The sequence below is a fragment of the Pseudomonas sp. GW821-FHT07G10 genome, assembly GCF_059418545.1.
Map to the genome: position 1 here is coordinate 1 of NZ_JBWKQB010000026.1, position 95,328 is coordinate 95,328.

The 95,328-nt window shown below is 58.4% G+C and carries 73 protein-coding genes and 1 pseudogene; 36 read left to right on the forward strand and 38 right to left on the reverse strand.

Annotated features, from left to right (window positions below; all coding sequences use genetic code 11):
• Positions 1 to 309: 309 nt before the first annotated feature.
• Positions 310 to 831: a lactoylglutathione lyase gene (gloA, locus tag AC07O1_RS23720; RefSeq protein ID WP_495013501.1), complete on the reverse strand. Its 522-nt coding sequence runs from the start codon at positions 829 to 831 to the stop codon at positions 310 to 312.
• A 196-nt stretch (positions 832 to 1,027) separates the two neighbouring features.
• On the opposite strand from gloA, the gene AC07O1_RS23725 reads away from it, so the two are divergent.
• On the forward strand, positions 1,028 to 1,564 hold the full coding sequence (locus tag AC07O1_RS23725) for a DUF4946 domain-containing protein (RefSeq protein WP_495090383.1): 537 nt from the start codon (positions 1,028 to 1,030) through the stop codon (positions 1,562 to 1,564).
• Between the two features lie 180 nt (positions 1,565 to 1,744).
• Here AC07O1_RS23725 and AC07O1_RS23730 read toward each other — a convergent pair whose 3' ends face one another.
• From AC07O1_RS23730 to AC07O1_RS23740, 3 genes are all read right to left on the reverse strand, one after another.
• A complete protein-coding gene (locus tag AC07O1_RS23730) occupies positions 1,745 to 2,107 on the reverse strand; it encodes a histone-like nucleoid-structuring protein, MvaT/MvaU family (RefSeq protein ID WP_494991304.1) in 363 nt (120 codons plus the stop codon).
• Between the two features lie 246 nt (positions 2,108 to 2,353).
• Entirely contained in the window at positions 2,354 to 3,895 is a 1,542-nt protein-coding gene (locus AC07O1_RS23735; RefSeq protein ID WP_495090331.1) for an EAL domain-containing protein, read from the reverse strand.
• A 122-nt stretch (positions 3,896 to 4,017) separates the two neighbouring features.
• Positions 4,018 to 4,890: a LysR family transcriptional regulator gene (locus AC07O1_RS23740; RefSeq protein ID WP_495090332.1), complete on the reverse strand. Its 873-nt coding sequence runs from the start codon at positions 4,888 to 4,890 to the stop codon at positions 4,018 to 4,020.
• A gap of 77 nt (positions 4,891 to 4,967) precedes the next feature.
• Here AC07O1_RS23740 and AC07O1_RS23745 point away from each other — a divergent pair, with 77 nt between their 5' ends.
• The 3 genes from AC07O1_RS23745 (at position 4,968) to hpaR (ending at position 7,793) form a co-directional block, all read left to right on the forward strand.
• A complete protein-coding gene (locus AC07O1_RS23745; RefSeq protein WP_495090333.1) occupies positions 4,968 to 5,912 on the forward strand; it encodes a DMT family transporter in 945 nt (314 codons plus the stop codon).
• Positions 5,913 to 6,172: 260 nt separating this feature from the next.
• Entirely contained in the window at positions 6,173 to 7,249 is a 1,077-nt protein-coding gene (gene hppD, locus AC07O1_RS23750) for a 4-hydroxyphenylpyruvate dioxygenase (protein WP_494991308.1), read from the forward strand.
• Positions 7,250 to 7,370: 121 nt separating this feature from the next.
• Complete coding sequence (gene hpaR, locus AC07O1_RS23755) at positions 7,371 to 7,793, forward strand: homoprotocatechuate degradation operon regulator HpaR (RefSeq protein ID WP_494991309.1); 423 nt, start codon at positions 7,371 to 7,373, stop codon at positions 7,791 to 7,793.
• 19 nt (positions 7,794 to 7,812) lie between these two features.
• Here hpaR and rarD read toward each other — a convergent pair whose 3' ends face one another.
• Complete coding sequence (gene rarD / locus AC07O1_RS23760) at positions 7,813 to 8,694, reverse strand: EamA family transporter RarD (protein WP_495090334.1); 882 nt, start codon at positions 8,692 to 8,694, stop codon at positions 7,813 to 7,815.
• 140 nt (positions 8,695 to 8,834) lie between these two features.
• On the opposite strand from rarD, the gene AC07O1_RS23765 reads away from it, so the two are divergent.
• On the forward strand, positions 8,835 to 9,311 hold the full coding sequence (locus tag AC07O1_RS23765; RefSeq protein WP_495090335.1) for an Lrp/AsnC family transcriptional regulator: 477 nt from the start codon (positions 8,835 to 8,837) through the stop codon (positions 9,309 to 9,311).
• Between the two features lie 122 nt (positions 9,312 to 9,433).
• On the opposite strand, the gene AC07O1_RS23770 is transcribed toward AC07O1_RS23765, so the two are convergent.
• Together AC07O1_RS23770 and AC07O1_RS23775 are read right to left on the reverse strand one after the other, a co-directional pair.
• Positions 9,434 to 10,447, reverse strand: a complete 1,014-nt coding sequence (locus AC07O1_RS23770) for an aldo/keto reductase (RefSeq protein WP_495090336.1) — start codon at positions 10,445 to 10,447, stop codon at positions 9,434 to 9,436.
• A gap of 349 nt (positions 10,448 to 10,796) precedes the next feature.
• Positions 10,797 to 12,107 carry an MFS transporter gene (locus tag AC07O1_RS23775; protein WP_495090337.1) on the reverse strand — a complete coding sequence of 437 codons (1,311 nt, stop codon included), beginning with the start codon at positions 12,105 to 12,107 and terminating at the stop codon, positions 10,797 to 10,799.
• A gap of 171 nt (positions 12,108 to 12,278) precedes the next feature.
• Here AC07O1_RS23775 and AC07O1_RS23780 point away from each other — a divergent pair, with 171 nt between their 5' ends.
• The 5 genes from AC07O1_RS23780 (at position 12,279) to AC07O1_RS23800 (ending at position 20,977) form a co-directional block, all read left to right on the forward strand.
• The gene (locus AC07O1_RS23780) at positions 12,279 to 13,400 is read left to right on the forward strand and encodes a sugar diacid recognition domain-containing protein (protein WP_495090338.1); all 1,122 of its coding nucleotides are present in this window, start codon (positions 12,279 to 12,281) and stop codon (positions 13,398 to 13,400) included.
• A gap of 136 nt (positions 13,401 to 13,536) precedes the next feature.
• Positions 13,537 to 14,676, forward strand: coding sequence for a glycerate kinase (locus tag AC07O1_RS23785; protein WP_495090339.1), 1,140 nt, complete (start codon positions 13,537 to 13,539; stop codon positions 14,674 to 14,676).
• 268 nt (positions 14,677 to 14,944) lie between these two features.
• Positions 14,945 to 16,909: a hypothetical protein gene (locus AC07O1_RS23790; protein ID WP_495090340.1), complete on the forward strand. Its 1,965-nt coding sequence runs from the start codon at positions 14,945 to 14,947 to the stop codon at positions 16,907 to 16,909.
• 240 nt (positions 16,910 to 17,149) lie between these two features.
• A complete protein-coding gene (locus AC07O1_RS23795; RefSeq protein WP_495090341.1) occupies positions 17,150 to 19,345 on the forward strand; it encodes an autotransporter outer membrane beta-barrel domain-containing protein in 2,196 nt (731 codons plus the stop codon).
• A gap of 156 nt (positions 19,346 to 19,501) precedes the next feature.
• The gene (locus AC07O1_RS23800; RefSeq protein WP_495090342.1) at positions 19,502 to 20,977 is read left to right on the forward strand and encodes a hypothetical protein; all 1,476 of its coding nucleotides are present in this window, start codon (positions 19,502 to 19,504) and stop codon (positions 20,975 to 20,977) included.
• Positions 20,978 to 21,023: 46 nt separating this feature from the next.
• Here AC07O1_RS23800 and AC07O1_RS23805 read toward each other — a convergent pair whose 3' ends face one another.
• The 6 genes from AC07O1_RS23805 to AC07O1_RS23830 form a co-directional block, all read right to left on the reverse strand.
• Positions 21,024 to 22,121: a fimbrial protein gene (locus AC07O1_RS23805; RefSeq protein ID WP_495090343.1), complete on the reverse strand. Its 1,098-nt coding sequence runs from the start codon at positions 22,119 to 22,121 to the stop codon at positions 21,024 to 21,026.
• A 74-nt stretch (positions 22,122 to 22,195) separates the two neighbouring features.
• Positions 22,196 to 24,715, reverse strand: a complete 2,520-nt coding sequence (locus AC07O1_RS23810; protein ID WP_495090344.1) for a fimbria/pilus outer membrane usher protein — start codon at positions 24,713 to 24,715, stop codon at positions 22,196 to 22,198.
• A gap of 18 nt (positions 24,716 to 24,733) precedes the next feature.
• Positions 24,734 to 25,489, reverse strand: a complete 756-nt coding sequence (locus AC07O1_RS23815; protein ID WP_495090384.1) for a fimbrial biogenesis chaperone — start codon at positions 25,487 to 25,489, stop codon at positions 24,734 to 24,736.
• 79 nt (positions 25,490 to 25,568) lie between these two features.
• Positions 25,569 to 26,123 (reverse strand): fimbrial protein, encoded by a 555-nt coding sequence (locus tag AC07O1_RS23820; protein ID WP_495090345.1) that lies wholly within the window; start codon positions 26,121 to 26,123, stop codon positions 25,569 to 25,571.
• Between the two features lie 306 nt (positions 26,124 to 26,429).
• Entirely contained in the window at positions 26,430 to 31,343 is a 4,914-nt protein-coding gene (locus AC07O1_RS23825) for an RHS repeat-associated core domain-containing protein (RefSeq protein ID WP_495090346.1), read from the reverse strand.
• A 58-nt stretch (positions 31,344 to 31,401) separates the two neighbouring features.
• Positions 31,402 to 31,953 (reverse strand): hypothetical protein, encoded by a 552-nt coding sequence (locus tag AC07O1_RS23830; RefSeq protein ID WP_495090347.1) that lies wholly within the window; start codon positions 31,951 to 31,953, stop codon positions 31,402 to 31,404.
• A 200-nt stretch (positions 31,954 to 32,153) separates the two neighbouring features.
• Between AC07O1_RS23830 and AC07O1_RS23835 the strand changes: the two genes are divergently transcribed.
• The 4 genes from AC07O1_RS23835 (at position 32,154) to AC07O1_RS23850 (ending at position 44,585) form a co-directional block, all read left to right on the forward strand.
• Entirely contained in the window at positions 32,154 to 33,932 is a 1,779-nt protein-coding gene (locus tag AC07O1_RS23835) for a hypothetical protein (RefSeq protein ID WP_495090348.1), read from the forward strand.
• Positions 33,933 to 33,979: 47 nt separating this feature from the next.
• Positions 33,980 to 36,373, forward strand: a complete 2,394-nt coding sequence (locus AC07O1_RS23840; RefSeq protein WP_495090349.1) for a hypothetical protein — start codon at positions 33,980 to 33,982, stop codon at positions 36,371 to 36,373.
• A gap of 79 nt (positions 36,374 to 36,452) precedes the next feature.
• A complete protein-coding gene (locus AC07O1_RS23845) occupies positions 36,453 to 39,851 on the forward strand; it encodes a hypothetical protein (RefSeq protein WP_495090350.1) in 3,399 nt (1,132 codons plus the stop codon).
• 75 nt (positions 39,852 to 39,926) lie between these two features.
• Positions 39,927 to 44,585, forward strand: a complete 4,659-nt coding sequence (locus tag AC07O1_RS23850) for an RHS repeat domain-containing protein (RefSeq protein WP_495090351.1) — start codon at positions 39,927 to 39,929, stop codon at positions 44,583 to 44,585.
• 5 nt (positions 44,586 to 44,590) lie between these two features.
• Here the strand turns inward: AC07O1_RS23850 and AC07O1_RS23855 are convergent, their stop codons facing one another.
• A complete protein-coding gene (locus AC07O1_RS23855; RefSeq protein WP_495090352.1) occupies positions 44,591 to 45,340 on the reverse strand; it encodes a response regulator in 750 nt (249 codons plus the stop codon).
• A gap of 52 nt (positions 45,341 to 45,392) precedes the next feature.
• On the reverse strand, positions 45,393 to 45,677 hold the full coding sequence (locus AC07O1_RS23860) for a helix-turn-helix transcriptional regulator (RefSeq protein WP_495090353.1): 285 nt from the start codon (positions 45,675 to 45,677) through the stop codon (positions 45,393 to 45,395).
• A gap of 494 nt (positions 45,678 to 46,171) precedes the next feature.
• Between AC07O1_RS23860 and AC07O1_RS23865 the strand changes: the two are divergent.
• The 3 genes and pseudogenes from AC07O1_RS23865 to AC07O1_RS23875 all read left to right on the forward strand — a co-directional run.
• A pseudogene (locus AC07O1_RS23865) lies at positions 46,172 to 46,924 on the forward strand (MCP four helix bundle domain-containing protein); the annotation flags it as partial.
• Positions 46,919 to 47,782 (forward strand): methyl-accepting chemotaxis protein, encoded by an 864-nt coding sequence (locus AC07O1_RS23870; RefSeq protein ID WP_495090385.1) that lies wholly within the window; start codon positions 46,919 to 46,921, stop codon positions 47,780 to 47,782. The pseudogene AC07O1_RS23865 and the gene AC07O1_RS23870, both read left to right, overlap by 6 nt.
• A gap of 40 nt (positions 47,783 to 47,822) precedes the next feature.
• Positions 47,823 to 49,010, forward strand: a complete 1,188-nt coding sequence (locus AC07O1_RS23875; protein ID WP_495090354.1) for a pyridoxal phosphate-dependent aminotransferase — start codon at positions 47,823 to 47,825, stop codon at positions 49,008 to 49,010.
• A 149-nt stretch (positions 49,011 to 49,159) separates the two neighbouring features.
• Here the strand turns inward: AC07O1_RS23875 and AC07O1_RS23880 are convergent, their stop codons facing one another.
• The 7 genes from AC07O1_RS23880 to AC07O1_RS23910 form a co-directional block, all read right to left on the reverse strand.
• A complete protein-coding gene (locus AC07O1_RS23880) occupies positions 49,160 to 50,152 on the reverse strand; it encodes a 2-hydroxyacid dehydrogenase (RefSeq protein ID WP_495090355.1) in 993 nt (330 codons plus the stop codon).
• A 21-nt stretch (positions 50,153 to 50,173) separates the two neighbouring features.
• The gene (locus tag AC07O1_RS23885; protein ID WP_495090356.1) at positions 50,174 to 51,472 is read right to left on the reverse strand and encodes an MFS transporter; all 1,299 of its coding nucleotides are present in this window, start codon (positions 51,470 to 51,472) and stop codon (positions 50,174 to 50,176) included.
• Positions 51,473 to 51,523: 51 nt separating this feature from the next.
• The gene (locus AC07O1_RS23890) at positions 51,524 to 52,498 is read right to left on the reverse strand and encodes a sugar kinase (RefSeq protein ID WP_495090357.1); all 975 of its coding nucleotides are present in this window, start codon (positions 52,496 to 52,498) and stop codon (positions 51,524 to 51,526) included.
• Complete coding sequence (locus tag AC07O1_RS23895; protein ID WP_495090358.1) at positions 52,491 to 53,273, reverse strand: sugar phosphate isomerase/epimerase family protein; 783 nt, start codon at positions 53,271 to 53,273, stop codon at positions 52,491 to 52,493. Before AC07O1_RS23895 ends, AC07O1_RS23890 begins: the two co-directional genes overlap by 8 nt.
• A 188-nt stretch (positions 53,274 to 53,461) precedes the next feature.
• A complete protein-coding gene (locus AC07O1_RS23900; protein WP_494991336.1) occupies positions 53,462 to 54,484 on the reverse strand; it encodes a LacI family DNA-binding transcriptional regulator in 1,023 nt (340 codons plus the stop codon).
• Positions 54,485 to 54,806: 322 nt separating this feature from the next.
• Positions 54,807 to 55,760: an alpha/beta hydrolase gene (locus AC07O1_RS23905; RefSeq protein ID WP_495090359.1), complete on the reverse strand. Its 954-nt coding sequence runs from the start codon at positions 55,758 to 55,760 to the stop codon at positions 54,807 to 54,809.
• A gap of 18 nt (positions 55,761 to 55,778) precedes the next feature.
• Positions 55,779 to 56,726 carry a choline ABC transporter substrate-binding protein gene (locus AC07O1_RS23910; RefSeq protein ID WP_495090360.1) on the reverse strand — a complete coding sequence of 316 codons (948 nt, stop codon included), beginning with the start codon at positions 56,724 to 56,726 and terminating at the stop codon, positions 55,779 to 55,781.
• 298 nt (positions 56,727 to 57,024) lie between these two features.
• Between AC07O1_RS23910 and AC07O1_RS23915 the strand changes: the two genes are divergently transcribed.
• Complete coding sequence (locus AC07O1_RS23915; protein ID WP_495090361.1) at positions 57,025 to 58,743, forward strand: fibronectin type III domain-containing protein; 1,719 nt, start codon at positions 57,025 to 57,027, stop codon at positions 58,741 to 58,743.
• A 79-nt stretch (positions 58,744 to 58,822) separates the two neighbouring features.
• On the opposite strand, the gene AC07O1_RS23920 is transcribed toward AC07O1_RS23915, so the two are convergent.
• The 3 genes from AC07O1_RS23920 to AC07O1_RS23930 form a co-directional block, all read right to left on the reverse strand.
• Positions 58,823 to 59,464: a DUF1345 domain-containing protein gene (locus AC07O1_RS23920; RefSeq protein WP_494991340.1), complete on the reverse strand. Its 642-nt coding sequence runs from the start codon at positions 59,462 to 59,464 to the stop codon at positions 58,823 to 58,825.
• 213 nt (positions 59,465 to 59,677) lie between these two features.
• Positions 59,678 to 62,776: a multidrug efflux RND transporter permease subunit gene (locus AC07O1_RS23925; RefSeq protein WP_495090362.1), complete on the reverse strand. Its 3,099-nt coding sequence runs from the start codon at positions 62,774 to 62,776 to the stop codon at positions 59,678 to 59,680.
• 29 nt (positions 62,777 to 62,805) lie between these two features.
• Positions 62,806 to 63,963, reverse strand: coding sequence for an efflux RND transporter periplasmic adaptor subunit (locus AC07O1_RS23930; RefSeq protein WP_495090363.1), 1,158 nt, complete (start codon positions 63,961 to 63,963; stop codon positions 62,806 to 62,808).
• A gap of 250 nt (positions 63,964 to 64,213) precedes the next feature.
• On the opposite strand from AC07O1_RS23930, the gene AC07O1_RS23935 reads away from it, so the two are divergent.
• Together AC07O1_RS23935 and AC07O1_RS23940 are read left to right on the forward strand one after the other, a co-directional pair.
• Entirely contained in the window at positions 64,214 to 64,915 is a 702-nt protein-coding gene (locus AC07O1_RS23935) for a response regulator (protein ID WP_495090364.1), read from the forward strand.
• Between the two features lie 4 nt (positions 64,916 to 64,919).
• Positions 64,920 to 66,221, forward strand: coding sequence for an ATP-binding protein (locus AC07O1_RS23940; protein WP_495090365.1), 1,302 nt, complete (start codon positions 64,920 to 64,922; stop codon positions 66,219 to 66,221).
• A gap of 153 nt (positions 66,222 to 66,374) precedes the next feature.
• Here the strand turns inward: AC07O1_RS23940 and pncA are convergent, their stop codons facing one another.
• The 4 genes from pncA to AC07O1_RS23960 form a co-directional block, all read right to left on the reverse strand.
• A complete protein-coding gene (gene pncA, locus AC07O1_RS23945; RefSeq protein WP_494991345.1) occupies positions 66,375 to 67,052 on the reverse strand; it encodes a bifunctional nicotinamidase/pyrazinamidase in 678 nt (225 codons plus the stop codon).
• A 49-nt stretch (positions 67,053 to 67,101) separates the two neighbouring features.
• Positions 67,102 to 67,878, reverse strand: a complete 777-nt coding sequence (locus AC07O1_RS23950; protein WP_495090366.1) for an anti-sigma factor family protein — start codon at positions 67,876 to 67,878, stop codon at positions 67,102 to 67,104.
• Complete coding sequence (locus AC07O1_RS23955; protein WP_495090386.1) at positions 67,875 to 68,372, reverse strand: RNA polymerase sigma factor; 498 nt, start codon at positions 68,370 to 68,372, stop codon at positions 67,875 to 67,877. Before AC07O1_RS23955 ends, AC07O1_RS23950 begins: the two co-directional genes overlap by 4 nt.
• A gap of 62 nt (positions 68,373 to 68,434) precedes the next feature.
• The gene (locus tag AC07O1_RS23960; protein ID WP_495090367.1) at positions 68,435 to 68,977 is read right to left on the reverse strand and encodes a tetratricopeptide repeat protein; all 543 of its coding nucleotides are present in this window, start codon (positions 68,975 to 68,977) and stop codon (positions 68,435 to 68,437) included.
• 247 nt (positions 68,978 to 69,224) lie between these two features.
• On the opposite strand from AC07O1_RS23960, the gene AC07O1_RS23965 reads away from it, so the two are divergent.
• Together AC07O1_RS23965 and nudC are read left to right on the forward strand one after the other, a co-directional pair.
• On the forward strand, positions 69,225 to 70,037 hold the full coding sequence (locus AC07O1_RS23965) for a crotonase/enoyl-CoA hydratase family protein (protein WP_495013135.1): 813 nt from the start codon (positions 69,225 to 69,227) through the stop codon (positions 70,035 to 70,037).
• A gap of 6 nt (positions 70,038 to 70,043) precedes the next feature.
• The gene (gene nudC / locus AC07O1_RS23970) at positions 70,044 to 70,874 is read left to right on the forward strand and encodes an NAD(+) diphosphatase (protein WP_495090368.1); all 831 of its coding nucleotides are present in this window, start codon (positions 70,044 to 70,046) and stop codon (positions 70,872 to 70,874) included.
• On the opposite strand, the gene AC07O1_RS23975 is transcribed toward nudC, so the two are convergent.
• The 3 genes from AC07O1_RS23975 to AC07O1_RS23985 form a co-directional block, all read right to left on the reverse strand.
• Positions 70,842 to 71,621 carry a TSUP family transporter gene (locus AC07O1_RS23975; protein WP_495090369.1) on the reverse strand — a complete coding sequence of 260 codons (780 nt, stop codon included), beginning with the start codon at positions 71,619 to 71,621 and terminating at the stop codon, positions 70,842 to 70,844. The two genes, nudC and AC07O1_RS23975, sit on opposite strands and share 33 nt — an antisense overlap.
• Positions 71,622 to 71,898: 277 nt before the next feature.
• Positions 71,899 to 72,378 carry a nuclear transport factor 2 family protein gene (locus AC07O1_RS23980; protein ID WP_495090370.1) on the reverse strand — a complete coding sequence of 160 codons (480 nt, stop codon included), beginning with the start codon at positions 72,376 to 72,378 and terminating at the stop codon, positions 71,899 to 71,901.
• 55 nt (positions 72,379 to 72,433) lie between these two features.
• Positions 72,434 to 72,997 (reverse strand): TetR/AcrR family transcriptional regulator, encoded by a 564-nt coding sequence (locus tag AC07O1_RS23985; protein WP_495090371.1) that lies wholly within the window; start codon positions 72,995 to 72,997, stop codon positions 72,434 to 72,436.
• Positions 72,998 to 73,258: 261 nt separating this feature from the next.
• Between AC07O1_RS23985 and pssA the strand changes: the two genes are divergently transcribed.
• Positions 73,259 to 74,602 (forward strand): CDP-diacylglycerol--serine O-phosphatidyltransferase, encoded by a 1,344-nt coding sequence (gene pssA / locus AC07O1_RS23990; protein ID WP_495090372.1) that lies wholly within the window; start codon positions 73,259 to 73,261, stop codon positions 74,600 to 74,602.
• Between the two features lie 288 nt (positions 74,603 to 74,890).
• Here the strand turns inward: pssA and efeO (AC07O1_RS23995) are convergent, their stop codons facing one another.
• The 4 genes from efeO (AC07O1_RS23995) to efeU are packed head-to-tail and all read right to left on the reverse strand — an operon-like array spanning position 74,891 to position 79,118.
• On the reverse strand, positions 74,891 to 75,715 hold the full coding sequence (gene efeO, locus AC07O1_RS23995) for an iron uptake system protein EfeO (RefSeq protein WP_495090373.1): 825 nt from the start codon (positions 75,713 to 75,715) through the stop codon (positions 74,891 to 74,893).
• Positions 75,716 to 75,749: 34 nt separating this feature from the next.
• On the reverse strand, positions 75,750 to 77,048 hold the full coding sequence (gene efeB / locus AC07O1_RS24000) for an iron uptake transporter deferrochelatase/peroxidase subunit (RefSeq protein WP_495090374.1): 1,299 nt from the start codon (positions 77,046 to 77,048) through the stop codon (positions 75,750 to 75,752).
• A gap of 16 nt (positions 77,049 to 77,064) precedes the next feature.
• The gene (gene efeO / locus AC07O1_RS24005; protein WP_495090375.1) at positions 77,065 to 78,264 is read right to left on the reverse strand and encodes an iron uptake system protein EfeO; all 1,200 of its coding nucleotides are present in this window, start codon (positions 78,262 to 78,264) and stop codon (positions 77,065 to 77,067) included.
• An 8-nt stretch (positions 78,265 to 78,272) separates the two neighbouring features.
• Positions 78,273 to 79,118, reverse strand: a complete 846-nt coding sequence (gene efeU, locus AC07O1_RS24010) for an iron uptake transporter permease EfeU (protein WP_495090376.1) — start codon at positions 79,116 to 79,118, stop codon at positions 78,273 to 78,275.
• Positions 79,119 to 79,330: 212 nt separating this feature from the next.
• On the opposite strand from efeU, the gene AC07O1_RS24015 reads away from it, so the two are divergent.
• The 6 genes from AC07O1_RS24015 to AC07O1_RS24040 all read left to right on the forward strand — a co-directional run bounded on the left by AC07O1_RS24015 (position 79,331) and on the right by AC07O1_RS24040 (position 86,360).
• A complete protein-coding gene (locus AC07O1_RS24015; protein WP_494991358.1) occupies positions 79,331 to 80,347 on the forward strand; it encodes an AraC family transcriptional regulator in 1,017 nt (338 codons plus the stop codon).
• Positions 80,348 to 80,762: 415 nt separating this feature from the next.
• Positions 80,763 to 82,421 carry an AMP-binding protein gene (locus tag AC07O1_RS24020; RefSeq protein ID WP_495090377.1) on the forward strand — a complete coding sequence of 553 codons (1,659 nt, stop codon included), beginning with the start codon at positions 80,763 to 80,765 and terminating at the stop codon, positions 82,419 to 82,421.
• 16 nt (positions 82,422 to 82,437) lie between these two features.
• On the forward strand, positions 82,438 to 83,205 hold the full coding sequence (locus tag AC07O1_RS24025) for an SDR family NAD(P)-dependent oxidoreductase (RefSeq protein ID WP_495090378.1): 768 nt from the start codon (positions 82,438 to 82,440) through the stop codon (positions 83,203 to 83,205).
• 12 nt (positions 83,206 to 83,217) lie between these two features.
• Complete coding sequence (locus tag AC07O1_RS24030; RefSeq protein WP_494991361.1) at positions 83,218 to 84,411, forward strand: acetyl-CoA C-acyltransferase; 1,194 nt, start codon at positions 83,218 to 83,220, stop codon at positions 84,409 to 84,411.
• 9 nt (positions 84,412 to 84,420) lie between these two features.
• On the forward strand, positions 84,421 to 85,548 hold the full coding sequence (locus tag AC07O1_RS24035) for an acyl-CoA dehydrogenase (RefSeq protein ID WP_495090379.1): 1,128 nt from the start codon (positions 84,421 to 84,423) through the stop codon (positions 85,546 to 85,548).
• 38 nt (positions 85,549 to 85,586) lie between these two features.
• Entirely contained in the window at positions 85,587 to 86,360 is a 774-nt protein-coding gene (locus AC07O1_RS24040) for an enoyl-CoA hydratase (protein ID WP_494991363.1), read from the forward strand.
• A 96-nt stretch (positions 86,361 to 86,456) separates the two neighbouring features.
• Here the strand turns inward: AC07O1_RS24040 and AC07O1_RS24045 are convergent, their stop codons facing one another.
• Positions 86,457 to 87,608, reverse strand: a complete 1,152-nt coding sequence (locus AC07O1_RS24045; RefSeq protein ID WP_494991364.1) for an acyl-CoA dehydrogenase family protein — start codon at positions 87,606 to 87,608, stop codon at positions 86,457 to 86,459.
• A 3-nt stretch (positions 87,609 to 87,611) separates the two neighbouring features.
• Positions 87,612 to 88,718, reverse strand: a complete 1,107-nt coding sequence (locus tag AC07O1_RS24050) for an enoyl-CoA hydratase/isomerase family protein (protein ID WP_495090380.1) — start codon at positions 88,716 to 88,718, stop codon at positions 87,612 to 87,614.
• A gap of 458 nt (positions 88,719 to 89,176) precedes the next feature.
• Between AC07O1_RS24050 and AC07O1_RS24055 the strand changes: the two genes are divergently transcribed.
• The 7 genes from AC07O1_RS24055 to astA all read left to right on the forward strand — a co-directional run bounded on the left by AC07O1_RS24055 (position 89,177) and on the right by astA (position 95,257).
• A complete protein-coding gene (locus AC07O1_RS24055; protein ID WP_494991366.1) occupies positions 89,177 to 89,956 on the forward strand; it encodes a transporter substrate-binding domain-containing protein in 780 nt (259 codons plus the stop codon).
• Between the two features lie 108 nt (positions 89,957 to 90,064).
• The gene (locus AC07O1_RS24060; protein ID WP_494991721.1) at positions 90,065 to 90,757 is read left to right on the forward strand and encodes an ABC transporter permease; all 693 of its coding nucleotides are present in this window, start codon (positions 90,065 to 90,067) and stop codon (positions 90,755 to 90,757) included.
• Positions 90,754 to 91,464: an ABC transporter permease gene (locus AC07O1_RS24065; protein ID WP_494991367.1), complete on the forward strand. Its 711-nt coding sequence runs from the start codon at positions 90,754 to 90,756 to the stop codon at positions 91,462 to 91,464. The genes AC07O1_RS24060 and AC07O1_RS24065 overlap by 4 nt, the downstream gene beginning before the upstream one ends.
• A 78-nt stretch (positions 91,465 to 91,542) precedes the next feature.
• Positions 91,543 to 92,304 (forward strand): ABC transporter ATP-binding protein, encoded by a 762-nt coding sequence (locus AC07O1_RS24070; protein WP_494991368.1) that lies wholly within the window; start codon positions 91,543 to 91,545, stop codon positions 92,302 to 92,304.
• A gap of 12 nt (positions 92,305 to 92,316) precedes the next feature.
• Positions 92,317 to 92,796, forward strand: a complete 480-nt coding sequence (locus AC07O1_RS24075; RefSeq protein ID WP_090322115.1) for an Lrp/AsnC family transcriptional regulator — start codon at positions 92,317 to 92,319, stop codon at positions 92,794 to 92,796.
• Positions 92,797 to 93,263: 467 nt separating this feature from the next.
• Entirely contained in the window at positions 93,264 to 94,226 is a 963-nt protein-coding gene (gene ctlX, locus AC07O1_RS24080) for a citrulline utilization hydrolase CtlX (RefSeq protein ID WP_495090381.1), read from the forward strand.
• On the forward strand, positions 94,223 to 95,257 hold the full coding sequence (gene astA, locus AC07O1_RS24085) for an arginine N-succinyltransferase (RefSeq protein ID WP_495090382.1): 1,035 nt from the start codon (positions 94,223 to 94,225) through the stop codon (positions 95,255 to 95,257). The genes ctlX and astA overlap by 4 nt, the downstream gene beginning before the upstream one ends.
• The last annotated feature ends 71 nt before the right edge of the window (positions 95,258 to 95,328 follow it).

The window sequence follows — 95,328 nt, forward strand, 5'->3', positions numbered from 1 at the left end:
AGGCATTCCCACGCAGAGCGTGGGAACGATCATGTGCTGGATCACTTATGGGTGGTTTACAGTGGTGTCGGCTGAATGATTTCAACCCAGTAGGCGTCCGGGTCCTTGATGAAGGCCAGGCTCTTCATGCGGCTGTCGCTCAGGCGTTTCTGGAAGTCCACACCCAGTGCTTGTGATCGTTCCCACGCTCCGCGTGGGAATGCAGCCCGTGACGCTCTGCGTCACATCCAAAGCGGACGCGGAGCGTCCGTTGAGGCATTCCCACGCAGAGCGTGGGAACGATCATGTGCTGGATCACTTATGGGTGGTTTACAGTGGTGTCGGCTGAATGATTTCAACCCAGTAGGCGTCCGGGTCCTTGATGAAGGCCAGGCTCTTCATGCGGCCGTCGCTCAGGCGTTTCTGGAAGTCCACGCCCAGTGCTTCAAAGCGCTCGCACGCGGCGCGGATATCCGGCACCGAGATGCAGATATGGCCGAAGCCTCGTGGGTCGGTATTGCCGTTATGGTAGGCAAAATCCGCATCGTTTTCGGTGCCGTGGTTGTGGGTCAGTTCGAGAATGCCGGGAATCGACTTCATCCACTCGGTACGCGCGCCAGCGTCAGCCGGGATCTGCGCTTTATCAACCAGGGCCAGGAAGTACAGACTGAATTCGGCTTCCGGAAAGTCGCGTTTTTCCACCAGGGAGAAACCCAGGATGCGGGTGTAGAAGTCCAGCGACCTGGTGATGTCCTTCACCCGTAGCATGGTGTGGTTGAAGACGAATTTCTGAGTAGCAGTGTCGGGCTGGGCGGTCACACCCGGGAAAGTGTTCAGTTCGTGCAGGCTCATGGGCCCTCCAGAAAATAAGTGGGGCAAACGGCGCTCCAGGTCACGAGCGGTACCCTGGCTTGCGGTTGATTGGGTGGACCAATGATACGCAAGCGTTGCTGGCAGCGCCAAACCAAACGTCAACAGACCCTGGCCTATTGCCTGGTGACGTTGCGGGCCTCAAACTTTATCGTTCGACCCGCGAGTGCTCATTGCAATGATCCGACCCTATAAAACCCTATTCGTTTTGACAGGCCTGTTGCTTGGCAGTGCTGGCATTCAGGCTGCCGACCCGGTTATCACCTGGCCCAACGGCTGGGAAGTGGAGGTGTTACCGCAAGAAGGCTCAACGCTTGAGTCCTCGCCCAAAGTGTCCAGGCAGCGAGCGGTCAAGAATGATCAAAGCGCAACTCCGGTCATGGTCATGGAGTTGACCATGACTCAGATTGACGCCGGGCATCAGGTCAATCTGCAGGGGGTGTTGCTGGAAATGCGCAAGTCCGTGCAAAAGGATTTCGTTTCGGGGGGATATCAAAGCGTTTGCAACAAAATCCACTCAGCCACATTGAGTCGGCTGTCGGCGCTTGAAACCACTTGCACCATCACGCAAAACGGGCGGCACGTACTGTCTCAAACATTAGTCGCTGCGATTGATGGCGATAAAGCTTATGTTCTTTCCTATGCAGGGCAAGCAGAGGCTTATGCGGCGAGCCAGGATGAGATACTCGTTGCACGAAACAGCCTGAAACTTTAATTGTTTGTTCAATCGTAACGGATTTTGCGCCGGGATTTGCTGTTAGCTAGTCGAGGGTGCAAGTACAAAGTTGTGGTGTGGGCCGGGTATTTCTAACGGGCTCGACAACCATCGTTAGATTGACTGCCGCCCTGAACGAAAAGGCCCTGCATGTGCAGGGCCTTGATGTGGCGCAATCGCTTAAGCTCGCAGCCAGGACTCAACGGTGGCGGCACCGTATTGTTCCTTCCAGGCCTTCAAACCGCGGTGATTACCGCCCTTGGTTTCAATCAGTTCACCGGTATGCGGGTTGTGATAAACCTTGACCACGCGGGCCCGACGCGTCTTCGGAGCAGCCACAAGCGGGCTGGATTTACCCAGCTTCGGATCGAGGATGGCGATGATGTCGCGCAGGCTCTTGCTATAGGTTTTCATCAGGCCCTGGAGCTTTTCTTCGAATTCGATTTCTTTCTTGAGCCCGGCGTCATTCTTCAGCGATTCCAGCTGCGCAAGCTGTTCTTGAAGGGCCTTTTCAGCGGCACGAAATTCAGCGAGTCTGGACAATATCTTTACTCCAATAGTGTATTTGGCTGATACCAACCGCAAACAAAGCTATAAGCCAAGAGCCTTAGGACGAGTCGGTGATAATGGCTCACCTGCAATCTTGCACAGGCAGCAAAAATTGTAGTAGTTAATGCATCAAGAGTAAATCATGTCTTTTTGTTCATCGGGTGGATAAGAGTCGCCCGATGCAATGTGCTGCATGATTCAATTGCAACATGGGGATTTTTGTCCGGTAAGCCTCTCTATTTAATGGTGATTTAATGTCAGGAGGAATTCATCTCCGGGCATGGGCCGAGCGAATAGATAGCCTTGCAGAAAATCCACACCTTGTGCCGAGAGATAGTCGCGTTGTTCGGGTGTTTCGACACCTTCTGCAACGATACCCAGGTCGAGCTTGGCTGACAGTTCAATGATGCTGTCGAGTATATGACGGGACAGGGCGTCGACACCGATCATCGCTACAAAGCTCTGGTCTATTTTCAAGAAGTCCACATTGAATTGGCGCAAATAGCCCAGGCTCGAGTGGCCTGTGCCGAAATCGTCGATGGCGATCATGACACCCAGCTCATGGAGTTGTTTGAAGAGCTCCCGGGTGATGTCTGTTGGCTCGATCAGCTCGCGCTCAGTCAACTCCAGAACGAGCGTGACTTTGCCGGGTGGGAATGCGCCGAGAAACTCCCGGCAGTCTTCAACCAGCTCCAGGTCATGGCAGTGGCTGGCGGTGATGTTGATACCGATATGGAAGCCATCATTGAATGACTGGGCATGTGGGGCCAGCAATGCAGCGGTTTGCCGCATCAATGAGCGGGTCATCGGGACGATCAATCCGCAGTGCTCGGCAAACGGGATAAACAGGTCTGGACGCACCAGGCCTTCTTTTGGGTGTTGCCAGCGCATTAACACTTCCATACCGGCCCATTGCTTGTTATCGCCGCGTACCACGGGCTGGAAGTAGGGAATGAACTCAGCCGCCTCTAATGCACGTTGTAACTCATGGCTTGGCGAGGATGAGTGCTTCTGCAGCCGATGGCCGATGGTTCCGGAAATTACACCGAAGAAGATCAGCAGGCTGAAAAGAGCCGGGTACCTGGCCTTCATATAGCGCCAGACTTCGCCCTCGGGCATACCTGCTTCGACACTATAGGCATAGCGCGATGACTTTAGATGGTTGGGGGCCACGGGGAAGACCGGTAAGCGCGAGTCGTGAACCTGGCCATCGGCGGATAACCAGTTGGATCCTACCTGGAGCACGAGGTCTGTATAGCGGCTTATCGAACGCAGTGCATTGGTCAGATGGTAACCATCGATGGTTGCAAGAGCTCCCTGACTGCCCTCGCTCAATCGATAGACAAGCACGGCGGTATTTGGCGTGACGGGGTTGCCACTCATCAGCCACAGTTTCCCTTCGACATAATCTTCAGGGTCAAGCACTGCAACAGCGCTGTTGCCATACAGAGAACTGCAATAGTTAGTGTTATTCCAGATCAGGTTGGTAGAGCGCACGAAAGGGCGACGGGTGACTTGCTCGCGAAGTGCCAACTGTTTGTCGTCATCACAAGACGGTCCCGCGAGGGGGAGAATCTCCCGTGCCGCCATCGCGGTGTTATCGAGCATCAAGTCAAATTGGCGCACCGCCTCTTCGGCGGTTTGTGCGGTGGCCTGCTCCAGTGTGCGCTGCGCTTGCGTATACAGGATGGCGAACCCAAGCACTACGGGCATCGCTGCAGTCAAAACGGTTATTGCAATACGGCGGGTCCGTTGCTGACGACTTTTAACAGTCAATGGCATTTGCGAAACCTATAGCGAAGAAAGAACGGTAGGGCTCTCAAATGCGGGTAGGGCAATGACTTTCCTCCCAAAAAGAGTTCATGCACCGGCCATGATAGTTGGTGTACGCACTTTACGCTTTTTCATCGGTAATCGAGGCTCAAGGCCAACTTGATGAAGGCCAGTGTCGCTGGCGATGCCTGCCGTTGATCCAGTACTGCCAGACCCACCTGACGCTTGACCTGAGGACACAGCGCTCTTTTTACATACCGGTCGTCTGCGCAGTTCGGTAGCGACAACTCGGCGACGATCGTCAAGGCGTCACCGCGGCTGACGGTCTCCAGTGTGCTGAGCAACTGCGAGCTTCGATAACGAATGTCGGGCGTCAATCCGGATGCTGTGAACAGCCTTGAAACCAGCTCCGATGAGCCCGCCTGCGTGAGAATGAACGGGGCGTCGCACAGGTCTTTCAAAGTCACGCCGTTCTTCGCAGCCAGCGCATGCTCGACCGGGATCAGCGCGACCATCTGGTCTTCGACCAATGCATACGTATCGAAGCGCTCTTCAGGCAATACCACAAATCCGATATCGATCCGCCGCTCTTCGAGCCACTGGACGACCTGATGGTCCGGGCCTTCGTCGATGTGCACCTCAATCCCTGGATGGGCTGCACGATAGGGCTGCAGAATCATCGGCAGAAGTCTCATCGATGACGTCGGCCCAAAGGAGCCAATGCGCAAAGTACCGCGTTTCATGCCGCGCGCATCGGCGGCTTCCTGTTGCATGGTGTTGGCCAGGCCCAGCATGGCCCGGGCGCGCAACACCAATTGCTGGCCGATGTCACTCGGTTCGACCTGGGACTGATGCCTTCTGAGCAGCTCGACGCCAAGCTCTTGCTCCAGCGATTTGATGGCGTGGGATACCGCCGATTGGGTAATTCCCAGGCGGGTCGCGGCGCTGGTAAAACCGCGCAGCTCGGCAACCAGCGAAAAGATCTCGAGTTGGGTCAGGGTCATGAGTTTTTACTCATTTTACGATGATCATGTATTAGGTGAAGAATACGCCATCCCCTGCCTTCGCGCCCGAGAGTGTTATGAGAACCGATGTAAACGCTGTCCCGATTGAATCAGATGTGCCGGTTTACCTGAAGCTGGCGGCGGTCACGGTAATCTGGGGCGGGACTTTTGTCGCTGGACGTTTCCTTGCCGACACGCTCAACCCGTTGCTCGCGGCGAGCGTGCGCTTTCTGCTGGCCAGTCTGGCGTTACTGCTGTTCATGGCGCTGGCACGTATCCCCTTGGCGCGCCCCAACCTCAAGCAATGGCTGCAGTTGGCCGTGTTGGGGTTCTTCGGGATCTTTTTCTATAACCTGTGTTTTTTCTATGGATTGCATTACATCAACGCCTCGCGCGCTTCGCTGATCGTGGCGTTGAACCCGGCAGTCATCGCCCTCGCGTCGTGGCTGTTGTTCAGGGAGCGCTTGAGTCGGGCGAGAGTTTTCGGCATCGGGGTTTGCCTCGCAGGGGCGGGCCTGGTGATCGTCAGTCGAAATCAGCAACTGTTCAACGGCGCTGCGAATGCCTGGGTCGGTGACTTGCTGATTTTCGGCTGTGTGCTGGGCTGGGGAACCTACTCGCTGTATTCCAAAGGCCTGAACCAGGCTCTGGGGTCACTGCAAACCGTGACCTATTCGATCCTGATCGGTACCGTGATGCTCTGGGCTACCAGCGCAGCGCGCGGTGAACTGAGTATCGAGGTGCTGGCAAGCCTCAACTCCGGGCAGTTTTTCAGCCTGCTTTATTTGGGCGTGCTGGGTTCGGCGCTGGCCTATATCTGGTACTACGACGGTATCCGAAAAATCGGCGCAACCCGTTCCGGCGCGTTCATCGCCCTCAACCCGCTGACCGCGGTTATTCTCGGAGCACTGCTGCTGGGTGAGCAACTGACCCTGCCGATGTACCTGGGCGGCGGGTTGATTCTGGGGGGCATCTACCTGTGCAACAAACCCCTTGCGCTGGCGTCAAAAAAGGGGATTTGATACAGAATGCGGACAAACTGTTTTACGCTGTGTAGAATCGGTTTACGCATACAAGAATAAGTCTTCTGGCAGCAGAAGCCTCGCCCGTACGAGAATGGGTCGACATGAAGCTACTAGGGTTCCAATTGATTTTCGGTGATTTCCTCGCCCGCAGCGTGCGGGGGATCTCCTGTGCGCCGCCCGTCGGCTTCAGCATTGATAGCAACTAACGATCCGTTAATTCCAGCTGTTAATTCTAAAAGCATGATGAGGCGCCAACCATGGCAGATTTATACGAAAACCCAATGGGCCTGATGGGCTTTGAGTTCATCGAATTCGCATCGCCGACCCCAAACACGCTCGAACCGATCTTCGAGATCATGGGGTTCAGCAAAGTCGCAACCCATCGCTCCAAAGACGTGCACCTGTATCGCCAGGGCCACATCAACCTGATCCTCAACAACGAACCCCACAGTGTCGCCTCGTACTTCGCGGCCGAGCACGGCCCGTCGGTTTGCGGCATGGCGTTTCGTGTCAAGAATGCCCAGCAGGCGTTTGCCCGTGCCCTCGAACTTGGTGCCCAGCCGATTCACATCGAGACCGGCCCGATGGAGCTGAACCTGCCGGCGATCAAAGGCATCGGCGGCGCGCCGCTGTACCTGATCGACCGTTTCGGCGAAGGTAGCTCGATCTACGACATCGATTTCGTGTTCATCGAAGGTGTTGACCGCAACCCGGTCGGGGCTGGCCTGAAAATCATCGATCACCTGACCCACAACGTGTATCGCGGTCGCATGGCGTATTGGGCGAATTTCTACGAGAAGCTGTTCAACTTCCGTGAAATCCGTTACTTCGACATCAAGGGCGAATACACCGGCCTGACCTCCAAGGCGATGACCGCCCCGGACGGCATGATCCGCATTCCGCTGAACGAAGAATCGTCCAAGGGCGCAGGGCAAATCGAAGAGTTCCTGATGCAGTTCAACGGCGAGGGCATTCAGCACGTTGCCTTCCTGACCGACGATCTGCTCAAGACCTGGGATCACCTGAAGAAAATCGGCATGCGCTTCATGACCGCTCCACCGGAAACCTACTACGAGATGCTCGAAGGTCGTTTGCCGAACCACGGTGAGCCGGTCGAAGAACTGCAATCGCGCGGGATTCTGCTGGACGGTTCGTCCGAGCCGGGCGACAAACGCCTGCTGTTGCAAATCTTCTCGGAAACCCTGATGGGGCCGGTGTTCTTCGAATTCATCCAGCGCAAGGGCGATGATGGCTTCGGCGAGGGCAACTTCAAGGCGCTGTTCGAATCCATCGAACGTGACCAGGTTCGCCGCGGTGTGCTTGCAACCGAGTAATCAGTTGCTGAAGTAAAAGAGCCCGGCTGCAGCATTCTGCAGCCGGGTTTTCTTTTGCGTGTCGGCTGGCGATAGTGAATATGTTAATGTTTTGCTTTCCAGCCTTTTGACCGATCCTCTTATGACCCATCCAAGACCTTCTTTGACATTGACCCTGCTTCAGGCCCGTGAAGCGGCCATGGCGTTTTTCCGACCTTCGCTCAATCAGCATGACCTGACCGAGCAGCAGTGGCGGGTCATCCGCATCCTGCGCCAGAACGGCGAACTGGAAAGTCACCAGTTGGCAAAAATGGCCTGCATCCTGCCGCCAAGCATGACCGGGGTGTTAACCCGTCTTGAGCGCGATGAGTACGTCAGCCGCCGCAAATCCTCTGAAGATCAGCGACGTTTGTTCATCAAACTGACCGAGAAGGGCGAAGCCTGTTTCGTCTCCATGAGCGGTGACATGGAGATCAACTACCAGAAGATCCAGCAGCAATTTGGCGAAGAAAAGATGCAGGCACTGCTGGCACTCCTCAACGAGCTGAAACAAATCAAACCCTGACTCAAACGGGCCGTGTGAGTCAGGATTTGCGATGGCGTGCCAGGTGTTTAAACCCTTCGAAGACCAACACCAGCACCGCCAGCCAGATCGGGATATAGGTCAGCCATTCCCCCGCACCGATGCTTTCTCCCAGCAGCAGGGCGACGCCGAGCAGCAGCACCGGCTCGACATAACTGAGCAGCCCGAACAGGCTGAAGGCTAACAGCCGGCTGGCGATGATGTAGCTCACCAGCGCCGATGCGCTGATCAGCCCAAGCAGCGGGATCAGCAGGTACAGCCACGGGTGCTGCCCGACCACGGCGAAACCTTGCTCACCGCTTTGCACGAACCATAACGCCACCGGCAATAGCAAGGTCATGTCGAGCCACAATCCACCCAGGTTGTCCGCGGCCAGGCGTCGGCGCAGCACGAAATAGGTCGGATAACCGATGGCCACCAGCAAGGTCGTCCAGGAGAAGCTGCCGACCTGATACAGCTCATTGACCACGCTGAGGCTCGCGAAGAATGCCGCGATCTTTTGCAGGTGAGAAAGACGCTCGCCGTAAACGAGTCGTCCGGTCAGAACCATGGTCAGTGGCAGTAGAAAATAGCCAAGGGATACATCCAGGCTATGCCCGTTCAGTGGCGCCCACATGAACAACCACAGCTGCACGCCGAGCAATGCCGAAGAAAGCAGCAGGCCCAGCGCCAAAGCAGGTTTGTCGAGCAGGCGTTTGATCAGTGCGACGGCGTGTTTCCATTCGCCCGAGGCGAACATGAAGACGGTCATGCACGGCGCGGTCAAGAGCATGCGCCAGCCAAAAATTTCTACGCCGCTGAGGGGTGAGAGCAGCGATGTGTAGAAATACATGACGGCGAACAGCACCGATGCCAGAACCGATAAAGCAATACCTTTTGACACACTGTCCTCGCGAGACCCTGGGGTTTAAGCGTTTTTGAAAGGGGGGTGTATTGCGGTGAGAATATATTGCTTTTGTCGAGAGACGTTTACTCTGATTCATGGCCTATTATGGGGAAATTTCTCACGCCCAGGCCCGGCTCATGTCCTTGAACAAGCATCCCGATCTCGATTCCTTTGATCTGGCCATTCTGCAGCGATTGCAGCGCGATAACTCCATGGCGCTGCGGGTGATTGGTGAGCAGGTCAGTTTGTCCACCGCCGCCGTGCAGCGGCGAATCAAACGCATGGAGCAAAGCGGGGTGATCACTGCCAACACCGCCGTGATCGATCCTGAATCTGTCGGTAAACCCATCACTATCATCGTCGAGGTTCACGCCGAACGAACGCACATCGAAGACCTCGATGTACTGAAGGCACAGATGTCGATCCCACAGGTTCAGCAGTGCTACTACGTCACCGGTGATGCCGATTTCATGCTGGTGATCGTGGTGGAGACGATGAAGGCTTACGAAACCCTGGCCCGTGAGCTGTTTTACGAGAATCGCAATATCAAGTGGTTCCGCAGCATCGTGGTGATGGACCGGGTCAAGGTGAGCTTGAGTGTGCCCTTGAGCTGAGCTCAATCAACTGGAACAGCTCTGGCTCTGCACATCAGCTCAGCCAGGTGAGGTGAATGCGGAATAAAAAATCCGAATCTCCATTATTGAAGATTCGGACTTTCAGCAACTACCCAGTGCGCTTAGAGCGAACGCGGTACCCGTCCGGAAACGAAGTGACTGACATCGTTGTAGCCCGGAGTAGAGGAGTGGCCCGGGGTCACCAGCGAGTCGATAAAGGCTTCGTCTTCGGCAGTGATTTTCACCACCAACGCCTTGGTGTAGGCGTCCCACTGTTCTTCGGTACGCGGTCCGACGATGGCCGAGCTGACTGCTGCATTGTTCAGCACCCAGGCGATGGCAAATTCGACGATGCCGACGCCACGGCCCTGGGTGTACTGCTGGATCTGTTGGGCAATGCGCAGGGATTCGACCCGCCATTCGGTTTCCAGTATGCGTTTGTCCTGCCGCCCGGCGCGGCTGTTGACGTCCGGCGTGACATCGGGCGCGTATTTGCCGCTGAGCACGCCACGGGCCAGCGGGCTGTAGGGCACCACCCCGAGACCGTAGGCACTGGCGGCGGTGATCTGCTCTGTCTCGGCCTGACGGTTGACGATGTTGTACAGCGGCTGACTGATCACCGGCCGGTCGACCCCGAGTTTATCCGCCACGCGAATCACTTCAGCAATGCGCCAGCCGCGGTAATTGGACAGTCCCCAGTAGCGGATCTTGCCCTGGCGCAGCAAGTCGCCAATGGCGGAAACGGTGACCTCCAGCGGCGTGTTGTGGTCTTCGCGGTGCAGGTAGTAGATGTCCAGGTAATCGGTGCCCAGCCGGGTCAGGCTGGCCTCGATAGCGTTGAAGAGATGCTTGCGGCTCAAACCCGTGCGATTCGGTACGCCGTCCACCGGGCCGTAACCGACCTTGGACGCGACGACCCACTCCTGACGGCGACTGGCAATCGCTTCGCCGACGATCTCCTCGGAGCGCCCGCCAGTGTAGACATCCGCTGTGTCGATAAAGTTGATGCCCTGGTCCCAGGCCTTGTCGATGATCCTCAGGGAGTCCTCGGTGCTGGTCTGTTCGCCGAACATCATCGTGCCCAGGGTCAGGGCGGACACTTGCAGACCGGATTGGCCGAGGGTGCGGTAGCTCATGTTCGAAATCCTCTTTCGGGTTGAGTGTGGGCATACACAAAAACGAGGTTCTTTATTACACCGTTCTGTGTTCCCTCTCAATGCTCCTGGCTTGCGATCCGCGTTGCCGGTGGGAAAAGATCGCAGCCTGCGGCAGCTCCTTGTATCTCGACTATTGATCGTCCCCACGCTCTGCGTGGGAATGCCGCCCTGGACGCTCTGCGTCCGCTCTGGATGTGACGCGGAGCGTCACGGGATGCATTCCCACGCGGGAGCGTGGGAACGATCTAACGGGGGGTGTATCCGACAGATCTTTGCCAAACACGGTCGGCGTAGGGGCTGCCGAAGGCTGCGACCTTTTGATCTTCGGCTACGCGCGCAACGTACGGGTCATGCGCAGCGCCAGCAGGCTACCGGCAACGATCACCCCGGCCAGCAGATACAGCGCAGCGTCGGTCGAACCGGTGCTGTCCTTGACCCAGCCGACCAGGTACGGGCTGAGGAAACCGGCCATCTGCCCCATGGAGTTGATCAGCGCCAGGCCACCCGCCGCCGCACCGGCGCTGAGCATCGCAGTAGGCACCGGCCAGAACATCGGCAAGCCGGTGAGGGCGCCCATGGTGGCGATGCTCAGGCCGAGAATGGCGATGGCCGGATGCGCGGAGAAGTTGACAGCGATCAGCAAACCGACTGCACCCATCAGCATTGGCACCACCAAGTGCCAGCGACGCTCTTTGTGCAGATCGGCGGAGCGACCGACCATCAGCATGAACACCGCAGCCAGCAGATAGGGAATCGCACTGATCCAGCCGATCACCAGATTGTCGCTGAACCCCAGGCTTTTGATGATCGATGGCAGCCAGAAGTTGATCGCGTAAACGCCACTCTGGATGCAGAAATAAATCAGGCCGAAGGCCCAGATGGCCGGATTCTTGAACACCGCCAGCAGTGAGTCGGTGGTGGTTTTTGGCTTGTTTGCCCGATCTTCAGCCTGATCCGCTTCGAGTACCGCGCGCTCTTGCGGGGTCAGCCATTTGGCATTGGCGAAGTTGTCGCTGAGCAGGAAGAACGCCAGCGCGCCGAGCATCGTCGTCGGAATGCCTTGCAGCAGGAACATCCACTGCCAACCGGCCAAACCGCCTTGACCCGCCGCGAAGTGGTTGAGGATCCAGCCGGAGAACGGGCTGCCGAGCAGGCCGGAAACCGGGATCGCCGACATGAACAACGCCATGATGCGGCCACGGCGGAAGGTCGGGAACCACTGCGAGAGGTAGAGCACCACGCCGGGGAAGAACCCGGCTTCAGCCGCACCGGTGAACAGTCGCAGAGTGTAGAACTCGGTCGGGGTGGTGACGAACAACAGGCAGGTCGAGAGCATGCCCCAGGTGATCATCATCAGCGCGATCCAGCGCCGTGGGCCGAACTTCGTTAACGCCAGATTGCTCGGTACGCCACACAGCACATAGCCGATAAAGAAGATCCCGGCACCGAGGCCGTACACGGTATCGCTGAACTTCAGCGCGTCGAGCATCTGCAGCTTGGCAAATCCAACGTTGACCCGGTCGAGGTAGTTGAACAGGTAGCAGATGAATATGAAGGGGATCAGGCGCAGGGTAATGCGCTTGTAGACGGCATTTTTGTGGTCAGCTGTGACCAGTGTGGCCGCGGCGCTCTGGGACATGGCGGGTCTCTCTTTATTATGATTTTTTGCGATGCGAGGGTAACGTTGATCGCACCAAGAGTCTCGGTCACCCCAGGGTTCCTGTCTTTGTGCCTGCGCACAGGGTTTGGACGCTTGCCCTGTGCCGCTGAACAATCACTACAAGAAACGACCTTCAAGGATCACGCTGCTATGTTCGAACTGGATCATGACCTGGCGCAGGATATCGTCGACCGGGCGATGGCCATCCTGCCCTATAACGTCAACGTCATGGACAGCCAGGGCCTGATTCTGGGCAGTGGCGAGCCGGAGCGGGTCAACACCCGCCACGAAGGTGCGCAGTTGGTACTGGCCAATGGTCGTGTCGTGGAAATCGATGAGCAGACCGCCAAACACCTCAAAGGCGTGCAACCGGGGATCAATCTGCCGTTGTTCCTCGACCAGCGACTGATCGGCGTGTTGGGCATCACTGGTGATCCGGACCAGTTGCGAACCTACGCGCAGCTGGTGCGCATGACCGCCGAAATGCTCGTGGGCCAACGCAACCAGCAGGACGAACAACAATGGCGGCGCCAGCGTTGCGATGATCTGCTGGCCTTGTTACTCAGCGAGGCCGGAGATTCACCACGCTTGATTGACGAGGCCCAACAGCTGGGGCTCAAACCGCAGCTGCCGCGCATTCCTTATCTATTCGAACTGGGGCTGGAACATGGCCCCGGGCAGACCGTTGAAGCATTGAGTGCCTGGCTGGCTTCGCGATATCCCGACAGCTGGTGTGTGAGTTCGGCCAAGTCATCGTTGCTGTGGTGTCGCGCGGCGACGCTGTCGATTGAAAATGAACGGCTGCTGGAAAAACTCGACGGCCAGGGCTGGAACATACTGCGTATCGCCGTCGGTGGTCAGGCCGATGGTCTGCAAGGGTTGCGCCGCTGTTACCGGCGAGTTGGTGACCTGCTGGCCTACGGGCGCGATGTGCTGCCACAGAGCCGCTTGCTGACACTGAACCGCTATCGTCTGCCGGTGATGCTCTGGCGCCATCGCAACGATGATGCCCTCGATGAACTGCTCAATCCGTTGCGCAAGGTCATCGCCAAGGACAGTAACGGCCAGTTGCTGGCGACCCTGCGCAGCTGGTGTGAACACGACGGTCAGAGCCAGGCCTGTGCCGAGGCCCTGGGAATTCACCGCAACAGTTTGCGTTACCGGATGGAGCGCATCGCCGAACTGAGCGGTGTCGATCCGTTGCGGCTCGACGGGATGCTGGCGCTGTATCTGGGGGTGCAACTGCTGCCTCAAACCGACGCTCACCCTTGACGATGGTCAACGCAAATCCCGTAGGAGCACGGCTTTGTGACAATGAACAACAAACCCGATCTCAACTTGTGCAGCGGACCGGCGTTATTCCTGATTCCAACTGGCAGCATGGCTCCATTGGAACTGGAGAACTCACATGAAAATCATCATCGCCCCCGATTCGTTCAAGGACAGCCTGAGTGCCATCGGTGTGGCCGATGCCATCGCCCTCGGGCTGGCGGAGGTCTGGCCGGACGCGCAACTGCTCAAGTGCCCGATGGCGGACGGAGGTGAGGGCACGGTCGAAGCGATTCTCGCCGCGTGCGATGGCGAGTTGCGCAGCACTCAAGTGCAAGGTCCGTCAGGTCTGCCGGTGCAGGCCCGTTGGGGCTGGTTGCCGCAGAGCCGCACCGCAATCATCGAAATGGCCGAGGCCAGCGGTTTGCAGCTGGTTGCGATCGGCCAGCGTGATGCCTGTTCCAGCAGCACTTATGGCACCGGCCAGTTGATTGGCGCGGCGCTCGATGCCGGCGCGCAACGGATCATTCTGGCCATCGGCGGCAGTGCCACCAACGACGGCGGCGCCGGTGCGATGCAGGCGTTAGGCGTGCGCTTGCTCGACAGTCAGGGACAAGCATTGAGCCGGGGCGGTCTGGCACTCAAAGCGCTGAGCCGGATCGAACTGGACGCAATGGACCCGCGTCTGGCCCAGGTCCGTTTCGAAATCGCCGCGGACGTCAACAATCCACTCTGTGGTGCCCACGGCGCCTCCGCGATATTCGGCCCGCAGAAAGGCGCCTCGCCTGAACAGGTGCAGCAACTGGACCAGGCCCTCGGGCACTTCGCCGATCACTGCGCCCAAGTGCTGGCCAGGGACGTGCGTGACGAACCCGGCAGCGGTGCTGCGGGTGGCCTGGGGTTCGCCGCCAAGGCATTTCTGCATGCGCAATTCCGCCCCGGTGTGGAAGTGGTGGCTGAACTGGTCGGGCTGGCAGAAGCCGTACGCGGCGCCGACCTGGTGATCACCGGCGAGGGCCGTTTTGATGCCCAGACCTTGCGCGGCAAAACCCCCTTTGGTGTCGCGCGGATTGCGCGCCAGCAAGGGGTTCCGGTGATCGTGATCGCCGGCACCCTGGGTGAGGGTTATGAGCAGATGTATGAACACGGCGTCGATGCCGCGTTTGCCTTGCCCTCGGGCCCGATGAGCCTTGCGCAGGCGTGCGCCAATGCAGCGCAATTACTGCGCGAGCGGGCAGGGGATATTGCGCGGGTGTGGCGAATAGCGGGCAAGGCGTGAATGCAATCTCGGGGCAGTCGCAGGCTGTCCCCGAGAGCTGTTTGAGGTGCTGTACCGCGTGTTTTTACTCACCACTGTACAGGCAGCCACCTGTCAACTCTGACAGTATCGCGTTATTAAAATCCTGTGCTTAATGCGCTCAGGCCTCAGCGGCCGCGCAGAACGATGGGAAGCGTTGCGTAGTGCCCGGTGTTATCGCTCTGCCAGACAAACTTGATGGCCATTGACATCTCAATGGCTGAAACGGTGCTGATGGGAGAGCGATAACATGGCAGGTGACGGTAGAAAAGAACAGCCAATGCCGGTGTGGAGTCTACGGGTGCCCGGGCGTAATGCTACGAAGGCGTTTCCGGCCCCGGACATCAGTAGCGTGATATTACCTGGACTGCCAGCCGGCCTGCTTCCTCGGGCATCGCTCGACAGTGGGATAACGTTGAAAGTCCAGACTTGGGACAATCTTCCAGAGCCTGGCGAAATAGAGTACATAAGACTTCAAATTGCGCGTGCGGGTAGTCAGGAATACACCCAGGTCGATGAAGTAGAGTATATCCAAGGGACAACCCCTATTCCTTTTGACATAACGATTCCTTCTGATTTCTTGCTGAAAGGAGAAAATGAGGGGGCATTCAAGATCAGGTACGAACATGAGAACTGGGTCGGAACATCCGCTCATTCAAGCGATGTCCCTATCGTTATCGACAAAATCGGACCGAACTATCCAGCGCTTCCGGGCAAGATGACCTTTGCTTTTGGCCTGGGTCCCATCTTCGATACGACCCTTGTCGGCCTGACTGAAATCGAAGGCACAATTCCTGAGTGGACCGGTGCCGCGGAGGGGGACCAGGTCGCATTCACCTGGTTGGTAAACGAGTTGCCCGATGATCCCAACGAGATCGTGCCGATCGGCGTTGTCACGTTGGGGGCCGATCGTAAGGTGAAGATTCCGGTCAGCGCAATCACCTCCAAGCCAGATGGCAGGTATTGCGGGGGATACACCATTTGGGACAAGGCACTTAACCGCAGCTTTGTCTCAGAATATGACCTTATACCGGTTGCCCTCGGGCCTTTGCCTGCTCTGCCTTTGGACGCACCGCAGGTTCCGGAAGCCCGGGACGGCAGCGTCAACCGAGCCGATGCCAATGCCGGTGTGTATGTCGAGTTCCCCCATATCGTAAATGGCAAGTCTACCGATGAAATCGAAATCACATGGGGAACCAGGCCATTCGATTTTCGGACACCGGTGGGTGCCAATCCCGAGACTTTTAGCATTGCGGTGCCTGCGCAGCACATGAGGACCGAATACGGCGCTGCAACGGGAGAGGTGGATACGCTAGTGTTTTACACGGTGTATCGCGGGGGAGTGCCGTTTAAATCCGGGGAAACCACCATTAAGGTCGATTTCTCGATGACCGGCCCCGAGAACCCTGATTGGCCTGAGCCGATCAACCCCGCTCTGCTCTTGCCAGATGTGTACGGTGAATCAGGGGTAAAAAACGTACTGATCGCCAGCGATGAAAACAAACCGATCCACGCGAAGATAGAGCTTGTTAGCCCACTGGCCAATGGTGACTCGTATCAGGTTTACTGGAACGGGAAACCTATCGGTACGCCTCGTGTAATTGATACCGCCAACGATTCCGCCGGTGACGTTGTTGAAGTCGATCTCGACTGGGGCATCATCAGGGCCGAGGGCAACAACCCGCTGATGCCAGTGCATTACACCCTCAGCAATCCTGCCCATAAGAATGATCAAGAGTCGGACCGCAGCGAAGTCGAAATCGATTTCCTGACGGTTACCTTGGACCAAGCAATCCCGCAAGGTCTCATCAACAACAGGCTGACCTGCCGCTCGTTGCATTTTGAGGATGGGAAGGTTGGCTTCCAGTACTTGATCCCACCAAGCGATTACTTGAAAGAAGGCATGATGGTAGAGGTTGAGTGGAAGGCCTACAACACCTACAGCGCTCCAGTCCCGATCCCTGCCGCAGGGATGACCGCAACGCTGGGGCCGATTTCTGCCGAAGAAGAGGCAAATGGCGTTATCTGGTTCGTCGAGCCCTATGCCACGCACATTCTGCCGACGTGGGGAGGGCCTGGCGACCAAATAGGCAAGGCCGAGGTCATCTACACCCTCCAGGTTGGTGGCAGGCCGGCTCTTTCTACGCCATCCGATACGCAAGTCGTGCTGTCGGCCGGGTCGGGCACCTGTGACCTGACGCCACCCGCTCCTTGACGTCAAAGGAGATCGCAGCAACACCGCAGCTGCGGGTGCCACACGATACCCGCAGTTGTCCGGTGCTTTTGCGAATGACGCTAATACTGCCCGCAGGATAAGTCCTACAAGGTCGTGAGGATTGTCCTGCATATCGATGGGAAGCTTCTCGATATTCTGCGCCGCGTTTTGTAAGGCGGTTCGTCGCTATTGATCAGGATGAACTTTGCATTGTACCGACGAAACCCCATGGAGCCTTTCATGCCTGCTAATCATTTTTTTACGTTGAAACCGCTGTCCCGGACTTTGAAGCTGTTATCCATCGCACCTTTTCTATTGTTCAGCGAACATAGCGTGGCGACGCAGTTCCTCAATGGCACAACGCTGGACATTGACGGGACAACAGCGCCCGATAACTATCAATTGATCAACAATGCCACCTTGAATGCCAACGGCGCCCAGACCCGAAACATTCAGGTTACAGGTTCGACCTTGAATCTCACTGGCAGTCAGGTGCAGGGCATCAATGCCAACGGCGTCAACCTGCAAGGCAGCACTGCGACCATTACCGGCAGCGCCATCAGCAGCGACAGAATTGGCCTGGTCCTGAGCCACAACGCGGCGAACACTCAGGGCTCCACCGCGCAAGTGAGCGGTAGCACCATCACCGGCGCGCAAAACGGCGCGACGGTCAACGGCCTGAGCGAACTGACTCTGGTTCGCAGTACCCTGACCGGAACCAACTCGGCAGGCCTGCGCCTGTTCAACGGCACGGCCAAAGCCAGTGACAGCACCATTATCGGTGGCACAAACGGTGTTCGGATCAATTTCGACCCTGCCGTGGCCAGCCCCAACACCCTTGAGCTGAGCAACACCCACGTCGAAGGTCTGAACGGCTCGGCAATTATCGTCGACACGCTCAACGCGGGCACAGCGTCGGCCAATACTGCGCTGCTCAACGGCTCGACCCTGGCCGCCAGCAACGGCATCCTGATGGAAGTCGTTAACGGCGCCGAAAGCAACCTGAGGGTTGGCAACAGTCACTTGATTGGCGATATCGTCGTCGACGGCACCAGCACGGCCAACGTGACACTGGAGAACTCCGCGACACTGACCGGACGCCTGGAAAACGTCCAAAGCCTGGCGGTCAACAGTGATGCCAAGTGGGTAATGGTTGGTGATGGCAATGTCGCGAACCTCACCCTGAACGGCGGCGCAATCCAGTTCGGCAACCCGACCGAGTTCTACAAATTGTCAGTCGGCAACCTGTCGGGCAACGGCACGTTCATCATGGGTGCGGACTTCTCCACCGGCCAGGTCGACACCCTTGACGTCACCGGCACTGCTACGGGCAATCACAGGGTTCTGATGAGCAGCAGCGGCGCCGACCCAACCGGTGCAGGCGCGATACCGGTCATTCACATCGCTGCCGGCGATGCCCGATTTTCGCTGTTGAACGGTCCGGTGGATCTGGGGGCTTACTCCTATGACCTGATCAAACAGGGCAACAACGACTGGTATCTCAATACGGCCTCGCGCGTCATTAGCCCTGGCACACAATCAGTACTGGCGCTGTTCAATGCTGCGCCAACGGTCTGGTATGGCGAGCTCAGCAGCTTGCGCAGCCGCATGGGCGAAGTGCGCATGGACGAAGGCAAGGCCGGTGGCTGGGTGCGTGCCTATGGCAACAAGTTCGATGTCAACGCCAGTTCCGGCGTGGCTTACCAACAAACCCAGCAGGGCCTGTCGTTCGGCGCCGACGCTCCGTTGCCGATCGGTAATGGACAGTGGCTGGTCGGCCTGTTGGGTGGTTACAGCAAGTCCGATCTGGACCTGAGTCACGGCACCACTGGTACGGTCAACAGCTACTACGTCGGTGCCTACACCACCTGGCTGGATGACAAAAGCGGCTACTACTTCGACGGCGTGCTCAAGTTCAACCGCTTTCAGAATGAGTCCAAGGTACAGCTCAGCGACGGCAAGCAGACCAAGGGCAGTTACGACGACAACGGTGTCGGTGCGTCCCTGGAGTTCGGTCGCCACATCACGCTGGCCGACGACTATTTTGTCGAACCGTTCACCCAACTGTCGGGCGTGATCATTCAGGGCCAAGACTACGATCTGGACAACGGCCTGTCCGCCGAGGGCAACCGCACACGCTCGTTGCTGGGCAAAGCCGGTGCGACTGCCGGGCGCAACTTCAACCTGGGCGAAGGCAAGGTGGTGCAGCCGTATCTTCGTGCCGCTTACGTACACGAGTTCGCCAACAACAACGAAGTGAAGGTCAACAACAATGTGTTCAACAACGACCTCTCGGGCTCCCGTGGCGAGCTGGGCGCGGGCGTGGCCATGACACTGACCGACAAGGTTTCGGTCCACGCCGATTTCGATTACAGCAACGGCGACAAGATCGAGCAGCCGTGGGGGGCTAACGTGGGTGTGCGATATAGCTGGTAATCGCAGGCTTGGTGGTGACGCTCATTTACGCTTGAATACTGTCATTTATGACAGTATTCAAGCCCCTCAATACGGTGTTGAATGTTCATCACAACGGTCGGGTCACATTGACTCACTCAGTCTCCCGTGTCCGACACTTAGCGAAGGAGAGCATCAATGTCACCCGCAAATCTGCGCAAGCAAGCGCGTGCCACTGCGTTACTGCCGGCACCGTCGACTGACCCGGTGCCGTTGGGCGATATAGAGGGAGGTGAAACCAATCTTTTACCTCGATCGGCCTGGAGCGCCCCAAACAACCCCCTCAAGGTGAAATTCGATCCATGGGAGAACTCGGCGCCCACAGTGCAGGACCCCGAGCAGATCAGGATTTTCCTGGGCACTAGCGAAATCGGCTACAAGGAATGGAATGCCCCAATCAGCCCAGGTGATTTTTTTGTGCCCATCAGTGCTGACAAGTTGACCCCGGGCGAGCACAGCCTTACCTATGAAGTGACTATCTGGAGTGGCACATCCCAGGAGTCGCATCCCTTCACCATCACCATCGATAAAGAAGCGCCGCAGCTCAATCCTTCCAGCCAATTGATCTTTCCTTCCGAAGTCCTGCCTCCCAACACAATCACCGCCGCTTACCTCGCCGATCCCGCGAATCAGGATCAGGTGCTGGCAACGCTGCCCGATTACACCGAAAAAAAAGTCGGCGATGTCATCACCTGGTACTGGGAGCGATCTCCCGGCGGACGGGATATTGCAGGCACCAGGACGCTCGAGCTGGACGACCTGGGCAAAACGCTGCTGCTGCCTTTGAGCGGTGATGTGCTTCGTTACAGCGATAACGGGGTGCGATACGCGACCTATCGGGTCCGTGACAGAGCCGGCAACGAGTCGGCGCTGTCCAGCGATGTGCTGTTGAACGTCAATATTCGCCCACCCACCCCGCGCAAGTTTCCAACCGTCAAGGAGGCGTCGAATACTCCGGCCGGCACTGGCGTGCTCAATCCCTTCAGAGGTGGGGCCGGAGTGACCGTGGTGGTGGCAGCATCGGAGGTCGATCCGGACGAAGAGGTGACCGTGGATTTTGTCGGTCTTGGAGGCGAAGGCGGTGTCGGTTCTGTTACGGGTGTGAAACCGATCACCCCTGGGGGACTGGAGTTTGCCATTCCTGCTGCAGTCGTTGCGGCCAACATTCCTGTGGATCGCGATGGACGCAAGGTTGACGTTCATTATTGGGCCGGTCATGACGCTCAGCACTCAGCGGCTTATACGCTGAGCATTAGCGAGTTGACAGCAGCGCAGCTTGGTCAGGTCACTTGCCTTCAGGCGCAGATCGGTTCACCGGCGACGCTCTCCAAAAGAGCTGTCCCGGCACGTGGTGCGGATCTGGAAATAGAGAAATGGATTTATCAGGACCCTGCTCAGCTCATGAATGTGTGGGCGATTGCTGACGGTGTCCGAACAGATTTTCTGAACGGTGTACCGCTTGATACCAACGGAAAATTCAAGACGTTGTTACCCAAAGACTACGTAGACCAACGGCCCCTCAATGAAACGTTCGCCGTATACGCCAGTGTCAGTTTCGATCAGGGCCATAGTTATCACGCCTTCCAGGTCCTACGGATGAAAGTCGTCACGTAGTCGATGCACTCAAGGACCCCCGGCAGGGCTGACCTGCCGGGCGGGTTCATTTATAGGTAATGGTGAACGCCAGGGCACCCTCTGCCGAGCCGGCCACGATATTACTGGTGGGACCGGTCTGGTAATAGCGAGCGTTGAACTCCAGCAGCATGCCTCCGGTGGCCGGGATAGCGCCTTGAAGCACATCCGCCTCCAGTGCAACAGGCGTAAGTGCATCACGTCCCAACACTTGAATGCCTATACCTTGCGCGGTGGAACTGCCCCCCAGACTGAACAGGCCCAGGCCTGCATCGAGGGTCGTCGAGCCTGCCGTTGGCTCCAGGCGAATATGCGCGTTAGTCACTGTGCCGCCTGGCAGTGGGTCGGAAAGACACGAGTTCAACGCAATGGTGAAAGGCACTGGATCGGTGGTATGACCTTCGCCGGTAAACTCTGAGGTCGGCCAGTCGCCCAGCTTGACGGGGTCAGCGCTCACCGGATTAGCCGACAGGGTGCATTCTGCCTGAGTGACGGAACCGCTCAAGGCCAGACCGAAGGCATTGGGGAGGCCGGTGAACGAGGCATTGACCAACTCCCGTCCCGCGTCCAGCGGTTGCATGCCTCGGTCGATCGGACCGGTTTTGATCAGCGTGATAGCGCCGCGCAACACCGAGTGCTGCAAGACAAAGGGTGTACTGAAATCGATGTAGCCATCGAACGGCACGGCGCTGTCGGGGCCGCTGAGTTTCCAGAAGCCGTTGGTGATGCCATCGTATGGACTACCGAACCTGATCCGGGCACCGACCCCGGCGATGTTGGTCTGCAGCAAGGCACCGCTTGTATTCATACCGTTCTTTCTGGGGATGGGGCCGGGCACCGGTGCTACGGCGGACGAGGCGTTGAACGTCAGTCGGGTGCCGTCGGTCACGCAGTGGATGGTCAACCCTGCGCCACCTTGAATGAACGGTTGGTCTATCGGGCCTATCGGGTCGCCTGCCTGGGCGTCTCTGGGGACATACAGTGCGCCCACATTGGCCACATAACGAATCGGCCCCGTACCGCCCCCCCAGTAACACGTATTGGTGGCTGCATAGGTGGCGCTCAGCGGCATCAGCCCACTGACTGCGAGCGCGAACAAAACGCCTGGAAATAATCTGATCGACATGCTGTGTTCTATCCTGGCAGAAACAACTCGAGGCACCGCAAGGTGCATCGAGTGTGAGTAAACGAAGCGTTGAGTCAGCGGCAAATCAAGTCTTGAACCCGATAGCCTTGTTCCATGGGCATGCTCTGAATATCGAGTTGCAACTGGCATTGCTCAGTGGCGGTGTTGCCCCAGCGCACGTACAAGGTTTGCGGACCATCGACAGTGCCCAGCAGGACCTGACCGGCCTGCCCGACGATCCCCAGGGGTTCGCCCTTGGCGTTGCTGACCTGAGCACCAAAAGGCAGCGGGCCGCCTCGGTGGTCACGGGTAGTCAACACCAACCGGTGTACCGTTCGGGCGGGGAAGGTGGCTTTGACCACCGCGCCGCGCCGTGGCACCACTTGAGTCACGCCATTGTCGATTTCCACATTCGGGTCAAGTTGGTCGGTATCGAGGACCACCCGGTTGACCCGATAGGGTTGTAGATAGGGAATCAAGGCATAGCCGCGGTCATTGGTCCTGGCGCTGGAGGCGTTCAGCAATCCGACGCCGGCAATGTCCGGAACGTGGGCCAGGCCACTGGTCTCGCCCAGATAGGACCCCAATTCGAGGCCAGCGCCGTGTAGCAGCAGTGCCCCGCTGGCATTGAGTGAAAGGCTGTTGTAATCGCTGCCTTGAGTAATGCCCGCGCCAACGCTGGCAAAAGGTGCCTGATAGCCCAGCGACAACTCAGCGGTTTGTTGCTGGCTTTCATTGTTGGACAAGGACGCACGATAGTTGAGCAGGTCTCCTGCACTTCGGCCGGACAGAGAGGCGCGTTGATTGAGTTGGCCACGGTTCTCCCGTACGTCGAATGTGGCGGTCGTCGAGCGTCCGAAATCCAGCGGCATTGAGATGCTCAAGCCGAACTGACGGTCATTGAGCTGGTCATCATTCAGCGACTGCGAGGCGTAGAGGTTGTAGCTCACCGTGTTATAGCGGGTGCTGAAATTGAACTGGAACTGGCGCTGCTGGTAATCGGACCGCCAGAAATCTTCCTGGGATAACGTCAGGCTCAGCGAACTCCCGGCCCCGATGTCCTGGAACACCGAGGCTTCAAGCAGGCTGCGTCGGCTTCCGAGAAAGCGCTGGTCGGCACTGCGCTCACGCACCGCTTCACTAAAATCGCGATAACCCTCGGTGGAGTAGCGATAGCCGGCAAAACGCAGGTTGGTGCGGGTGTCGAATGTCTTGCCGTATTTCACCGCGTAGCTCATGCCCTGAACATTGCGACGGCTGTCATGGAGATCAATATCGGCAGCGGAGCGCGTGACGTCGAACGACAGCGCACCGATCGCCCCGAGATTTTCACCAATGCCAAGCGTGCCGGCCTGATAGAAATCATTGGCCATCAGCCCGCCGTACAATGTCGAGTTCCATCCGACACCGGTCGCCAGGGTCCCTTGCCAGAGCGGCGCATCATCCACGGAAAAAGACGGTGCGTTATAGCGACCGACACTGGCACTGTAGCGCCAGACCCCCTCGCGCAGCAGGTTGTTGAGCGTTGCATAGGGTTGAGTGAAACGCCGCACCTGGCCATCGGCCTCGGTCAGGATGACTTCCAATTCCCCGCTGCCACCGGCGGTGGTGAGGTCGTTGATCTCGTAGGGGCCGGCGCTGACATAGGTGGAATAGATCGGGTAACCATTCTGGCGTATCTCGAGCCTGGCCCGGGTCTGCGCCACACCGCGAACGATCGGCGCATAGTTCTGTTGCGAATCGGGCAGCATGCTCATGTCCGATGCAATCTGCACACCCTTGATGGGGACGCTCTTGAACACATCGCCCGGGGTGTAGGTTTCGCCCAGGGTCAGCTGTGAATGAGTGCCGGGGAGGTCGCGTTGGAGATAGGTATAGGCGCGCGACCATGTGCGCTCGCCCTGGGCGTCGCTGCGAAAGCTGTTATTGCTGCGCAAGCGCCAGGCTCCCAGATTCAAACCGCTGTTCAAGTACAGGTCCTGGTTGCTGCTGTGGCCAGTTTGATTGTTGCGGCCTTGTTGAGCCGTCATTTGATAGTTCACGAATGCCGAATTGATGCCGTAATCCCACAGGTCCGGGTCGACATAACCGGCCACGTCGCGGCGCATGGCAATCTGCGGGATGGAAATCGACAGCAATAGCTGGCCACCATCCAGCTGGGTCAGCGCTCCGGGAATCAGGCGCTGCAGGTCGACGCAAATGCCCAGCGCCGCCTCAGGCTCAGCCAGGCTGTCGAGTTTTACGCCGATGTCTTTGATCAGTTGCAGGGATAAACAAGGCGAGAGCCCATCGCCTTGAGCATTGGCTGTGAACTCGATTTCCCGGCGGTCGAAGAAGCTTCGATTGACCTCGATACTCACCAGGTAACGCCCCGGAACAAGATCCAGGCTGTTGGACAGTGCGTCTAACGCCAGCGCTCCGGCGTCGCTGGCGTGATTATCCAATTGACGCATGAACGTTGACTGAAATTGCACTGCGGTGCTGGCGTGCGCAGCATTATTTCCCGGTAAAACGAAGCTTCCGCTGGTGAAAACAATGAGATGAAACAAGCGTTGCGCAGGAGGCGAGCTCCAGTGCCGAAAGAAAAGAGGCATGTGATAGTCCGCGCAATGTTAAAGATCAAGGCCGACCGGCAACGTCATGGGCGTTGTATAACCGCCGTAGTCGGTGATCACGGAAAAACTCACTTGCATCCCCGGGCGGGGCTTCAATCCGTCCAAGTCATAGGTTTGGGAGTCCAGAGGGAGTGCCATGGGGGTGTCTTTCAGGTTGACGGTTTGTCCGTTTGCGCTGAGTTCGATGCGCACGAAAGACACGTGAAAGGGCGTGGGGTTGGTCACCACCAGACGGTTTTTGCCATCGACCTTTCTTATGGACCAACTCAAGTCTTTTAAGGTGTCCAGCGTATTACGCTTGAGTTCGGCGGGACGGTAGAACAACTTGATGCGCGTGCGCAAAGCGATATTCAGCTGGTTGGCTTGACCGGTCTCAAGTTGAGGGATTTCCTGGACATTGAAATAGAACAGCGACTCGCGGTCGCTGGGCAATGTATTGGGCAAACCATTGATCTGCACCTGTTGTTCTTTAGCGGCATTGAGGCGAAACAGCGGCGGTGAGGCGATAAAGGGCACCGCGGTGGTTTGATCGTCGGCAGCCGTATTGACCCAGGTCTGCACGGCGAAGGGCTTGCCGCTCGGATTGGAAACCGTCAACGAGACATTGCGTTTATCGCTGTCGAACACCACTCGCGTGCTGCTGACGGTTAACGCCCCATAGCTGCCTGGAAGCCATGTAAAGAGGGCAACGAACAGCGTACAGGGCAGTACGCCGCACCTGATCCGGGCGGGGAGTTTAATGAGGCCAAACATAATAAAAAAATCTCTGAATCGAGGACTTGCTTTCAAACAGCGGGCGGTGCAGCCCGCTGTTCGACGACAGCGAAGGTGATCAGTTGATGTTGAGGGTGAACTCGACGTCAGCATCGGCGGGGCCACCGGTCACGGTGGTGGCCGTGGCGATGTACATGGCGGTGAAGTCCATGAGTGTCGGATCAGTTTCGCTCAGTACATAGATAGCGGATGTGTCGCCGTTCTTGATATAGGCGCCGGTTTTGTCCTTGATTGCCACGGCAATCCCTGTCGCAGGGTTACCGGTCGGCTTGAGTCCGTAATGATCCCCGCCACCGCCATACACCGAGTTGAAGGTCACCGTCGCATTGAGTTTGGTTGGGTCCAGTACGCACCCGGAGCCAGGTGTCACGCGCATTTGAAAGGCCCTTTCACCGGCGACGGTGCCTGAAGCGCCAAGGAAGGCGCTCGAGTCGATCCAGCCCAGGGAAACCAGATTGCTCACGCTACCGTTTTCCGGGTTGACGATTTCGATGGCGCAGGTGGAGCTGCTGATCTTGCCGGAGAAGTTGATTCTGCCATCAACGGCGAATACCGAAGTCGCCGCCATACTCAGGGCCATACCAAGCGGTAGTGCGAATAAAGATGTCTTCATGTAACAAATCCTTTAGTTGATTGAATCCAGCGTTCATTGAGCGAGACAGTGCCGGAAGAACTCACGGTCGATGTGAGTAGAGGGGGGAGAGTGTGTTGTCTCGGTGGCAGGAGTGTAGAGAGGCGGGTGGGGGTGAGGATATGAGAGAACTCTCAGTTCTTTGTTGTTCTGTCTTCAGGTTTAAGTGAAGGGTATTCAGCACGTCACGATTAACTGGAAATGAAAAATAATAATAAAAAGGCCCCATTCCTCTCTGCGAGACTGGGGCCTTTGGAAAATCGTAACTAATGGTTAGTTACGGAATTATCACTTGGGCAGCGCAATAGTTCTGATGAACTGACGTTCGTAAACAAATTCATTACCTCCATCTACGCGCCAACTACCTCCTACTTTTGTCCATTGACCACTTGCGGTGGGTTGTGCAGAAGACACAGGAAGAGGCCTATTGGTTTCTGGCGCTGGCGTTGGCTTTCGAGGCGCGAGTGGAGCGTTGTAATCTACTTCGGGCTCAGGAGGTGCGGGGGGCGGAGACCCCGGGTTACTCGGGATCTTCCTGCTGGTCTGCGTGGCTCTGCTGACCATCTCAGCGTCTAGCCCGGAACCTGCCTGGCCCGAACGGCCGGCTCCTGTGTTGGACAGCGCTCCGGCCCCACGACCGTTATTGGTCGTTGCGCCCATTAACTCATTGATATTACCCAAGTCAGCCTTAAGCTTGGTATGCCAACTCGCTTGTGCAGCAGCATTCTTGGCCGCATTGGCAGCGCCTTTGAACGCCTGATAAAGGCCGAAACCACCGAATGCGACGTCCAGGCCGCCCGAGATCAAAGAACTCGTCTGGTGTCTCTCGCGATCCATCAATCTAGTCGCGGTAGTGGCCTTGACGCCCTCATAGATACCATAAGCACCGCCGCCGATACCAATCGCCGTAAAGACGGTGGTGCTCGCGACGGCTGCCACTCCAACGGGTGGAAAAACGACCACCGCCGCTATTGAAAGCGCGATACCGACCGCCGAAAGTACTGCCCCCAACACCCCCATCCAGTTAACCCCCCGATTGGCATGCCCCGTGGGATCGACAAAGTTGATCGGGTCCCCCGCGCAATAGACGTAAGGATTGACCCCGCCGGCCCCGAACGGGCTGAACGAGTCCGGACTATGAAAGCGCATCAGCGTCGGGTTATAGGCCCGGTAACCTCGGCCAAGCAGGTACCAGCCGCTCAGTTCGTCGCGCACTTCGCCGTTGAAGCCAAGCAGGCATTGCAGGTCGTCATCCGTGCTGCGTTCGCCATAAGCGCCGTACACTGCTTTGCGCAGTTCGTTTTGCCCGCTTTCGGCGAGCACGCTGTTTTTGCCATCGGTCAACAGCAGCAGGGTTTGCTCGGGGTCGTCCTGCTGTTGCTGGCCCAAGGGCTGGTCATTGAGGTACAGGTAGTGGATTTTTTTGTCGCCTTGCTCGGTGCTGCTCAGGCGTTCGTCCTGATAGAAATGCAAGGTTTCGGTTTGCGTACCGCGGATGACTCCCAGCAAATGGTTATGCGCGTCATAACGGTACTGGCTGACGTTGCTGCCGTCGGCATCGGTGACGCGCAACAACCGCCCTTGGCTGTCGTAGTGCAGGGTCTGGTCGTTTTCATCGTGCAGCAGGTTGCCATCTTCGTCGTAGTCGAGCACGCAGCTGGGCGGATAGGCGGGGTGGCTGTGGGTGACTTTAACCAATTGACACGGATCGCTCTGGGCGAAAGAGCTGATGGCTTCGTCGCGACTACTGTCCGCAAAGAGCGTGTACACCTCGGTGACATTGTCCAGCGCGTCGAAGGCGAACAGTTGCTCGCGGATGGCGTTGCCGTAGCGGTCCTTGGGCAGGTTTGTACCTTCGCAGTTGTACTGCACCATCCGGCCGCGCTGATCGTAGTCGAAGGTCTCCAGCAGCTCGGTCTGGTCGCCCAACTGCAGGTGTCGGCTTTGCAGCTTGCTATCGGCACGGTAGGTCTGAATGATGGTCTGGTTCGGGTGACCTCCGCTCAAGGTCATGTGGCGGATGATTTCCCGGCCCTGATCGTCGAAGGTCAGGCCGGTTACCAACTCTTGGTCGGTGCTTTTGTTGCGGGTGGTAATGAGGCTCACTTGCCCCAGGTTGTCGTAGTCGAAGGTGGCGAGGATCTGGCCCTGAGTGACGCTCTTGATCCGGGCCTTTTCGTCATAGGTATAGGCGCAGGTCAAACCGTTGGCATCCAGACGGGTCAGCGGTCGTCCGCTCAGGGTGTGGGTATAGGTGGTTTCCCATTGTTTACCCGAATGTATGTCCTTCCAGCGTTCGCAGCGCAATTGGCCGGTGGAATTGTAGGCAAATGTATTCTCGCCCTGAGTATTTTGCGACAGGGTCAGTTGCGCGCTTTGATCGTCGTAGTTGAAGCTCGATTGCTCGTCCGGGGCGATGCTGCCGACAGGCGTGCCTACCAGCCCTGGCTTGTATTCGTAGGTGATGGGCTTGTTGCTGGCGGTGATCATCGTACTCACCTGAAGCTGACCACCTTGATACTGGAACTGCTGAAGACGCGGGCCGACCTTCAACGTGGTCCGGCGGTCAAGGCCATCGTAGGTCTGGATGCCGACGCTGACAGCTGTCCCGCTGGCGGTAACGTCCAGGCCGACAGGCAATTCGCTGCTGCTGTGGGGCGCATAGGTGCGGCGGATTTCAGTGGAGTCGGGCAGCGTTGTGGTCCGCACCCGGGAGAACAGGTCGTACTCAAAGCGAGTGGACTCGCCCATTTCGTTGATTTGCTCAACACAGTTGCCCAAGCCGTCATACAAGTATTGACGCTCACTGACGAGCTTCCCGTCGGCGTCCAGTGCCTCGATTTTGTCTTCCTTGCCGAATCGGTTGAGCGTCGTGCGACTTCTGCCGCTGAACTTCACCGGTGCCCCGGCGCTTTCGGTCCAGGTGTGCAGGGTCTGTGTAGACGGATCGTTTTCGGTGACGTGTGCCACACCATCAGGCCCGATGACCTTGTATTGCTCTCCCCAGGCGTCGTATTGAAAGGTGCTGGTCAGGGGGACGTCTTTGCTGCCTTCCCAGTCGGTAGCGGTCTCGCTGGTCAATTGCCCAAGGTTGTTGTAGGTCGCGCGGTAGGTCTCGCGGAACGCCTGCGGATAGCCGTCCAGGGCGTCGGCGTCCTGACGCTCTTCTTTAAGCACCCGGTTCAGCCCGTCCAGCCAGGTCTTCGTTTCCACGCCTTTGACGTCGGTGGCAATTTGCAGCGCCTGCTGGCCAACCCCTCCATTGGTGAGCACATAGGCATAGGTGCGACTGGCCACGTAGTCTGTGCCCGGCGCCACGGTTTCCTGGGTCACACGGCCCAGGCGATCGTATTGGTAGCTGATTTCGGCGTCGTTACCGTCATTGCTGAGCAACTTGATACCGCTCAGCAGAGCATGTTCCTGAATGATGACTTTGCGTACCGGTTTGGCCGCGTTGTCGTCAAAACCGATCAAGGTGCTGACTGTCCGCAATGCCATTGCACCGGCACGGGCGTTACGGGTGATGCTGTAGGCGTATTCGGTGGTGGTCAGGGTATCGGCCTGGCCATGCAGGGTCTGCTGCATCTGGCTGATGAGCCCATGCCGTTGAGGGTCTTCAGGGGCGCTGATGTACTCATGGACAATGCGCCGTAATTCCGTTTGCGCACGGCCATCGACCCTCTGCGACAGTGTCTCGTTGCTCAAGGCCAACCAGGGGCCGCTGCCGGTCAATCCCTGATATTCGGCGTAGCGATAACGGGTGTGCAGGGTCGGTGCACTGCCGTAATCGGAGTGGGCCGGGGTCACGGTTTTGCTCTTGAGGTTGCGCACAAACCCCTGCGGATCGGCCGGGCAGCCGTCTTCGCCTTCGGCTTTGTACCACTCGCTGGTTTCGGTCACGCCGTTGGCGTTGACCTGGGTCAGCAGGTTGCCGAAATTGTCATAGGTGGTACTGACCACTTCGGTGTGCCGGGGCACGGTGGTGCTGACGTTGCGCCAGGTCCGGGTCACGGTTTTCGGCAGTTGGCAATACGCCGGCTGGTCCTTGAAGTTCAACCGCGGGTCGATGTAGTACTCGGTCTCGGTCACCAGCAGGGTGTCGTCTTTTCCGGCAGCGGCGGCCTTTTGCGACACCTCTTCGCGCACCATCAGATGAAAACGGTTGAAGACCCGTCGGGTTTCTCGTACAGGCTTGCTGCTGAAGGCGTCCCAGAGGATCTCGGTGGTCTGGTACTGATAATCGCCGGTGACTTTATAGAGGTTGTCCAGGCCATCGTCGCTCCACGACACGCCGCTGCCAAAGCCCAGAAAATTTTTGTCGGCCTTGTCGTACTCATAGCGGGTTTCGATCGGCGGCTGGCCACAGCCGGGATCGCGCACGTGGGAGGCAACCCGGGGCAGTGTGCGCTCGGTCAGGCCTGGAAAAAGGTGCGGCGTACCCGAATAGCTGACGGTTTCATGGCCGCCGGTCGGGGTGTACACGTGCTTGAGGCAGGTCAGGTCGTTCAAGAAGGTGTAGTCGAAGCGCCAGGACGCCTTGTCCTCGGTCGGCAAGACGATGCTCCTGGTTTCACCGCCGACGATAGTGAGCACGAACAGCGCTTCGAACGCGCTACCCGGGTGCAGCTTGAGCTGCAGGGTGTTGGGGCTGCGCTCAAGGCTGAGCAGCGGCGTGCCGTCGGCATCGCGGATGCGGCTGAGCAGCGGGTCGGTGCCGAAGGCCTGGTACTGGAGCGTGACGCTGTGGCCCTGGGGCGACAGCATTTGCACCGGCATGGCCAGCTCGCCTTGTCCGACCTCAAGAATCTCCACCAGGCCGGATTTATGCTCGACTCGGTACGTCGTTTTGTTATTTTCCTGAAACTCATGGAAGTGAAAAGAGTCGAGTTTCTTTTCCGGAATGACCGATCCGTTTTCGCCCTGATCGACCCGGAAGCTTTCGCCGGTGTACAGCGACAGCACCCGGCTGTTGGGATTGAACTGCGAGAGTTGCAAGTTCCAGCCTTTGCCGAAACCGCTGTCACCGCTATTGAGCGGGTTGAAATTCAGTTGCAGCGGCACCACCGGGCCGCACAGGTGATTGGCCTTGAGTTCGGGCAATGAAATAGCGCAGGTGTATTGCCCGGTACGCGGATCGACCTGGCTTTGTATGAAATTCATGAAGTTGAAGGCGTTAGAGGACACGGACGTGGAAATGGCCATGGAAAGAGCCTCGTTACAAACGGGGAAGATAGTGATACCAGACAATCAACGGAGGTGATTAGTTGACCGGTTGAGAGCGTTCGATATAAACGCAGCTGAGTCGCTCGTTCAGATTTTTGGTTGCCAAACCAGGCCCCACGTAAGCGTCTTCCACACGCGTATTTTTTTTCGTGATCAGTTCGCCAGCCTTCGAATTTCTCAGCCCGTCAACGGACAGGGTTGCAGGAAGGTTGGGGGGCTGTGACCAATCAGTCGGTTGTTTAACGGTTTTAAGTTTGAAGTAGAAATTATCGTTGGATTTACCATCCGAACAGCTTTCGTCTTCATAAAACTGAATTAACGTGGCCGAAGGGACATTCTCCAGCCAGAAAGTGGAAACCATATTGTTTTCACAATATTCATTGCTTGCACCGAAATTAAAGATCTGGCTTTTTTCGGGTACGGCTAATGTGCACTTTTCTTCACCTTTATCATTGTTGAAGTGTATTCGCCCATACCCGCTCCGAGAGTCGTCTTGTTTGACCGGAACGGTTTGCGCTGCGGCGAAACTGCTCATCGCGCACAACATGATCCCCGCACAAGTGGCCAGTACTGTTTTTGAATAATTCATTATCGTATACCTCGAATCGGGACTGTGTGAAGTGGGAGTGATGTTGCCTTCTGCCCGACTTTAGCACCGAAAACAACGTTGACAACCTAGCAGTTCTGCTAGTACCGCAAGTGATTAATCAAGCGTAAAACGTATGAAATATTCGGGTTTTTTCGTGGGCTAAAGCCCACGGTTTTTAGTATTAGCGTGAGGAAAACAACATGGCAGGAGAACTGCAGGGGCCGATCATTCCACTCTTGATCAACAATACAATTGATCCTCAAGCCTTGAACGGTGGGCCACTCCAAACCTATGCCAAGTACGATAATCCTGAACTTGGCGATACCCTTTATCAGAGTTGGCTCGGCCGCGCGCAGGACGGTACGCCGGTAGATGTTACGGGTATCCCGATCGATGTAGATCCGGCCAATGAGGGGGAGTGGGGTTTCCTGATGGAGATCGCCAATCACTTTGTGCAGGCATTGGATAAGGGGCAGGTGTTCTATTCGTTTTTTCTTGAGCGTGCAGGCGAGCCAAGGAAAGAGTCCAGAAGAATCCATTTCGGTATCGGCAAAGACGGTCTGTTATCCGCCCCCCAGATAAAAGAGTCCCATGATAACCAGCTGGATCCCGACGCGATTGAAGGCTCCAGCATGACAATTGCGGTAGTGCCTTACACCGTCATGTCCAACGGTGATGTGGTCAAACTTTTCTGGAAGGGAATACGCGCTGATGGTAATCCCGGTCCCAGCGTTGGGCCCTTTACCAAAACCTTGAGCGATACCGATACCGATCCTGCCAACAACCCGGGGCAGGTGCTGAGCTGGACAGTGCCAAGAATCAGCGCCGTAGCGCTGCGCGGGGGCTCGATAACCCTGCATTACGAAATCACCTATGCGTCGCCCACTGCACAGGCTGACACCGTGTCGGCTGAGCGCACGATTCTGGTGACACCGCCCACGGCGCCTGAGCTTGCAGCACCGAGTGTCAAGGACCTGACCGGCACCGTGATCAACCCCGGCCAGTTTCCCGATGGCATTCGCGTGGTGATCCCGGTTTATCCGGGCATTCGCATTGGTGACGAAGTGCTGGTTTACGGAACACGCACCGGACCAGGCAGCGGCCCGAACAAGAACACCATCCAGTACTTGAAAATCGACCGATCCATTATCGACAGCGGCAGGATTGAAGTACCGATCGCGGCCCAGTGGCTGCTGGACAATCGTGGTGGCGCCGTAACCCTGCGCTACCAGTATGCGCGAGCCGATGCCGCTGGTTCCGGTATCCCGCTGGAGCTGACGGTGCGAGAACCCTTGGTGTTGCCGACACCGACGGTTGATCACAGTGTGGTGGGAGCCGGGAATCGAGACGAGCTGAATCCGATCAGGGCCATCAACGGTGCCTATATCGCGATTCCGTTCGCAGCCACGATCGGTGACGGGGATACGGTGACGGCGTACTGGAAGGGCTTCGGCGCCAGTGGTTCGTGTGAAATGCGGGTTCCCAGCCAATTGGAGCCGATGAAGTTCAAAGTGCCCTCGACCGTATTACCGCCCAACTTCGGTAAAACCGTTGAAGTGACGTACGGCGTAGCCGGACAAGACGCCGAACCTCCTTTGCAACTCTTTGTTCGCGAGCTTGCCAGCCATCCGTCCATCGCATGTCAAGGCATGCAGATTGGTTCACCGGCCACCTTGAAACTCTCGGATATCCCCGCAGGGGGCGCCTTGGTGAGCGTGGGGCTCTGGTCATTCATTTCGACGGAACAAACAGTGCGACTGTGGCTAACCGCCAGCGGCATTCCAGAGCGGGAGATTATTACTGTACGTCCGGTCACGCCTGAAGAGCGCGCGGGTGGTGTCACGGCTCGTTTATTGACATCACACCTGGCGGGTATTGCGCTGAATGCGACATTCACCTTGAGAGTCAGCGTGAGTTTCGATGGCGGCAATACAACAACCGTATTCAAGAACCCGTTGCCACTGAAACTGTTGGCCTGACGTTGGGTGCAGTGCTGTTCAATTGTTTATTTTGGAGTGATCGAATCATGAGCAAACAAACGTTGGCGCAATTAGTAAGCAGTATGCAAGGTAAATCCCTGACCTATGGTTGGGACGCAGTGACGCTCTACGATCAACGCAAGGCCAATGAGCTGTTGTTTCAGTTGTATGTCGAGCGGTTCAATACAGAGGATGGTTATATTGAGCCTGTCACCATGGTAATGCCGTGGGGAGACGATAGTTACAAGGAGCATCTCTACAACTTGAAGCTGAGTGCACCCTGGCTTTCATTTGAAAAGTCTGCCCCCGATCAGCCAGCCCGTGCTCGTCTGACCATGGATATGGTCGGCGGTATGATTGTCAGCACAAAGAAATACTCTGGCGGCGCGACCTTTGTTTCGAAAATGCTGCAAGTGCTGCCGGTTGGCGGGCCGCAATTGTGGATGGATCAACCCGTGACAAAGGGCACCGTCACCGGCCCTGGTGCAGTGTTGATTGATATCAGTAATGCAACTAACTTCAATGCAAACTTTGTGATAGGTGCACTTACCCAGAAACAAATCGGGGATCGTTTTGAGGACTATTTTCAGAAAACGTTAACCCCGGAGCAGAAGCGTTTTTCATTGGGAAGTTTGAGTGGTGACCTGAATGGCGTATTGACCCCCAAAAATTTCGAAATAAGGACGATGGCATCCAACCCTCTCGCGGTGATGGGGGCTGAAAACTACGGTGACGGCGCGGTCATGATGTTCATTACCTTGAAGGATGGTCAGGATTCCACCAGCTTCCCCAATAAAAATTCTACTTATCTGATACCAACAGATGAGGGAGGGACCAAATACACCGGAGCGATGTTGCTCTCGAGTCGGGTGCTGTTCGACAAAATCATGCGAGGGCCGGCAACTGAAGATATCGGAAACGGGATAAGTTTTCTGGATTACACTCCGGGGAATGGTGGAGGACAGGATATTGGCTGGAGTTTGCGAGGCCGTACCGGTGGGATCGCTGAGAAATTCACTCATCACTATAGAGTTCGCGCCGATGATTTTGATGCGACGTTCGAAACGGATTTGCACTCGGATTTCAATCTGGATGAGGGAGGGCCTGCCCTTACAATAAAGGGTGGTGGTACGCGCATTGAGTTTACATGGAATAAAACATACACCCCTCGATACAGTCGGGTGATTCATTGGAGCTGGCCATCAGGTGATGAATGGGATTATGGCGATTTAAAATTCGTATGCAACTACAGTGTTAATTTTGATGTCGCTTTAGATAAAAACACGGGTGTCGTCAGCTTCAAGCGTAATATGGATTCATCTGTGTTCAATATGGAAATGACGGGGTATGAAAATTTACCTGATATAGGGAACGTAGGTACCCATATGGTCCCTAAAATTGTAGATTTTTTCCGTCCTAAACTCCTTGAAATACTCAAGGAATTATCAACGCCCACCCTTGACACCTTCCTCATACGCAACCTCCTATTCCCCGGCCATAACGCCTTGCAACTGACCGAAGCGTTCGTCCCTGGGGATCTCGCCGTATTTGGTCAGATCGATCCGCTTCGCACTACCACGGTAATGGCGCCCTTGAACTCGACCATCGAGGCCGGCAGTACCTTGCAATTCAGCTTGACGCCCATGCCGCAAAACGTCGAATGGAGTGTGAGGGATGTGGACGGGGAGATTGCCGCTCCGGGCACGATCAGTGCGACCGGATTGTATACCGCGCCGACTCGAGACGCATTGCCCGATGGCTTTGTCACGGTCATCGTGACCGCCCAAGGGACTTTGGCCGGAAAACCTGTACAAAGCTCAGCCTTGGTCTCGGTGCTCCACGGCGCCCTCGTGGTCAACCCGATGTATGACAGTTGCGACCCCGGCGACACTAAAGAGCTGTCTGCCCAAGCGTTAAGTGGAGACCAACTGGCGTGGAAAATTCTGACACCGCAGTGGGGCTCTACGCTGGCAGTGGTCGCAGATGACTCCAACAAACGCGCGTATACCGCTGGCGGCAGTGATGACCCCGCGATACCGTTTTCTGTGGACAAGATCGAAATTAAAAAAACCACTAATGGCGTAGTGTCTTACGCCTATATCCACGTCTTGATCCATAACCAGATGATCGGGACCCCGTTGCTGATGTCTGAGGCGAGCGATCCATCAACGGGTAAGGTTCAATTTGAGATCAGGGGCAAAAAAGGCCCTGTAGACCCGAGCCTTGTGATTTGGAAGTTGCTCGCGGGGGAGGGCACCTTCAATGACAAGACCGGTGATTATATAGAGCCGGTGTCCCCGGCCCCGGGTAGTTTTATTGTGGTGTCAGCCACACTTGAAGGCGATTTTCAGGATACCCATGCCGTCGCAGCGATTCCGCTACCCCTTGGTAAATACGCCGAATTGATTAAAACAGTAAACGTCACCCTGAGTGCAGGTTGACCCCGCAGGATATAACGCCGGCGACTGCAACCCGGTTGTCGGCACTTTCCCTTTTAGCGCTACTGAAGGTAAACACGTCATGGCTAACTATTCATTGGCTGAACTGACTAATAGAATGCACGGCAATTCAATTACCCTCGGCTGGGACGCTGTGGTGTTCATGAACCGCGCCAAGGTTAATAGCCTGTTAGAGCAGCAATATATTACCCGCTTCAATAGCGACAGCTTTATGAAACGGATCTTTGGTGCGCCGGTAATGACTCCGGATGGCAAGGAAGTGCTCGAGCTGAGCGGGCTGATATTAAGCCACCCGCGTTTGAGCTTCGAAAAGGCTTCTTTGCGTGATTCGCGAGTGACCGCGACCATGGATATTGTCTCGGGCACCGTCTCGTATGTGCGCAAGGGCTCCAAGCAGCTGCCAGGGGCCGTCCTCTATAGTTACATGGTGAGCGCCAATCTGGGGCATACCCTCACCATGGACATCGACCTGGCCAAAAGCACGGGCACGGTCAATGAACAAGGCAGGGTTATTCTCGATCTCGGCACGGGCGTTAAATGCAGCTGTAATCTGGTGAAAGAGTCCAAGGCCCAAGAAACGCTGGGGGAATTTTTCAGGGACCTGTTCCTGGAGCAAAAACCCGAGGACCGGGTTTACGAGCTGGGTATGCTGGACCTGCGGGACGCCGATCTGCTAGCACCGAAGTCCTTCCAGATCCGGACCATGGCGACCGATGAAGGGAAAGACCTCACCTCCGACGATTACGGTGAAGGGGCGGTGGTGCTGTTGGTCAGGACCAAGGGCAATCCGGAAGATGGGAATGATCCGGCGGAAGAAGCGCTTGATTATTTGATTCCCAATGATCGGGATCCGGCGACGGGTAAAGCTATTTATTCGGGATCGTTGGTGTTGGCCAGTCGAGTGATGTATGACTGGTATATTCAGGCTTTTCTGGAGAAACAGATTGGTAACAACCTTGGATTTGAGCGAGTGTCAGAATCTAATGGGATTTCTCGAACATTACGAGCCATTGCGGGAAAGTTCGATATCCCTGGTATTTCTCTTGAATGGAACTCTCGTAATTCGGCTGATCAATACAAATTAACGAATCTGGGTCCTCTGGGTATTGAGTTTTTACATTGGGATCCGAATGAGTCGTTGAACGTATTGAGTGACGATAAAGGTAGATGTGTACTCGAATGGAATAGCAAACAGACGCAGCCCTTTAATCTTTATGGCTATAATCCGCTTATTATTGTTCCTCCTAGATACTTTAATAAGCCTTTTAATATCTATGCTTCACCTGCAGTGAATATCATTCTGGATCCGGTAGTCGGATCCAATAATACGGTTGCATTGAAGCGATTGCCAGAGTCGGTCGTTGACTGTCCTATAAATCTGGATGAATATTACGCGTTGGGAAGTGAAAGGTTCCATGAGCACTTCGAAGCCGATTTCGTAAGGCAGCTCACTCAACCGATAAATGAAAAATTTACCTCTTTCGATAATATTGAACTTCCCGAAATCAGCGCCCTGGCCATCAGCAACCTGCTATTCCCCGAACGCAATGCCCTGCAACTGACCGAAGCGCGACTGCCGGGCGATCTGCTCATGGTCGGTCATATCGACCCGAAAGAAACCACCTTTACCCTCGACCCTCTGCTGCCGGTGATCAAGGCCGGCGAGAAACAAACCTTCACCATTCGGCAACTGGGCTTAAGAGCTGAGAATGTCACCTGGACCGTTCGCGCTGTCGAAGGCGCGGCGCAGGGCAGCATAACCAATGGCGAGTACACGGCGCCGGCCGCTCAGTTACTAGGAGGCACCGCCGTACGCAACGTGGTCACCGCGACGTATGTGGACCAGGCCACCGGCAAGGAAGTGACGGCCTCGGCATTGCTGACAGTGGTGCTGGCCGGCCTGGTGGTGACGCCTTCGATGTCGCAGATCAACATGAGTGATCGCAAAAGCGTGACGCTCAAGGCGACGTCGTTAGGCGGCGGTTCCTTGAAGTGGACGCCGCGGGGAAGCGTAGGCACGCTGATTCCCAATGGGGGCGAGGCCACCTACACTCCGCCGGCAACGGATCTACCCGACGGCACGCTGCAGGCGGTGCTGTTCGATGTCGAAGATACCATTACCCGCGAAAAAACCGTTGCCACGGTATTGTTGACTCAAGGGAATTTCGCGCTGGACATCACACCGGCCTTCCATCCAGGGGTGAGGCCTGACCGCTCTGCATTACTGAGAGTCCCGAGCCCTTATAAGCCAGAGCAGTTTAAATGGGAAGTGGTTGCCGGGGGCGGGGAAATTGATCCACTAACTGGAAAGTTTACCGCGCCCAAGGTTATTTCGTCACCTTACAGTGTCGTGAAGGTGACCTATGAGGATGACTTTTTCGATACGCTCGGCTACAGCATCATTCACTTATCCGAGTACGCCCGGCAGTCGAACTGGTTCGAGATGGATGTATTCGATTTTGAAGTGACCGCCATGCCCCCCACGGTGTACGCCAACGGCCTGCAACAGGCCAGGGTAGTGGTTCGGGCGCGGCCCAGTGATGTCGACGGCCAAGAGGTGGAGTTGTCGGACAGTGAATTTGACAGTATCCGTCTTGTTTCGGCAGATCAAAAAATTCCGTTACCGCAGGTGGGGGCGGACGGCGTACCACAAGGCGGTAAGTGGCATTACAGCGAGGCTGAAAATAATTTCGACAAATACCCTCATCAACGCCTTGCTCCTACATTAAAGGTTCAGGGGAACAAGCCGAATGCGTTGCGCGTCAAGGAATTTTTCGTTCAGTGTCATAAAGTCGAAGACCTGCGTGTCGCTGCCATGTTGCGCAGCGATAGCTATGAGACGTTCTATTCCAATCCCTCCGCTGATGACGGAGAGGCTAATCACACAGTCGTTAACCTGGTCGCCGTTAAACCACCGGAAGGGGGGACCGTGGGCGGTGTGGTATTTCAATTAAGTGACCCTACCCGCGTGGGTGTTGGCGATGGAGACGATGAAGACGATCTGAGCACGCTGGATTACTATTATTTGAAACTGTTGATCAACAACCAACAGGTGTCTATAAAGAATATCAAGTTCGTCGGCAACTCGAGCATGGTCAAGTGGGAAAGTGATACCTCACTTGAGGATATTCACAGTATCACCGGGTATGCCCTTCGCGATGATGAAAACGATGATGGCGATACTATTTTGCATATTGATGAGCTTCTCATGCGGCGCTTGCGGTTGGGCGAGCAACTTCAGCTTCCAGCTGAAACTGTTCAACGAGGGTTTCCAGTACCGGAAGGTGAAGTATTGTTCAGTCTGCAACGCCGTGAGTACTGGCGATACGATCAATATGCGAATGCCGATTTCGGCTCGGCCCTCGATGTGATTGTTTATGACCATTATGGAAATGAACACAGTGTAAACATTGGTTTCGATGGTACTAATCGAAACAGGCTTAAGATCATCGGTCAGTAATATCGGCAACTCTGTCGAGGCGCGACCGATCCAGGTCGCGCCGTTTTAAATCACTGTTTTTTCAGGAAGGGCACTATGTCTTCGTCTACCTCTGTGCATTCGAACGCCTTCAACTTCATGAGTTTTATACTCAGCCAGGTCGACCCGCGTACCGGACAATACACCTGCGCCATTTCATTGCCCGAACTCAAGGCCAATCACCTGTGCGGCCCGGTCGTGCCGCTGCAACTGAACTTCAACCCGCTCAATGCCGGTGACAGCGGTTTCGGCAAAGGCTGGAACTTGCAACTTTCGCAGTTCAATCCCAACAGTCGGGTGCTGTCGCTGTACACCGGCGAAAGCTTCCGGGTCGATCAGAATGCCAACGGGACGGTCATTCCGGAGAAGAAACTCGACTCCTTTCACTTTCATGAGTTTCAGGAAAATAATAAAACGAAATACCGAGTCGAGCATAAATCCGGCCTGGTGGAGATTCTTGAGGTCGGACAAGGCGAGCTGGCCATGCCGGTGCAAATGCGGTCGCCCCAGGGCCACAGCGTCACGCTCCAGTACCAGGCCTTCGGCACCGACCCGCTGCTCAGCCGCATCCGCAATGCCGACGGCACACTCCTGCTCAGCCTTGAGCGCACCAGCAACGTCCTGCAGCTCAAGCTGCACCCGGGCAGCGCGTTCGAAGCACTGTTCGTGCTCCATATCGTTGGCGGTGAAACCAGGAGCATCGTCCTGCCGACCGAGGACAAGGCGTCCTGGCGCTTCGACTACACCTTCTTGAACGACCTGACCTGCCTCAAGCACGTGTATACCCCGAGCGGCGGCCATGAAACCGTCAGCTATTCGGGCACGCCGCACCATTTCCCGGGCCTGAGTGGCCGCAGCCTGCCCCGGGTTGCAGCCCACGTGCGCGATCCCGGCTTCGGCCAGCCGCCGATCGAAACCCGCTATGAGTACGACAAGGCCGGGCGCAACTTTCTCGGTTTTGGCAGCGGCGTGTCGTGGAGCGACGATGGCCTGGACAACCTCTATAAAGTCGCCGGCGCTTATCAGTACCAGACCACCGAGATCCTCTGGGACGCCTTCACCAGCAAGCCTGTACGAGAAACCCGACGGGTCTTCAACCGTTTTCATCTGATGGTGCGCGAAGAGGTGTCGCAAAAGGCCGCCGCTGCCGGAAAGGACGGTACTCTGCTGGTGACCGAGACCGAGTACTACATCGATCCGAATCTGAACTTCAAGGACCAGCCGGCGTATTGCCAACTGCCGAAAACCGTGACCCAGACCTGGCGCAACGTCAGCACCACCGTGCCCCGGCACACCGAAGTGGTCAGTACCACCTATGACAATTTCGGCAACCTGCTGACCCAGGTCAACGCCAACGGCGTAACCGAAACCAGCACCTGGTACAAAGCCGAAGGCGAAGACGGCTGCCCGGCCGATCCGCAGGGGTTTGTGCGCAACCTCAAGAGTAAAACCGTGACCCCGGCCCACTCCGATTACGGCAGTGCACCGACCCTGCACACCCGCTATCGCTACGCCCAATACAAGGGACTGACCGGCAGCGGCCCCTGGTTGGCCTTGAGCGACGAGACACTGCTTAATGGCGAGCAGGCTCTGCAACACAGCGCCTTCAGCTACATCGAGGCCCCCGAAAATGCGTTCGAACACGGCCGTAAACTGCAGGACGCACTGACCCTCAACGGCAAAACCACCACCACTGGTTACGCCTACAGCAAAACCCAAAACGTGCGCGCCGGTGAAACCGTATTGCACACTGTCAGCACCTTGAGCGGGTTTGACGGGCAGAAAAAAGTCATCACGCTGGAACACTCGCTACTCAATGGCGAACCGCTGCTCAACCGTGACGACAATGATGTGGAAATTGCCTACGAGTACGACCTGCTGGGTCGGGTGACCAAGGAAACCGTGGCCCCGGACACACGCTATGAGGCCAGCCGCAACTATACCTACACGCTGACCAACGCAACTGGCCAGCAAGCGAAGCAAAGCGCCAGGGATGTCAAGGGCGTCGAGACCATCACCTGGCTGGACGGGCACAGCCGGGTGCTCACAGAAACCCGGCGGGACGCCGATGCCCTGGGCGGCGATCCGCAGGCGTTCCGTGAGATCTACCGTGCGACCTACAACAACCGTGAGCAATTGACCAGTGAAACCGTTACCGATTGGGAAGGGAAAAAAGACCTGCCCTTGACCAGCCTCTTCAACTATGACGACTGGAATGAGCAGCGCAGCGTGATCCGGCCCGATGGTGTCGAGGAACATGAGGTCACCGACCCGATTGCCCGCACCACCACAAAATGGCTTGAGGGCATGGGGAAAACCATTACTACCAATAACCTGTTCGACAAGCCTGACAGCGTCAAACGTATCGACCTGGGCGGTCAGCAGATTAGCGAACATCTCTACCATTATGACGGTACTGGGCGGACCGCCGAGGAATACGACGCTGTCGGCAACTGGACGCGTTATGAATACGACGCTTTCGACCGGATGACCAAAACCCTGTTGCCAGACAGCAACGAGGTCGAGCGCCAATATGCCGGGCACAGCAGCGAAGACCTGCCGGTGAAGATCAGTGTCAACGGCGTAGTACTGGGGGAACAAGTCTTCGATGGTCTGGACCGGATGATCGTTTCCATTACCGGCGGGCGTAAAAGTGTCTATACATTCGATCCGGGGCAAAGCCAGCCCAAAAGCGTCAAGCGTCCCAGCGGTGTGGAAACCGGCTATGTCTACCGACCCGAACTTGGCGAAGACCCGGAGCAACGGATCGCCGTCGAGAGTACCGCCCAATATGAATATGACCCCCAAAACGCTCGTCTGCTACGCACGCAGGAGCAGGGCAATACCCTCATTCGCGAGTACTTCAGCACCGGCGAATTGAAAAGCGAGCGTCGGGAGCAGGCGGGCGAAGAGCCGCGTTTGATGTCTTATCAGTACAGTCGGCAAGCACGGTTGATGAGTTATACCGATGTGCTCGAGCAAACCCAGACCTACGAATACGACCAATACGCCCGATTGACCGCTACCGCGCTGGGTAATACACGCTCGACGTTCACCTACGACGAGCTGGGACAACTCAAGACGATCGAAACCATCGATGGCGTGCAAAAGCTGAAGATCGATCTTGAGTACGATGATTTCGGTCGGGAAGTGCTGCGTCAATTCGACCTGGGCAACGGGATCGAACAGACGCTGAGCCAGACCTACGACGAGGTCGACCGGCTGACTCAGCGTACCTTGAGGCAAGGCACTGAGACGCTGCGTGACGAAATCTACGTCTATGACCCGCGCGGACGCCTGGTCGAATACACCTGCAACGGCAGCCAGGCGCCCGAGGACCCTTACGGCAAGGTCATCCAGAGCCAGCTGTTTGGTTTTGATGCGCAGGACAATCTGGACTTCGTGGAGACCACGTTCGAGGGGGGGCGCAATTCGAGCTATTACGAGTACACAAACAAGGCCGATCCCTGCCAACTGACGGCGATCACCAATACCTTGCAACCGGACTATCCAGACAGACTCGAGTTTACCTACGACCTTGACGGCAACCTGTTGCAGGATGAAGCCGGTCGCCTCCTGGCCTACGACAGCCTGAGCCGTCTGATCAGCGTCAGCGCCTTGTCCGGCGAAACGCCCCATGACTATCACTATGACTCAATGGACACCTTGAACGGACGCGGTACGTCTGGCGGCAACGAACAGCGTTTCTACCAGAACGGCGAGCTGGCGAATCAGCTTCGGGGTTCCACCAGCAGTACCTTCGTACGAGCTGATGGCATTGTGCTCGCCGAGCACCAGGCCGGTGCTGACCCAAAGTCTCTGTTGCTGGCCAGTGACGACAAGAACAGCGTGCTGTGTGAGGTCAGTCGGGATGCGCTCCAGGACATCGCTTACTCGCCCTATGGTCATCGCTCTGATGAATCGTCGGTCAGCAGCCATTTGGGTTACAACGGCGAGCTGCGTGAAACGCAAACCGGTTGGTATTTGCTGGGTAAAGGCTATCGGGCGTTCAGTCCGTTATTGATGCGGTTTCACAGCCCGGACAGTTGGAGCCCGTTTGGGGAGGGGGGATTGAATACGTATACGTATTGTCTGGGGAATCCGATTAAACATACGGACCCGACGGGGCATATGCCGGTTTCCTTTATTAGACAGGCACTTCAAGAAGTAGCGGAAGAGTTTGGCACAGGTGTAGCTCGAACGGCTTCGCGAACGGCGCAGAGTAGCACTGTTGTCACTGCTGCTCGTGCGGCTACCTCCTCGACCAACGCAACCGCGGGTACAAGCAAATTGGTCAGTGGCAATGCAGATGACGTGATCAAAGGGGGGAGCAAGGCATCCGGTGCGCCAAGTCTCTCAGCGGTGCCGAGCACTGCCCCCGTTTCGACAACCATCCAGCCCAGCAAACTATATGTTGAAAGAGGCAATATCTCTGAGCTCGCAAAAAGCCGCAATCCTTCCGGATATATCGATCAATCGGCACGAGGGCAAATGCCTCTTCCTGGCCCATCGAGGCCGGTAGCTAAACCGGCAAGAGCATCACCAAAAAGTGCTCCGAAAGCTAACCCCTACCAATCTGAAATAGATGAACTGGATAGAAAAATTCTCAAAGAGCAGAGTAAGCGCCGTGATTACATGATTGATGAAAAGAAAATCAAAAAATGGACACTAGAAAAATGGACGCTAGAACAATCCGCTTCTAGTGTGCGTCGCTGATGATTTCATCCGCCTAGCCCACTCACCCGCGCAAACTCCACCAACGCACTGTCATGGCCAAGTCCCAACTTGTCCATGGCGGTGCGTTTTTGTCGGCTGATGGTTTTTTCGCTGCGGTTCAGTTGCGCGGCGATCTGCCGGCCTGACAGGCCCTGGACGAACAGGCGCACCACTTCCATTTCTCGTTCGGAAAGGCTGACCCGCGGCGCGTCAGTACTTGCGCGGGGCAAGGTCTGGGCCTTGAGAATGTCGGCAAAAGAAGGGCTGAGGTAGCGACGCCCTTTGCTCACGGTTTGCACTGCCAGTTTCAGTTCGTTCAAGGGGCTGCGCTTGTCGAACAAGCCGCAGACGCCACTGTTGAGCAAGGCTTGTAACAGGGAAGGGTTGCGCAACATGGTCATCACGATCAGCGATACATGACCGAAATGACGTTTCAGATAACCCATTAGCGCCAGGCCGTCGGGGAAACGTCCATAAGGCATCGAATAGTCGCTGACAAGAATGTCACAGGGTGTGCGCTCAAGTTGGTCGATCAATTCATCGGCATTTTGCGCTTCGGCGACAATGATGTAGGGGGTAGGGGCCGGTGAACAAAGGGCCATTCCGGCGCCCATCAGCACCACAGGGTGATCGTCGGCGAGGATGATGCGCCGGGGCCTTGGGTTGCAATGCCGGCGCGATACGAGGGCATCGTCGCAGGCATTACCAAGGGGTTGAACAAGGGGCGGGCGCAGGGGCGTATGTGCCGGGTTCATGCGGTGTCTCTATGAGGGCCATTGGAGCGCCGGACACCGCGGCCAGCCCGGTTCAAGACAAATGGATCAAGCCTTGTTCCAGCGCCTTGATCACCGCAGTCCAACGCGAATTCACGCCGAATTTGCGGCGAATGTTGCAGAAGTGGTAATTCACGCCGGCTTCGCTGCAGCTGAAGATCTGGCCAATTTCCCAGGAAGATTTGCCTCTGGCACTCCATTGCAGGACTTCTTTTTCTCTTTTGGTGAGTGTTATGCCTTCCAGGTGCTCGGTTCCCACTGCGTGAAGAGGGGACTGGGTAACGGAGGACCGGGCGGTGATCGGGTTCGAACTGTGCATGAAAGACTCTCCCATTTATCCATCTATGATGTGGGCGCAACGGATCCTTCCTACTTCAAACGGGCGTGGTTCGCGCGACCGGCTTACAGACACCTGTTTCGGTGCTGTGGGCTCGGGCTAGTTATAAACGGATTCAACGACCTTGGAACCTGTAAGAACTAACAGGTGCGGCACTTTAATTCAGAGGTCAAAGGCGTTTCTGTCATCCACTGACATTGATTCAAGTAGGCATATTCACCGCGTAGGCGCGACGAAGCGCCTGCTATGGAGTCAGGATTCCTTCGCCTGCACCGCTCGTCGCTTTTTGAGGAATATTTCAGGGCCGGCCGCATAAAACTTCAAGCTCTGCCGATATCAGTGACAGGTCCACACAAGACACCCCAAGAGTGGCGCCCAACTGTCCGGTGAAGCACGGTCCCGTGCCTGGCAGTCTCTACCGCATGGATGCTCGCAGCCCTACATCACCCGAGAGCTATCCCATGTCCCTACGAAGTATGAATATCGCGCCTCGAGCCTTCCTCGGTTTTGCGTTCATTGCGTTGCTTGTCGTCGTGTTGGGCGTGTTCGCCGCGAACCGCATGTCGATCATCCGCCAGGCTTCGGTTGACATGGAAAGCAACCAGCTGCCCAGCGTGGCTTTCCTGGGGAGCATCACGGAAAACGTATTGCGTCTGCGCATTTTGTCGTTCCGGGTGCTGGTCAACCGTGAGGCGGCCGGTCTGCAGGAAGCTGAAACACGTATCGTCATACTGATGGACAAGGTCAGGCAGGCACAATCGAGCTACGCGGCATTGCCTGCGGGAGGCGAAGAAGCGGCGCTGTACAAGAGCTTTACAGTGACCCTGGACAGTTATCTGCAAGCGCAGAACCAGATGATGGAGTTCTCGCGGCAGAACAAAGTCGATGAGATGCGTACCTTGATCAATACCCGAATCAAGGACGGCACCGACCAGATGGGCGAGCAGCTCAACAAACTCATTGCAATCAACAGAGCCGATGCCACAAGAGCCAATACCGAGGCCGGTGACCAATATGACACTGCCAGGCACGGGATCATCGGTGTTTCAGTGGTCGCGGCGCTGATTACCGTGTTGTTGGCCTGGTTGCTCACCCGCAGCATTGTCACGCCGTTGAACAAGGCGGTCGAAGCCGCCGAAATCATTGCCGGCGGCAACCTGACCAAGCCGATCATCGTCGATGGTAACGACGAACCGGCGCGCCTGCTCAGTGCCTTGTCCACCATGCAGGCCAATCTGCGCAAGACCATCGAGCAGATTGCCGGCTCGGCGACGCAACTCGGATCAGCCGCTGAAGAGCTCAGCGCGGTCACCGAGGAAGCGTCCCACGGCCTGCAACAGCAAAACAACGAAATCGAACAAGCAGCGACCGCCGTCAACGAAATGACCGCCGCCGTGGAGGAAGTGGCGCGCAATGCGGTCTCCACCTCCGAGGCGTCCAACCAGTCGACCCAGGCGGCCCGCGAAGGTCGCGACCGGGTGGTGGAAACCGTCGGTGCGATCCAGACCATGACTCTGGATGTGCAAACCACCTCGGCGATGATCGAAGGCCTGGCCGTGCAGGGCCGTGACATCGGCAAGGTGCTGGACGTGATCCGGGCGATTGCCGAGCAGACCAACTTGCTGGCGCTCAACGCTGCTATTGAAGCCGCTCGTGCCGGTGAAGCCGGTCGTGGTTTCGCGGTGGTGGCCGATGAAGTTCGCGCGCTGGCCCATCGCACGGCGCAATCGACCCAGGAAATCGAAAAAATGGTCGCTGGCATCCAGAACGGTACTGGCCAGGCGGTCGAGTCGATGCAGCAAAGCAATCAACGCACTCAAAGTACCCTGGAGATGGCCCGCGCTGCCGGCGTTGCCCTGGAGCAGATCACCCAGTCGATCCACCTGATCAACGAACGCAACCTGGTGATCGCCAGCGCCTCGGAAGAACAGGCGCAAGTTTCGCGGGAAGTGGACCGCAACCTGGTAAACATCCGTGACCTGGCCAGCCAGTCCTCTGCCGGTGCCAACCAGACCAGCGCCGCCAGCCATGAGCTGTCGCGACTGGCGGTGGATTTGAATGCAATGGTGGCGCGGTTTGTGATTTAAGTTAGGGTTTAGGCTGGAGTTCGCGCAACAGGAGAGAGACATGCGCTATTCAGCCTTGACCCAACGTATTGCCGGCGACGGAGCAGCGGCCTGGCAGATTCACTACCGAGCACTGGAGTTGCTGGAGCAGGGCGCCGATGTGGTGCTGTTGTCAGTCGGCGACCCGGACTTCGACACCCCCAAACCGATTGTCCAGGCCGCCATCGACAGCCTGTTGGCCGGCGATACCCATTACTCGGAGGTGCGTGGCAACCGCTCGCTGCGCAACAGCATCGCCCGGCGCCATGTCCGGCGCAGTGGTCAGGCGATTGAGGCCGATCACGTCGTGGTGTTACCCGGTGCGCAATGTGCGGTGTACTCGGTCGCGCAATGCCTGCTGGATCCGGGCGACGAGGTGATCGTCGCCGAACCGATGTATGTGACCTACGAAGGTGTATTCGGCGCCTGCGGGGCCAAGGTGGTTCCGGTGGCGGTGCGTCCGGAGAATGGCTTTCGCGTTGATCCGGTCGACGTTGCAGCGCTGATCACGCCCCGGACCCGGGCGATGTTGCTCAACAGTCCGAACAACCCATCGGGAGCAAGCCTGTCGCTGCCAATCTGGCAGGCACTGGCGCGGCTGTGCATTGAGCACGATTTGTGGCTGATCAGCGACGAGGTCTACAGCGACCTGTTGTACGAAGGCGAGCACATCAGCCCGGCGAGCCTGCCGGGCATGGCCGAGCGCACGGCGACCCTTAACAGTCTGTCCAAATCCCACGCCATGAGCGGCTGGCGGGTCGGCTGGGTGATCGGCCCAAAGCCTCTGACGGAACACCTGATCCATCTGTCGCTGTGCATGCTGTTCGGCTTGCCGGATTTCGTTCAGAAGGCGGCTGAAGTCGCCCTTGATGCCGATTTGCCGGAGCTTGCGCAGATGCGTGACGAGTATCGCCGGCGACGGGATCTGGTCTGTGCACGCCTGGCCGATTGCCCCGGTATCACTGCCGTGACGCCCGACGGCGGTATGTTTGTGATGGTCGATGTTCGTGAAACAGGGCTTGGCGCCCAGGTATTTGCCGAGCGCCTGCTGGAGGGATATGGCGTCTCGGTGCTCGCCGGCGAGGCGTTCGGCCCCAGCGCGGCAGGGCATATCCGGATCGGCCTGGTAGTGGATCAGCAGCGCCTGGCCGAGGCGTGTCGGCGGATAGTGCGGTGCGTGGCGGATTTGCAGGAACAGCGGCCGGTCTGAGTATTGGCGGCGATGGGGCCGGCCTCATCGCGAGCAAGCTCGCTCCTACATTATTGGATCTGCGTCAGACACACATTCGGTGCACACCCAAGATCAACTGTAGGAGCGAGCTTGCTCGCGATAGCGGTGTAACAGGCACCTGATGTCTATCAGACCACCTTCAATCGCTTCTCCCACACCGATCCATTCACCAGGTTCAGCGGCCGCTCGCCGGCCAGTGCCGCCAGCAGATTGTCCACCGCGCAACGGGCCATGGCCTCGCGGGTTTCATGGGTGGCGGAGCCAATGTGCGGCGTCGCCACCACGTTGTTCAGTTGTAACAGCGGCGAGTTGTGTCCCAGTGGTTCGCGTTCGAACACATCCAGCCCGGCCGCGCGGATCTGCCGCTGTTGCAGCGCCTCGATCAGCGCGGCTTCATTGACCACCTTGCCCCGGGAAATGTTGATGAAGATGCTTTCCGGGCGCATCAGCGCAAACTGCTCAGCGCCGATCAGACCTTCGGTTTCGGCCGTCAGTGGCAAGGTCAGGCAAATGAAATCAGCTTGCTGCAATAACTGCGCAAGGCTGCGGTACTGCGCATTGAAGCGCTTCTCCACTGCCGGTTTCGGTGAATGACTGTGATAGATGACCGGCATGCCAAAGCCGAAATGCCCACGTTGAGCCAGCGCCTCGCCGATTCGCCCCATGCCGATGATGCCAAGGGTTTTGCCATGCACGTCGCTGCCAAAATGCATCGGCCCGATGTTTTGATTCCATTGCCCGGCGCGGACCAGACTGGCCAGCTCGACCACTCGCCGGGCCGTCGCCAGGATCAAGGCGAAGCCTGTATCGGCGGTGGTTTCGGTTAACACATCAGGGGTGTTGCTGAGCAGAATATTGCGCCGTGTCAGGTAGTCGATGTCGTAGTTGTCGACGCCCACCGAGACGCTGGCGACGGCTTCCAGCTGTGGCGCCAGATCGAGCAAGTCGGCATCGAGACGCAGGCTGGCTCCGAGTAAACCCTGGGCACTGGGCAAGGCATCGCGCAGACGCCTCAAACCGTCGCTGTCCAGCTTGTCGATCAGGGTTACCTGTGCCTGTTCATGCAAACGGGCCATCAGTTCTGGCGAGAGTTTCTTGTAGAGGACGACGTGCTTTTTCATCGTGTTCACCTTCAGTTCAATTCAGGAGTGTGCGGCCAGAGGACGTCTTGGCGAGACCTTGGGCTGCGCCCGGTCACTGGCTCCCGGTTTGAGGAAAATCGTCAGCACTACCGACAGCAGCAACGCGCCGCTCATCAACAGATAGGAAGCACCGGGCGAACCGGTGGAGCTGTTCAGGTAACCGACCAGATAAGAGCCGCCGAAAGAACCAAGGGCGCCCATGCTGTTGATCAAGGCCATGGCGCCACCGGCAACGTTGGCCGGGAGGATTTCCGGGACGATGGCGAAAAACGGTCCATAAGGCGCGTACATGCAGGCCCCGGCGATTACCAATAAGGCGTATGACCACCAGAAATGTTCGGCGCCCAGGGCGTAGGAGCCATAGAACGCCACGGAAGCGATCAGCAGCGGCGGCCAGACGAAGCGCTTGCGCCGTTGAATTTTGTCCGAGCCCCACGACACCACGAGCATCGCAATCACCGCAGCCAGATACGGTAATGCCGACAGCCAGCCGGCCTCGATCATGTCCATCTGTGCCGCGTGCTTGAGAATCGACGGCAGCCACAGCACGAAACCATAGACACCAATGCTCCAGCAGAAAAACTGCAGCGCGAGGATGATCACCTTCGGCGAACGGAAGGCCTCGGCGTAGTTTTTCACCGCTTTGATCCCGACCTGTTCGGCGGCCAGCGCACTGTGCAGGTCCTGCTTTTCGGTATCGCTGAGCCACGTGGCCTGGGCCGGACGATCATCGGCCAGACGCCACCAGATAAATGCCCAGAGCACTGCCGGCAGGCCTTCGATGATGAACATCCAGCGCCAGCTGAAGTGCTGCACCAGATAGCCGGACACCACCGACATCCAGAGCATGGTCACCGGGTTGCCGAGGATCAGAAAGGTGTTGGCTCGCGAGCGTTCGGCGCGGGTGAACCAGTGGCAGAGATAAACCAGCATCGCCGGCATCACTGCCGCTTCGACCACCCCGAGCAAGAAGCGGATGACGATCAGCATGTAAGCGTTGGAGACGATCCCGGTCAGTGTCGCCAGGGTGCCCCAGAGAATCAGACTGACGAAAATCAGCTTCTTCACGCTGTGCTTTTGCGCGTAGATCGCCCCCGGTATCTGGAAGAAAAAGTATCCGAGGAAAAACAGTGCGCCGAGTAACGACGACAGTCCCGGCGTGATCATCAGGTCGGCGGCCATCCCGGAGGCCGCGGCAAAGCCGTAATTGGCCCGGTCCAGATACGCCAGGCTATAGGTGATGAACACAATGGGCATGATGTACCACCAGCGGCGGGTGGCGAGTTTGGACGTTTGCATGATGTTGCTCCTGAGCTTGTTGTTTTTGTCGCAGCAGGTAACGGGGTTGTTTCAAGTTTTACAGTGACTGGTATGGCCTCTTCGCGGGCAATCGAGGGCAATTGATAATTCGGCACGTGTCGGCAACCCCTCCATATCCCCGCGGCTCTGCACCGCACGACTGCCAATCCAGTTGGCGCGTTGCACCGCGTCGCTAAAGCTGTCGTTCTCCAGCAGCGCGCTGATAAGGCCCACTGCAAAACCATCACCGGCACCGACGGTATCGACGACGTTTTCGACCGGCACGGCCTCGACAAAACCCTGATCCTGACGGGTACGGTAGTAAGCGCCGTGAGCGCCGAGCTTGATCGCCACCGCTTCAGCGCCGTGGTCCAGATAGAACGCGGCAATGTCGGCCGGGTCTTCGAAGCCGGTGAGCAAGCGACCTTCACTCAACCCCGGCAATACCCAGTGGGCGAGGGCGGCCAGCTTGTTTATTTCAGTGATCATTTGTTGTTCGCTGGCCCACAAGGCCGGCCGCAAGTTGGGATCGAAGGAAACGCTGCGCCCGGCCGCACGCATTTGCGTCATCAGCTCGCGAGACAGTTCGCGGGCCGTGGCCGACAACGCCGGCGGAATGCCCGTCGCATGCAGGTGACGGGCTTGTAGCAGTTGTGGACGGATCGCTTCGATCGACAGATGACTGGCGGCCGAACCCCGGCGGAAGTACTCCACTTGCGGATCACGGCCGTCGTCTTCGCGGGATTTGAGTTGAAAACCGGTCGGGTGCAGCGGATCGACTTCGACATGGGCGCAGTTGATACCCTCGGATTGCAGCGTATCGACCACAAAACGCCCCAGGGAATCAGCGCCGACCCGGCTCAGCCAGGCCACGTTGAACCCCAGCCGCGACAGGCCGATGGCGACGTTGCTGTCAGCCCCGGCGATGCGTTTGTGAAAGTGCCCGACCTGCGCCAGATCACCGGTTTGCTCGGCGACGAACATGGCCATGGTTTCGCCGAACGACAGAATATCGATCTCAGACATGGGCGCTCTCCAGCCGTGACTGACCCAGTCGGGCCAGGACAGCGACATGCTCGGTGGTCAATTGCAGCAAGTCATCGGCTTGCAACGGGTATTCCGCCGCCCGGGTTACGCCTTGGGTCATGTGCTGTAGCAGCTGCTCCCATAGATGCAGGTCGCCGGGGCCGGGCGGTATCGACACCAACTTGCTGTCGGCCCTGCGCGTGACAGCCTTGCAATGCACGTAACCTACATGGCGGCCCAGCAAGCGTGCGGCGGTGGCGGCTGATTGGTCCTGCCATTGCCAGTTGCCGATGTCGAAGGTCATCTGCACCGGCAGCTTGTGTTGCTCGACCTGGGCGAAGAACCGTTGGAACGGCTCGATGCGTCCGCCCTGCAAGGTCTGATCGTTTTCCACCAGCAACTGGACCGGATGCAGTGCCAGGCAGGACGCAAGTCTGTGCAGGTCGCTGTTGTCGGTGAAGTAACCCAGGGACACTTTCAGCCATCGTGCGCCGAAGGACTGTGCCCGTTTCAGGGTCGCGGCCAGTAGTGGGTTGGGTTGCGACTGCCCGGCCACCCAGAGTTCCAGCGGCGAAGAAAACACCGCCTCAAGTCCCTGTTGTTCGATGGCTCGGGTCAGTTCGCGCGGGTCTTCGGCGGTGAGCAGTTCTTCACGCCACTCGATGCGCCTGGCTCCGGCGCTGGCCAGCAACTCGACGAATGCCAGTTGCCCGCGTTGCCGAACCAGCTCGGCGCCGTAGCTGGAAAGGCTGATGGAAACGGGTGATTGATTCATGGTTATCGACCTCTGAAACCGGTTTCATTTTTGTTCAAAAAAAGGTTCAAAAAATTTGAATGATGCTGATCGGATATTTGTGTTGTCTGTGAGGGCCTCTTCGCGAGCAAGCTCGCTCCTACAAGGACAGCGCTGAACCTGTAGGAGCAGCCGGTCGACGCTCGATTGCTCGCGAAGAGGCCTGTCAGTCAGCAAACCCCTCGCGTCGAGCCTCGAACAATCAACTGCGCCGGATAATCCAGCGTCCGTACCGGCCCGTCATCCCCGCGCAATCGCTTGAGCAAACAGTCAAATGCACTGGCGCCGATGGCTTCGGTGGGCTGGGCGAGGGCGGTGATTCCGCTGCCCACCAGCGGGTACCAGTCCAGATCATCCAGGGCGATCAAGCCCACATCCTCGAACAGCCCGCAACCCAGCTCACGCAGCGCGCGGGTGCTGGCCAGCGCAGCAATGCCGTTGGCGCAGAACAGGGCTTTCGGGCCGGGGCCGGGCGTGGCGAGAAAGGCTTGCAGGCGTGCGGTCAGCTCGGCACCGGTCTCAACAACCCTGCCGAGCAGGGCCGGGCGCTGCGCGATCTCGGCGGTGAAGCTGCTGACCCGTTCGATCCGCGAGCTGGTGCCGTCATAGGGTTCGCTGACCATCAACACATCGCGATAACCTTGTTGTTCAAGGTGCGTGAGGGCGGTGTGGACCGCGGCGGGGTTATTCAGGCCGACCAGATCGCTGTGCAACTGGTCGACCTTGCGATCTACCAGCACCATGGGCATTTCATCGTGCAGTTCGCGTAATTGGTCCAGGTGATGGCCGAGGGTGTTCACGATCAGGCCTTCGATGTTGTAGGAGCGCAACGCCGCCAAATGCTGACGTTCCTGCTCGTCATCGCGGTCGGTGTTGCACACCACAAGGCTGTAGCCGTGCTGACGGCAGGCGGTTTCCACGCCATGCATCACGGCAATCGAATAAGGGTTACGGATATCGGCCACCAGCATTCCGATCAGGCGGGTGCGCCCGCGTTTCAGTCCTCGGGCCATCTGGTTCGGGCGATAACCCAGCTCGCTGATCGCCTGTTCGATGCGCAAGGCAATGGCATCGGAGAGCAAGGCGCGGTCTTCGCCGATAAAGCGTGACACGCTGGCCTTGGAGACCCTGGCGCGTTCGGCGACATCGAGCATGGTGACGCGGCTGCGTTGGGCGGCGGAAAAACTGTTCACGGTGTACGACCTTCTTATTGGAATTATTGGGAAGCAGCGGTCATGAGACTTCGCTGAAACCGGTTTCAGGAGACACCAGAACCTGATAGGTCGTCAAGAGGGGGAAGGAAAGGAATAAAAAAATTGTGGCGGTGGCGAGGGGGCAAGCCCCAATGCCCTGTAGGAGCACAATGCTGTTCAGTTAAGCGAACGCAGCTTTTTGTAGGAGCCGAGCTTGCTCGCGATATGGACGTTAACGATGATGCGTGTTTTCTGAATAAACGCGCCGCCCTTGAGCCCATCGTCGGAACGCCGCCCGGACCAATCGAGCGTCGACCGGCTGTTACAACAAAGCCTCCCCGCCACAATGGGTTCCAGGAAACCCGCGTAAATACTCGAACAGTGCCTCGTAAAGCTTATCAACTTCAACGGCAAGACCACGCGCCCGCAAGCAGCCGTGGATCAGGCCCTGACCTTGATACAGCAGGGCCGGTGTGGCAGCGGCATTCAGCCGATCACTGAAACATACGCCGTCATCGCGTAATGGATCGAACTGCGCCACTGCGATAAACGCTGGTGGCAGACGGCTGAAGTCGTTTGCCAGTAACGGCATGGCATAGGGCGAACGCTGCGTTGGACCCGGTAAATACAGCGCGTGATAGCAATCCAGATCGTTGGTGCTGAGTAACGGCGCATCGGCGCATTCACTGCGTGACGGCAAACTCGCATCGCCGCCCAGCCCTGGATAGATCAGCACCTGCGCAGCAGGTAACGGCTCATGGGCGTCTCGTAACGCCAGGCACAACGCGGCAGCGAGATTGCCACCGGCGCTGTCTCCAACCACAACGCGCCGTTCAAGGTCCAGTTGAAACGGGCAACCATCACTGTCCAGCGCTCGCCACACCGCCAGACAATCGTTAAAGGCTGCCGGGAACGGATGCTCTGGAGCCAGCCGATAATCCACCGCCAGCACCAGCACCTGAAGTCGGGCTGCCAGTTCGGCGGTTATGAAGTCGTGGGAGTCCAGGTCACCAACGACCCAGCCGCCGCCGTGCACGTAGACGATGCACGGCCAGCCATCGGTGGGCATCGCAGTGGTCGGGCAGTAAGCGCGCACCGGTACGTCATTCAGACGCAACTCCGTCACGGCCAACCCCGCAGGCCGGGGCGGGGTGAACGCCCGGCACATGCGGCTATAAGCTTCGCGTAGACCTTTAAGACTGCTATCCAGGCTATTGAAACTCAAGGTTTTTCCGACGAATGCCAGGAGTTCGGGAGAGAGCGGGTAATCGGTCATACGGCACTCGGTTGGGCGTCAAGGTTTCAGACTGGCCTGTACGGTAGCGACGCCATCCTTACCATCCACACTGGTCACACCCGCCAGCCAGCGTTGCAGATCCTCCGGGTGATCGCGCAGCCATTGCTTGGCCACATCTTGAGGCGCCTTGCGGGCCATGATCGGCACCATCAACTGGCTTTCCTGCGCGGCGGTAAAGGTCAGGTTTTCCAGCAGGCGGTTGACGTTCGGGCAACGCTGGGCGTAGTCCGGTGCGGTCACGGTGGAGACCGTCGCGGCGCCTTCGTTGGGGCCATAGACGTCCTCGCTGCCGGTCAGATAGGTCATCTTCATGTTGATGTTCATCGGGTGTGGGGTCCAGCCGACGAACACCACGAACTCTTTGTGATTCACCGCACGCTGGACCGCGGCAAGCATCCCGGCTTCACCGGACTCGATCAGTTTGAAGCCACCGAGGCCAAAGTGATTGGTCTCGATCATCGTCTTGATGGTGGTATTGGCGCCACTGCCGGGTTCGATGCCGTAGATCTTGCCGCCTAGCTGGTCTTTGAATTTGGCGATATCGGCGAAGGTTTTCAGCCCCGCAGCCGCAACGTACTCAGGCACTGCCAAGGTGGCCTGGGCATCGGCCAGGCTGGGTTTGTCCATGACCTTGAGCTGATTGGCGGCGACAAAGGGGGCGATGTTCTGATCCATCGCCGGTTTCCAGTAACCGAGGAAGATGTCCAGCCGCTTGTCACGAATACCGGCGAAGACGATTTGCTGCACGGCGCTGGTCTGTTTGCTGTCGTAGCCAAGGCCGGTGAGCAGCACGTCGGCCATCCCACTGGTGGCGATCACGTCCGTCCAGTTGACCACGCCCATGCGCACGGTTTTGCAGGAGGCCGCTTCGCTGGCCATGACGCTGGCACTGAGCAGTGCGGTGCCGGAGAGAATCAACAGACAACGGTTGAACAGTCTTTTCATGTGAGAAGTCTCGCTCGGCAGGTCGTTTATTGTGAGGTTCGGCGTCTTCGTGCGCCGTGCCATCACCTTACGCAGCCCGTCAGACGTCAAAGCGTCCTGCGGCGACCGGATTTTGCACTGCGGCGACCAGTAGCTTGAACCAGAAGGCCTGAGTAAGGCGATTTCGCTCTGCGAATAGCAGAGAGGATTGAGGAACGCCACTAACAGATCTGTTAGTGGCGCCGCACGTATCAATGGCCTGTAATGATCACGCAGCGAGGCTCCTCGACAGGAGCGTCATTCACAAGGAGATAGAAAGATGAACTCCGTCGACGAAGCGGCGCTCCATCTTCAGTGCCCGACTGCAGTGGACGCAAGTGGCGAGCCGGAGCGTTCACAGGTCACGGCCACACTCGCTGCAGACCAGACACAACCACGTAACCTGAGTAACCCGGGGAGAAGTTTTTCCGAGGCCTGGTTGACATGGGATGCTCCCGTCGACTCGTCAGGTCTGCTTGATTACGAAATCACCTGTCCGGGGCGGGATCCTGTTCGTACCACTGCGCGTGACCACATTGCCAGAAACCTGGTACCTGAAGTTGCATACCAGTTTCGGGTTCAGCCCCGCAGAACGGCGGATAAACCTCCTGCACTTTCGCAGTCGATCACCGTCGTGACCCACGATAGAGCACCCCCTACCAAACCGAAAGGGCTCAAGGCCACAGGGCTGACAGCCGATAGCGCAACGCTGAGTTGGGCTGCGTCAACCAGCAATAGCGGGGAGATCCGCTACAGGGTTTATCTTAATGGTTCCCTCATCGCGGAGACCAGCCAACTCCATTTCACTATCTCGCACCTGCGAAATTTTACCGACTTTCACGTTAAGGTTCGTGCAGTCAATACCTCTGGCATGTCGCCCGCCTCCGTACCCGCCTCGGTCACGTTCAAAACCTTGTTGCGTGCGCCGATATTACGGTTTAGCCAAAGTAACGGGCTCGGCAGGCTGGCCTGGGCTCCGAATTACTGGAAGTTCCCGACTCATGAGATATCCATCAATGGCAAAAACTTCACCACAGGTCCTGGCCGCTTGGGTTACAACTTTAGACTGACCGATCTATCGCCTGGTCCTGTCCCGCACCACTTCAAATTCGAGGCCCGCGCTCAAGTTGATGGCGTCTTCTCGGAAGTGAGCACACTGGAAGCGACGGTGTATGACGTTGTGCCCCCGAGTCAACCCGGCACCCCCATTGTCAGTGATTTAACAGACACTTCGGCGACACTGACCTGGGAGCCGTCGAGCGACAATGAAGGTGTGACCAAATATATGGTTCGCGTAGATGGGGTTCCGAATGGGAGTACCCCGGATGCTAAATACACTTTTACCGACTTGAGCAGCGGTACCTACTATTTCGTCACCGTGCGCGCAGGGGATGAGGCGGGAAATAAATCTCTTCCCAGTGAGATCAGGTTCAAAACCACAGGGCCATCGTCCCACCGTCGGCCCCTTGCGCCAGACGTAAGTATCATTGCCAAGACATCCACTTCAGCCCTGCTGGAGTGGTCATTCAAGGAGGACAAATCTCCCGAGGCTCTCATTAGAGGTGCAAGCATCATGATCAATGGTGAGTACCACGACCCTGTAATAGCTCCTTTTAAATCTAAACATTTGAACAACCTGATCCCTGACATTGAATATTCAATTGCAGTGTCTGCTTTTGAGTTTCCTGGGCAGTTCTCCGAACCGACTACCCTTGTCTATGAACCCAAGGACGTCACGCCGCCCAGTGTTCCGGGAAAATTGCGTAAAATTGCCTCGACATCTGATTCAGTGACGCTGACCTGGGATGAATCAACGGACGACATCGGTATGCATGGTTATGTTATCTACGATAATTTCGAGTATTGCGACGAGACACTAGCTACCCAGTATACCGCCGTCGATTTGTTTCCCGGTGTGCACTTATTTCAGGTACGTGCTTTGGATCTTTCCGGGAATGCCTCCGAGCCGGCCGTAATACTCGTTGTAATCAAAAAATAATTTTCGGCGCAGTGAGGCGTTCATTCAGCGGTGGTGTCTTCCCTCCATTCTCCTTGGTCGAAAAACTGCACGCACTCTTTCACCCAAACAACCCCGCCGCGATATTGATCGAGAAACCCAATATCGCGGTGTTGAACAAAAAGCCGATCAGCGACTGCGCCAGGACGATCTTGCGCAGCCCCCGTGTAGCGATCCCGACGTCCGAGGTTTGCACCGCGACGCCGATGGTGAAGGAGAAATACAGGAAGTCCCAGTAGTTGGGGTTCACCAGGCCCTCGGCAAAGCGCAGGGCCGGTTCCTTGCCGCCCCAGGTGTAATAAAGCCGTGCGTAATGCACGCTGAAAATGACCCCGATCAGCAGCCACGAGCCGATCACCGTCAACCCGGTGAAGCCGTAGCGCAAGAGTTTGTGGGTGGTGTCCAGGTCTTTGCTGCCGGCCAGTTCGAAGGTAATAGCCGCGAGGCTGGCAATCGCTGCGATGCACACCAGCAACAGCACCAGCCCGGCATTTTCGTCTTCGACCTCGGCGATCCGTTTCACGTCATCGGCCCGTGAACGCACGGTGAGCCAGAACATCAGCGCCAGGTAAGTCCAGACCCCGGCGTTCCAGCCAAAGAGGGTTTTGCTGATAACCGAATCGGCGGGAGCCAGAATGCTGACCACCACACCCAGCAGGGCAGCGGCGGTCAAACGAGGATGGGTGCGGACCAGGTGCGGCATGGTTGTTCTCTGCGGCGGGGCTTTGACGAACCTTAGCATGTGGCTGGACGCAGAGACCTGTAGAAGCTGCCGAAGGCTGCGTTCGGCTCGGTCCGCGCTCGGGCGAAGCAGTCGTAAAAGGTGCGACCGAGATCCTCCTGAAAGACCCCGATCACCGATTTGCGACCGCTGCGCGCTCGAACGCAGGCTTCGCCAGCTGCTACAAAAAGCGGCTCAATCCGCCTTATGCCGCTTCTTCACAAGCTTCATCACCACCACAAAAAACACTGGCACGAACACCACCGCCAGGGTCGCGGTGATCATCCCGCCGATGACTCCGGTGCCGATGGCTTGCTGGCTGGCGGAACTTGCGCCTGTAGCAATAGCCAGCGGCACCACGCCAAGGATGAACGCCAGCGAAGTCATGACGATAGGTCGTAATCGCAGGCGTGCGGCTTGCACCGTGGCATCGATCAGGTCGTGGCCTTCGTCATACAGGCTCTTGGCGAACTCAATGATCAGGATCGCATTCTTCGCCGACAGACCAATGATGGTGATCAGCCCGACCTTGAAGAACACGTCGTTAGGCATCCCCCGCAATGTCACCGCCAGCACCGCACCGAGCACGCCCAGCGGCACCACCAACAATACCGACGTCGGAATCGACCAACTCTCGTACAGCGCCGCCAGGCACAGGAACACAATCAGCAACGACAGTCCGAGCAGGATCGGTGCCTGGGCGCCGGAAAGGCGCTCCTGCAACGACAATCCGGTCCATTCCTGGCCCAGGCCCGCGGGCAGTTGCGCCACCAGCCGCTGGATTTCTTCCATGGCTTCACCGGTGCTGTGACCCGGTGCCGGTTCCCCGGAAATGCTGATGGCCGGATAACCGTTGTAGCGCGTCAACTGCGCCGGGCCCTGAGTCCAGTTGGCCTGGACGAAGGCCGACAGCGGCACCATTTTTTCGGCGTTGTTACGCACGTGGATGTTCAGCAAGTCCGCCACCTGACTGCGTTGATCGCCTTCAGCTTGCACCACCACCCGTTGCATCCGGCCCTGATTGGGGAAGTCATTGATGTAAGCCGAGCCCACTGCGGTGGACAGCACATTGCCAATATCGGCAAAGGAGATGCCCAAGGCGTTGGCCTGCTTGCGGTCGACTTGCAGTTGCACTTGCGGCGCTTCAGCCAAGGCGCTTTCCCGGACGTTGGCCAGAATCGGGCTTTTCTCGGCCGCAGCCAGCAGTTCGGTACGCGCTTGCATCAGCGCGGCATGGCCGACGCCGCCACGGTCTTGCAGACGGAACTCGAAACCGCTGGAGGTACCGAGACCGTCCACTGGCGGCGGCAGCACCGCGTAAGCCACCGCATCCTTGACCTTGCTGAGGGCGATGTTGGCCCGGTCAGCGATTGAGGCGGCCGAGTCGTCGCTGCCACGCTCTGACCAGTCTTTGAGCGTGGTGAAGGCCAGCGCCGCGTTCTGCCCGCTGCCGGAGAAGCTGAAACCGAGGATCACCGTGCTGTCGCCCACTCCGGGCTCGGTGGCGTTGTGCGCTTCGATCTGCTCCACCACCTGCACCGTGCGGTTCTTGCTCGCTCCGGGTGGCAACTGGATGTCGGTGATGGTGTAACCCTGGTCTTCCACCGGCAGGAACGAGGAGGGCAGGCGACTGAAACACAGCCCCAGGCCGATCAACAGCACGCCGTAGATCAACAGATAGCGACCGCTACGTTTGAGCGCGTAGACCACCGTGCGTTGATAGCCGTCGCTCAGTTGCTCGAAGCGTCGGTTGAACCCACCGAAGAACCCGCCCCTGGCGTGATGTTCACCCTTGGCGATCGGCTTGAGCAACGTGGCGCACAGCGCCGGGGTCAAGGTCAGGGCGAGGAACGCCGAGAACAGAATCGAGGTGGCCATCGACAGTGAGAACTGCTGGTAGATCACCCCCACCGAGCCCTGCATGAACGCCATCGGGATAAACACCGCCACCAGCACCAGGGTGATGCCGATGATTGCGCCGGTTATCTGCTTCATCGCCTTGCGCGTTGCCTCTTTGGGCGACAGGCCCTCGGTGGCCATGATCCGCTCGACGTTCTCTACCACCACGATGGCGTCGTCCACCAGGATGCCGATGGCCAGTACCATGCCGAACATGGTCAGCACGTTGATCGAGAAACCCAGCGCCAGCATGGTCGCAAAGGTACCCATCAGCGCCACCGGCACCACCAGCGTCGGGATCAGCGTGTAGCGGATGTTTTGCAGGAACACAAACATCACCGCAAACACCAGCAACATCGCTTCGCCCAAGGTGTAGATCACTTTGGTGATCGAGACTTTGACGAACGGGGACGTGTCATAGGGGATCTTGTACTCCACGCCGAGCGGGAAATACCGTGCCAGTTCGTCCATCTTCGCCCGCACCAGCGTCGCGGTGCTCAAGGCGTTGGCACCCGGCGACAGCTGCACGCTGACAGCGGTCGACGGCTTGCCGTTCAGGCGGGTGGAGAATTGGTATTCCTGGCTGCCGACCTCGACCCGGGCAACGTCGCCGATACGCACGCTCGAACCGTCGGGATTGGCCCGCAGCACGATGTCGGCGAATTCTTCGGGCGTCGACAACTGGCCTTTGACCAGCACCGTCGCAGTGATTTCCTGAGTCGAACGGGTCGGCAAGTCACCGATGCTTCCGGCCGAGACCTGGGCGTTCTGGGCGGCAATCGCGGCGCTGATATCGGCCGGGGTCAGGTTGAAGCCAATCAGCTTCTGCGGATCGATCCAGATTCGCATGGCTCGTTCGGCACCATACAGTTGCGCTTTACCGACGCCATCCAGGCGGCGTATCTCATTCATCACGTTGCGCGCCAGGTAATCGCTGAGCGCCACATTGTCGAGCTTGCCGTCACTGGAGGTCAGGGTGATCAACAGCAGGAAGCCGGCCGAAACTTTTTCGACCTGCAAGCCCTGCTGGGTGACCGATTGTGGCAGGCGCGGCTCCACCGCTTTAAGGCGGTTTTGCACGTCGACCTGGGCCATTTCCGGGTTGGTGCCGGGCTGGAAGGTCGCGGTGATGGTGGCGCTGCCCAGGCTGCTCTGGGACTCGAAGTACAGCAAGTGGTCAGCGCCGTTGAGCTCCTGCTCGATCAGGCTGACCACGCTTTCGTCCACCGTTTGCGCCGATGCGCCGGGGTAGGTGGCGTGGATTTCGACTTTCGGCGGCGCGACGTTGGGGTACTGCGCCACTGGCAATTGCGGAATGGCCAGGGCGCCGGCCAGCAGGATAAACAACGCGACCACCCAGGCGAATATCGGGCGGTCGATAAAGAATTGCGGCATGGGAGGTGCGTCCTGGGGGCTGTTGCTAGCTACTGGCCAGAAACCTGGGCGAGTGGAAGAGGGGTGTCGTCGATCTGCACTTTCTCGCCGGGGCGAGCATGTTGCAGGCCTTCGATGACAATGCGGTCGCCCGGTTTCAGGCCGTTGGTGACAATCCAGCGATCCTTCTGCACCTGACCAAGCTGCACCGGTTCCTGACTGACCCGCTGCTCGGCGTCCACCAGCAGCACCTGAGCGATACCGGCGCTGTCACGCAGGATGGCCCGTTGCGGCACGCTGATGCCTTGTGGGTTGACCGCTTGCTCCAGACGTACGCGGATGAAGCTGCCCGGCAGCAGATCGAGGTCCGGATTGGGGAACTCGCTGCGCAGGATGATCTGGCCGGTGCTCGGGTTGACGCTGATGTCGGCAAACAGCAATTTGCCTGGCAGCGGGTAAAGGCTGCCGTCGTCCTGAATCAAGGTGGCGCGGGCCTGATCCTGCCCGACCTGCTGCAACTGCCCGGCGCGGAAGGCGCGGCGCAGGTCGTTCAGCTCACGGGTCGACTGGGTCAGATCGGCGTGGATCGGGTCCAGTTGCTGGATCAGCGCCAGCGGTGTGGTTTCGTTCTGCCCGACCAGTGCGCCCTCTGTGACCAGTGCCCGGCCAATTCGTCCGGAAATCGGCGCGGTGACCGTGGCGTAGCCCAGGTTCAGTTTGGCCCGTTGTACCGCGGCCTGATTGGCCGCTACATCGGCAGCCGTCTGCCGGACGCTGGCTCGGGCGTTGTCGTAATCCTGGCCGCTGATGGCGTTGCCTTCGACCAGCTGGCTGTAACGCTGCTCCTGCAAGCGTGCCTGGAATGCATTGGCCTCGGCCTTGCGCAGGCTGGCCAGGGCGCTGTCGAGGTCGGCCTTGAACGGCGCCGGGTCGATGCGAAACAGCACGTCGCCTTTGTTGACGTCGGAACCTTCACGGAACGTGCGTTGCAACACGACGCCGGCCACCCGTGCCCGCACTTCGGCAATCCGCGGCGCGGCGATCCGTCCGCTCAGTTCGCTGCTGATAGACAGTGGCTGCGCCTGGAGGGTTTCGATCCGGACCGTGGCCAGCGGTGGCTGTTCTTCGGCGGTGGAGGACTTGTCACAAGCGCTCAGCGTTAATGCCAGTGTAATCAGGCCAAGCTTTGCAAACAGGTTCTTTGACATGTGAATACCCCAATAATGACTCAGGCATGCTACGGGTAGCCGTCGGGGGTAGCGGTGAAGCTTTGTAGGTGCTCTGTGAAATTGTGTGAAGGTTTTGCTCGCGGGTGCGGCAGGGCGTATATCCTTTGCGACCGCTTCGCGGTCGATCGCGGGCAAGCCTCGCTCCTACGGTTTTGCACCGTTCCTGTAGGAGCGAGGCTTGCCCGCGAAGACGGACTAACAGTCACCACAGCACTTTCTGGAAACACCCATGCCCAACATCCTCCTGGTCGAAGACGACACCGCGCTCTCGGAACTAATCGCCAGCTACCTGGAACGCAATGGCTATCAGGTCAGTGTGATCAGCCGCGGCGATCAGGTGCGTGAGCGTGCGCGAGTCAATCCACCGGATCTGGTGATCCTCGACCTGATGCTGCCGGGCCTCGACGGGCTGCAAGTCTGCCGCTTGCTGCGGGCCGATTCGGCGACGTTGCCGATTCTGATGCTGACCGCCCGCGACGACAGCCACGATCAGGTGCTGGGCCTGGAAATGGGCGCCGACGATTACGTCACCAAGCCCTGCGAGCCGCGTGTGCTGCTGGCGCGGGTGCGGACCTTGCTGAGGCGCAGCAGTCTCAGCGAGCCGCAAACGGCCAGCGACCGTATTTTGATGGGCAACCTGTGCATCGATTTGTCGGAACGCAGCGTGACCTGGCGTGAGCAACTGGTGGAGCTGTCCAGCGGCGAGTACAACCTGCTGGTGGTGCTGGCCCGACATGCCGGTGAAGTCCTGAGCCGCGATCAGATCCTGCAACGCCTGCGTGGCATCGAGTTCAACGGCACCGACCGCTCGGTGGACGTGGCCATCTCCAAGCTGCGGCGCAAGTTCGACGATCACGCCGGTGAAGCACGCAAAATCAAAACGGTGTGGGGCAAGGGTTACTTGTTCAGTCGTTCCGAGTGGGAATGCTGAGCCGATGCTGAGAACGCTGATTCGGTTGTACCTGATCACCATCGTCACCTTCAGCGCGGCGATTTACCTGATCCCGGACCTGGTGATCAAGGTTTTCCATGAGCGCTTTGTGAACTACAACCTGGACCAGTCCCGCGGTCTGCAAAACCTGATCGTCAAACAGTTTCACGCAGTGCCGGCCGAGCAATGGCAGGCGTTGGCAACCGAAATGGATCAGCAGTTCCGGCCGTTGCAGGTGGCGTTGGTGCGCAACGACGACCCGGACTTCAGCGCCTACGAAACCGAGCGTTTGCAGCGTGGCGAGAAAGTGGTCCGTCTGGGCGATTGGGGCTGGCGCACGTTAGCCGTAGCGCCGCTGGATGAGCAGAGGGTGGTCAAGCTGATCGTTCCGCCGGACCCATTGGACGTCAACTTGCTGTACTGGAGCATGAACGTGCTGATCGTCGCAGCGTTGCTGGCCTGCCTGCTGTTCTGGCTACGTGCGCACTGGCGTGATCTGGAACGTATGAGAGGCACCGCCGAGCGCTTCGGCAAGGGCCATTTGAGTGAGCGCACGCAAATCCCGGCCAGCTCCAATATCGGTAGCCTGGCCAATGTGTTCGACACCATGGCCGGTGATATTGAAAACCTGCTCAACCAGCAACGCGATCTGCTCAACGCCGTGTCCCATGAACTGCGCACGCCGCTCACCCGGCTCGACTTCGGCCTGGCGCTGGCGCTTTCCGACGACTTGCCGGCGGCCAGCCGCGAGCGCTTGCAGGGGTTGGTAGCGCATATCCGCGAGCTGGATGAGCTGGTGCTGGAGCTGCTGTCCTACAGCCGCCTGCAAAATCCGGCACAGATGCCTGAACAGGTGGAGGTGTCCCTCGATGAGTTCATCGACAGCATTCTGGGTAGCGTCGATGAGGAGCAGGAGTCCCCGGACATCGTGATCGATGTCCTGCTGCATGGCATGCTTGAGCGCTTTACCCTCGACCCGCGGTTGACCGCTCGGGCGATCCAGAATTTGTTGCGCAATGCCATGCGCTATTGCGAGCGGCGGATTCAGGTGGGGGTTGAGGTATGCCCCAAAGGCTGCAAAATCTGGGTCGACGACGACGGCATCGGCATTCCCGACAGCGAGCGCGAACGGATCTTCGAACCCTTCTATCGACTGGACCGCAGCCGCGACCGCGCCACCGGAGGCTTTGGCCTGGGCCTGGCCATCAGCCGCCGGGCGCTGGAAGCCCAGGGCGGGACCCTTACGGCCGAGACTTCACCGCTGGGCGGGGCGCGATTCAGGTTGTGGTTGCCGGTGCTGGAGTGAACAACCTTATTCCAGTGCCGGGTTACTGATCGTTCCCATGCTCCGCGTGGTAACGCATCCAGTGACGCTCTGCGTCACAGCCGGACGGAAGTGTCCAGGGCGGCATTCCTTTGCTGCGCGTGGGAACGATCAAAACCTTGACCCCAGGATCTCTCACAAAAACGCCGTCGCACTCTCCACATCGTTCGCGGTGATCAACCGCACGCCCGCCGTTTGCATCCGTTGCGTGGCAGCGGCCAGTGAGCCGTCCCTGTCAATCGCTCTGCAGGCATCCACCACTACAAAGGCGTTGAACCCGGCCGCTCGCGCATCGAGTGCCGAATACATCACACAAAAATCCAGCGCCAGTCCGACCATATAGACCGTGTCGATCCCGCGCGCTTTCAGATAACCGGCCAGTCCGGTGGTGGTTGTGCGATCGGCTTCGACAAAGGCCGAATAGCTGTCGATGTCAGGGTTGCAGCCTTTGCGGATGATCAGTTGCGCGTGGGGCAGATTCAAGTCGGCGTGAAGCTCGGCACCGTGGCTGGCTTGCAGACAGTGATCGGGCCAGAGTGTTTGCGCACCGTAAGGCAGCTGAACACTGTCGTAAGGCTTGCACCCCGGGTGGCTGGAGGCGAACGAGGCATGTCCGGCCGGGTGCCAGTCCTGAGCGATGACCACTTGTTTGAAGTGGCTGGCAATGCGATTGATCAGCGCAACAATCACATCCCCTTCGGGCACCGCCAGTTGGCCGCCGGGAATAAAGTCGTTCTGCACGTCGATGACCAACAGCACGCTGCGATTGCGGGGTGTACCGAGTGATTTCCATTGAACCGTGGTGGTTGTCATGCCGGGATCCTCCCTGGAACTAAGATGCCAAGCATAGTGCCAACTGTGATCAAGCGCTGAATCGGCTTCTAAATAGCTGCGCCATGGCCTCAAGCTCCGCTGTCGGGTTATGGCCGATGACCATGTAGGCGTGATCGGTTTCGGACCAGTAGACGATATTCATCCCGCGCCGTTGCTCTTGCGCGGGAGGGCGAGTGGCGTTTTTTGAGCGGGTGATGCACAGCGCCAACGGACCGTGGATCGGGTCCAGGTATGTGATCTGGGCAATCGGCACACCATCGTATTGGAGTAACTGCGCGCGTTTGAGTACAGGTCGCGGTAGCACCAGTTGTGCCGGTTCCAGTGCCAGTCCCAGGCGCTGGTCGATGGTTTTTAACTGTGCGCGTTGAGACGCTTCGTCGTCGGGCAGGTTGTCCAGGGTTTGCGGGGTGTAGAGGGCCATGTAGTCGGCCACCAATCCACGCCAGTTGGTTTCAACCTTGGGCGTGGATCCGAGAAACAGCCGATCGGCCGCGATGCCTGCAACCAGAAAACCTGCCGCAGCCGCGATGAAATGGCGTCGGCTCAACGCAGCGCTGGTCGCCGGCGACGGCAAGATGTTGAGTATTGCGGCCAGCCGGTCCCGGGGCGCCTGATCGAGTAAATCCGCATAGACGCTCTGGAAGGGCAGATCACTGCGCGACAGCCACTCAAGACGCTGTTCCAGGGTTGCGTCGTTAGCCAGTGCAGAATCGACCCGGTCCCGATCCTCGGCACTCAGCTGACCGTCGAGGTAGGCCACCAGCAGTTCATCCGATGGTCCTTGTTGCGAGCGCTGGTCAGTCATCGCCGTTCTCCTGTCGAGGTGGTGGGCACTGAGTGCAGGGGCGGATGCTCGGCCAGCTTCAAACGAGCGGCAGCCAGACGGCTCATGACGGTGCCGATGGGGACCGCGAGGAGGTCGGCGACTTCCCGGTAAGACAGACCCTCGACATAGGCCAGAAACACCGTTTCGCGCTGCGCCTCAGGCAAGGCGTCGACGCGTTTGATCACTTGTGCGGCCAGTACGTGGGTCTGCGCTGCGTGTTCACCATCGAACGACAAGACGCTGTCCGCTTCGACGAACCCCAGACCCTGGCGCACCCGCAGCGCGCGGACCTCGTTGAGCCAGATCGAATGCAGGATGCTCAGCAACCAACGATCCATGCGCGTGCCCGGCACAAACTGCCCGGCACGCTCCAGCGCCCGCACGCAGGTGGCCTGCACCAGGTCTTCAGCCACGTGCCGTTGCCGAGACAACACCAGGCCATAACGCCATAAACGCGCCAGATGCTGGCCCAGCTCTGCTCGTATTGTCTGATCGCCGGCGATAGCGGCCTCCGTTATTGTTGTTGGAAGGTTTTTCAGGTTTTCGACGAGTCGGCGATGGCCTCGGCCAGGTCCTTGTATTCCTCGCAGGTGGTGCTGCAAATCGACTTGATGCTCTGCAACTGCTCTTGCGCCAGATCCAGCCGGCCTTTGATCACATAGGCCTCGCCGAGGTATTCACGGACTTGCGCATAGTGCGGATCGAGTTTGACCGATTGCAAATAGTAGCCAATGCCTTCGTCGGTACGCCCCAGTTTGCGCGTGGCGTAGCCGCGGTAGTTCAGGGCTTTGGCGGTGTTCGGCTGTTTGAGGGTGTCGAGCAGGGCGAGGGCTTCTTCATAGCGACCGTCCTTGGCCAGACGGAACGCATAATCGGTGCGGTCTGCATCCGGGGTCAGGCTACTTTGCTGGTCTACACAACCTTTGCTGCGAGTGTCCCAGACCTTGCCTTTCGGGCAGTTGGGTTTGGCCGGGGCGGATTCATCGCCATGGGCCATTACCAGGGAGCTGGATAACGCCGCTGCCAGACAACCGGCGAGCAGCAGCGGGGTGGTGAATATCGCGAGGCGGGTGTTCATCAGCGGTGCTCCGATCGGTGGGATACAGGTATTGAAGAACCTACAGAGAGAACACCTGACGGTGGTTAATTATTCATGCCTGCCTGAATATCGGTGCATATCCCTGTAGCAGCTGGCGAAGCCTGCTGCTACAGGGGGCCGTACAGGCCCGAGAGTCCCGCATTTGGCCGATGCGCTGCCTTACTGCCAAGCGCGATGGCTTGTTATAGTCTGGCCCTCATTTTTCAGCCCGTTAAGGATTACTGTCATGTCCGAATACCAAGCCTTTCGCGTCGAACTGGCGGACAACATCGCTCATGTGCAGATAAACCGTCCGGAAAAGATCAACTCGATGAATGCACTGTTCTGGACCGAGATCATCGAGATTTTCCAGTGGATCGATGACACTGATGAAGTCCGGGTGGTGGTGCTCAGCGGCGCGGGCAAGCACTTTTCGTCCGGTATCGACCTGATGATGCTGGCTTCGGTGGCCAACGAACTGGGCAAGGACGTCGGCCGTAACGCGCGACTGCTGCGGCGCAAGATCCTGCAACTGCAAGCCTCTTTCAATGCCGTCGACAACTGCCGCAAACCGGTGCTGGCGGCGATTCAGGGCTATTGCCTGGGCGGCGCCATCGATCTGATTGCGGCCTGCGATATGCGTTACGCTGCCGAAGACGCGCAGTTCTCGATCAAGGAAATCGACATGGGCATGGCTGCCGATGTTGGCACTTTGCAACGGTTGCCGCGAATCATTGGTGACGGCATGCTTCGTGAACTGGCTTACACGGGACGCACCATCGGTGCCGAAGAAGCGCGTAGCATTGGCCTGGTCAACCGCAGCTACCCTGATGCGGTCAGCCTGCTCGACGGCGTGATGGGCATCGCCCGGGAAATTGCCGCCAAGTCGCCGATTGCGATTGCCGGGACCAAAGAGATGATCAGTTACATGCGCGATCACAGCATCAACGACGGACTGGAATACATCGCGACCTGGAACGCCGCCATGCTGCAATCCGCTGATCTACGCTTGGCCATGGCCGCGCAAATGAGCAAGCAGAAACCCGAATTTCTGGATTGATAAAAAATGACTTTACGCTGGACCACCGCAGTACTCGATACCGACGTTCCCGGCGGCTGGGCCGTGGCCCGCAGCAGCGACGGGTTTTTGTTCGATGACAACGGCGCGCTGTTCCCGCGCGAATGGCTGAAACGTCAGGAGCTGTCGATTCTGGCAGAACATGGCATTGGCCATCTGGACGGCGAACCGGTTTACCTGCTGGAGCTCAAATGCGCCTCCGAGGTGCCGGGTTGCCGCTGGCAAGGTCTGCGGGCATTCATGCTCGAAGGGGATCACACCGTCTACAAGGTGCTGGGTTATGCCGCGCAAATTGGCACCTGGGCACGCGAACATCGCTTCTGCGGCAACTGTGGTCAGGCGATGCAGCAACTTCCACGCGAGCGGGCGATGTACTGCGAGCCGTGCGACCTGCGGCATTACCCGCGGATTTCACCGAGCATGATCGTGCTGATCACCCGCGGCGACGAAGTGTTGCTGGCCCGCTCGCCACGCTTTGTCCCCGGGGTCTACAGCACTCTGGCCGGGTTCGCCGAGCCTGGGGAGTCGGCCGAGGATTGCCTGATTCGTGAAGTGCGCGAAGAGGTGCAGATCGAGGTCAAGAACATCCAGTACGTCGGTAGCCAGTGCTGGCCGTTCCCGCACTCGATGATGCTCGGTTTCCATGCCGAGTACGCCGGCGGTGAAATCGTGCCGCAGGAAGACGAGATCGAAGATGCGCAGTGGTTCAACATTCACGCGCTGCCGCCGTTGCCGGCGTCACGCTCGATTGCCCGCTACCTCATCGATCTCTATGTGGCGCGCCGTTTAGGCCATGCTGAACCAGTGTTGCCAGGCTAGGCGCACGGTCAAGCCCAGCACCACGGTGATGAACACCGGGCGAATGAACTTCGCACCGCCGCTGATGGCGGTGCGCGCGCCGAAGAACGCCCCAACCATTACCGAGATGCCCATGCTCAGGCCGATGATCCAGTCCACCTGACCGGAAAACAGGAACACCGACAGCGCCGCGATGTTGCTGACGAAGTTCATGCTGCGTGCCACGCCACTGGCTTTGACCAGGTCGATGGGGTACAGCAGCAGGCTGCTGACAGTCCAGAACGCACCAGTGCCGGGGCCGGCCACGCCGTCGTAGAAACCCAGGCCGAAGCCTTGGGTCGACTGCCACTTCTTTTTGATCGGCGCATCGCTGTCCAGCGGCGCTTTCGGCGTGCCGCCAAACAGCAGGTACACACCACAGGCGAAGACGATCACCGGCAGCATCTTGTTCAGCCAATCGGCGGGCATGTAATGCGCAACAATTGCGCCAACCAGGGCCCCCACCAACGTTCCGACAACCGCGTGCATCCACTGGCGCGGGTGGAACAGTTTGCGCCGGTAGAACGTGAAACTGGCGGTGGCCGAGCCGAAGGTGGAACTGAGCTTGTTGGTGCCCAGCACCAGGTGCGGCGGCAAACCGGCGGTGAGCAAGGCCGGGGTGGTGAGCAAGCCGCCACCGCCGGCGATGGCATCGATAAAACCGGCGATGAAGGCAACAAGGACAAGGATGGCGAGGGTGACGAGGTCTACGCTGAGTTCGAAAGGCATGGGATCGACTTATTCGGCGGGGCGCAGAAGAGGCTGCGCGAAAGGACGGTATCTTACCCCTATGTTTCACTTGCAGCGACCGTCGTAGAGCATTCGCGGGCAAAGTCCGCACTCACAGGTCGTGCGCGGACCATGTAGGAGCGAGCTTGCTCCGGGCGGCGTTCCGACGATGGACTCAAGGGCGACGCGTGCTTTCTGAATGAACGCGTCGCCCTTGAGTCCATCGCGAGCAAGCTCGCTCCTACAAGGGGGCAGGTAAGCCACAGGAAGTGGCTGCTTACAGCCCCAAATCAGACAACCCCGGATGCTCATCCGGGCGACGACCCAGTGGCCAGTGGAACTTGCGGTCGCTTTCCTTGATCGGCATGTCGTTGATGCTGGCGTGCCGGTTGGACATCAGCCCGTGTTCGTCGAACTCCCAGTTTTCATTGCCATAGGAGCGATACCAGTTGCCGGAGTCGTCGTGCCATTCATAGGCGTAACGCACGGCAATGCGGTTATCGGTAAAGGCCCAGAGTTCCTTGATCAGCCGGTAGTCGAGCTCCCTGGCCCATTTGCGGGTCAGGAAACCTTTGGCTTCTTCGCGGTTGTTGGCGAACTCGGCGCGATTACGCCATTTAGTGTCCAGGGTATACGCCAGGGACACCCGTTGTGGATCGCGGGAGTTCCAGCCGTCTTCGGCCAGGCGAATCTTTTCGATGGCCGACTCACGGGTGAAAGGTGGAAGTGGCGGACGAACTTCAGCGTTAGATGACATTTAAAGTCTCCAGAGAAAGATAAAGTTCAAGCAGGTGCTGTCTTGTTTAAAACAATCACAGGTCCAATAACTTTTGCGCCATGCATTGCGCATTATCGGCGGCACTCTGATCGCCCATGACAAGAGCAACGGTAATGGCGCCATCGATCAGGATAAGCAGCTGTCGGGCCTGCTCCTGCGGGTCTTGCACGCCATGTTCTGTACAGAGCTTGCACAGGTAGTCGAGCAGCTTCTGTTTATGTTCTCTGGCCACCAGGCGCACCGGGTTCTGCGGGTCGCCGGTTTCGCCGCTGGTGTTGATGAACGCGCAGCCGCGAAAGCCTTCGCTGGCAAACCAGCCCTTGAGTACGGTGAACAGATTGAGCAGGCGCGCCCCCGGGGTCGGGGCCTTGTCGACCTCGGTCCGGAACCAGTGCATCCAGCGTTCATCACGGCGCTGCAAGGCGGCGACGGTGAGCTCGTCCTTGTTCGCAAAGTAGCGATAAATGCTCTTTCTGGAGACACCGGCGGTTTTCACCAGAAGATCCATGCCGGTGGCAGCGATGCCACTTTTGTAGATCAGCTTTTCGGTGACATCCAGAATGATGTCGCGCGTTTCGTTGCTAGTGATTTCGTTCATGCGGCCAACAGTAGAACGATCGTTCTTCTTGGTCAATAGGTTATTTTATCAGCGATGATCGTTCCCACGCTCGAGCGTGGGAATGCAGCCTGTGACGCTCTGCGTCACATTGACGGCGGACGCGGAGCGTCCAATGAGGCATTCCCACGCAGAGCGTGGGAACGATCAAGCCCCCTTGCCACAAAAGCGGTCACCAGAAGACCCAGGCCAATCCATGGTGTAAGCTCATCCGCTCTTTGGATTCGACCTCTTGCGAGCCTTATGCCGTCGCTTTTCAAACGCTCCCTGCTGCCAAAACTGCGCAGTTTTCCGCTGACTGCAGATGCCGTCACCATCCTCTCTGGCGCCGCAGAGTTTCGCCGCTGTCTGCTGGAGAAAATCGCCCAGGCTACGCAGCGCATTTATATCGTGGCGCTGTACCTGCAGCAGGATGAAGCCGGCCAGGAAATCCTCGATGCCTTGCACGCTGCCAAAGCCGCTCGGCCCACGCTTGAGGTGGTGGTTGTGGTCGACTGGCTACGCGCTCAGCGTGGTTTGATCGGTGCCGGCAAGCAGCCGGGCAATTCGGCCTGGTATCAGGCCCAGACCCGCGCTCATGCCAGCCAAGTGCCGGTGTACGGTGTGCCTGTGCAGACCCGCGAGCTGTTCGGTGTGTTGCACCTCAAGGGCTTCGTGATCGATGACTGTGTGATCTATAGTGGCGCCAGTCTGAATAACGTCTACCTGCACAAGTTCGACAAGTACCGTTTTGATCGCTACCACTTGCTGCAGTGTGGCGCGTTGGCCGACTCCATGCAGCACCTGATCGAGCACGGCCTGATCGCCTCCAGAGCGGTTCACCGCCTGGACCTGCCGAATCTGCCGAGTACCCGCAGCCTGCGCAATGACATTGGTGATCTGCGCAGTCGTCTGAAGCACGCCGCTTACGACACCACTTTCGGTAGCGTCAACAAGGGCGGTTTGTCGGTCAGCCCGCTGCTCGGGGTCGGCAAGAACAACCCCTTGAGCCGGGTGATCTGTGAGTTGATCGCCAACGCTCACCAGCAACTGACGATCTGTACGCCGTATTTCAACCTGCCGCTGGCGGTGACCCGAGAAATCAACCGGGCGCTGGCGCGCGGGGTGAAAATCGACATTATCGTCGGCGACAAGACCGCCAACGACTTCTACATTCCGCCGAGTGAGCCGTTCAAGGTGATTGCGGCGCTGCCGTATCTCTACGAAATCAGCCTGCGACGTTTCGCCAAACGCCATCAGCCGGTGATCGACAGCGGTCAGTTGAACCTGCATCTATGGCGCGACGGCGACAACACCTACCACCTCAAGGGCATGTGGATCGATCAGCGTTACACCTTGCTGACCGGCAACAATCTCAACCCGCGCGCGTTCCGCCTGGATCTGGAAAACGCCTTGCTGATCGATGACCCGAAAAACGAGCTGATGGGGCCGCGTCAGACTGAACTGGCGGAGATTTTTCGCAACACCAGTCGCATCGAACATTTTCAGCAGCTTGATACCCTGCCGGACTACCCGCCAGCGGTCGGCAAGTTTTTGCGTCGGGTCAGCCGGGTGCGGATCGAGCGCTTGCTCTACCGCATTCTGTAAGGCTTGGCCGGGAACCCTTTGTCTGGCGGCAGGCCAACAGGCGATCAACATTATCAGTGCATGAATAGGGAGATATACGCAGGGGGGGGGCAACTGATCGTTCCCACGCTCTGCGTGGGAACTCCTCCGTGGCCGCGTAGCAATCGCTCTGGATGTGACGCGCAGCGTCACGGGCTGCATTCCCACGCGGGAGCGTGGGAACGATCCATGAACAGAAAACGCACAACACCTGTAGGAGCGAGGCTTGCCCGCGAGGCGTCGGTTCAGGCGACGCTGAAGCAATTGCTCTTAATTGAGCCCCAGCTTGCCACGCAACGTCGACAAATCTTCTGCCAGGGTGTTAACCGGCCCGACCAGCGCTTTGCGGTCGTTTTCCTTGACCTTGTCGTAAGTCTCGAAACCACCATCAGCCGTTTTGTACTTGGCCAGAATCGTGTTCACGCTGGCGAAGTTTTTGTCGACTTTGGCGACGAAGGCTTTGTCCTGTTTCTCCAACTGCGGACGGAACAGCTCGACGATTTTCTTCGCGCCATCGATGTTGCCCTGGAAGTCATACAGGTCGGTGTGGCTGTAACGGTCCTCTTCGCCGGCGATCTTGGTCGCAGCGACTTCTTCGAGCAGCGAGGCGGCGCCACCCACCACTTTCTCTGGCGGGAAGGTCAGGCCGGCTACGCGGGCCTGCAGTTCTTTGACGTCTTTGTTCAGGCCGTCGGCCAGTTCACCGAGACCTTGGGTGCTGTTCTCGGAGAACAGCGAGTATTCAATACGGTGAAAACCGGTGAAGTCCTCGGCCTTGACGCCTTTTTCGTGGTCGTTGACACGCGAATCGATCGACGCATCGAGGTCGCTGAACAGTGCGGCAATCGGCTCGATCGACTCGTAGTAAACCCGGGTCGGCGCGTAGAGCTTTTTGGCGGTGGCCAGGTCGCCTTTTTTCAGCGCGTCGGTGAACTGCTGGGTGTGGCTGGCCATTTCGTCGAGCTGTTCGGTGACATAGATTTTGTAATCCGAGATCGGTCCTACCAATTCCAGCGGCGCGGTTGCAGCGAAAGCCGAGAGAGGAGTGTGGAGCAGGCCAAGGGTCAGCAACAAAGCAAGAGGCGTCTTTTTCATGGGACTTTTCCGAGAAGGTTATTGTGTTTAGGGGTTAAGCCGTGGTTTTGGAGTGTGTTGCGTCAAGCAGCGAACGACCGATGAAGTCTTTGTCGCCGGTCACGCCAGGCAGCGTGAAGAAATAACCGCCGCCCACCGGCTTGAGGTATTCCTCCAGGGGCTCGCCATTGAGCCGGGTCTGCACGGCGATAAAGCCTTTCTCCAGGTCGGCCTGGTAGCAGATGAACAACAAACCCATGTTCAACTGACCGTTCTTGCTCACGCCGTTGGAGTAGTTGAAGGGCCGGCGCAGGATCAGGCTGGCCTGAGTCGCCGCGGTGCGCGGGTTGGCCAGGCGGATGTGCGCATCCATTTTGGTCAGTTTGCCGTGGGGGTCTTTGGCGTAATCCGGGACCTGGGTTTCCTTCTGGCCATCCATCGGTGCACCGCTGGTTTTGACCCGGCCGATGATGCTTTCCTGCTCTTGCAGCGGCGTGCGGTCCCAACGCTCGACGAAGTTGCGGATGATCCGCACCGCCTGATAGCTACCGTTGGCCGCCCAGGCCGGTTCATCGCTGCCGGGCTGGACCCAGACAATCTGGTCCATGCTCTTGCTGTCGTTGGAATCGGGGTTGGCCGAGCCGTCACGGAAGCCGAGGAAGTTGCGCGCACTTTGCGCAGGTTCACCGGGGCGTACAGGGGCTTGTGGCGGCACGCTGCCTTCCTGTTTCCAGCGCACCAACAGCAGGTCCGGGAGGTTTTTCACGATGTCGCGCAGGGCGTGGATATTAGTGTCGGCAGTGTTGGCGCAGAACTGCAGGCTCAAGTCGCCGTGGCAGCTATCGGGATCAAGGGCGTCGTTGGGGAAACCGACCATGCGGATCAGGCGCTTGGGTTTGGCCCCGCTCAGGCCGAAACGCTCGTCGAACAGCGATTCGCCGACCGACACGGTTATGGTCAGGTTGTCCGGGGTGACCACTGGCCCGAGGATTCCGGAGTCTACTGGCGGCAGCTTCGGGTCGACCTGCGACACCGGACCGCCGCTCATCAGGAATGCAATGCGTTCGTTGAGGGTGCGGAACAAGCGCTCCAGGTCCTTGCGGTCGCTGGCGAGCACATCGAAGGACACCAGCATGCCGCAAGATGGGCGCGGGGTGACGATGCCGGTCTGATGTTTGCCATGAAAATCGTGCCGATCGTGAGTTTTCTCACTGCTCGGTGCTTCGGTGACTTGCGCCGGGCTGGCGGCCATGGCCGGGCAGCTCAACGTGCTACCGGCCAACGCCACGCCAGCGGCGCCCATGCCGAGCAAAACGCGGCGACGCTGGGCGGAGAAATGATTTGAGTCGTTCATGTGTGTTGGTCTTCTACTACAGGCCGGAAAGGCCAAGGGCGGGATCGATTCCATCGAGTACATCGGCCAGAGCCTTGGCCTTGTTGGCAAGTCGCACGCGCTGATCGGCACCGACGCTGTCGTAGGTGCTGTAACCGTTTGTCATGCGCAAATCATTGAACTGGGCATCGAGTGCGGTGGTGGCGCTGTCGATCTGTGTCAGCAGCCCGGCGGCGGACTTGGCCAGCAACGGCCGCAACAGGTCGACGACTTTGCGCGTCGCTTCCAGGTTGGCGGCGAAACCGTTGAGGTCGCTATGGCTGTAGCGTTCTTCTTCACCGCTGCTGCCGCGCACCTCGGCAATGCTGCGCATGCTCCGGGTAACGATATTCACCAGTTGCTCAGGTGGCAGCGATTGCGCCATCAGCTGTTGCTTGAGCTGGGTGACATCGCTGAGCAAGCGCTGGGCAACGGGCGTGAGGTTATCGACAGAGCGTTGTTGGAACAGTGCGTATTCGATGCGGTGCAAGCCGACGAAGCCGGTGTCTTGCTCGCGTTTCTCGAAGTAGTCAGCGCGAGCGTTGATCGCCCGATCGAGCTCGGCCAGGCGCTGAGCGGCCGGTGCAATGCGCTGGTAAGCGGCGCTGGCCGGCACATACAGCGCTTGAGCCTGACTCAGGTCACCGGCTGCTATCGCTTGTTCAAGGGCTGTGACGGCGGTGATCAATGCGCTGCTTTGGCGGCTCAAGTAAACCCGGAACTCCGACAGCGGGCCGATAAACGCCACCATCGATGGACGCGCCTTGGCGCTGGCTTCGGACTCGGCGGTCGGGGTCACGTGCAGCGTGCCGCGCGGGTTGCTCAGCAGGCCACAGGTGATCGCGTAATCGCCTGGCCGCAAATTGGCGTTGATCACCTGGCTCAGACCCGGGGCGATGTTTTCGCGTTCTTCGACCACCAGCACGCCGTCGAGGATTTCCCATTCCACAGCACGATCCGAGCGATTGAGAATACGAAAACTGGCGTGTCCGGCAGGCAGGGTCAGGACATTCGGCTCGCAGCTGTGGGGAGCGATGGTGACGGTGATTTCGTCGTGGCTGACCTGGCGCTTGGCGGCGGCCATTTTCGACGCGTAATAGAACAGCCCACCGGCGGCGATCATCATGATCACTGAACCGGCCACTGCCCAGCGCAAGGCGCGGGGTGGCGAGGCCTGTGCAGAGGCTTGGTTTGACATGGAGGCCCTTACTGAGCGGAAACGGAAGAGGGTTGGCCTGGCGCAGATCGGGGCGCCGCCGGAACGAAGAACAGCACCAGTGTCACCACCAGATAAATCAGGTAGACACCCAAGGTGCTGATGGTTGGTGCGTCCTGGTAACCGAACATGCCGGCCAGTACCGAGCCCAGCGGGCCATCCATCGGTAAGGTCGCGCTGAAATCGAAGAGCACGGTTTGCAGGTGATTCCACAGGCCCGCTTCATGCAGGGCGCGCACCGAACTGGCGAGGATCCCGGCGGCGACTACCAGAATGAACAGTCCGGTCCATCGGAAGAACGCCCCGAGGTTCAGTCGCATGCTGCCGGTGTAGATCAAAAAGCCCACGACAATCGACAGGATCAAGCCGAGCAGGGCGCCGATCGGTGCGGCCGGACCTTCGCTTTGCTGGAACACCGCAAGCAGGAAAAACACCGTTTCCAGGCCTTCCCGGGCGACGGCGAAAAACACCATGACGATCAGCGCCGTGATCTGATGCCTGGAACCGGTCAGCGCCTGATCGAGGGAGGCGTGAAGGGAATGCTTGATCGAGCGTGCGACCTTACGCATCCAGAACACCATGGAACTCAGAATGGCCACGGCCATCAGGCCGACCACGCCTTCGAAGAGTTCCTGCTGTTTTTGCGGGAATTCGGCGCTGACCAGTTCCAGCCCGCCACCGACCAGAAAAGCCAGTGCTGCGGCGAGGAACACACCGATCCACATGGCGGGCATCCACTGATCACGACCGGTTTGCTTGAGGTAACTGGCGATGATGCCAACGATTAACGCCGCTTCAATGCCTTCGCGCAGCATGATCAAAAAAGGAACCAGCATTCAGCACCGTGTTGAGAATGATTAATGGGGGCTAATTTGTAACATAATGATACTCATTGCTAAATGGGGTTGATTGGTATTTACCTGAACGGATGCTGAACGAAAGCTGAACGAAAGAAGGTTCTGTGGTGCGCCGAAAAGATCGCAGGCTGCGCCAGCGCCTACGTTAAGATGGCCGCCCCATTCATTTGCGCAGGGCAGTGCAATCGTCAATGTCGGAAAAAGACACTATCTCCATCCAGCTCGTGCGCGAAGCGCTGCTGCAGAGTTGCGCGCCCGGTACCGCTACGCATGAGGTATTGCACAAGGTCGGGATCGATCCGATGCTGCTGGAGGTCGCTGACGCCCGCGTACCGGCCACCGCCTATGCCCGGCTGTGGCGCTTGTTGGCCCGGCGCCTGGACGATGAGTTCTTTGGCATGGATCCGCGCCAGCTGAGGTCCGGTAGCCTGGCGTTTCTGTGTCGTTCCAGCATGGCGCAACCGACGCTTGCGACGAGCCTGGCGTCGGGGCTGGAGTTTCTCTCCTTGATGCTCGAACGCTTGCCGGCACAGCTTGTTCATCAGCAGAGCCTGGCGGAAATCGTCCTGCTCGAAGACGACAAGGAACCGCGGCGAGCCTTTACCTATTTCACCTACTGGATGATTGTCCACGGCGTTGCCTGCTGGCTGGCCGGGCGGCGCATTCCGATTCTCGCCATTGAGCTGCGTTGCCCGGAGCCAGACTTTTGCGACGACTATAAGGTGATGTTTTCCGAGAACCTGCGTTTTGACCGACCGCGGACCCGGATGATTTTTTCGGCGGATTGCCTCGATCTGCCAATCAAGCGCAGCAGCGACGAACTCAAGCGTTTTCTGGCCCATGCACCAGCCAATATCCTGGTCAAGTATCGCGACCCGGAAAGCCTGGCCAGCCGGATCAAGAACGATCTGCGGCACTTGCCCGCCGAACACTGGCCGGAAACCGATAGCCTGGCGCAACGTCTGTGCATGTCGGCTTCAACCTTGCGCCGCCGTCTGGCCGAAGAGGGCCAGACCTATCAAGGACTCAAGGACAGCGTGCGCAAGGAGCTGGCGATACTCTGGCTGGCCGAACCGCAGATCAGCTTCGCCGAAATCGCCACGCGGCTGGGATTTGCCGATGCCAGCTCGTTCTACAAAGCGTTTCGCAAGTGGTCAGGGTCCAATCCCGGGCATTACCGGAGTTTGATTTTGAATGAGGCGGGGTAGCACCTGGCGCATAGATTTGATCGTTCCCACGCTCCCGCGTGGGAATGCAGCCCGTGACGCTCCGCGTCACTGCCAAAGCGGACGCGGAGCGTCCGGTGAGGCATTCCCACGCAGAGCGTGGGAACGATCCAAAAGCGTTTCGCAAGTGGTCAGGGTCCAATCCCGGGCATTTGATCGTTCCCACGCTCCCGCGTGGGAATGCAGCCCGTGACGCTCCGCGTCACTGCCAAAGCGGACGCGGAGCGTCCAGTGAGGCATTCCCACGCAGAGCGTGGGAACGATCAATCTTTCAAATCTTGGCCAAACCAGTCACGTAACTTGATAGCTTTGACCATTGCCCAGCACCCCACACGGAGCGAGTATTTCCAGGATTTTTCACGGTTCCTACTAATAAAAAGACCGAGGGATTCTGGTGATGCGCGATTACTTGTCTGCCACTGCACAATTCGATTATCAACACACTGTCGATGAAGCCCTGAAGGGCACTCTGGCGGGGCTCAATGCGTGCGTCGAATGCTGCGACCGGCATGCCTTGCCGGGACGTATTGCGTTGTTCTGGGAGGGCCGCGATGGCACCAGTGCAACCTACACCTTCAGCGAATTGCAGGACAAGGCCGCGCGCTTCGCCAACTTTCTGCTGGCCCAAGGCGTCAAGAAGGGCGACAAAGTCGCAGGCCTCTTGCCGCGCAACGTTGAGCTTCTAATTACAGTCTTCGCCACCTGGCGCATTGGCGCGGTCTACCAGCCGTTGTTTACCGCCTTCGGCCCCAAAGCCATCGAGCATCGGCTGAGCAGCTCCGGTGCAGCGTTGGTGGTGACCGACGCCGCTAACCGTTCCAAACTCAGCGAAGTGACCGACTGCCCGACCATCGTCACCGTGGGCGGGCCCAAGGGCCAGGGCATCGTGCGCGGCGACTTCAGTTTCTGGGCCGAGCAAGCCAATTATTCGGCCGACTGCGAGCCAGTCCTGCTTAACGGCGACGATCCTTTCCTGCTGATGTTCACCTCGGGCACCACCGGTCCGTCCAAAGCGCTGGCCGTACCGCTCAAGGCGATTGTCGCGTTTCAGAGCTATACCCGTGATGCAGTGGATCTTCGCCCGGAAGACGCGTTCTGGAACGTTGCCGATCCGGGTTGGGCCTACGGCATCTATTTCGGCGTTACCGGCCCGTTGTCCATGGGCCATCCGATCACCTTCTACGATGGTCCGTTCACCCTGGAAAGCACCTGCCGGGTGATCAACAAATACGGCATTACCAACCTGACCGGTTCGCCGACGGCGTATCGCTTGCTGATCGCCGGCGGTGATGAGTTCGCCCGCTCGATCAAGGGCAAGCTGCGTATCGTCAGCAGCGCCGGTGAGCCGCTGAACCCGGAAGTGATTCGCTGGTTCGCCGATAACCTGGGGGTGGTCATCCACGACCATTACGGCCAGACCGAGCTGGGCATGGTGCTGTGCAATCACCACGGTCTGGAGCATCCGGTGCATGTCGGTTCGGCAGGTTTCGCCTCGCCTGGGCATCGAATTGTGGTGCTTGATGATCACTACCAGGAGCTGCCGGCCGGGCAGCCGGGCATTCTGGCGATTGATCGCACCCAGTCGCCGATGTGCTGGTTCGCCGGCTATGAAGGTGCGCCGACCAAGGCATTTGTAGGCAACTACTACCTCAGCGGCGATACCGTGGAGCTGAACCCGGACGGCAGCATCAGCTTCGTCGGCCGCAGCGATGACGTGATCACCACTTCGGGTTATCGGGTCGGCCCGTTCGACGTGGAAAGCGCCCTGATTGAACACCCGGCGGTGGTCGAGGCGGCGGTGATCGGAAAACCCGACCCGGAACGCACCGAGCTGGTGAAAGCCTTTGTCGTACTCAGTCCGCAATACCGTGCCGCGCCGCAGCTGGCCGAAGAGCTGCGCCAGCACGTGCGCAAGCGCCTGGCGGCGCACTCGTACCCCCGTGAAATCGAATTTGTCAGCGAACTGCCGAAAACCCCAAGCGGCAAGTTGCAGCGCTTTATCTTGCGCAATCAGGAAATCGCCAAGGCTCAAGAGGCCGTGGCTCACAAGGCTTGAACCCAAGGAAACAACGATGCAGATCGAAAATAAGGTTTTTCTCGTCAGCGGCGGCGCGTCCGGTTTGGGCGCCGCTACGGCTGAGATGCTGGTGGCCGCTGGTGCCAAGGTGATGCTGGTGGATTTGAACGCCGACGCCGTGGCGGCCCAAGCGCAAAAGCTCGGTTCACAGGCGCAAAGCGTCGTGGCCGATATCTGTCAGGAAGCGGCAGCCGAGGCGGCGGTAAAGGCAACGGTCGCAGCCTTTGGCGGGTTGCACGGGCTGGTCAACTGCGCGGGCGTGGTGCGCGGCGAGAAGATTCTCGGCAAGAACGGTCCTCATGCGCTGGCCAGTTTCAGCCAGGTGATCAACGTCAACCTGATCGGCAGCTTCAACCTGCTGCGTCTGGCAGCCGCGGCCATTGCCGACGGCGAAGCCGATGCCGACGGTTCACGCGGTGTAATCATCAACACCGCCTCGGCCGCCGCCTTCGACGGCCAGATCGGTCAGGCGGCCTATGCTGCTTCCAAAGGCGCGATTGCCAGCCTGACCTTGCCCGCCGCCCGTGAACTGGCGCGCTACGGCATTCGGGTGATGACCATCGCTCCGGGGATCTTCGAAACCCCAATGATGGCCGGCATGACCCAGGAAGTGCGCGACTCTCTCGCCGCTGGCGTTCCGTTCCCGCCGCGTCTGGGCAAACCTTCGGAGTACGCTGCGCTGGTTAGGCATATTATTGAAAACAGCATGCTCAACGGTGAGGTGATCCGTCTCGACGGTGCCTTGCGCATGGCCGCCAAGTAAGGAGGATTTATCATGACTATTACCAACGATCCGATTGTTATTGTCAGTGCCGTCCGCACCCCGATGGGCGGTTTTCAGGGTGAACTGAAAAGCCTGAGCGCACCGCAACTGGGTGCCGCTGCGATCCGCGCTGCCGTCGAGCGCGCCGGTGTTGCACCTGGCGCGGTGGAAGAAGTGTTATTCGGTTGCGTGCTCTCGGCCGGTCTCGGTCAGGCGCCCGCACGGCAAGCGGCGCTGGGCGCCGGGCTCGACAAGTCGACCCGCTGCACCACGCTGAACAAAATGTGCGGTTCCGGTATGGAGGCAGCCATTCTGGCCCACGACATGCTGCTGGCCGGCAGCGCCGAGGTGGTGGTGGCCGGTGGCATGGAAAGCATGTCCAACGCACCGTATTTGCTAGACCGCGCCCGCAGTGGCTTGCGCATGGGCCATGGCCAGGTCATCGACCATATGTTTTTCGACGGTCTGGAAGACGCTTACGACAAGGGCCGCCTGATGGGCACCTTTGCCGAGGATTGCGCCGAAGCCAACGGCTTCAGCCGCGAAGTTCAGGACGAATTTGCCATTGCTTCGACGACTCGTGCCCAACAGGCGATCAAAGACGGCAGTTTCGCCGCCGAGATCGTGCCGTTGCAGGTGATGGTCGGCAAGGAGCAGAAGCTGATCAGCGACGATGAGCAACCGCCAAAGGCCAAACTGGACAAGATTACCGGGCTGAAACCAGCGTTCCGCGAAGGCGGCACGGTCACTGCTGCCAACTCCAGTTCGATTTCCGACGGCGCTGCGGCATTGGTATTGATGCGCCGCTCGGAGGCTGAAAAACGTGGCCTCAAACCGCTGGCAGTGATTCACGGCCATGCGGCGTTTGCCGATACGCCGGGCCTGTTCCCGGTGGCACCGGTGGGGGCGATCAAGAAACTGATGAACAAGACCGGCTGGTCGCTGGACGAGGTCGAACTGTTCGAAGTCAACGAAGCCTTTGCGGTGGTCAGTCTGGTGACCATGAGCAAACTGGAAATCCCCCATGAGAAGGTCAACGTACACGGTGGCGCTTGCGCCCTGGGCCATCCGATCGGTGCGTCCGGTGCGCGGATTCTGGTGACGCTGCTTTCGGCCCTGCGCCAGAAAGGCCTGCATCGCGGCGTGGCGGCCATCTGCATCGGTGGCGGCGAAGCAACGGCCATGGCTGTTGAAGTCCTGTACTAAGGAATCCTTATGCTCCCGACTGACGAACAACTACAGATCAGCGACGCGGCCCGGCAGTTTGCCCAGGAACGGCTGAAACCGTTCGCCGCCGAGTGGGATCGTGAACATCGCTTCCCCAGGGAAGCCATCGGCGAGATGGCCGGACTGGGCTTCTTCGGCATGTTGGTGCCGGAGCAGTGGGGCGGTTGCGACACTGGTTACCTGGCCTACGCCATGGCCCTGGAAGAAATCGCCGCCGGTGACGGCGCCTGCTCGACCATCATGAGTGTGCACAACTCGGTGGGTTGCGTGCCGATCCTCAAGTTCGGCAACGATCAACAGAAAGAGCAATTCCTTAAACCATTGGCCAGCGGCGCGATGCTGGGTGCCTTTGCCTTGACCGAACCCCAGGCCGGCTCCGACGCCAGCAGCCTGAAAACCCGTGCCCGCTTGAACGGTGATCACTACGTACTCAACGGCTGCAAACAGTTCATCACCTCCGGGCAAAACGCCGGCATCGTGATTGTGTTTGCAGTGACTGATCCGAGTGCCGGCAAGCGCGGTATCAGCGCGTTTATCGTCCCCACCGATTCGCCTGGCTATAAGGTCGCGCGGATTGAAGACAAGCTCGGTCAGCACGCGTCGGACACTTGCCAGATACTTTTCGAAGACGTGAAAGTACCGGTCGCCAACCGCTTGGGTGAGGAGGGTGAAGGCTACAGAATCGCGCTGGCCAACCTCGAAGGCGGGCGTGTGGGTATTGCCTCGCAGTCGGTGGGCATGGCCCGCGCAGCTTTTGAAGCCGCGCGCGATTACGCCCGCGAGCGGGAAAGTTTCGGCAAGACGCTGATCGAGCATCAAGCCGTGGCTTTCCGCCTGGCGGACATGGCCACACAGATCGCTGTCGCCCGGCAGATGGTGCATTACGCGGCGGCCCTGCGTGACAGCGGCAAACCGGCGCTGGTGGAGGCGTCGATGGCCAAGCTGTTCGCTTCGGAAATGGCTGAAAAGGTCTGCTCCTCGGCGTTGCAAACCCTCGGTGGCTATGGCTACCTGAGCGACTTTCCGCTGGAACGCATTTACCGTGATGTGCGCGTCTGCCAGATTTACGAAGGCACCAGCGATATTCAGCGCATGGTCATTTCACGCAATCTTTGACTCTGTATCTCTACTCTTTCTAAGGCAGGAGCCCATCCATGAGTTATGAAACGATTTTGCTGGAAGTTCAGGGCCGGGTTGGCCTGATCACGCTCAACCGCCCGCAAGCCCTGAATGCGCTGAATGCGCAGATCGTCAGTGAGCTGAACCAGGCGCTGGACGGCCTGGAAGCCAACCCCGAGATTGGCTGCATCGTGCTCACAGGATCGAAGAAGGCCTTCGCCGCGGGTGCCGACATCAAGGAAATGGCCGAGCTGACCTATCCGCAGATCTACCTCGACGACCTGTTCAGCGACAGCGACCGAGTGGCCAACCGTCGTAAACCGATCATCGCCGCGGTGGCCGGTTTCGCCCTCGGTGGTGGCTGTGAGCTGGCGCTGATGTGCGACTTCATTCTGGCCGGCGATAACGCCAAATTCGGCCAGCCGGAAATCAACCTCGGTGTATTGCCGGGTATGGGCGGCACCCAGCGTCTGACCCGCGCCGTGGGCAAGGCCAAGGCGATGGAAATGTGCCTGAGCGGGCGCTTGATCGATGCGGTGGAAGCCGAGCGCGCAGGGATTGTGGCACGCATCGTACCGGTGGATGAGTTGCTGGATGAAGCGCTGAAAGTTGCAGCGGTGATTGCTGGCAAATCCCTGCCGATTGCGATGATGGTCAAGGAAAGTGTGAACCGCGCCTTTGAAGTCAGCCTGTCCGAAGGCGTGCGTTTCGAACGCCGGGTGTTCCATGCGGCGTTCGCCATTGAAGATCGCAGAGAAGGGATGGCCGCGTTTATCGCCAAGCGCGAGGCGCAGTTCAAGGGTAAGTGATGTAGAAGATTCACCGACGCCATCGCGGGCAAGCCTCGCTCCTACAGGTTACTAAATCCCGTAGGAGCGAGGCTTGCCCGCGATGCTTTTCAGCCTTCAGATCTGATAGTTCTTCAACTCTCGTGCAATCACCATTCGCTGAATCTCGCTCGACCCTTCATAGATCTGCGTAATCCGCGCATCGCGGTAGAAGCGTTCTACCGGGTAATCCTCCAGATAGCCGTAACCACCGTGGATCTGAATGGCCGAAGAGCAGACCTTTTCGGCCATCTCCGAGGCAAACAGCTTGGCCTGTGAGGCTTCGGACAGACAGGGTTTGCCGGCACTGCGCAGACGAGCCGCGTGCAGGATCAGCAAGCGGGCGGCATTCAAACGGGTGTGCATGTCCGCCAGCAGGTTGGCGATGCTCTGGTGCTCGATAATCGGCTTGTCGAACTGCACCCGATCGCGCGAATAAGCCAGCGCCGCTTCGAATGCTGCACGGGCGATGCCCAAGGCCTGGGCGGCGATGCCGATACGACCGCCTTCAAGGTTGGACAGGGCAATCGCCAGCCCCTTGCCGCGCTCGCCCAGCAGGTTCGCTTCAGGAATGGTGCATTGGTTGAGGGTCACGGCGCAGGTGTCGGAGGCGCGGATGCCCATCTTGTGTTCAGTACGGTCGACGATAAAACCCGGGGTATCGGTGGGCACCAGAAACGCCGACAGGCCTTTCTTGCCCAGATGCGCATCGGTGACAGCGAAGACGATGGCCAGTTTGGCCCGTTTGCCGTTGCTGACGAATTGCTTGGCGCCATTGATCACCCACTGGCCGTCGCGCAGCTCGGCGCGGGTGCGCAGGTTATGGGCCTCGGAGCCGGCCTGGGGTTCGGTCAGGGCGAAGCAGCCGATGGCTTGTCCGCTGGCCAGGTCCGCCAGCCAGGTCTGTTTCTGCTCCTCAGTGCCGTAGTTGAGGACCGGCCCGCAGCCCACCGAGTTGTGGATGCTCATCAAGGCACCCGTCGCGCCGTCGCCAGCGGAGATTTCTTCCACTGCGAGGGCGTAGGCGACGTAGTCGACATAGGTGCCGCCCCATTCCTCGGGGACCACCATGCCGAGCAAACCCAGCTCGCCCATCTTCGCCACCAGCGCATCATCGATCCAGCCAGCCTTTTCCCACGCCTGGGCGTGGGGCGCGATTTCACGGCGGGCGAAGTCCCGGGCCATGTCGCGGATCATGACTTGCTCTTCACTCAATTCAAGGTCGTGCATGGCTCAGCTCCCACTCATGTCGAAACCGCGGAAGAAACTCGCGACATGCTCGCCATCGAGGGCTTGCAGGGTCGGCGGGTTCCAGCGCGGGTTCTTGTCTTTATCGATCAGCAAGGCGCGCACGCCTTCGATCAGGTCACCACGTTCGAACCACTGACGGTCCAGATGCAGTTCCAGGGCAAAGCACTCTTCCAGGCTCAGCTGGCGACCGCGCCGCAGCATCTCCAAGGTTACGCCCATCGCCAGCGGCGAGCGGCTTTCCAGCAGAGTGGCGGTGGCAAGGGCCCACTCGTGGCTGTCGGCGACCGTGACTTCGCGTAATTGCTCGACGATGCTCGGCACATCGGGCAGGGCGAAGAAGTGGTCGATGGCCCCACGCAAGGCGTGCAACGGTGCGTCGGGCAGTTGCTGCACGGCAAGTGCAGCCAGTAGACCTTGCAGGTCCTTGAGCGGTGTTTCGTGCCACTCCAGGTGATCGAGGCGCTGGTCCAGCAGGCTCAGCCTGTCGCTTTCCAGGTACCAATCGGCCAATCCACAGTAGAGCGCGTCGGCAGCGCGGATCTGCACGCCACTGACGCCCAGGTAGATCCCCAGCTCGCCCGCAACGCGTGGCAGGAAGTAGCTGCCGCCGACATCCGGGAAATAACCGATGGCCACTTCCGGCATCGCCAGACGGCTGCGTTCAGTGACTACCCGCAGATCCGCGCCTTGCACCAGACCCATGCCACCGCCGAGGACGAAACCGTCCAGCAGCGCCAGCACCGGTTTGCGGTACTGATGGATGGCCAGATCGAGGGCGTATTCCTCGACGAAGAAGTCCTGGTGCAGGGTTTGCCCGTTTTTGAAGCTGTCATACAGCGTGCGGATATCGCCACCGGCACAAAAGGCTTTTTCACCGGCACCGCGCAGCACCACCGCATGTACCTGCGGGTCATGGGCCCAGGCATCGAGTTGCTGGTGCAGGCTGCGGACCATGTCCAGAGTGAGGGCGTTGAGGCCGGCGGGGCGGTTGAGGGTCAGGTGGCCGATATGGTTACGGACCTCGGCCAGCACTTCGTTTTGCGTGGCATCCACGGACCGTATCGCCTGGGATGAAACCTGAGCAGTCATCACTAACTCCCTGCTTTTATTGTTCTTTATAGAAGTGTTCGCGCGCGAACGATGCCGGATCGTAACAGTGCAAATTTGCCATGTACAACCCGGATAACTGCAGGTCTGGTGTGCATTTTTGCAGGATGACCCTGTTCACTCGCCCCTTCGAAGGGTGTTATCGCCGGGTAAGTGCCGGAAACGACCGATTCGGCTGTGCAATACCGCTTATCAGCATAGCCGGGCTGTCTGCGCGGGCCGTTACGACACCAGCCCCAAGCATTCTGTTGGCATTCTGGTGTTCCATTTGAAGCCGTCTGCGACAAGGGTTTCAGGGTGGGGGTGTGGCGACGCACCGGTTTAAAACAATAAGAACGCTGTTGCGGTGGATGCCGCATCGACTCTCTGCTCCTGCCCATAAATGTGGCTCGGTCGTGTGCCTGGCCGCGATAAATCCAAATAAATCGGGACTTACGAAGATGAACAAAAAATGGCTGGCCTTACCGGTACTCGCGTTGTTGTTCTGCTCGGCAGGCGCTAGCGCCAAAGAGTGGAAAGAGCTGCGATTTGGCGTCAACCCAAGCTACCCACCGTTCGAATCGACCACCGCCGACGGTGGCGTGCAAGGCTTTGGTGTGGATCTGGGCAATGCAATCTGCGCCGAGCTGAAGCTCAAGTGCGTGTGGGTCAGTAACGACTTCGACGGGCTGATTCCTGCGCTCAAGGCCGGCAAGTTCGATGCGATCGAGTCGTCGATGACGGTGACTGAGGCGCGCAAAAAGCAGATCGATTTCTCCGACCGCCTGTATGCCGGCCCGACCGCCATCGTCACCCGCAAGGATTCCGGTCTTGAACCCACCGCCGAATCCCTCAAAGGCAAGGTCATCGGTTACATGCAGGGCACGATTCAAGAAACCTATGCCAAAGCCAGACTGGCCCCCGGTGGCGTGAAACTGCGGGCCTACCAGAGTCAGGATCAGGTCTACGCGGACCTGGTTTACGGCCGTCTCGATGCGTCGATTCAGGACAAGCTGCAAGCGCAGATGAGTTTCCTGACGTCGCCGCAAGGTGCCGACTTCCAGAACAGTCAGGGCATCAGCGACCCGCTGGTACCGTCGGAAATCGCCATCGGCATCCGCCAGGATAACGACGAGCTCAAAGGCATGATCAACACCGCCATCAAGGCCCTGCATGAAAAGGGCATCTACGCGCAGATCCAGAAGAAGCACTTCGGCGATCTCGATCTCTACAACAACTGATCCTCGCACCGACAGCGCTGCATCGTCCTGTGCGATGCAGCGCCAGGCTGTGGCAATTCAAGACTGGTGACTTGCGTGAATACCTTCCTTCATTTTCTGGGGCTCGATATGTCGGCCCTGCAAGGCTATGGCCCTCTGTTGCTGCACGGCACCTGGGTGACCCTCAAACTGTCTGCATTGTCGCTATTGGTGAGCATGCTGATGGGCCTGGTCGGCGCGGCAGCCAAGCTTTCACCGCTGCGCCTCTTCAACCTGCCGGCGACGTTCTACACGACACTGATCCGCGGGGTTCCCGATCTGGTGCTGATGCTGTTGATTTTCTACAGCCTGCAAGGCTGGCTGAGCAGCCTGACCGAGGCCCTGGGCTGGCCCTACATGGAGATCGACCCGTTCGTGGCAGGCATCATCACCCTGGGGTTTATCTACGGCGCCTATTTCACTGAAACCTTTCGCGGCGCGATTCTCAGCGTTCCGCGCGGTCAGCAGGAAGCCGGTGCGTCATTTGGCTTGAACCGCTGGCAACGTTTTCGCTTCGTGGTATTCCCGCAAATGATGCGTTTCGCCTTGCCCAGCCTTGGCAATAACTGGCTGGTGCTGCTCAAGGCCACGGCGCTGGTGTCGATCATTGGCTTGTCGGACCTGGTCAAGGTCGCTCAGGAGGCCGGTAAAAGCACCTTTAATATGCTGGATTTCCTGCTGCTGGCGGCGGCGCTGTATTTGCTGATCACCAGTGCGTCGAACTATGTGCTGCGCGGGCTTGAGCGTCGTTACAACCAAGGCGTACGGGGGATGACGCGATGATCGAGTTGATTTCGGAATACTGGAAACCCTTTCTCTTCAGTGACGGCTACAACTTCACCGGGTTAGCGATAACCTTGTGGTTGCTCTGCGTGAGCATCGTGCTGGGGTTTTTCCTTTCGCTGCCGCTGGCAATCATGCGGACCTCGCGCTGGGGCCTGCTGCGCTGGCCGGTTCAGCTATTCACCTATGTGTTTCGTGGCACGCCGCTGTATATCCAGCTACTGATTTGCTACAGCGGGATCTATGGCATTGCGGTGGTCCGTTCTCAGCCACTGCTGGAAGCCTTCTTTCGCGATGCGATGAATTGCACCTTGCTGGCGTTCACTCTCAATACCTGTGCCTACACCGTAGAAATTTTCGCCGGGGCGATTCGCAGTATTCCCTATGGTGAAATCGAGGCGGCCCACGCCTATGGCTTGAGTGGCTGGCGTTTGTACTTGCGGCTAATCCTGCCTTCGGCGTTGCGCCGGGCACTGCCGTATTACAGCAACGAAGTGATCCTGATGCTGCATGCGACTTCGGTGGCTTTCACCGCGACTATTCCGGACATCCTCAAGGTGGCCCGCGACGCTAACGCCGCGACCTTCATGACTTTCCAGGCGTTCGGCATTGCCGGGTTGCTTTACCTGGCGCTGTCTTTCGGGCTGGTGGGTGCATTCCGCCTGGCAGAGAAGCGCTGGCTGAGTTTTCTCGGTCCGGCTCACTGAGTCATTGCGTGCGGTTGTTCATTTCCATTCTTTCTGTCCAGAGCTGTGCCGATAGCGGTGTGGCTCCAGGAGTGTTTCATGTACAAGCTGACGGTTGAAAATCTGTATAAACGATTTGGTGACAATGAGGTGCTCAAGGGCGTCTCGTTGAAAGCCCGTGCAGGCGATGTGGTGAGCATGATCGGCGCCAGCGGTTCCGGTAAAAGCACCATGCTGCGGTGTATCAACTTTCTTGAACGGGCTGACGAGGGCTCCATCGAGCTGGATGGCGAAGTCATCGCGACGCGGCCGGCAGCCGGTGGCATGCGCGTTGCCAGTCCCGCGCAGTTGCAGCGCCTGCGCACGCGTCTGGCCATGGTGTTTCAGCATTTCAACCTGTGGAGCCACCTGACCGTTCTGGAAAACATTATGCTGGCGCCATGCCGTGTGCTGGGCGTCAGTCGCAAGGACGCTGAGCAAAGCGCTCGTGCTTATCTGGACAAAGTCGGTTTGCCGCAGCGAGTGGCCGAACAGTACCCGGCGTTTCTTTCCGGCGGCCAGCAACAACGGGTGGCGATTGCCCGGGCCCTGGCGGTGGAACCGCAGATTCTGCTGTTCGACGAGCCGACCTCGGCGCTCGATCCGGAGCTGGTGGGTGAAGTACTCAAGGTGATTCAGGCCCTGGCAGAAGAGGGCCGTACCATGCTGATGGTGACCCACGAAATGGGCTTTGCCCGCAAGGTGTCCAGTCAGGTGTTGTTTCTGCATCAAGGCCGGGTTGAGGAGCAGGGAACTGCAGAGATTCTCGACCAGCCACAGAGCGAGCGTTTGCAGCAATTTTTATCGGGTCGTTTGAAGTGAGGCAAGACGTACATGGCGGATATCCGCGATCTGTCGATCGTGCTTGATCGTATCGATCAGGCAATCATTGAGGTGCTGCGCCATGAAGGGCGCATCACCTATCAGAAGCTTTCCGAGCGGGTGCACCTGACTCCCAGGCCGTGCCTGGAACGGGTGCGCAAGCTCGAACAGCTCGGGGTTATCCGCGGTTATGGGGCGATTCTCGACGAAAAGAAACTGACACCGGGGTTGTCGTTACTGGTGCTGGTGGCGCTCTCGAACCAGAGCGGGCGGGCGGCGCAGAAGGCGTTTGAAGCCAAAGTGCGTGCCTGTCCGCAGGTGCTGGAGTGCCGCCTGATCAGCGGCGCGTTCGACTACAGCCTGCGTATGCGTTGCCGGGACATGGAGCATTATCGGGTGCTGACCGAAGTCTGGTTCGACGACCCGGACTTGCACATCGACAAACTGGTCAGCCATCCCGAGCTTGCGATGGTCAAGACTTCGATGGAGTAAGCCCTACGAAATCATTCCCACGCTTCGCGTGGGAATGCAGCCCGTGACGCTCTGCGTCACAAAAGCGGACGCAGAGCGTCCGATGAGGCGTTACCACGCAGAGCGTGGGAACGATCGATCCAGCGCATATCTTTCCCCGCCGAATCGGCTGCTCACCCCCTCGCTTTCAGCCATTTCCATCACACCGACCCGCGTTATCGGCCGGGTTTGCAGATCGTTCCCACGCTCCGCGTGGGAATGCAGCCCGTGACGCTCTGCGTAACAAAAGCGGACGCAGAGCGTCCGATGAGGCGTTACCACGCAGAGCGTGGGAACGATCGATCCAGCGCACATCTTTCCCCGCCGAATCGGCTGCTCACCCCCTCGCTTTCAGCCATTTCCATCACACCCACCCGTGTTATCAGCCGGGTTTTCTGCCCGCCAAACCAGACAATGAGTACCTCTTAACCCTCATTGATTCTGTGCCCATGCAAACCACCAATACCGTTTTGATGATTCGCCCGACACGTTTCTCCTTCAATCAGGACACGGCCGCCAACAACCGTTTCCAGCGCCAGGCCGCGCTCGCCGAAGACGTGCAGCTCAAGGCTCTGCGAGAGTTCGATGGCTATGTCGCCGCATTGCGCGAGCAGGGTGTCACCGTCATGGTGCACAACGACAGCGAAGCGCCGCATACCCCTGACTCGATCTTCCCCAACAACTGGTGGAGCAGCCATCCTGACGGCACTTTGGTGCTGTACCCGATGCAGGGCCACAACCGTCGCCTGGAACGGGACAAAGGCGTACTGGAGTGGTTGCGCGACGAGTACCGGGTCGAGCAGATGCTGGACCTCTCGGGCCTGGAACAGCAGGAAGTGTTCCTGGAGGGCACCGGCAGCATGGTTCTCGATCGTCAGCAGCGAATTTGTTACGCCGGTTATTCCACTCGCACCCATGCCCAGGCCTTGAATCAGGTGGTCGACCACCTGGGTTATGAGCTCTGCGCGTTCAACGCGGTGGACCGTCAGGGCGTCGCCATCTACCACACCAACGTGATGATGAGCGTGGGCAGCAGCCTCGCCGTGGTGTGTCTGGAGTCCGTCAGCGATCTGAACGAGCGCTCGGCGTTGCAGTCTCGGCTGGAGGACAGCGGCAAACAGGTCATGGCCCTGAGCTGGGAGCAACTGGAGTCGTTCGCCGGCAACATGCTCGAAGTCCATAACGCGGCGGGCGACCCCTTGCTGGTGATGTCGCGTACAGCCTGGCAATCGCTGGACTTGACGCAACGCCGATTGATCGAGCGTCACGCCAAACCGCTGCCGGTGAATATCGACACCATCGAACGCATCGGCGGCGGCAGCGCGCGCTGCATGCTGGCGGAAGTTTTTCTACCTGAGCGTCTGCCTGAACATCAGCCCACCCATCTGGCCTCCAAGGAGCAATCGCGATGATCGTCCGTCCTGCCACAATGGCTGACCTGCCTGCATTATTGACCCTGGCCCACAGTGCGGGCACCGGTTTGACCACTTTGCCGGCCGATGCCGTGCGTTTGCGCCATCGCCTGGAGTGGGCGGAGAAAACCTTCGCCGGCGAGGCCGAACGAGCCGATGCCGATTACCTGTTTGTGCTGGAAACCGAGAGCGGCGAAGCCGTCGGCATTTGTGCACTGGCCGGTGCCGTGGGCATGCGCGAGCCCTGGTACAACTACCGCCTCGGGTTGTTTGTTGCAGCGTCGAAGAATCTGGGGATCAATCAACAGCTGCCGACGTTGTTTCTGGGTAATGACATGACCGGGCATTCGGAGCTGTGTTCGTTGTTCCTGCATGCCGGACACCGCAAAGGGCTCAATGGCCGGTTGTTGTCCAAGGCGCGGTTTCTGTTTCTGGCCGAGTTTCGTGAGAAGTTCGGTGAGAAGGTGATTGCCGAAATGCGCGGTTACTCGGATGAAGAGGGTGTTTCGCCGTTTTGGGAAGGCCTGGGGCGGCATTTCTTCAAGATGGATTTTGCCGATGCCGACTACCTGACCGGCCTGGGTAACAAGACCTTTATCGCTGAGTTGATGCCCAAGTTTCCATTGCCAACCTGTTTGCTGCCTGAAGCGGCGCGCTCGGTGATCGGTCGGGTTCACCCCAATACCGAACCGGCGTTGGGCATGCTCAAGGCCGAAGGTTTCGACCATAAGGACTACATCGATATCTTTGACGGCGGGCCGCTGATCGAGTGCGCCACCGGTGACATTCGTGCGGTGCGTGATAGTCAGGTGTTGCAGCTGAGTATCGGCACACCCGGTGAACTTGCAGTGCCCTATCTGATTCACAACCGCCAGTTCGCCAATTGCCGAATCACCGCTGCGCCGGCGCGAGTTGCAGCAGGTACGTTAATTGTCGATGCGCAAACAGCGAAAAGCCTGGGCTTGAGTGCCGGTGCTTCAGTGCGGGCGGTTAGCCTGGCGGTTCCGGCGCAACAACGGTCGGCGGCCTAGTGGCCTGTGTGGCTAGTTCTGTTAGTCAACTTCGGCGCCAGCAGCCCATATCCTGCGTTGCTGTTCCTCGC

Excerpts from the sequence above, each read along its gene's own strand:
- gloA (WP_495013501.1), bottom strand. The coding sequence starts at position 831 with ATGAGCCTGCACGAACTGAACACTTTCCCGGGTGTGACCGCCCAGCCC.
- AC07O1_RS23725 (WP_495090383.1), top strand. The coding sequence starts at position 1,028 with ATGATCCGACCCTATAAAACCCTATTCGTTTTGACAGGCCTGTTGCTT.
- AC07O1_RS23735 (WP_495090331.1), bottom strand. The coding sequence starts at position 3,895 with ATGCCATTGACTGTTAAAAGTCGTCAGCAACGGACCCGCCGTATTGCA.
- AC07O1_RS23740 (WP_495090332.1), bottom strand. The coding sequence starts at position 4,890 with ATGACCCTGACCCAACTCGAGATCTTTTCGCTGGTTGCCGAGCTGCGC.
- AC07O1_RS23745 (WP_495090333.1), top strand. The coding sequence starts at position 4,968 with ATGAGAACCGATGTAAACGCTGTCCCGATTGAATCAGATGTGCCGGTT.
- hppD (WP_494991308.1), top strand. The coding sequence starts at position 6,173 with ATGGCAGATTTATACGAAAACCCAATGGGCCTGATGGGCTTTGAGTTC.
- hpaR (WP_494991309.1), top strand. The coding sequence starts at position 7,371 with ATGACCCATCCAAGACCTTCTTTGACATTGACCCTGCTTCAGGCCCGT.
- AC07O1_RS23765 (WP_495090335.1), top strand. The coding sequence starts at position 8,835 with ATGTCCTTGAACAAGCATCCCGATCTCGATTCCTTTGATCTGGCCATT.
- AC07O1_RS23770 (WP_495090336.1), bottom strand. The coding sequence starts at position 10,447 with ATGAGCTACCGCACCCTCGGCCAATCCGGTCTGCAAGTGTCCGCCCTG.
- AC07O1_RS23775 (WP_495090337.1), bottom strand. The coding sequence starts at position 12,107 with ATGTCCCAGAGCGCCGCGGCCACACTGGTCACAGCTGACCACAAAAAT.
- AC07O1_RS23780 (WP_495090338.1), top strand. The coding sequence starts at position 12,279 with ATGTTCGAACTGGATCATGACCTGGCGCAGGATATCGTCGACCGGGCG.
- AC07O1_RS23785 (WP_495090339.1), top strand. The coding sequence starts at position 13,537 with ATGAAAATCATCATCGCCCCCGATTCGTTCAAGGACAGCCTGAGTGCC.
- AC07O1_RS23790 (WP_495090340.1), top strand. The coding sequence starts at position 14,945 with ATGGCAGGTGACGGTAGAAAAGAACAGCCAATGCCGGTGTGGAGTCTA.
- AC07O1_RS23795 (WP_495090341.1), top strand. The coding sequence starts at position 17,150 with ATGCCTGCTAATCATTTTTTTACGTTGAAACCGCTGTCCCGGACTTTG.
- AC07O1_RS23800 (WP_495090342.1), top strand. The coding sequence starts at position 19,502 with ATGTCACCCGCAAATCTGCGCAAGCAAGCGCGTGCCACTGCGTTACTG.
- AC07O1_RS23805 (WP_495090343.1), bottom strand. The coding sequence starts at position 22,121 with ATGTCGATCAGATTATTTCCAGGCGTTTTGTTCGCGCTCGCAGTCAGT.
- AC07O1_RS23810 (WP_495090344.1), bottom strand. The coding sequence starts at position 24,715 with ATGCCTCTTTTCTTTCGGCACTGGAGCTCGCCTCCTGCGCAACGCTTG.
- AC07O1_RS23815 (WP_495090384.1), bottom strand. The coding sequence starts at position 25,489 with ATGTTTGGCCTCATTAAACTCCCCGCCCGGATCAGGTGCGGCGTACTG.
- AC07O1_RS23820 (WP_495090345.1), bottom strand. The coding sequence starts at position 26,123 with ATGAAGACATCTTTATTCGCACTACCGCTTGGTATGGCCCTGAGTATG.
- AC07O1_RS23825 (WP_495090346.1), bottom strand. The coding sequence starts at position 31,343 with ATGGCCATTTCCACGTCCGTGTCCTCTAACGCCTTCAACTTCATGAAT.
- AC07O1_RS23830 (WP_495090347.1), bottom strand. The coding sequence starts at position 31,953 with ATGAATTATTCAAAAACAGTACTGGCCACTTGTGCGGGGATCATGTTG.
- AC07O1_RS23835 (WP_495090348.1), top strand. The coding sequence starts at position 32,154 with ATGGCAGGAGAACTGCAGGGGCCGATCATTCCACTCTTGATCAACAAT.
- AC07O1_RS23840 (WP_495090349.1), top strand. The coding sequence starts at position 33,980 with ATGAGCAAACAAACGTTGGCGCAATTAGTAAGCAGTATGCAAGGTAAA.
- AC07O1_RS23845 (WP_495090350.1), top strand. The coding sequence starts at position 36,453 with ATGGCTAACTATTCATTGGCTGAACTGACTAATAGAATGCACGGCAAT.
- AC07O1_RS23850 (WP_495090351.1), top strand. The coding sequence starts at position 39,927 with ATGTCTTCGTCTACCTCTGTGCATTCGAACGCCTTCAACTTCATGAGT.
- AC07O1_RS23855 (WP_495090352.1), bottom strand. The coding sequence starts at position 45,340 with ATGAACCCGGCACATACGCCCCTGCGCCCGCCCCTTGTTCAACCCCTT.
- AC07O1_RS23860 (WP_495090353.1), bottom strand. The coding sequence starts at position 45,677 with ATGCACAGTTCGAACCCGATCACCGCCCGGTCCTCCGTTACCCAGTCC.
- AC07O1_RS23870 (WP_495090385.1), top strand. The coding sequence starts at position 46,919 with ATGCAGGCCAATCTGCGCAAGACCATCGAGCAGATTGCCGGCTCGGCG.
- AC07O1_RS23875 (WP_495090354.1), top strand. The coding sequence starts at position 47,823 with ATGCGCTATTCAGCCTTGACCCAACGTATTGCCGGCGACGGAGCAGCG.
- AC07O1_RS23880 (WP_495090355.1), bottom strand. The coding sequence starts at position 50,152 with ATGAAAAAGCACGTCGTCCTCTACAAGAAACTCTCGCCAGAACTGATG.
- AC07O1_RS23885 (WP_495090356.1), bottom strand. The coding sequence starts at position 51,472 with ATGCAAACGTCCAAACTCGCCACCCGCCGCTGGTGGTACATCATGCCC.
- AC07O1_RS23890 (WP_495090357.1), bottom strand. The coding sequence starts at position 52,498 with ATGTCTGAGATCGATATTCTGTCGTTCGGCGAAACCATGGCCATGTTC.
- AC07O1_RS23895 (WP_495090358.1), bottom strand. The coding sequence starts at position 53,273 with ATGAATCAATCACCCGTTTCCATCAGCCTTTCCAGCTACGGCGCCGAG.
- AC07O1_RS23905 (WP_495090359.1), bottom strand. The coding sequence starts at position 55,760 with ATGACCGATTACCCGCTCTCTCCCGAACTCCTGGCATTCGTCGGAAAA.
- AC07O1_RS23910 (WP_495090360.1), bottom strand. The coding sequence starts at position 56,726 with ATGAAAAGACTGTTCAACCGTTGTCTGTTGATTCTCTCCGGCACCGCA.
- AC07O1_RS23915 (WP_495090361.1), top strand. The coding sequence starts at position 57,025 with ATGAACTCCGTCGACGAAGCGGCGCTCCATCTTCAGTGCCCGACTGCA.
- AC07O1_RS23920 (WP_494991340.1), bottom strand. The coding sequence starts at position 59,464 with ATGCCGCACCTGGTCCGCACCCATCCTCGTTTGACCGCCGCTGCCCTG.
- AC07O1_RS23925 (WP_495090362.1), bottom strand. The coding sequence starts at position 62,776 with ATGCCGCAATTCTTTATCGACCGCCCGATATTCGCCTGGGTGGTCGCG.
- AC07O1_RS23930 (WP_495090363.1), bottom strand. The coding sequence starts at position 63,963 with ATGTCAAAGAACCTGTTTGCAAAGCTTGGCCTGATTACACTGGCATTA.
- AC07O1_RS23935 (WP_495090364.1), top strand. The coding sequence starts at position 64,214 with ATGCCCAACATCCTCCTGGTCGAAGACGACACCGCGCTCTCGGAACTA.
- AC07O1_RS23940 (WP_495090365.1), top strand. The coding sequence starts at position 64,920 with ATGCTGAGAACGCTGATTCGGTTGTACCTGATCACCATCGTCACCTTC.
- pncA (WP_494991345.1), bottom strand. The coding sequence starts at position 67,052 with ATGACAACCACCACGGTTCAATGGAAATCACTCGGTACACCCCGCAAT.
- AC07O1_RS23950 (WP_495090366.1), bottom strand. The coding sequence starts at position 67,878 with ATGACTGACCAGCGCTCGCAACAAGGACCATCGGATGAACTGCTGGTG.
- AC07O1_RS23960 (WP_495090367.1), bottom strand. The coding sequence starts at position 68,977 with ATGAACACCCGCCTCGCGATATTCACCACCCCGCTGCTGCTCGCCGGT.
- AC07O1_RS23965 (WP_495013135.1), top strand. The coding sequence starts at position 69,225 with ATGTCCGAATACCAAGCCTTTCGCGTCGAACTGGCGGACAACATCGCT.
- nudC (WP_495090368.1), top strand. The coding sequence starts at position 70,044 with ATGACTTTACGCTGGACCACCGCAGTACTCGATACCGACGTTCCCGGC.
- AC07O1_RS23975 (WP_495090369.1), bottom strand. The coding sequence starts at position 71,621 with ATGCCTTTCGAACTCAGCGTAGACCTCGTCACCCTCGCCATCCTTGTC.
- AC07O1_RS23980 (WP_495090370.1), bottom strand. The coding sequence starts at position 72,378 with ATGTCATCTAACGCTGAAGTTCGTCCGCCACTTCCACCTTTCACCCGT.
- AC07O1_RS23985 (WP_495090371.1), bottom strand. The coding sequence starts at position 72,997 with ATGAACGAAATCACTAGCAACGAAACGCGCGACATCATTCTGGATGTC.
- pssA (WP_495090372.1), top strand. The coding sequence starts at position 73,259 with ATGCCGTCGCTTTTCAAACGCTCCCTGCTGCCAAAACTGCGCAGTTTT.
- efeO (WP_495090373.1), bottom strand. The coding sequence starts at position 75,715 with ATGAAAAAGACGCCTCTTGCTTTGTTGCTGACCCTTGGCCTGCTCCAC.
- efeB (WP_495090374.1), bottom strand. The coding sequence starts at position 77,048 with ATGAACGACTCAAATCATTTCTCCGCCCAGCGTCGCCGCGTTTTGCTC.
- efeO (WP_495090375.1), bottom strand. The coding sequence starts at position 78,264 with ATGTCAAACCAAGCCTCTGCACAGGCCTCGCCACCCCGCGCCTTGCGC.
- efeU (WP_495090376.1), bottom strand. The coding sequence starts at position 79,118 with ATGCTGGTTCCTTTTTTGATCATGCTGCGCGAAGGCATTGAAGCGGCG.
- AC07O1_RS24015 (WP_494991358.1), top strand. The coding sequence starts at position 79,331 with ATGTCGGAAAAAGACACTATCTCCATCCAGCTCGTGCGCGAAGCGCTG.
- AC07O1_RS24020 (WP_495090377.1), top strand. The coding sequence starts at position 80,763 with ATGCGCGATTACTTGTCTGCCACTGCACAATTCGATTATCAACACACT.
- AC07O1_RS24025 (WP_495090378.1), top strand. The coding sequence starts at position 82,438 with ATGCAGATCGAAAATAAGGTTTTTCTCGTCAGCGGCGGCGCGTCCGGT.
- AC07O1_RS24030 (WP_494991361.1), top strand. The coding sequence starts at position 83,218 with ATGACTATTACCAACGATCCGATTGTTATTGTCAGTGCCGTCCGCACC.
- AC07O1_RS24035 (WP_495090379.1), top strand. The coding sequence starts at position 84,421 with ATGCTCCCGACTGACGAACAACTACAGATCAGCGACGCGGCCCGGCAG.
- AC07O1_RS24040 (WP_494991363.1), top strand. The coding sequence starts at position 85,587 with ATGAGTTATGAAACGATTTTGCTGGAAGTTCAGGGCCGGGTTGGCCTG.
- AC07O1_RS24045 (WP_494991364.1), bottom strand. The coding sequence starts at position 87,608 with ATGCACGACCTTGAATTGAGTGAAGAGCAAGTCATGATCCGCGACATG.
- AC07O1_RS24050 (WP_495090380.1), bottom strand. The coding sequence starts at position 88,718 with ATGACTGCTCAGGTTTCATCCCAGGCGATACGGTCCGTGGATGCCACG.
- AC07O1_RS24055 (WP_494991366.1), top strand. The coding sequence starts at position 89,177 with ATGAACAAAAAATGGCTGGCCTTACCGGTACTCGCGTTGTTGTTCTGC.
- AC07O1_RS24060 (WP_494991721.1), top strand. The coding sequence starts at position 90,065 with ATGTCGGCCCTGCAAGGCTATGGCCCTCTGTTGCTGCACGGCACCTGG.
- AC07O1_RS24065 (WP_494991367.1), top strand. The coding sequence starts at position 90,754 with ATGATCGAGTTGATTTCGGAATACTGGAAACCCTTTCTCTTCAGTGAC.
- AC07O1_RS24070 (WP_494991368.1), top strand. The coding sequence starts at position 91,543 with ATGTACAAGCTGACGGTTGAAAATCTGTATAAACGATTTGGTGACAAT.
- AC07O1_RS24075 (WP_090322115.1), top strand. The coding sequence starts at position 92,317 with ATGGCGGATATCCGCGATCTGTCGATCGTGCTTGATCGTATCGATCAG.
- ctlX (WP_495090381.1), top strand. The coding sequence starts at position 93,264 with ATGCAAACCACCAATACCGTTTTGATGATTCGCCCGACACGTTTCTCC.
- astA (WP_495090382.1), top strand. The coding sequence starts at position 94,223 with ATGATCGTCCGTCCTGCCACAATGGCTGACCTGCCTGCATTATTGACC.